This window comes from Actinoplanes sp. CA-030573 (genome assembly GCF_050951115.1).
Lineage (GTDB): Bacteria > Actinomycetota > Actinomycetes > Mycobacteriales > Micromonosporaceae > Actinoplanes.
This window is the reverse complement of record NZ_CP192038.1, coordinates 8,515,614-8,627,339: the sequence shown is the minus strand read 5'-3', so window position 1 is coordinate 8,627,339 and position 111,726 is coordinate 8,515,614. Positions and strand designations below refer to the sequence as shown.

Below are 111,726 nucleotides of genomic sequence, written 5' to 3'. Positions count from 1 at the left end.
GCCCACCGTGAGCCGCCAGAGCTGGCGGCCGTCGGCCGGGCGCAGGGCGGTGACCGTCCGCCGGGTCGTGCCGGCGATGAGCAGGACCGCCGGACTCGTGGCGCGCAGATCGACCAGCTGGGCGTTCCGCTCCACCGTCCGGTCCGTCCAGAGGGCGGCGCCGGTCGCCGGGTCGGTCGCGACCACGCCGACCCGGCCCTGCGCGTCCGACCAGGCGGTGAAGACGCGCCCGCCGGCGATCGCCGACCAGGTGTCCCGCAGGCCGCCGCCGAGCGGGATCGGCGCGCCCACCTCCGGCAGCGCGTGGCTCGGCGGCGAGACCGGGTGGCCGTCCCGCCGGGTGCCGGCGAGGAACCCGGCGACCCCGGCCGTGACCAGGCACACCGCGACGGCGGCGGACAGGGCGGCGACCCGGTTGCGAGTGCGCTGCCGGCCCCGGCGCCGGGCCCGGTCCGCGGTGCCGAGCGGGATGGCGTCGGCCTGGCCGGCCAGGGCGGTGAACAGGTCGTCGAGGTCAACGGGCATCGGTGCTTCCCTCCACGGTCAGGGCGGCGTCGGCGGGGTCGAGCGCCGCGGCCAGTCCGGCCCGGCCGCGGGACAGCCAGGACTTGACCGTGCCGGTGGCGACGCCGGTCTCCGCGGCGATCTCCGCCACCGAGCGGTCGAGCAGGTAGTGCAGGGCCAGCGCCCGGCGATGCGCCGGCGGCAGCGCACGCATCGCCGTCACCAGCAGCACGGTGTTCTCCGACGGCGGCGGCGCGGGCGGTGGCGGCGGGTCGAGGACGGCCCGGGCACGGCGCACGCCCAGGCGGCGCCAGCGGTCCGAGGCGAGGCGGTTGACCACCATCCGCAGCCAGGCTTCCGGGTTCTCGTACGCGGAGAGGCGTCGCCACCGCTGCCAGGCTCGCGCGTACGCCTCCTGCACCAGATCCTGCGTCTCGGCCGGATCGCCGGTCAGCCCGTACGCGTACCGGGCGAGACGCCGGGCCGTGTCCCGGTAGAACGCGTCGAAGTCGTGGGTCCCCGTCATCTCCACCGCCCTTCCCCTACAAGACACGGGAAGCCCGCCGGACAGGTTGCGCAAGAGGCGCGGCTAGGATGCTGGCTCATGGCTCGAGTGCTCACTCCGCGTGCGGAGGACTTCCCCCGCTGGTACCAGGACCTGATCGCCAAGGCGCAGCTGGCCGACAACGGCCCGGTCCGGGGCACCATGGTGATCCGGCCGACGGGCTACGCCATCTGGGAGCGCATGCAGGCCGACATGGACGCGCGCATCAAGGAAGCGGGCGTGCAGAACGCGTACTTCCCGCTGTTCATCCCGGAGAGCTACCTGCGCCGTGAGGCCGACCACGTGGAGGGTTTCTCGCCCGAGCTCGCGGTGGTCACCCACGCGGGCGGCAAGCAGCTCGCGGAGCCCTTGGTGGTACGCCCGACCAGCGAGACGGTCATCGGCGAGTTCATGGCGAAGTGGGTCGACTCGTACCGTGACCTGCCGTTGCTTTTGAACCAATGGGCGAACGTGGTCCGCTGGGAGCTGCGCCCGCGCACGTTCCTGCGCACGACCGAGTTCCTCTGGCAGGAGGGCCACACCGCGCACGCCACCGAGGCCGACGCCCGTGAGCACGCGCGTGACATCCACAAGAACGTGTACCAGGCGTTCATGGAGGAGATCCTGGCCGTACCGGTGATCCCCGGCCGCAAGACCAGGGGTGAGCGGTTCGCCGGCGCGACGAACACGATGACCGTCGAGGCCATGATGGGCGACACCAAGGCGCTGCAGATGGGCACCTCGCACGAGCTCGGGCAGAACTTCGCGAAGGCGTTCGACATCACGTACTCGTCGGCGGCCGGCTCGGTCGAGCACGCCTGGACCACGTCGTGGGGCACCTCGACCCGCATGATGGGCGGGCTGATCATGGTGCACGGCGACGACAACGGCCTGCGGCTTCCGCCGCGCCTGGCGCCGATCCAGGTGCAGGTCATGGTGGTCAAGGCGGGCGAGGGCGTCACCGAGGCGGCGGCCAAGCTGCGCGACGAGCTCAAGGCGGCGGGCGTACGGGTGAAGCTCGACGACCGGGCCGACATCCCCTTCGGCCGCCGGGCCGTGGACGCCGAGCTGCAGGGCGTACCGATCCGGGTCGAGGTCGGACCGCGCGATCTCGCCTCCGGCAACGTGACGGTGGCCCGCCGCGTGGACGGCTCGAAGTCCCCGATCCCGATCGGCGACCTCGTCGGCGCGGTGACCTCCGCGCTCAAGGCCGACCAGCAGCGCCTCTACGACGACGCGCTGGCGTTTCGCGAGGAGCGCACGGTCGACGTCAAGACGCTCGGCGACGCGATCGAGGCGGCCCAGACCGGCTGGGCCCGGGTGCCGTGGTCGGCGATCGGCGAGGCGGGGGAGAAGGAGGCGAACGGCAAGGCCGTCACGGTCCGCTGCCTCACCCGCGACGACGGCACGATGCCCGACTCGGACGAGGAACCGGGCCTGATCGCCTACCTGGCCCGCTCGTACTGATGCGCTTCGCTCCCGGCCGCACGATCCTCTACCGGAATTTCTCGGGCGGCGAGCTGAGCGCGGTCCGGCCCTGCCGGGTGATCTCCGACGACGACCGCGGGCTGCTGTTGTGGCTGGCCCGCGGCACCGCGGTGATCGGTCTCGTGGCGCCGGACGGCCGGCGCATCCGGCAGATGCCGTTCGCCGAGTGGGCGACCCTGCCGCACCGCCCGGTCCCGGGCCGCTGGCAGGGCCCGGGCGTGCTCAAGTTCATCCCGCCGGACGCGGACCACTCGGTCTGGTTCTTCCGCGACGACAGCGGCGAGTTCACCGACTGGTACGTGAATCTCGAGGAGCGCGCCGCCCGCTGGGACGACGGCCCGATCGGCGGGGTCGACGTCACCGACCAGGACCTCGACGTCGTGGTGCACCGCGACCACACCTGGGAGTGGAAGGACGAGGACGAGTTCGCCGAGCGCCTGGCCGTCCCCGGGCACTATTGGGTGCCGGACGAGGAAGCGGTCTGGGCCGAGGGCCGCCGCGTGATCAAGCAGGCCGAGGCGGCCGAGTTCCCCTTCGACGGCACCTGGACCGACTTCCGCCCCGACCCCGCCTGGCCGGTACCCGCGACCGTGCCCGCCGGTTGGGACCGGCCCAAGGCCTAATTCGGGGCCGATTGGGAGCCGGCCGCCCCGGTCTGGCAGAATGGATTCGCTTGGCACGCGTGAGGCGCCCTCTAACCCTGAGCGCGTTGCCATCCCCGAGGCCACGGTCCCGCATCCCCACGTGGGTCCCAGCCTCAAAACTCACGCAGTCATCAGGAGCGAAAACACCGTGGCCGTTAAGATCCGGCTCCTGCGGATGGGCAAGATCCGCAACCCGCAGTACCGCATCGTCGTCGCCGACTCGCGCACCAAGCGCGACGGCCGTGCCATCGAGTACGTCGGCATCTACCAGCCGAAGGAAGACCCCTCGATCATCCAGGTGAAGTCCGAGCGCGTGCAGTACTGGCTCTCGGTCGGCGCCCAGCCGAGCGAGGCCGTGCAGCGCCTGCTGGAGAAGACCGGCGACTGGCAGCAGTTCAAGGGCCTTCCCGCGCCGCCGCCGCTGCTCGTGGCGCCGGAGAAGAAGAGCCGCACCGAGCTGTACGAGGCCGAGGCCAAGTCGGCCGCGGGCGTCGCCGACACCAAGCCGGCCACCCCGAAGAAGTCGGCGAAGACCGAGTCGAAGCCGGCCGCCGCGCCGGAGGCCGCCGAGGCCAAGCCGACCGAGACCCGGACCGTCGAGGCCGCCGAGCCCAACCGCGAGGCCGTCGCCGAGACCGCAGAGGACCCCGCCGGTGCCGGCGCTGTCCAGGCTGAGGGAACGACCGTTGCCGGCGCCGACGCGAGCTGACGGGGCGCTCCGGCCCGCGCTGGAGCACCTCGTCAAGGGCATTGTCGACAACCCGGACGACGTCCGGGTCCGGCTCGTCGACTCGCGCCGCGGCAAGCGGCTCGAGGTTCGCGTGCACCCGGAGGATCTGGGAACGGTCATCGGGCGCGGCGGGCGGACGGCGAAGGCCCTGCGGCAGGTCATCGGCTCGATCGGTGGGCGCGGCATCCGCGTCGACATCGTCGACGCCTACTGACCGATGCTTCTTGTAGTCGGCCAGATCGGAAAGCCGCACGGGATCCGGGGCGAGGTCTCGGTCTCCGTGCGGACCGACGAGCCGGAAGAGCGTTTCGTCGCGGGCTCGGAGTTCGTCACGGAGGTCCCCCGGGACCGCCGGGTGAGCTCCGGGCCGGCGGCGGCTCCCGGCGTCGTCTACCAGGTGCCGCCGTCGCTGGTCGTCGAGTCCGTGCGCTGGCACCAGGGCCGCGGGATCGTCCAGTTCGAGGGCGTCCACGACCGCAACATCGCCGAGGCCCTGCGCGGTGTGCTGCTCCAGGTCGAGAGCTCCTCCCTGAAGCCGCCGTCGGACCCGGACGAGTTCCACGACCACCAGCTGGTCGGGCTGCGCGTGGTGACCACGGACGGTTCCGACCTGGGCGCCGTCGCCCGGATCGACCACGCGCCGGCGTCGGACCTCATTGTTCTCGACAAATCGGGCGGCGGGCAGGCGTTGATCCCGTTCGTCACCGCGCTCGTGCCGACCGTGGACGTCACCGGCGGCAAGATCGTGGTCGACCTGCCCGAGGGCCTGCTGGACCTCTGAGCATGCGCGTCGACGTCATCACGATATTTCCGGAGTTCCTGGCTCCGCTCGAGCTGTCGCTGATCGGCAAGGCCCGGGCCACCGGCGCCCTCGACCTGACCGTGCACGACCTGCGTACCTGGACGCACGACGTGCACCGGACGGTCGACGACACCCCGTACGGCGGCGGCCCCGGCATGGTCATGCGCCCCGAGCCGTGGGGCCAGGCCCTCGACGCCGTCGGCGAGGGCACCCTGATCGTCCCGTCCCCGGTCGGCAAGCGGTTCACCCAGGCCGACGCCCACGAGCTCGCCGCGCTCGACCACCTGATCTTCGCCTGCGGCCGGTACGAGGGGATCGACCAGCGGGTGATCGACGACGCGGCGGAGCGGATGCCGGTCCGGGAGATCTCGCTCGGGGACTACGTGCTCTTCGGCGGCGAGGTGGCGGTCATCGTGATCATGGAAGCGGTGACCCGGCTGCTGCCCGGCGTGCTCGGCAACGCGGCCTCGCTGGACGAGGAGTCGCACGCCCACGGGCTGCTCGAGGCCCCGATGTACACCAAGCCGGCGGTGTGGCGCGACCGTCCGGTGCCCGAGGTGCTCCGCTCCGGTGACCACGGGAAGATCGCCCGCTGGCGGCGCGACCAGTCCCTGCTGCGGACCGCCGCCCGGCGACCGGACCTGATGGCCGGGTACCCGGCCGACGCTCTCGACAAAGCGGACAGGAAGACGCTGGACGAGGCCGGATTTCGGATCACGCCGCCGGATGTGGCAGAGTAGTGAGGTTGCCGTTTTCCCTCCGCGCCGCGGAGTGAGGACGAGGATCCCCGTAAGGAGATCAGAAGTACCCACCTCGCGCATCGAACTCCCGATGCGCCTCAGCACGACGAGGATGCAGCGATGAACACGCTGGACGCTCTCGACGCCCAGTCGCAGCGCACCGACCTTCCCTCCTTCCGCGCCGGTGACACCGTCAAGGTGCACGCCCGGGTCGTGGAGGGCAACCGTTCCCGTGTGCAGGTGTTCCAGGGCGTCGTGATCGCCCGCCAGGGCGCCGGCCTCCGCGAGACCTTCAAGGTCCGGAAGATCAGCTTCGGCGTCGGTGTCGAGCGGACCTACCCGATCAACAGCCCGGCGATCGACCGCATCGAGGTCGTCTCCCGCGGTGACGTGCGGCGCGCCAAGCTCTACTACCTGCGCGAGCTGCGGGGCAAGAAGGCCAAGATCAAGGAGCTTCGGGAGAAGCAGACCGTCTGATCCTTATCGATTCCGGCGCTGGGGGAACTACGCTTGCTCTTGTGCCGGATGGGATCAATGTGAACCCTTCCAGTGCTACCGCCCGTACTTTCGGGCGGTAGCTCTGTATTCAGAGGGATTAGCGCTGTTTCCGGAGCGGTTCGGCGGGTCGGCGGCGGCGGGAGATGCGAAGCGTGGAACCGATGCAGGGCTATCGGCCGTCCGAGCGGCGACGGCGCTCGATGATCCGGCGCAAGGAGATGCCCCTATGGCAGGAGTTGCCGCTGCTGCTGGTGGTGGCGTTCTGCCTGGCCGTCCTGATCCGCACCTTCCTGGTGCAGGCCTTCTACATCCCCAGCGGGTCGATGGAGAAGACGCTGCTGGTGAAGGACCGGGTCCTGGTCAACAAGGTGGTCTACGACCTGCGCGACCCGGTGCGGGGCGAGATCGTGGTCTTCCGCGGCACCGACAACTGGGCGCCCGAGGTGACCGAGCCGGTCAGCAACAGCTTCGGGGCCAAGCTCGGCCGTACCATCGGTGATCTTGTCGGCGTCAGCCGTCCGGGTGAGCGCGACTTCATCAAACGAGTGATCGGCCTGCCCGGTGACAAGGTCGCCTGTTGTGACGACAAGGGCCGGATCACCGTGAACGGGGTCGGCATCGACGAGTCGTACATCGCCGACGGCTACAACTCCGATCTCAACCAGCCGCCGAACCCGACGCAGTGCACCAGCCGCCGGTTCGCCGAGATCACCATCCCGCAGGGTGAGATGTTCGTCATGGGCGACCATCGCGCCGTCTCGCAGGACGCCCGCTGCCAGGGTCCGGTGCCGATCAAGAACATCATCGGGCGCGCGTTCGTCATCGTCTGGCCCAGCAGTCGCTTCACCAGCCTCTCCGTTCCGGATGTGTGGAAGACATACGCCGCCGACCACCCGACCGCGGCCGCCGAGGGGCGGGTTCCGGTGCGCCGGGACGACCCGGCCGCTGACGCTTTCGTCCTCCCGATTCTGTTTAGTGCCGCGCTATCCGCGCGTTCCGGACTGCTCTTCGTGACCCGGCGACGTAGGCTCCGTTCGTGATTGACGAGCAGCCCACCACCAAGCGCCGCGGCTCCTTCTGGCGCGAGCTTCCGATCCTGCTGGGGGTGGCGATCCTCGTCGCCGTTCTCGTGCGCGCCTTCGTCCTGCAGACGTTCTACATCCCGTCGCCCTCGATGGAGCACACCCTCAACGTGCTGGACCGGGTGCTGGTCAACAAGCTCGTCTACGACTTCCGCGACCCGCGCCGCGGCGAGATCATCGTCTTCAAGGCCCCGGCGGACTGGCAGTCCGGCGCCGAGGGCGAAGACTTCATCAAGCGCATCATCGGCACGCCCGGCGACACCGTCGAGTGCTGCGACGCGCAGGAACGCCTGATGATCAACGGCCACTCGCTCGACGAGCCGTACATCTACAAGGACGCCGACGGCAACCAGGACCCGGCCGCCGACCGCAAGTTCAAGATCACGGTGTCGAACGACCGGCTCTGGGTGATGGGCGACCACCGCTCGGCCTCCGGCGACTCCCTCGAGCACTACGAGGAGACCAGCGACATCCAGGAGGCGACCATCCCCGAGGACTCGGTGATCGGCCGTGCCTTCACCGTGTTCTGGCCGGTCAGCCGGGCGACGTGGCTCTCGGTGCCGTCGGGCTTCGACGACATTCCCGACGCGACGGCGGCAAAGTAGCACCCGCTCGATAGATCCACCCCGGGCGCAATAGGCTTGATGCGTGACCCAGATCGACCGCCGTGCCGCGCGCGTGCTGCTCGTCGACCGGGCCGGCCGCACGCTGCTGCTGCACGGCGGCGACCCGGCCCGTCCCGGGGAACGCTGGTGGTTCACCCCGGGCGGCGGCATCGAGGAGGGTGAGACGCCCGCCGAGGGCGCCGCCCGCGAGCTCGCCGAGGAGACGGGCCTGCGGGTGGACCCGGCCGAGCTGGGCGAGCCCGTGTGGCACGAGGTGACCGAGTTCAGCTACCGGGAGCGGGCCTACCGCCAGGATCAGGACTTCTTCCTGCTGCGGGTCGCCGAGTGGCAGATCGACACCGCGGGCATGGACGAGGACGAGCAGCAGACCATCACGGAGCATCGGTGGTGGTCGGCCGAGGAGATCGAGGCGAGCTCCGAGCAGATCTTTCCCCGTACGCTGGCCCGGCTGTTGCGGGGTCTCACGGAGGTGGTCAGCTGATGCTCGCGCCACCCCGCACCGTCGTCCGCCGGGAGGGCGGCATCTACGCCCTCGAGCGCGCCCTGCAGCGCCGCGGCTTCCGTTTCGTGGCCGGCGCCGACGAGGCCGGCCGCGGCGCCTGTGCCGGTCCGCTGGTGGCCGCGGCCGCGATCCTGCCCGAGGGCAAGCGCGGCGAGGTGCCCGGGCTCGCCGACTCCAAGCTGCTGACCCCGGCCGCGCGCGAGCGGGTCTACGCCGAGGTCGTCGACCGGGCGCTGGCCTGGTCCGTCATGATCATCCCGGCCACCGAGGTCGACTCCCGCGGCCTGCACGTGTGCAACCTGGCGGCGATGCGGCGGGCGCTGGTGTCGCTGTCGACCTCACCGGAGTACGTGCTGACCGACGGCTTCCCGGTCGACGGCCTGGGCGTCCCCGGCCTCGCGGTGTGGAAGGGCGACCGGGTCGCGGCCTGCGTGGCGGCCGCCAGCGTGCTGGCCAAGGTCACCCGGGACCGCATCATGGTGGAGATGGACAGCCGGTTCCCCGACTACGGGTTCGCCGTGCATAAGGGATACATCACCGACGAGCACAGCGCGGCGCTCACCCGGCACGGGCCGTGCGCCGAGCACCGTTTCTCGTACGTGAACGTCGCCGCGGCCTCGGGCCGGGGCAACCGCCCACCCCGGGCGCGGCGCCCGGCCGTGATCGAGGCGGCCTCGCTGTTCGACGGCCTGTCCGATGCATCCATGGCCGAGCCGCCGGTGCTTCCGGGCGCTGGTGAGGGTACCGTCGGCGTGGCGTCGGGCGACCAGCCTCAGCCGTCGCCGTCGGTGGGGGAAGATGAGGCCATGGAGGGCGAGAAGCGATGAGCGCAGAGGATCTCGAGAAGTACGAGACCGAGATGGAGCTGCAGCTCTACCGGGAGTACCGCGACATCGTCCGCCAGTTCTCCTACGTGGTGGAGACGGAGCGCCGGTTCTACCTGGCCAACCAGGTGGACCTGCACGTGCGCAACTCGGACGGCGAGGTGTATTTCGAGGTCGAGATGCACGACGCCTGGGTGTGGGACATGTATCGGCCGGCTCGGTTCGTCAAGAATGTCCGCGTGATGACCTTCAAGGACGTCAACGTGGAGGAGCTGGAGAAGCCTGACATCTCCCTGCCGGACGACGCCGGCTTCGGCGGCTGACGGCCGGGTTCTCCACAGCTTTTCGGCTGTCCACAGGGGCGGTCGCGGCGGCCCTGCGTTTGCGGCATGGTGTCGGCCATGCCGGTCGCTCTGCCTTTCCTCGTCGCGCTGCTCCTGTCGGCCCCGGCGGCGCCTTTCGTCCCGGCGGCGCCTTTCGTCCCGGCGGCGCCTTTGGTCCCGGCCGGGCCGGCGGGCTTCGTGGCTTTCGTCCCGCTCGGCCATGGACATTTCGGGCGTCTTGCCGTCCCTCGACCGGGTGAAACCGGCTATGGCTGGCCGCTGACTCCGGCCCGGGTCGTGCGGCGATTCGACCCGCCACCGCAGCCGTGGCTGGCCGGTCACCGCGGAGTCGACCTGGCCGGTGCCCCCTCGACCGTCGTGCGCGCGGCCGGGGCCGGCACGGTCGTCTTCGCCGGCACCGTCGCCGGCCGGGGTGTCGTCAGCGTCGCCCACGCCGGCGGGCTACGCACGACCTACGAGCCGGTGTCCGCCACCGTCGCGGTCGGCGCTCACGTCGCGCGCGGCGATCCGCTCGGTCTGCTCGACGCCGGCCATCCCGGCTGCCCGGCCGGCGCGTGCCTGCACTGGGGTCTCCGGCGCGGCCGCCTCTACCTCGATCCCCTGGTCCTCCTCGGGCTCGGCCGGGTCCGTCTGCTGCCCCTCGGCGGTCAGCGTTGAAGGCCGGCCAGCAGCGGGGGCAGGCGCTCGGCGAAGCGATCGTATTCGTCCGGGCGGTTGTAGACCTGGGCGCTCAGCCGCAGCCAGCCGCGGCCGCCCCAGGCGTTCACGGCGGTCTCGGTGGCCAGCTTGTCGGAGATCAGCAGGCGCAGCGCCACCGCCTCCGGGGCGGTCGTCGCGAGGCCGGCCGGCAGCGGGATCACGCGCATCGCGGTCGTCGGGTCGGTCGGCTGCGGCAGGTCGCCGGGGGCCACGCCGAGCGCCGCGCCCACCACGCGCTGGCCGTAGCCGACGAGCGCGGCGTTGTGCGCGCGGACCGCGTCCCAGCCCAGGGTGCGCAGCGTGAAGAGCCCGGTCGGCGCGGCCAGCCAGGGCGTGTAGTCGAGCGTCCCCTGGTACTCCACCGACAGCGGGAAGCCCTCGTCCTGCTCCCACGAGACGACCAGGGGCTCGATCCGCCGCCGCCACGGGGGAGCGACCGCGAGCAGGGCCGTGCCGCGCGGCGCGAACGCCCACTTGTGCAGGTTGCCCACCCAGAAGTCGGCCCCGATCGCGGTGACGTCGACCGGGATCATGCCGGGCACGTGCGCGGCGTCGACCAGCACCGGGATCTCTTGCTCGCGGGCGGCGGCGGCTATCGCGCGTACGGGAAAGGTCGCCGCCGTGGCCGAAGCGATCTGGTCGATGATCAGCAGTTTGGTCCGGCCCGGCCGCAGCGCCGCTCGCACCCGCGAGGTCACCTCGGCGTCGGAGGCGCCCAGCGGCAGCGCGACGGTCCGCGCCGTCGCGCCCAGCCGGCGGCACTGGCGGCGGGTGGCCATCGCGACCGAGCCGTAACCGTGATCGGTGAGCAGCACCTCGTCGGCCGGCTCGAGCCGCACCGACTGCAGCACCAGCGAGATCGCCGAGGTCGTGTTCGGCATGAGCGCGCTGCCGTCGGGGTCGGCGCCGAGGAAGGCCGCGAGGTGCCGTCGGGTGTGGACGACCCGGTCGAGCATGCCTTGGGTGTAGAACTTGTGCGGATTTGCCTCGATCTCGTCGCGCAGTCGCTGCTGGACGCGCTGCACGCCGACCGGAACCGCGCCGAAGGAGCCGTGGTTGAGATAGGAAACGGCCGGGTCCAGCGAGAACAGGAGGCGGGCCCCGGGCAGGGGTGCGGGCGGGTCTCCGGCGCTCACGCCTCGATCGTACGGTGTCATGCCCGGGGGTGGGCCTGTTTGAAGGCGGCCCGGAGGCGCTCGGTGGACACATGCGTGTAGATCTGCGTGCTCGAGAGCGAGGCATGACCGAGCAGATCCTGTACGGCGCGCAGGTCGGCGCCCCCGTCCAGCAGGTGCGTCGCGGCCGAGTGCCGCAGGTCGTGCGGGCTGGTGTGCGGCAGCCCGGCGCGCTTGGCGGCGGCGTCGACGATCCGCCGGACGACCGTCTGCTGGAGCCGGCCGCCCTTGACCCCGAGGAAGAGGGCGTCCAGGCTGGCGTGCGTCATGAGCGCGGGCCGCCCGTGGCGCAGCCAGGCGGTGAGCGCATGCTGGGCGGGGAGGCTATAGGGGACGGCCCGCTCCTTGGCGCCCTTGCCGAAGACACGCACAACCCGGCGGGACTCGTCGAGGTCGGCGCGGTCGAGGCCGCAGAGTTCGCTCACGCGTACGCCGGTCGCGTAGAGCAACTCGAGGACGGCGCGATCCCGGAGTTCCTCGGCGGTCCCGCCTTGCGTGCCGCTCCCGTCTTTCGCGCCGCCGCTGCCGCTGTGCCCGCCGTCCCCGCCTTGCCTGGCGCTCGCGTGGCTCTCAGCTCTCGCGCCTCTCCCACCTTGGGCGCCTCTCCCACCTTGGGCGCCGCTTCCGTCTTGAGCGCCGCTTCCGTCTTGGGCGCTTCTCCCAGCTTGAGCGCCGCTCTCTATCAGCGCGGCGGCCTGGTCGGCGCGAAGCACGTTCGGCAGGTCCCGGTGAGCGCGAGGGCTGGCCAGCTGTGCCCCCGGATCGGCGGGGACGAGCCCGGCGCGATGAGCCCAGGCGGTGAAGGTCCGGGCCGCGGCGGCTCGGCGTGCCTGCGACGTCCGTGCGGCGCCCGATCGCATGCGCGCGGCCAGCCAGCTTCGAAGCACCGAGATGTCCAGATCGGCCGGGGCGGCGCATCCCCTCTCGGCCGCATGGTCGAGCAGCGAGACGACGTCGCCCACGTACGCACGCACGGTGTGTTGCGACCGGTTGTCGACGCGGGCGAGATGGCGCCCGAACTCGTCGACCGCATCCCGCATCGCGACCGGGAGCCGCTCGTGCATCGCCCTCGATCCGCGGTCTTGTGCCTCGTCCATAAACTGCGCCTCACTATGAACCCGAACCGCCGCGCCCTGCTCACCGCCGTCGCCCGCACCGGCGTCGTTGTCGGCCGCGCCGGCGCGGTCGTCGCCCGCATCGGCACCGCCGTCGCCCGCACCGGCACCGTCGTCGCGCTGACGGCGGCGGCCGGCTGCGACGCCGGCGGCACGAGCGACCCGGTGACGCCGAAGCCGACGCTGTCCGCCCACGCCGGCATGGGTGGACCGGCCTCGCCTCCGCCATCGTTCTCGGTCTCCGAGGTGTCGCAGTCCTACTTCAACACCCCGTCCAAGAACATCTACTGCTACCTGGACGATTCTGCGGTGCGTTGCGACATAGTCAAAGCGACGTTCCTATGGCCGGACAAGCCCGCCGCCTGCGAGCTCGACTGGGGCGGCGCCGTCCGGCTGGGCAACGGCAAGGCCCGGGTCCTCTGCCACGGCGACACGCTCATCGGAACATCGAAGGAAACTTTGGCGTACGGAACGGGCGTCCGATCCGGCTCCGTGGAGTGCGACAGCGCGAGCACCGGCCTCACCTGCAAGGACTTGGATTCGGGCAGCGGGTTCACGTTGTCGCAGGCGCGCTACCGCATCTTCTGAGGCCGCGTTTCTGTCGTACCCCCACCCTAGGGTCGACCCATGGCAACCTCCCCGCGTAGCGCCCGTCCAGCCGTGTTCCGTCCGAGCCCGCCCGGCGGGGCGAGGTTGCCGCTTCAAGTTCTTCCGGCCCGAGCCGGACCGTCATGCCGATCACCAGCCGCCGGGCCTGCGCGGCCGTCCTCGGCGAGCGCCGCTTTTCCGCGGGTGCGCTTCTACGGCCGGGTCAGCTGCACGCGGTCGGCGGGGTGGACGGTCTCCGTGCCGTCGGTCGCGGTGACGACCAGCACCGGCACGCCCTCGCCCAGGCGATACTTCCGGCGCTCGGCGTCGGTCGGCATGCGGGCGCCGGCTCGCTCGCCGCGGCCCAGGGTCACGAGCTCGGTCGGCTCCGGCACGCGCACAAATGTCCCGCGCGGACGGTCGACCGTGACCAGGCCCTCGGTGCGCAGCTGCCCGATCGCCTGGCGGACGGTGGTGCGACTGATGCCGTATTCCTGTGCCAGGCGCAGCTCGCTGGGCAGTGGCTCGCCGGGGCCCAGCTCTCCCGACTCGATCTGGTTGCGGAGCAGGTCGGCCAGTTGGCGGAAGACTGCTCGGTCCGCGGAGGGATCGATCATGTCCCTCAATTTACGTGGCCACGATGCTCCATCATATTGTACGTATGTAGGCACGTCCGTATAATACAACTGCCGCACTGAGAAGGCCCAGACTTGATCGGGCGGCAGGGCGGGCGACGGTCAGTCGATCGCTCGTAGGGTCGCGAAAGCGCCTGGTGCGCGGTCCGGCCGTCGCCCGTTCCACCGCTGCCGGGAGACCAGCGGTGACCGCCTCGGAGCGCGAAAGCCCGCCCTGTCAGGCCGGCCAGCGCCTCGAGAGTCGGAGCCCAGCCCAGCCCAGTCCGACCGCCACCTCCGCGCGGCGCCGCATCGCGCTGCGCCGAACTGCTTCGAGCCTCAACGCACCGCATTGCACGGTCGCGCTCGCATGAGGTCACACTGGCGTTGGGTCGCTCGCTTGGGGTCGCGCTCGCATGGGTCTCGCGTGGGTCGCTCGCTTGGGTCGCGCTCCGGATTGGCTCGCGCTTGCACCGCGGCGTGCTCGCATGGGTCTCGCGTGGGTCGCTCGCTTGGGTCGCGCTCCGGATTGGCTCGCGCTTGCACCGCGGCGTGCTCGCATGGTTTCGCGCCCTCGCCGGGGCGCGCTCACTTGGGGGCCGCGTTCAGACAGCGGCGGACGCACAGCGGTGGGTGTCTACAGAGGCGAGCCTGCTCTTACCGGAGAGCCCACGACAAGAACCGCTCATAGAAGTCGGCCGGCTCCGTCTCTCCATGAGCTATGAGGTCCCCGAGGGCGTCATACATCTGGCTGGACAGATAGATCCTCAGTACCGACGGAAACTGCTGAAATTCCAGCCGCAGGTCAGCCTTGGCGGTGGGGCACGGCCACGGCTGCTTGCAGACCCGGCAGTCCCAGCCGGGTCGCGCGTGCAGGTGTTCGATTCGCCCGACCACGGTTCTCATTGGTGTCCTCGGTCGCCCGCTGACGTCGGCGAGGATGCCGACTCCGGACGAAAGGCAGGCCTCAGGCGGGTAGCACACCTGGGGAGGGCGACCGACCCCGGCAAGCAACCCAGGGCCCTGACCGCGGCTCCGCTGGCGCGGCACGACCTGCCGCGATGGTCCGCCTCGATTCATTGCCGCCCCCATCCGACGCGTTCGCCTTCCGTTTGCTCACCGCACCAGAGGCGACCGCGTCGACCCCCGTGCGGCCCGGCACGCAAGCCCCGCACGCCGGCCCGCCCGGCGCGGTCGCCGGCCCGCCAGCGCACTCGCCGGTCTGGCCGACGTGCCCGCCGGTCTGGCCGACGTGCCCGCCGGTCCTGCCAACGTGGCCGCCGGTCCTGACAGCGCGGTCGCCGGTGCGGCCGGCGTGCGCCTCAGTCCGCCCGGCGGGCCCGGATCGGCGGGAAAGCCGGTCCGGGCGCTGGGTGGTAGTGGCTTTGCGGTGCCGGCCGCGGGATGGGCGGGGCGCGACCATCGGGGTACCGGGGCGTCCGACAGGCGTGGCAGTGGGCGCACGGCGGTCAGGCCGACGAACGTCGGGAACGGGACCGCCGCCAGGTAGTCGATGACCGTGGGGAACGGGGTCGCACTGCGTGGTGGCCTGGGCTGGACCGAGGCGAGGTAGAAGACGACCGCGGGCGACGGTGTGGCGGGCCGCGCGGGGAACGGTCGTGGCTTGGCGGGTAGCTTGCGGTCGACGCACGGCCAGGCCAGGCCGCACGTGCAGCGTCGCCAAAGGGTCAGCGCGTCTCGGCGATGGGTGGGGGCTGTGGGGACCGGCTCGGTTGCCCGGCGACGCCTAGTCATGGGCTCAGTATAGGTTTCATGAGACAACCTGTCTTCTATCAAGTTGGCGACTGACTAATAGTCTCACGCCTACGGTCGATCACGTGGCAGTGAAACCGATCCGGCTCATGGGCGCGCACGAGATCCGCATCCGGCTTGGCGGGGTCAGCCGGCAGCGTGCGTACCAGATCACCAGTCGGGCCGACTTCCCCAAGCCGCTGGCCGATCTGGCGCAGGGCAAGGTGTGGCTGGCCGATGACGTCGAGGCGTGGATGAAGGTCCATCGGCGCGACTTGGACGACTCCGAGGACTGAGGGCGAGGCGGCGCGGCGGCGACCGGGAGTCGTGGGGGCTCACGGCGCCGCCTCCGTACGCCGGCGCAAGGCGATCTCGCCTTCGCGGCGCTCGATCAGACCGGCCAGTTCCAGCAGGGACAGCCGGCGAAGCACCGTGCGCACGTCCAGGCCGGCCCTGGCCGCGAGCTGCTCGGTGGTGGCCGAGCCACGCGCCGGCACCGCCTCCAGCACGAGCGCCGACTCCTCGTCGAGCGAATCACGCCGGTGTTCGGGACCGCGGGGCGGCTCCACCCCGTACTCGCCGATGCGCCCCACCGCCTCCAGGACGTGCGACGCGTTGGTGACCAGCGTGGCGTCGGGTCGCGAGCGCAGGATCTCGTGACACCCGACGGACATCGCCGAGGTCACCGGGCCGGGCACGACCATCGCGACCCGCCCGAGCGCCAGCACCCGGTTCATCGTCTGCATGGCCCCGCTGCGGGCCCCGGCCTCGACGAGCACCGTCCCCGCCGTCGCCGCCGCGATCACCCGGTTCCGGATGAGGAACCGGTGCCGCAGCGGCTCCGACCCCGGCGGCCACTCGCTGATGAGCAGCCCCGTGTCGGCGATGAGATCGAACAGCGACGCGTTGCCCGCCGGATAGGGCCGGTCGACCCCGCAGGCCAGCACCGCCACCGTGATCCCTCCGGCGGCCAGCGTCGCGCGATGGGCCGCCGCGTCGATCCCGAACGCGCCGCCCGAGACGACCGCCCAGTTCTCCTCGGCGAGCCGCGACACGATCTCGGTCGTCGTCTCGATCCCGTAGCCGGTCGCGGCCCGCGCACCCACCACCGCGAGCGATCGTTCGAGCGTCGGACCCAGCGGCCACCCGCCTCGCACCCAGACGCACAGCGGCGGCCGCACATGCCGATTGATCCGCCCCGCGCTCTCCAGTTCCAACAAGGCCAATTCGTCCACGCGGTACGGCCATTCGTCGTCGGCCGGCACAACAATGCGCGCGTCCAGCCGCTCGGCCCGCCGCATCGTGGCTTCGGCAATCCGCCGCGGATCGATCCCCGCTTTCCGAGACCGCACCGCCGCATTGAGCGTCGCGTCCGGCGTGTCGCCACGCATCAGCCGCTCGAGCGCCGCCGGAGCGCCCACTTCCTCGACGAGCGCCCAGACCTCCCGGTGACCGGGCTCGGCCAGGGTGGTGAGCGCGACCCGCGCGGCCCGATCTTCGTCGCTACCGGGCGTACTCATGCGACTCTCCCATCCGTAACTGGATCGCCTCGCCGATGTCCGCCCGGGTGGGAACTTCACGCCCGTCGAGGTCGGCGATGGTCCACCCCAGTCGCAGCACACGGTCGAAGCCGCGCGCCGACAGCAGGCCCAGATCGACGGCGCGGCGCAGGTCGGTGGTGTCCGAGGGCGGCAACCGCCACGGCGGCTTGCGCAACTCCGAGCCCGGGACCTCGGCGTTCACCCGCCATCCCCGGGCGGCCCAGCGTTCCGCGGCGGCGGCGCGCGCCCGGCCGACCTTCTCGGCCACCATCGCGGACGACGGCGCCGGGCCGTCCACTCCCACCAGGTCGGCGGCCTTGATCGGATGCAGCGTCAGGCGGATGTCGATGCGGTCGAGCAGCGGGCCGGAGAGCTTGGCGCGATAACGGCGCCGGGCGTACGCCGAGCAGGAGCAGTGCTGATCTCCCGCCGGCGAGGCGCAGGGGCACGGGTTGGCCGCGACCACGAGTTGCACCCGGGCCGGATATTCGGTCGTCCCCCGGACGCGCGCGAGGATCACGTGCCCGTTCTCCAGCGGCTGGCGCAGGGCCTGCAGCGTGGTCCCCGACATCTCGGCCACCTCATCGAGGAACAACACCCCGCGATGAGCCAGCGACAGCGCACCGGGCCGGGCCAGCCCGCTGCCGCCGCCGATCAGGGCGGCCATGCTCGCGCTGTGGTGCGGCGCCTGGTAGGGCGGGCGGCGGAGCAGTTGGCCGCCCGGTGGCAGCACGCCGGCGATCGAGTGGAGCGCGGTCACCTCCAGGGCCGCGTCGTCGTCGAGCTCGGGCAGGATCGAGGGCAGGCGCTCGGCCAGCATCGTCTTGCCCGCGCCGGGCGGGCCGAAGAGGGCGAGGTGGTGCCCGCCGGCCGCCGCCACCTCCAGGCCGTACCGGCCCATCTGCTGCCCGGCGACCTCGGCGAGGTCGGGGCCGGGCGCCGCCGGCGCCGAGGAGACCGGCGGGGGGTCGAGCAGGACCTGGTGGCCGTGGACGAACCGGACCAGCCGGCGCAGCGTGTCGACCGCATGGACGGTCACGCCGGGCACCACGGTCGCCTCGCAGGCGTTCTCCAGCGGCACGATCACCCGGGTCACGCCCGCCTGGACCGCGGCGGCGACCATCGGCAGCACACCGCGCACGGGGCGCACCGCGCCGTCGAGGCCCAGCTCGCCGAGCAGGACGACCTTCTGCAGCCGGTCGGTGGGCAGCTCGCCGGCGCTCGCCAGCAGGGCGGCCGCGATCGCGAGGTCGAAGCTGCTCCCGTGCTTGGGCAGGTCGGCGGGCAGCAGGTTGACGGTGATCCGGCGGTTGGGCCAGGTTTGTCCCGAGTTGACGACCGCCGCCCGTACGCGATCGCGCGCCTCGTGCAGCGCGGTGTCGGGGAGGCCGGTCAGGACCACCGCGGGCAGGCCCGGCGCCAGGTCGGCCTCGACCTCGACCAGGTGGCCGGAGACGCCGACGAGGCCGACGCAGAGGACTCGCGCGTAGCTCATCAGAACGCCGCGCGGGTGTGGGCGACCTTGGGCGCGCCGCGGCGCTGGGGGAGGACCTCGACCACGTCGAAGCGCAGCGTGGCCGGGTGCACGCCGGTCTCGTCGAGCCAGCGGGCGGCCAGGTGGCGCAGCTTGCGGACCTTGCGGGCGGTGATCGACTCGGCGGGTGAGCCGAAACGGTCGCCGCTGCGGGTCTTCACCTCGCAGAAGACGACCGTGTCGCCGTCGCGCAGCACGAGGTCGATCTCGCCGTCGGGGCAGCGCCAGTTGCGGTCGAGGACCACCAGGCCCTGCTCCTGCAGATGCTCGGCGGCGACCTTCTCGCCGTACGCGCCGAGTGCTTGTCTTTCGGTCGTCATGGGGCACAACCGTGGACCTCTTCGGGCGGCCGTGCCGGAAAATCTTGCCGGCTTGTGGACGGAGCGCGACAGTGGAAAACCGCTCTGTAGCCGTTCCGGTGTGTTATGGCTTCAGCGGTGGCATCGGAGACCGAGGTCACTTACCGTGCGACATCGTGGAAGGACACCGCTACGCGGCCGACGACGAGCCGAGCTGGTACGAGGGCAAGGGGCTGGGCCAATATGCCCGGTCCACCGATCCGGGCGTCTACGACTCGGGCATCCACGAGCGTCCGAGCGGCGCGTTCCGCCTGCCGGAGCAGCGGCCGGCGGTCGCACCGGCATCCAACCCGTACGCGCTGACCGACCCGATAGCGACGACGGGCAGCCAATCCATCCCGGTGCGCGGGCCGGAATATCCGACAATTCGGCCGACTGGCGGCGAGCAGCAGGTGGCCCCGGTGAGCGAGCCGACCGCCCTGGTCCCGCCGATCCCGGCGCCGAAGGAGAACGTCTACCACTCCCGGCGACCGGTCACGTCGTTCCTGGTGGCGATCGTCATGGTCGTCCTGATGATCCCGGTCGTCCGGCTGCTGATCGATCAGACGTTCACTGGCGACCCCACGCCCCACGGCATCGTCCCGGCCGTCCTCCTGACGCTGGGCTTCACGCTGACCGGCATCGGGCTCTTCGCCATCGCGCGCGGCGGCACGATCACCCGCGAGAGCTGGTTGCGCCCGCCCGTGGCGTACCTCCCGGCTGGTTTGATCTTGTTGGTGGCCGCCGGCCTCGCAACCTCCTGAAAGGGTCGAAAACCCCACAGAAAACGACGGCGGAAACCTGGCGTATGCTTGGTTCTCGGCGACCGCTACGCGCGGTCGACCTCGCGTGCCCTCTGTCAGGTCGGTAAGGCCAGGCAGCGACGGCCCTCCCTGGTCTCGATCTTCGCGAATGGCGGAGCCCGGGTCCGACTGTGGCCGGCGACCGGGCGCCAGGACGCCCACCGCCGGTGGGCGTGACAACCAGGGACTGCAGGGAGCAACCCACCATGGCCGTCGTGACCATGCGTCAGCTGCTGGAGAGCGGTGTCCACTTCGGGCACCAGACCCGGCGCTGGAACCCGAAGATGAAGCGCTTCATCTTCACCGAGCGTAACGGCATCTACATCATCGACCTGCGCCAGACGCTCGACTACATCGAGAAGGCGTACAGCTACGTGCGTGACACCGTCGCCGAGGGTGGCCACATCCTCTTCGTCGGCACCAAGAAGCAGGCGCAGGAGGCCATCGCCGAGCAGGCGACCCGCGTCGGCCAGCCGTACGTGAACCACCGCTGGCTGGGCGGCATGCTCACCAACTTCCAGACCGTCTACAAGCGGCTCCAGCGGATGAAGGAGCTCGAGGCCCTGGGCGACCTGAGCGGCACCGCCGCCGGGTACACCAAGAAGGAGACCCTCCAGCTCTCCCGCGAGAAGGAGAAGCTCACCAAGACCCTCGGCGGTCTGCGTGACATGACCAAGGTGCCGTCGGCGATCTGGGTCGTCGACACCAAGAAGGAGCACATCGCCGTCGACGAGGCCCGCAAGCTGGGCATCCCGGTGATCGCCGTGCTCGACACCAACTGCGACCCGGACGAGGTCGACTTCCCGATCCCGGGCAACGACGACGCGATCCGCTCCGCCGAGCTGCTGACCAAGGTCGTGGCCAGCGCCGTGGCCGACGGCCTCATCGCCCGCTCCGGCCGCAACCGCGGCGGCGAGGACACCAAGCCCGAGGTCGGCACCGTCGCCGCCGGCGAGCCGCTGCCCGAGTGGGAGCGCGACCTGTACGAGGGCGCCGAGAAGAAGGCCGCCGAGGCCGCTCCGGCCGCCGAGGCCGCTCCGGCTGCCGAGGCCGCCCCCGCCGCCGAGGCCGAGGTCGCTCCCGCCACCGCCGAGACCGTCCCCGCCGAGTAAAGAGAGAGTCATGGCTAACTACACCGCCGCGGACGTCAAGAAGCTCCGCGACCTGACCGGTGCCGGCATGATGGACTGCAAGAAGGCGCTCGAGGAGTCCGAGGGCGACTTCGACAAGGCCGTCGAGTTCCTGCGCATCAAGGGTGCGAAGGACGTCGGCAAGCGGGCCGGGCGCACCGCCGCCAACGGCATCGTGAGCCACTTCGAGAAGGCGCTGCTCGAGCTCAACTGCGAGACCGACTTCGTCGCCAAGACCCCCGACTTCGTCGCCCTCGGCCAGCAGCTCGTCGAGCTCGGCGCGAGCATCAACGCCGCCGACGCCGCCGCGCTGTCGGTGGCCACGCTGCCCGACGGCAAGTCGGTGGCGGACACGATCCAGGAGTACTCGGCCAAGATCGGCGAGAAGATCGTCCTGAACCGCTTCGTCAACCTCGACGGCAACGTCGCGGTCTACCTGCACCGCAAGGCGCAGGACCTGCCGCCGCAGGTCGGCATCCTCGTGCAGTACGAGGGCAAGACCGACGAGGCCGCCGACGCGGACGCCCGGGGCATCGGCATGCAGATCGCCGCCATGCGCCCGCGCTTCCTCACCCGCGAGGAGGTGCCGGCCGAGGTCGTCGACTCCGAGCGCCGCATCGCCGAGGAGACCGCCAAGGAGGAGGGCAAGCCCGAGAAGGCGCTGCCCAAGATCGTCGAGGGCCGGGTGAACTCCTTCTTCAAGGACTTCGTCCTCCTCGAGCAGGCTTCGGTCGTCGACAACAAGAAGACCGTGAAGCAGATCGCCGACGAGGCCGGGCTGACCATCACCCGGTTCGTCCGGTTCGAGGTCGGCCAGGAGTAAGAAGCCGCCAGAAGTAGGCATGGGAGGTCGGGAACGCGATTCTGCGCCCGGCCTCCCCGTCACATAAGGTCTCTGCTGGGCTATGAAGGGAAGGCGGGTCTCATGACGATGGTGACCGAGCAGGAATCTCCGGTTGACGATCCAGCTCCGCCGTCCTTGCGGCCCCGCCGGGTCGTGCTGAAGCTCTCGGGCGAGGTGTTCGGCGGCGGCGCGGTCGGCGTCGACCCCGACGTCGTCCAGGGCATCGCCCGGCAGATCGCCACCGTCATCCGCCGCGGCATCCAGGTCGCCGTCGTGGTCGGCGGCGGGAACTTCTTCCGCGGCGCCGAGCTGCAGAAACGCGGCATGGACCGCAACCGCGCCGACTACATGGGCATGCTCGGCACCGTGATGAACGCGCTCGCCCTGCAGGACTTCCTGGAGAAGGAGGGCATCGAGACGCGGGTGCAGACCGCGATCACGATGGCCCAGGTCGCCGAGCCGTACATCCCGCTGCGGGCGATCCGTCACCTCGAGAAGGGGCGCGCCGTCATCTTCGGCGCCGGCGCCGGCATGCCGTACTTCTCCACCGACACCGTCACCGCCCAGCGCGCGCTCGAGATCCACGCGGACATCGTGCTGATGAGCAAGAACGGCGTCGACGGCGTCTACTCGGCCGACCCGCGGGTCGACCCGACGGCCCAGAAGCTCGAGGCCGCCACCTTCCAGGAGATCATCCAGCGCGGGCTGCGCGTCGCCGACCAGGCCGCGTTCAGCCTCTGCGAGGAGAACAAGCTTCCGATGCTGGTCTTCGGCGCCGAGGGTGATGACACGATCGTCCGTGCCGTCAGCGGCGACAAGATCGGCACCCTGATCACCGCCTGAGCCCCGCAATCCCCGCACACCGAGCACAGCAAGGAGGCGAGAAGAGCCGGTGATCGACGAAACCCTCTTCGAGGCCGAAGAGAAGATGGAGAGCGCGGTCGAGCACGCCAAGGAGGAGTTCGCCGCGATCCGCACCGGGCGGGCCACCCCGGCGATGTTCTCCAAGATCGTGGTGGACTACTACGGTGCGCCCACTCCGGTGACGCAGATGGCCTCGGTCGGCGTCCCGGAGCCGCGCATGGTCATCGTCAAGCCGTACGACGCCAGCCAGCTCGGCCCGATCGAGCGGGCGATCCGCGACTCGGACCTCGGGGTGAACCCGAACAACGAGGGCACCCAGCTGCGGATCCACCTGCCGCAGATGACCGAGGAGCGGCGCCGCGAGATGATCAAGGTCGCGCGCAGCAAGGCGGAGGAGGGCCGGGTGGCCATCCGTAACGTCCGCCGCAAGGCCAAGGAGCAGCTGGACAAGCTGGTCAAGGACGGTGACTCGGGCGAGGACGAGGTCCGCCGCGCCGAGAAGGAGCTCGACGACACCACGCACCGCTACGTGTCCGTGGTCGACGAGCTCGTCAAGCACAAGGAAGCCGAGTTGCTCGAGGTCTGATGTCATACCTCGATCCGCGGGCCGGCGAGACCTCCGGCGACGACACGAGCGTGCCGGCGTCATACGGCTATGCGGATTTCCGCCCGCAGCACTTGGGTGAAGTGCCGCCCGTGGAGAAAGAAGAGACGCCCGAGCCCGCCAAGCGCGGGCCCGGGCGCCGTCGCGCAAGCGGAAAAACCGGCAAGTCCGACAAATCGGGGAAGTCGCGCGCGGGTCGCAACCTTCCCGCCGCCATCGCGGTCGGGGTCGGCCTGATCCTGGTGGTGCTCGGCTCCCTGTTCGTCTGGTGGCCGGCCTTCCTCGGGCTGATCGCGGTGGCGGCCGGCCTCGGCGTCTGGGAGATGACCCGGGCGATCCGGAAGACCGGCGCCGAGCCGCCGCTGATCCCGCTGCTGGCCGGGACGTTGCTGATGATCGGCCTGGCGTACCACGACGGTCCCGACTCGCTCCTCGTCGCCCTGGCCGTGACCATCGTGGCCGCCGTGGTGTGGCGCCTGGCCGACGGGCTCAAGTCGATCAAGCGGGACTTCACCGCGACACTGATGATCGCGGTGTACGTGCCGTTCCTGCTCAGCTTCGCGATCCTGCTCCAGCAGCCGGACCCGGCCGGCGACGGCCGGTACCGCATTCTCTGCACGCTGCTGGCAATCGTGCTCTCCGACACCGGGGGCTACGCGGCCGGCGTCTTCCTCGGCAAGCACAAGATGGCGCCGTCGATCAGCCCCGGCAAGACCTGGGAGGGGTTCGCCGGCTCGATCTGCGCGTCGGCCATCGGCAGCGCCCTGCTGCTGTACTTCCTGCTCGACATCCCGTCGTACTGGGGCCTGCTCTTCGGCGCGGTGATCTCGGTGGTGGCGGTGGCCGGCGACCTGGCCGAGTCGATGCTCAAGCGCGACCTCGGCATCAAGGACATGAGCAACCTGCTGCCCGGGCACGGCGGAATCATGGACCGGCTCGACTCGATCGTGTTCGCCGTGCCCACGGCGTACCTCCTGTTCGCTCTGATCGCTCACCAGCTATGAGGGAGCTAGCCGCGCGGCGTGGGAGACTGGATACGCCATGACGATTCTTCCGGTCATCCCGACCAGCCCCGATCAGCCCGACGCGGTCGCCACGCGCCGTCGCCCGGCCATGCCTCCGCGGCACCTCGCCGACCTCGACCTCGCGGCCCGCAAGGCGGCCGTGACCACCCTCGGCGAGCCGGCGTTCCGCGCCAAGCAGCTCTCGACGCACTACTTCGGCCGCCTGGTCCGCGATATCGACGCGATGACCGATCTGCCCGCCGCCTCGCGCGAGCGGCTGACCGGCGACCTGCTGCCCACGCTGCTGACCCCGGTGCGCGAGCTGGCCTGCGACGACGGCGCCACCCGCAAGACGCTGTGGCGGCTGCACGACGGCGCGCTGGTCGAGAGCGTGCTGATGGGCTATCCCGACCGGGTGACCGCCTGCATCTCGAGCCAGGCCGGCTGCGGCATGGCCTGCCCGTTCTGCGCCACCGGCCAGCAGGGCCTCACCCGTAACCTCTCGATCGCCGAGATCGTCGACCAGGTGGTCTATCTGGCCGGCGTGGCGGCGAGCGGCGCGGTCACCGGCTCACCGCCGCGGCTGTCCCGGGTCGTCTTCATGGGCATGGGCGAGCCGCTGGCCAACTACCCCCGGGTCATCGAGGCCGTGCGCCGGCTCACCGCACCCGCTCCCGAGGGTCTGGGACTTTCGCAACGGCACATAACCGTCTCGACCGTGGGTCTCGTGCCCGCAATGCGCCGGTTGATCGCGGAAGAGCTGTCCGTGACCCTTGCGCTGTCCCTGCATGCCCCCGATGATGATCTGCGCGATGAGCTAGTGCCCGTCAACCAGCGTTGGAAGGTGGCCGAGGTGCTCGATGCCGCGTTCGACTACGCGGCGCAGACCGGACGCCGGGTCTCGATCGAGTACGCCCTGATCAGGGACGTAAACGACCAGCCCTGGCGTGCCGATCTGCTCGGCAAGCTTCTGCACGGCAAGCTGGCGCATGTGAATCTGATCCCGCTGAACCCGACTCCGGGCAGCAAGTGGGATGCCAGTCCCAAACCGGTCGAGCGCGAGTTCGTGCGCCGCCTGCGCGAGGCAGGTGTGGCGACGACGGTCCGCGACACCCGGGGACGGGAGATCGACGGAGCGTGCGGCCAGCTGGCCGCGGGTGAGCTCACGGAGGCGGGCGCTGGGGGCGCCGCTGACGCGGAGGTGGCACAGTGACTGGGCGCAGGTCCCAGCGAGCGGAGTGGGAGACGTTGTGACGAGTCAGGGGCAGCGTTTCCGGCGGCGTGCGCTGCGGCGCGGCTACAAGGTCGACGAGGTCGACAGCTTCCTCGACCGGGTCGAGGCGACCCTGGCCGGCGAGTCGGTCGGCCCGCCGGTCGGCGCCCAGGAGGTGCACGACGTCGTCTTCCGGGTGCGCTTCGGCGGCTACGACGAGTGGCAGGTCGACCTGCACCTCGACCGGGTGGAGCGGCAGCTGGCCGAGCTCGAGGACCGTGGCGGCCGGCCCCCGGCGCCGGACCCGATGCGTGACTCCCTGCGTGGCGGCCTCAGCACGACCACCGGCGGCGGCCTCGCCGGCCGGGGCGCGGCCGGGATGGCCGGCGCCGGCATGGGCGGCCCCGGCGGCGGCATGGGCGGCCCGCGCGGCGACATGACCGGTGGCGGCATGACCGGTGGCGGCATGACCGGTGGCGGCATGACCGGCGGTGGGATGACCGGCAGTGGCATGACGGGTGCCGGGATGACCGGCGGCGGCATGGCCGGCCGGATGGCCCCGCCGACCGAGCGCCTCCCCGCCCCGATCCGCGAGGACCGGATGCAGCCCCAGCAGATGCCGCCCCGCGGTCCGATCTCCGGTGGTGGCGGCGACCCGTACGGCCGCGGCTACGACGAGCCCACGTCGTACGGGCAGCAGCCCTCGCAGCAGCAGCTTCCGCAGCGCCAGGGCCCGCCCCCGGGCTACGACCCGAGCGGCTACGACACCGGCGGCTTCGACGGCTTCGAGGCCGGGCGGCACGGCAAGGCCGACATGACCGCCGAGATCCGCATGCCGCAGCGCGACTCGGATCCGCGCGGCGGCTACGGCGAGCCCGACCCCCGTGGCGGTTACGGCGAGCCCGACCCGCGCGGTGGCTACGGCGGCGCGCCGATGAGCGGCCCGCCGATGTCCGGCGGCGGCGGTTACGGCGCCCAGCCGCAGCTGCCCCCGCCGATAGGCGAGCCCGGCGGCGAGCTCTACCGCGTCGACCAGCTGCGCCGCACGTTCCAGGTGCGCCGCTTCGGCAGCGGCTACGACCCGATGCAGGTCGACCGCCTCTTCGAGGGCATCCTGCAGGCGATGACCGGTCGTGGCCCGATGCCGGTGCCGGAGAACGAGCTCGACATGCTGCAGTTCGGGCTGGTCCCGGGTGGCTACTTCGAGGCCGAGGTCGACGCCGCCCTGCGCGAGGTCAAGGACATCCTGCTGAGACACCGATGAGAAAAGGCCCGCTGCGAAGCGGGCCTTTTTCGTATCCGGTGACTGACCGATGACTACTGGTCGTTCGGCTTGAGCCCGTTCCGCCGCAGCACGACGTCGATGATGACGGCGGCGATCAGGCCGACGGCGAAGACGACGAGGTAGATGTTCTCGGTGTTGCCCTCGTGGTTGCCCCAGAAGAACATGAGCATGATCACCGCAGTGCCGAGCGCCCCGAGTCGCGCCAGCTTCCGGTTGCCCGGCTTGAGCTGGTCGGGAGCGTAGACCGGGTCTTGTTCCGCAGACACGCCGAATGTCCTTCCTCGCAGGCGATCCCAGTACGGTCAAGTCTCGCACGACCGGGTACCTTCGATGCCGTCAGGACCCAAGGTGGAGGAGGAGACCAGTGCGGATCACGGGCACCGGCCATGCCAGCATGCGGATCGACACGTCCGCCGGCAGCATTCTGTGCGACCCGTGGGTCAACCCCGCCTATTTCGCCTCGTGGTTCCCGTTCCCCGACAACTCCCTGCTCGACTGGGAGACGCTCGGCGACGTCGACTACCTCTACGTCTCCCACCTGCACCGCGACCACTTCGACGCGGCCCACCTGTCGCGGTTCGTCAGCAAGAAGGCGACCGTGCTGCTCCCGGAGTACCCCACCTCACAGCTCGAGGACGAGCTGCGCGAGCTCGGCTTCACCAAGTTCCTGAAGACGCGGTCGAACGAGGTGCACGAGCTCGACGGCGGCCTGAAGATCATGATCCAGGCCCTGATCAGCCCCACCGACGGCCCGATCGGCGACTCCTCGCTGTGGGTCGAGCACGAGGGCGTCCGCCTGCTCAACCAGAACGACGCGCGCCCCACTGACCTCACCACGTTCGCCGAGCTCGGCCACGTGCACGGGCACATGCTGCAGTTCTCCGGCGCGATCTGGTATCCGATGGTCTACGAGCTGCCGGAGAGTGCCAAGACCGCGTTCGGCAAGCAGAAGCGGGATCGGCAGTTCGACCGTACGTGGCGCTATATCGATGATCTGAAGGCCGACCACGTCTTCCCGATCGCCGGCCCGCCCTGCTTCCTCGACGACGACCTGTGGAAGTTCAACGACATCTTCGGCGACGAGGGCAACATCTTCCCCGATCAGTCGGTCTTCATGCGGGAGTACGCCGCCGTCGGTGGAAATAACGGGATTGTTCTTCTTCCGGGGTCAATAACCGAATTGTCGGAGTCGGGCGCCACGACGACGCACCCGGTCGACGTCGACGAGTTCTTCGCCAACAAGATGCAGCACCTCGAGGAGATGCGCTCCCGCAAGGCCCCGATCATCGCGGCCGAGAAGGCGTCCTGGCGCCACCCCGAGATCGACGTGCTGGGTGAGCTCAAGAAGCGCATCGAGCCCCTGCTCGAAGAGTCGATCTACATGGCGCAGGGCGTCGGCGGCCCGGTCCGCTTCGACTTCACCGACACCGACGGCCCGACCGGCAACATCATCGAGTCCATCGTCGTCGACTTCCCCGGCAAGCAGGTCCGCCCCTACGCCGACGAGAAGGTCCGCTACCGCTTCAAGACCGGCCGCGCCCTGGTCGAGCACCTGATCCACCTCGACGAGGGCGACTGGGTCAACAGCCTGTTCCTCTCCTGCCGCTTCTCCGCCGCCCGCATCGGCCAGTACAACGAGTTCGTCTACGCGTTCTTCAAGTGCCTCAGCGAGGAGCGCCTGCAATACGCCGAGGGCTGGTACGACGAGCACGAGAAGGCGGTCGAGGCCGAGGACACGCACCTGGGCGACTGGACCGTCCAGCGCCGCTGCCCCCACCTCAAGGCCGACCTGAGCCGTTTCGGCATCGTCGAGGGCAACACGCTCACCTGCCAGCTGCACGGCTGGAAGTTCGACCTCCCGAGCGGCCGCTGCCTGACCAGCGTGGGCCACAAGATCCGCGCGGAGAAGACCAACCCCTAGATCAAATTCATCATGTCGTGCCCGGGTGGTGGGTACAGACCGTCGCTCCCGCCGGGACCCGGCCGGGCCGAGCAGGGCGCCGGCGCGCCCAAACCGCTCACCCCACCCGGGCGACGTGCGTGAGTGGTCACGCTGACCCCCACTTCCTCGGCGGCCGCACCCGCACGCTGCGGCCGAGCCCGCGCGTGTCCAGCCGCGTCCGCTCCCGTCGGTTCCCGTCGGCCGAGCCCGCGCGTGTCCAGCCGCGTCCGCTCCCGTCGGTTCCCGTCGGCCGAGCCCGCGCGTGTCCAGCCGCGTCCGCTCCAGTCGGTTCCCGCCGGCCGAGCCCGCTCATCGTGTCGGCCGGAGTTCTCTCGGGTCGCCCGATCTTGCCCGCGCCGATTGAGTTCGCTTGCGCCCGCCGCTCTCTCCCCCGCGTCGTTGAGCTAGCCCGCGTCCGCCGAGCGCTCGCGCCGTTGAGTTTGCCCGCGTCCGCTAAGCGCTCGCGCCGTTGAGTCTGCGCGCCTCATTCGCAGCCCCCGCCGTGCCCTGTTTAGATCGTTTTGTCGACCGCCCGGGCCAGATCTTGTAGAAATCCTGCGCCCAGCACGCACGAACTCTTCATCGCTTACTTCGGCGCGCCCGACCGTCCGGCACGTCTGTGCCGAAATGCCGAGGCCGACCGACATGCCGCCGGCCTCGGGGTGGGGCAGCGACGAAGTCATCGGCCTGTGCACGGCGCGCAGGAAATGTCGTACCCGACCCGTAGCGTCGGCCCACCCAATTGGGGCGGGGGAGGGGGCGGGTCGGGCGGTTCAGGGGGCCCAGGGAAGGCGGCGACGGTTGAACGCGCGCGAGCGGCTCCCATCTTGACGGGGCGATGGTGATGAATGGTGCCGCGTCAATCGTGATCGGCCCGCGACGGCGATGAACGCACCCGCGCGTCCGTCATGTCCGGCGGGGAGCCCGCCATGAACGCTGCCGTCACCGCGGCAAGCGACGACCGCCAAGCAGAACGCGAGCGGCCGCCATCCTGCGGGACCGCGGCTATGACCCGAGCGTGACCCTCATCGGGGAGACGCCGGGAAGGAACGGGAACGCGGCCGCTGCCCCGCGCGGAGCAGCGGCCGCGAAGCCGGTGTCGGGCTGACTACTTACCCAGGTCGGCGAGGATTCGCTTGGCCACGTTGTGCCCGGCGGCGCCGATCACCGAGCCCGCCGGGTGGGTGCCGGCGGAGCCTGCGTACAACCCGTCTACGCCGGTGAAGTACGGCATTCGCTCGTTGAAGGCGACCGTGTTGTCGACGTGGTGGATGTGGCCGCCGGTGATGCCGAAGTGCTTCTCGATTCCGGGCGGGGTCAGCGGCATCATGTCGGCCACCAGGTCGGACGTGCCGGGCGCGTAGCGGTCGCAGATCGCCAGCAGCTGCTGGACGTAGCCGGGGAGTGCCTCGTCCCAGGTGGTGCCGGTCAGCTCGTAGGGGACCGACTGCACGAACAGGGCCGACGAGTGGTGGCCGGCCTCGTCCTGCAGGGACGGGTCGACCGTGGTGTGCACGTACCACTCGATGGTGGGCTCGGCCGGGAGCCGGCCGGCCTGGACCTCGGCCCACATGGCGCGCAGGGCCGCCATGGGGGACTCGCGGTCGCCCGCGCCGGCCAGGCCGGCGGAACCGGGCAGCAGGTGGATCGTCGAGCCGAACGGGGACGCCGCGCCGGGCGGCAGGCAGGAGAAGCGTGGCAGGTCGCGCAGCGCGAGGTTGAGCTTCAGCGTGGTGCCGGGGCGCTTGACCGCCGCCATGCGCGTCGTGAGCTCGGCCGGAAGGACGCCGGAAGGGACCAGGCTCATCAGCTCGTACGGGTCACAGGCCCCGAGGACGACGCGGGCCGACAGCGTGCGGCCGTCGGCCAGCACGACGCCGCCGGCCGCGCCCCCGTCCATGGTCACGGCGGTGACCTCGGCGTCGGTGAACAGCTGAGCGCCGGCCGCGCGGGCCGCCTCGGCGAACGTGCGGGAGACCGTGCCCATGCCGCCCTGGGCGATCATCCACGTGCCGTCGGCGCCGGGCAGGCGGCACATGTTGTGCACCAGGAAGTTGTGGCCGGTGCCGGGGTCGTCGGGGCCGGCGTTCAGCCCGGAGAGGCCGTCGGTCACCGCGTACATGCTCATCAGCAGTTCGCTCTTGAAGCCGAACCGGGCCAGATAGTCGGCGACCGAGCCGCGCACCAGGTCGATGAACGTGCTCTGGAGCTGGGGGCGGATGTGCCGGTCGGCGATCTCCTCGACCGTGCCGGGCTCCTCGAGCCAGGCCGGCGCCAGGTCGGCTCGCAGCGCCGCGATCTCCACGGCCATCTGCTCGTCGGCGGCGATGTCGCGAGGGGAGAAGAAGCGCTCGAGCTGGGCGCGGGTGGCGGCCTGGTCGCGGCCGAAGAGAAGGTACGGCGAACCGGCCGGCCCGGGGGTGGGCAGGAAATAGTGCGGATCGCGGCGCAGGACCGGGATGTCGACGTCGAGCGTGCGCAGCAGCTCGGGCGGCATCAGGCCCAACAGGTAGGAGCCGGTGGACTGGCCGAGGCCGGGGACCTTGGCGAACGGCCGCTCGGTGCGGGTCGCCCCGCCCAGCACGCTCGCGGACTCGAGCACGACGACGTCGAGCCCGGCCCGTGCCAGCAGAATCGCGGAGACGAGACCGTTGTGACCGGCGCCGACAATCACGACGTCGGTGCGGGCGGGGATGGGGGTCATGACGTGCGAGCGTAGCGCGCGGAAATGAGTGTCCGCTTCAGCGTTTCGTACGCGAATTCCAGCGCAGATTCACTAAGGAACCGTGCTCGGACCAGTAGCGCGTCGCGGCGTAGCCGGCCAGCAGGATCACGTGCAACAGGTACAGCCACAGCCCCACCGCCACCACGCCGCCGATCTGGTCGAAGCCGCCGAACGGAGCGCCCAGGTCGAGCGGCAGCGAGCAGAACAGCACGAAGCCGTGCAGGAAGCCGGACAGGTTGGCGGCCGTGAAGGAGCCGATCACGATCGCCGGGAGCCAGGCGGGGCGGCCGGGCGCCACGTACCGGTAGACCCAGATGACCACCGGCGTGAGCAGCAACCAGCAGGCCAGGAACGACAGGACCACGCCGAGGATCGCGTGCCACCCGCCGCGTACCCACAGGGAACTTGTCACCGGAAGCGCGAGGAACATCGCCAGCAGCAACGCCGGCGCCGCGGCCAGGGCCGGCAACCAGAGCAACCGGCCCTTCCAGCCCACCGCGGTGTCCTTGATCTCCGGCTCGCGCAGCGAGACGAAGGCCCGCCGCAGGCCTTCGCCGTAGAACGTCGCCGGCAGCAGGCTGGCCAGCGCGAAGACCGGCGTCAGACGCAGGCCCGCGTCGATCAGGGCGGCCAGGGCGTGCGGCGCGCCGATCTCCGACGGCAGCGCCGCGATCGTGTGGCCGGTCAGCCGCCGGACCCGGTCCGCGCCCGCCACCCGGCCGGTCACCCAGATCGCCAGCAGCGCGATCGGCACCACCGCGATCCCACCGTAGAAGGTGACCGCGGCCGCGCGCAGTGCCACGTCCCGACCTCGAAGCGAACGAAACAGCGACCGAAACAGCTCCACCGGTTCCCTATACCCAGAACGCGTCCGGGAAGATTGGCGCCATGCGCGACCTCGTTCTGCTCGGCTCGACCGGTTCCATCGGCACCCAGGCCATCGACATCGTCCGGCGCAACCCCGACCGCTTCCGGGTGGTCGCCCTCGGCGCCGGCGGCGGGAACGTCGAGCTGCTCGCCGCCCAGGCGCTCGAGCTCGGCGCCGAGGTGGTCGGCGTGGCGAGGGCCAGCGTCGTCCAGGACCTCCAGCTCGCCTTCTACGCCGAGGCGCAGAAGCGGGGGTACGCCACCGGCGGCTTCCGCATTCCCAAGATCGTGGCGGGGCCGGACGCGATGACCGAGCTCGCCCGCGTGCCGTGCGACGTGGTGCTCAACGGGGTGGTCGGCAGCCTGGGCCTGGCACCGACGCTGGCCGCACTCGAGTCCGGCCGGATCCTCGCGCTGGCGAACAAGGAGTCGCTGGTGGCCGGCGGGCCGCTGGTCCACCGGATCGCCAAGCCGGGGCAGATCGTCCCGGTCGACTCCGAGCACTCGGCGCTGGCCCAGTGCCTGCGCGGCGGCGCCGCGGCCGAGGTGACGAAGCTCATCCTGACCGCGAGCGGAGGCGCCTTCCGCGGCCGGCGGCGGGAGGAGCTGACCAGCGTCACGGTCGACGACGCGCTGAAGCACCCGACCTGGGACATGGGCCCGGTCGTCACGATCAACACGGCCACCATGGTCAACAAGGGGCTCGAGGTGATCGAGGCGCACGAGCTCTTCGGCGTCGCGTACGACGACATCGAGGTCATGGTCCACCCGCAGTCGGTGATCCACTCGATGGTCGAGTTCGCCGACGGCTCGACGTTGGCCCAGGCCAGCCCGCCCGACATGCGCCTGCCGATCGCGCTCGCGCTGGGCTGGCCGGACCGCATCCGGGGCGCGGCGAGCGCGGTGAACTGGCGCGAGGCCCACAACTGGGAGCTGCGCCCGCTCGACGAGGAGGCGTTCCCGGCCGTACGCCTGGCGAAGGAAGCGGGCCGGACCGGTCGCTGCCGCCCGGCCATCTACAACGCCGCCAACGAAGAGTGTGTGGCCGCGTTCGTCGCCGGTCGGCTACCTTTTCTGGGCATCGTCGACACTCTGGAGCGGGTTCTCGCATCGGCTCCGGAGTTTGCCGAGCCGGGTACCGTCGAGGAAGTGCTAGCCGCGGAGGCGTGGGCCCGTGCCCAGGCACAGCAGATGATCGCTGAAGGAGCCTGATGCTTTACTGGCTGGGAGTGGCCGGTTTCGCGCTTACCATTCTGATCTCCGTGAGCCTGCACGAGGCGGGCCACATGATCACCGCCAAGCGCTTCGGCATGAAGGTCACCCGGTACTTCGTCGGCTTCGGCCCGACGATCTTCTCGTTCCGCCGCGGCGAGACCGAGTACGGCCTCAAGGCCATCCCGCTCGGCGGCTTCTGCAAGATCGTCGGCATGACGCCGCAGGACGACGACGTCGAGCCGGCCGACCAGCCGCGGGCGATGTGGCGGTTCCCGGTCTGGAAGCGGACGATCGTGATGTCCGCCGGCTCGATCACCCACTTCCTGCTCGCGCTGGCCGCGGCCTGGGTGGTGGCGTTCACGCTCGGCCTGCCCAACACGCATTACCCGACGACGAACGCAGACGAGGCCAAGCAGAAGCCGTACGTGACGGTCTCGGACTGCACCTGGGTCAGCATCCCGGCGACCGCCCAGACCTGCACCGTCGGCCAGGACGGCGGCGTGGCCGGTCCGGCGTACGCGGCCGGCATCCGCAACGGCGACCTGATCACCAAGGTCGGCACCACTCCGATCGCCACCTACGGCGACCTCACCAACGCCATCCGGGCGACACCGCCGGGCAAGGTCACCTTCGAGTACGTGCGGGACGGCGTCACCAAGACCGCCGAGGTCGACCTGATCACCGCCGACCGCAAGCCGCTCACCGACGACAGCGCCCCGGTCGCCAAGGTCTCGGTGGCCGCGCTCGGCTGGGACGACGTCGGAGTCCCGACCACGATCAAGTACAACGTGGGGTCGGCGGTGCCGGCCACCTTCGGCTATGGCTGGTTCATCGTCGAGAACACGTTCAAGTCGCTCGGCCGCATCCCGGAGAAGGTGCCCGCCCTCTGGCACTCGCTGACCGGCAGCGAGCGCGACCCGGACACCCCGATCAGCGTGGTCGGCGCGAGCCGGCTCGGCGGCGAGGCGATCGAGCACGGCGTGCCCGAGCTGTTCCTCAACATCTTCATCACGCTGAACGTCTTCATCGGCATCTTCAACCTGCTGCCGCTGCTGCCGCTGGACGGCGGGCACATCGCGATCGCCTGGTTCGAACGGGTCCGCTCGTGGCTCTATGCTCGGCTGCGCCGGCCCGACCCGGGTCGCGTCGACTACTACAAGCTCATGCCGATCACGTACGCGGTGATTCTGATCGGTGGCGCGTTCACCCTGCTGACCGTCACCGCCGATATCGTCAACCCGATCCAGATCTTCAACAGGTGATGCGAAAGTGACCGCTGTCAGTCTCGGTATGCCGGCCGTGCCCCCGCCGCCGCTCGCGCCCCGGCGGCACAGCCGCCAGATCATGGTGGGCAACGTGCCGGTCGGCGGCGGCGCGCCGATCAGCGTGCAGTCGATGACGACCACCCTCACCTCCGACGTGAACGCGACGCTTCAGCAGATCGCCGAGCTCACCGCCTCCGGCTGCCAGATCGTCCGGGTCGCCGTGCCGTCGCAGGACGACGTCGAGGCCCTGCCCGCGATCGCCAAGAAGTCGCAGATCCCGGTGATCGCCGACATCCACTTCCAGCCCAAGTACGTGTTCGCGGCGATCGACGCCGGCTGCGCGGCGGTCCGGGTCAACCCGGGCAACATCCGCCAGTTCGACGACAAGGTCAAGGAGATCGCCAAGGCGGCCTCCGACGCCGGCATCCCGATCCGTATCGGCGTCAACGCGGGCAGCCTGGACAAGCGCCTGCTCGAGAAGTACGGCAAGGCCACGGCCGAGGCCCTGGTCGAGTCGGCGCTCTGGGAGTGCTCGCTGTTCGAGGAGCACGGCTTCCGCGACATCAAGATCTCGGTGAAGCACAACGACCCGGTTGTCATGATCCGGGCGTACCGGCAGCTCGCCGAGCAGTGTGACTACCCGCTGCACCTCGGCGTCACCGAGGCCGGCCCGGCGTTCCAGGGCACGATCAAGAGCTCGGTCGCCTTCGGCGCGCTGCTGGCCGAGGGCATCGGCGACACGATCCGGGTGTCGCTGTCGGCCCCGCCGGTCGAGGAGATCAAGGTCGGCAACGCGATCCTCGAGTCGCTGGGCCTGCGCGAGCGCGGGCTCGAGATCGTCTCCTGTCCGTCCTGCGGCCGTGCCCAGGTCGACGTCTACACGCTGGCCGAGCAGGTCACCGCCGCGCTCGACGGCTTCCCGGTGCCGCTGCGGGTGGCGGTCATGGGCTGCGTCGTGAACGGTCCCGGCGAGGCTCGCGAGGCCGACCTCGGCGTCGCCTCCGGCAACGGCAAGGGCCAGATCTTCGTGAAGGGCCAGGTCATCAAGACCGTCCCCGAGTCGATCATTGTGGAGACCCTGGTCGAGGAGGCCCTGCGGCTGGCCGACGAGATGGGCGCCGACCTGCCCGACGAGCTGCGCGAGCTGCTTCCCGGCCCGCAGGTGACCGTGCACTGACGCTGCGTAACCGCGGGCGCAACTTCACGAAATACGCCTGGACGACCGGGGGTCCATCAGGGCCTCCGGCGTCGGCCAGGCGGCCGGCGGCGGGCCGCCGATCCACATGTACTCCAGGCGGTCGATCACGCCGTCGTGCCCGAACAGGAAGATCGCGTCGCCGTCGGTGCCGGCCACCCGCGCGTCGGCGATCAGCTCGAGCCCGTCCGCGTCGTCCCGGAAGTCGACGGTCGGGCACCCGCAGGAACAGCCGCCGACGACCCGCAGATCGGGTATCTGCGGCAGCAGCCAGTCGGCCGCCGGACGATGCAGGTTGAGCAGGGTCGTGACGATCGCTTGCTCATCCTGGTGCAGAAGTCGCCCGGTCTCCGTCGTCATGCCGACAGGGTGACAGAGCTGTGCGACTCCTCTTCGTAATCGTTTCGTTCTCTGGCACGCTGGCGTGATGCGATCAAGGGCGAGCGGCATGTGGTGGGGCGCGGCGATCGAGTCTCCGGACCCGGGCGCGCTGGCGCGGTTCTACTCGGAGCTGCTCGACTGGCCGATCGGCCACGAGGAGCCGGGCACCGCGATCGTGGCGGTGCCGGGCGGGGCGAGCTTCCTGGTCTTCCAACAGGCCGAGGGCTACGAGCCGCCGGTCTGGCCGCCGGTGCCGGGCTCGCAGCGGCCGATGACGCACTTCGACTTCCAGGTTGGCGACCTCGAGTCGGCGGTGGCCGAGGCGGTCGCGCTCGGCGCGACGGTGGCCGCGCATCAGCCACAGGACAACGTGCGAGTGCTCTTCGACCCGGCGGGCCACCCGTTCTGCCTGGTCCGCGACGACGGCTGATCGGGCGTCAGAACAGGACGGTCGCGAACGAGCCGGCCGACACGAAGCCGCACCGGGCGTAGACCCGCCGCGCCGGGGTGTTGTAGTCGTTCACGTAGAGGCTCACCGTCGGGGACACCCGGCGCAGGGCGTCCCGCACGACCGCGGCCATCGCCGGCGCGGCCAGGCCCCGCCCGCGGAACTCGGGGTCGACCCACACGCCCTGGACCTGCGTCGTGCGGCGGGTGACGATCGCCAGCTCGGCCTTGAAGATGACCCGGTCGCCGATGAAGCGGGCGTACGCGCGCTTGCCCTTGACCAGCTCCGCGATCCGCCGCCGGTAGCCGCGGCCGCCGTCGTCGAGCAGCGGGGAGACGCCGACCTCCTCGGAGTACATCGCGACCGCCGCCGGGAACAGCTGGTCGACCTCGCTCGGGCGGACCAGCCGCACGTCGGGGTCGGGGGTGATCTCGGGATCCCGGTCGGCCACCAGCAGCGGCTGGTTCGGCCGCACGTCACGGGCGCGGCCCCAATATCCGCCGAGGCGGTCCCAGAGGTCGAGCACCTGGTCGGACCGGCCGATGATCGAGGAGCAGATGCGGGCCTCGCTGCCGAGCATGTCGGCGAAGGCGGCGGTGGCCGTGGGTGTCGTGCCGACCGGGACCAGGTGGGCGCCCGACCAGATGATCGACTCGACCCGGCGGCCGGCGCCGTAGCCGAAGATGCGGCCGTCGGAACGCCACCAGTTCAGGCCGTGGGCGGCGACCCGCTCCGCGATCTGTGCGCCCGCGTAGGGATCGCGGTCGAGGATCCGCTCGACCGTTGCGCGCTCGGACTCCCCGAGCTGGCGAATGGGCACCGTCAGCACAGGTATCACATTGCCAGATCGGGAGCGGCTGACACGCGCCGCAACCGCCTCTCTTCGAGAAACCCTTGCGCCCGATGCATTGCCGATATATCGTCAAACTATCGACGACAGATTGGAGATAGTCATGAGATTCACCACTGAGGGTCACCCCTTCCACGGCGGGCGTCGCATGCGCGGCGGTTTCGGTCCCGGCTTCCCGTTCGGCGGTCACGAGTTCGGCCCCGGCGGCTGGGGCCCGGGCGGTCCATTCGGTCCCGGCGGCCCGCGAGGGCAACGCCGCGGAGGCCGCGGCAGCCGTCTCAACGTGCGGCCCGCGGTGCTCGCGCTGCTGCTCGAGCGGCCGATGCACGGCTACGAGATGATCCAGGAGCTCGACTCCCGCACCAACGGCATCTGGCGGCCGAGCCCCGGCTCGGTCTACCCGACCCTCCAGCTCCTGGAGGACGAAGGGCTCATCGAGGCCGAGGCGGAGGGTGGCCGCAAGAGCTACCACCTCACCGACGCCGGCCGGGCCGAGGCCGAGACCGCGGCGCAGAACCCGCCGTGGGCCTCGATCGGCGACGACACGATGTCGCAGGTGCAGGATTTCCGCGACGCGGCGGTCGGCATCATGAGCGCGCTCAAGCAGGTCGGCTTCAGCGGCACGCCGGAGCAGCGGCAGAAGGCGCTCGAGGTGCTCAACGAGACCAAGCGCAAGCTCTACGCGATCCTGGCCGACAGCGAGTAAGGCAACGCGTGACCACCAGGTAAGGCGAAAGGCGCATCCCACGGGGGTGCGCCTTTCGCCGTCTCAGCGGCCCAGCGCGGTCAGCGTGTCCAGCGTGAACGGCGCCGGCGTGGGGAGCAGGGCCATCACCGGAACGGTCACCCCGGCGGCCGCGTAAGCCGCGACCTTCGCCCGGCACTCGGCCGGCGAACCGTGCACGATCAGATCGTCGACCACCTGGTCCGGGATGGCGGCCAGCGCGCCCTTGCGGTCGCCCGCGGCCCAGGCCTGCCACATCGGCGTCAGCGTCTCCTCGCGGCCGAGCCAGCGGTGGAACGCGGCGTAGGCAGGGACGGTCAGGTAGGCGGCGATCAGGCGGCGGCCGACCGAGCGGGCGTACGCGGCGTCGTCCGTCGGGCAGACGAAGATGCGCGCCGCGACCTCGAAGCCGGCGCCGGCGGCCTTGGTCTCGGCGAGCGCGGTCCCGACGTCGCCGGGGGAGAGCCAGTTCAGGATCACGCCGTCGGCCTCGGCGGCGGCCAGCCGGAGCATGCCCGGGCGCAGTGCGGCCAGCAGCACCTGCGGCGCGGTCGCGGGCGGGCGCTCGAGGCGGAACCGGCGCAGCGCGAACGTGCCGAAGTCGTGGTCGACCGTCTCGCCGGCGAGCGCGCTCTTCAGGAACCGGAGCATGTCGCGGCTGCGGGCGTACGGCTCGGAGAAGTCCACGGCGTTCCAGTCGCCGACCACGACCGGTGACGACGCGCCGATGCCGAGCTGGAAACGGCCCGGCGCGGCCTCGGCGAGAGCGGCCGCACTCATCGCGAGCAGGCCCGGGCCCCGGGTGAAGACCGGCGTGATGGCGGTGCCGAGGCGCATCGACGGGGTCCAGGCGGCGGCCATCGCGAGCGGCGTGAAGGCGTCGGTGCCGGCCACCTCGGACGACCACAGATCGGTGAAGCCGGCCTCGGCCAGCGCCTCGTAGACGGCCTTGTGGTCGGCCAGCGGCACGCCACCGAGCGGAACGGTCATGCCCCATCGCATCGACATGCGCTTGATCCTGCCCGTCGCGGCCAGTGAGGTCCACCACCGCCGGTGTGGAATACGCCCCTTCCCGGGTATGTTTTTAGACTGACTGGTCAGTTTAAAAAGGAGTGTCATCATGCCGGTGCTCACCGCTCGCGGTGCGGGGGTCCGCCAGCGACGCCGCTGGCTCTTCCGCGATCTCGACGTGACGATCGAGCCGGGCGAGCTGGTCGCGGTGGCCGGTGCGCCCGGCAGTGGCCGCACTACGACGCTGCTTGCGCTGGCGCGGCGGTTCCGGCTCTCGTCCGGAACGGTGACGGTCGATGGGCGGCCGGCGCTGGGCTACGTGCCCGGGGTGTCCGACGTCGAGCCGGTCTTCACCGTCACCGAGCACATCCGCGAGCGACTGGCTCTGCTCGGGCGCGACCGTCGCGAGGCGCGCGACGTCGACCTCCGAGGCCTCGACCCCAAGGTTCAAGGGCGCGACCTTTCCCCGTACGCGAAACAGGTCCTGGGCCTGGTTCTGGCGATGCTCGAGGAGCCGGCCGTGATCGCGCTCGACGGTCTCGACGCCGGTCTCGACGCGCGGGAGCAGGCCGAGCTGCTGGCCATGCTGACCGAGATCGCGGCCGGGGGAACGGCGGTGCTGCTCACGGTCCGCGAGATCGACCCCGCCGCCGTCACGACGGTGATCCGCCTGGGCGCCGACGCGCCGGCGTCGCCGGGCGAGACAGAGGTGTCCGAAGAGGACGGCAGCGACGAGGAGTCGGAATGATGAGAAAGATGACCGGAATGTCGACATTGACCCTGGCCGGGATGGAGCTCAAGCGCTTCATGCGGAGCCGGCTGACGGCGGCGGCCCTGGCCGTGCTGGCCGTCGTGCCGTTGCTGTACGGCGCGCTGTACCTGTATGCGTTCTGGGACCCCTACGGGCGGCTCAACCACATCCCGGCGGCGCTCGTCGTCGAGGACCGGGCGGCCACCGCCACCGACGGCACCAGGGTGCACGCCGGGCAGGATCTCGCCGACGAGCTCATCCGGCGGCAGGTCTTCGACTGGCACGTCACCGACGAGCGGGCCGCCGAGCAGGGGCTGGAGAGCGGCAGGTACCAGATTCTGCTGCGCATCCCGAGCGACTTCTCGGCCGACCTGGTCACCGCGCCCGACGACGCGGCGGCGCCGGAGAAGGGGCAGCTGCGGGCGGTCAGCGACGACGCCACCAACTATCTCAGCGGTGTCTTCGCCCGGACCGCGTTCGACGAGGTGCGGTCGGCCGCGGCGAGCAGCGCCTCGGCCGGCTACTACGACAAGATGCTGATCGGGTTCACCGACCTCAAGGCCCAGACCCAGAAGGCGGCCGACGGCGCCGCCACGCTGGACGAGAAGATCGGCGAGGCGAAGGGCGGCGCGGGGCGGCTCGCGGGCGGGATCGACGACGCGCACGCCGGCGCCGGGCAGCTCGCGAGCGGGCTGGGCACGGCCGGTCAGGGCGCGAGCGACCTGGTCGACGGGCTGACCCGGCTGAACGCCGGCGCCGAGCAGCTGGCGACCGGGACCGCGCAGGCGGCGGCCGGCGGCAAGCAGCTGGCGACCGCCGTCGACGGCGCGGCCGACAAGGTCGTGCCCGTGCTGCGGGACAACGCCCAGTCCATTGCCGACGCGGCCGGACTCGTGGCCCGGGGCGCGGACACGCTCGCGGCCAACATCGGGGCCATCGACACCGCCGCCGATCAGGCCGTGCACGACGCCAAGGAGCTCCAGGACTACCTGAACGGGCTGCCGGCCGACACGCCGGGGCTGGCCGACGCCAAGGCCCTGGCCGCCCGGCTGGTCACCGCGGCCGAGAAGGTGCGGCACACCGTGGACGCGGCCGATCTCGCCCACCTGCGGGCCCAGCTGAAGCAGGTCGCCGCCACCGCGCGGGAGGTCGCCAAGGCGGCACCGCATCTGGCCGACGACGTCGAAGCGGCCCGGGCCAAGGTCGACCAGCTCAGCGCCGGGCTCAACCAGCTCGCGACCGGCGCGCAGCGGCTCGAGACCGGCACGGCGCAGGCCAAGGACGGTGCTCAGGCCCTGCAGGGCGGCATCTTCCGGCTGGCGACCGGTGCCCGGCAGCTCGACGGCGGGCTCGCCACGCTCTCCGCCGGCGGCCACCGGCTGGCCGACGGGCTCGGGCAGATCGAGGGCGGCGCCAACCAGCTGGCCACCAAGCTGGCCGACGGCGCCGGGCAGATCCCGAGCTACGGCGACGACCCCTCGCATCGGGCGGACATCCTGGCCGACCCGGTGGGCCTCGACCGTACGGTGCGGCACCCGGCCGGAACCTACGGCGTCGGCTTCGCGCCTTACTTCCTCGCCCTCGCGCTCTGGGTCGGCGCGATGATCACCTACATGGTGCTGCGCCCGCTCAACCGCCGGTACCTGATGTCCGGCGCGCCCGCCTACCGGGTCGCGCTCGCCGGTCTGCTGCCCGCGGTCGCGGTCGGCCTCACCCAGGCCACGCTGCTGTTTGTGGTGGTGCGCTTCGGGCTCGGCCTCGCGCCGGTGCATCCGCTGCTCACCTGGGGGCTGCTGATGCTCACGGCGGCGTCCTTCGCGGCGGTCATGCAGCTGATCGGGGCCGCGCTCGGGGCGCCCGGGCGGATCGTGGCACTGGCGCTGCTCATGCTCCAGCTGACCTCCTCCGGCGGCACCTATCCGGTGCAGACCACGCCGGGGTTCTTCCAGGCGATCCACCCGCTGCTGCCGATGACGTACGTGGTGGAGGCCGCGCGCCACGCCATCGACGGCGGCGCCTCGGGACCGGTCTGGCTCGGGGTCGCGGCGCTCCTCGCGTACGCGATCGGGTCCTTGATCTTGACCATGGTCGTCGCCCACCGGGGCCGGCGCCTCACCTCGTCGGCGCTGCACCCCGAGCTGGCGATCTGAGATGTGATGGACTGGAGGCGTGACGGAGGAACGGACGGTGCCCGACGGGCGTAGCCGGCGCCGCGCCGAGACCCGGCAGAAGCTCTACGAGGCGGCCGTCGAGCTCATCGCCGAGCAGGGCTTCTCGGCCACCACGGTGGACGACATCGCGTTGCGGGCCAAGGTCGCCAAGGGCACCGTCTACTACAACTTCAAGTCGAAGAACGACCTCTTCGAGGAGCTGCTCCGGCACGGGATCGGCCTGCTCACCGATGCTTTCCGCGAGGCCGTCGCCGGTCTGCCGCCGCGTGAGGCGGTCGGGGCGCTGGTGCGCACCCAGCTCGAGTACATCCGCCGCTACCGGGCCTTCGCGCAACTGCTGCTCTCCGAGATGTGGCGCACCAACCGCGAGTGGCACCAGACGCTGATCCTGCTGCGCGAGCAGGCGATCGGGGTGATCGCGGAAACCCTGCGCGCGGGCGTCGACTCCGGGGACCTTCCGGCCGACCTGGACGTACGGGTGGCCTCCGCCGCCCTGTTCGGGATCGGGCTCGTGGTGGCCGTCGACTGGCTCGTCTTCCAGCCCGAACGCCCGATCGAGGACGTCGAGGAGTCACTGCTCGCGATCGTGCGCCGGGTCGGTTGATGTCCGGCCGCTCCTCCGTCTGGCGCATCCGGGACTTCGTCCGCTACTGGACCGCCGGCATGATTTCGTACGCGGGTTCGCGCCTCACCCTGGTCGCGATGCCGGCCCTGATCTACGAGCGCACCGGCTCGCCGTTCCTGACCGGTCTCGTGGCGGCCTTCGACGGCATCGCGTACGTGCTGTTCGGCCTGCTCGCCGGCACGGTCGCGGACCGCGCCGACCGCAAGCGCCTGATGATCGGCGCGGACCTGGTGAACGCGGTCTCGCTGGCGTCGATCCCGCTGGCCGCGGCCGCCGGCGTCCTGACCACGCCGCACATCTTCGCGATCGTGCTGGTCAGCGGCGTGGCCACGGTCTTCTTCGACGCGGCCGACTTCGCGTCGCTGCCGATGCTGGTCGGCAAGGAGCAGCTGACGGCCGGGTACAGCGCCCTGAACGGCCCGCTCACGGCGGCCGGCATCGTGGCGCCCGGCCTGGCCGGCCTGCTGCTGGCCGCGACCACGCCGGCCCGGGTGATCGCGCTCGACGTGCTGACGTTCGTGGCGTCGGCGCTGCTGCTGCGCTCGATCGCGCGGTCGCTCTCCGGGGCCCGGGACCGCACCGGCCGGGGTTCGTTGTTCGCCGAGGCGCGGGCGGGCCTGGTCTTCCTGTGGCGGCATCCGACGATCCGCCCGATGACCGTGATGAGCTTCGCCCAGAGCGCCTCCGGCGGCGCCGTGATCAGCCAATTCGTGCCGGTGGCGGCGGCGCTGGCCGGCGCCCGCCAGGCGGGTCCGGCGTCATCGCTGCTGTTCGTGGCGTTCGGCGCGGGCGGCCTGATCTCGATGATCGTGCTTCCCCGCCTCCGCCTGGCGCCCGCCCGGATCGCCCTGATCACGACGCCGCTGGTGGCCGCCTCGGCGCTGGCATGCGGGCTGGCCCGCTCCTTGCCGGCGCTCGTGGCGCTGGTCGTGGTGTGGAGCGCGATTTACGGCGTCAGCGCGAGCAACAACATCGTCTACCGCCAGGCCGAGACCCCGGAGCCGATGCTGAGCCGGGTGAACGCGGCCGGCCGCATGCTGGCGTGGGGAGCCGGCATGCCGCTGGGTTCGTTCGTGTCCGGCGCGGTCGCCTCGGCGGCCGGTGCCCGGTGGGCGTTCGTGGTGGCCGGCGGGTTCGCCCTGTTGTCGGTCGCGCTGGCGTGGTTCTCCCCGCTACGCATCGCCGCGTCGGCGACGGCGGCTTAGCGCGCATCCCAGCTGCTCGGGGCGGCACCGACGGCGGGGTCGGGGTCGTTCGGCGCCGCGGTGCGATGGCCTGCGCGCCGCCCTTTGCTCTGCTTACCCATACGCGCGCGACGCGCTCCGGCGCGGCATCATGCGTGCTCCGGCGAACTCTTCGAGAAAAAGTGCGGGCAGAGCGCACAAATTCTTCATCGCTGTCGAGGCGGGCGGGTCCCGCCGACGCGGTGCGTATGGGTGAGCAGAGCGATAGGTCCGTCGGCGCGGGTGGGCGACGCGGCGCGTATGGGTGGGCAGAGCGAAGAGGGCCGGCCCGGGGTCAGGCGGCGGGGGCGGTCGGGGTGGGGCGGCTGGCGTCGTCCTCGGGGGTGAGGGTGCCGCCCAGGTCGAGGATGCGGCGGTGGGCCGCCTGGAGGCGGTCCTCGAGCGTGACTATGCGGCATGCCGCGGTGAGCAGGATGCCCTCGTCCAGAAGCTGGCGGACGCGGACGGCCAATTGCAACTGGTGGCGCGAGTAGCGGCGGTGGCCGCCACCGGAGCGCTCGGGCTCGATGAGGCCCGCGGCGCCCAGACTGCGTAGGAAGGCCGGAGTCACACCGATCATGTCGGCGGCGCGGCCCATCGTGTACGCCGGGTAGTCGGCGTCGTCGAAGGCGGTGCTCATGATCCTTTCCGGGGGGGGTGAAACGAGAACCGGGGCGAAACGAGAACCGGGGGGTGCGACACAGTCCAAGGCCCCGGCGGGTAACCGGGGCCCTGGCTTTTCAATTCTGGTGCCGACCGTCGTCGGCGCATGAGGTCGTCCGTCTGCGTGCCGCTAGCGGGCGACCTGAGTGATGGGCATCGGCTGCGATCACCTCTTGTCGGGTCGGGGACGTTGTGATTACGCGTTGCTGCGGTATCTCGTCCTCCTTAGCCAACTCAGGGTCTGTGCCAGTTGCATGTCGGCTGTGCGTGGCCGACTCAGAAATGCTATGCCCGACAAGCGCTGATTTCTAGTACCGCTGCTGGAGATTTTTCGGACAAAAGGTTCGACCATTGAAGTGATCATGAGAGGTGGGGCGGCGGTGCGGGGCGGGCGCCGGATGCGGCGGGGCCGCACGTGAGAGAGGTGACCGCGCCCCGCACCGCCGCGGGACAGGAGCGGATGGACAGCTCCTGTTCGCAAGGCCTGCCGAGGGCTTGCGTTGTCTGTTCTGCCGAGAAGTGTGCGGCTCGTCCGGTCACGCGGGCAACGCAATTAACGCTGATCATTGACGCGCGTAACAACACAGCGAGATCATCACGGCAGCAGTGACCCCGGTCACCGCACCCCTCGGTCAAGGGAGTCGCAGATGAGCGTCAACCCAGCACCCAGCACCGACGAAGAACGTCTTGCCCAGCTCGGCTACCAGCAGGAACTGCATCGCCGACTCTCCGGCTTCTCGAACTTCGCGGTCTCCTTCTCGATCATTTCCATCCTGGCCGGCGCCATCACGTCGTACGGCATCGCCATGACCGCCGGTGGCCCGCTGGCCATCACGCTCGGCTGGCTCTTCGTCGGCATCATGGTCACCTTCGTGGCGCTCGCGATGGCCGAGGTCTGCTCGGCCTACCCGACGGCCGGCGCCCTCTACTGGTGGGCGGCGGCACTGGCCAAGCGCAACAAGGCCGCCTGGGCCTGGTTCGTGGGCTGGTTCAACTTCCTCGGCGAGGTCGCGGTCACGGCGGCCATCGACTTCGGCGCCGCGATCACCACGGCGGCGTTCCTGAGCCTGACCTTCGACCTGGAGGTCACCAAGCTCAGCACGTTCCTGATCTTCCTGGTGATCATCATCGTGCACGGCCTGCTGAACACGTTCGGCGTGAACCTGGTCAAGGTGCTCTCCGACGTCAGCGCCTGGTGGCACCTGGTCGGCGTGGCCGTCATCGTGGTGCTGCTCGCCGTGCTGCCCGACCAGCACAAGCCGATCTCCGACGTGTTCACCGAGGTGCACAACGCGACCGGCTTCACCTTCGCCGGGGCGAGCGTGTACGCCGTCCTCATCGGACTGCTGATGGCGCAGTACACGTACACCGGGTACGACGCCTCGGCGCACGTGGCGGAGGAGACGCACGACGCGGCCAACGCGGCGCCCCGCGGCATCGTGATGTCGGTGGTGGTGTCGGTGATCGCCGGCTTCGTGCTGCTGTTCGCGATCACCTGGTCGATCCAGGACTACGAGGCGGAACGGACCACGGCCCTCGGCCTGCCGCCCGCACAGATCTTCATCGACGCGGTCGGCCACAACACCGGCACGTTCCTGGTCTTCATCTGCATGGTCGCGCAGTGGTTCTGCGGGATGGCGTCGGTGACCGCGAACTCCCGGATGTCGTACGCGTTCTCCCGGGACGGCGCGCTGCCCGGCTCCCGGCTCTGGAAGCAGGTCAACCCGCGGACCGGCACGCCGACCAACTCGATCTGGCTGTGCGTGACCCTCTCCACGATCATCGTGCTGCCGTCGCTGTGGAACACCACGGCCTATCTGGCGGCGACCTCGATCGCGGTCATCGGGCTCTACATCGCGTACGTCGCGCCGGTCCTGCTGCGGCGGCTCAACCCCGACTTCCGGCCCGGGCCGTGGAACCTCGGCCGCTGGAGCGCCCCGATCGGCTGGATCGCGATCGTCTGGGTCGTGATCATCTGCATCCTATTCATCCTGCCCACGGCCAGCCCGATCACGGCCACCACCTTCAACTACACGATCGTCGCCGTGGCGGTCGTGGTCGGCGCCGCGGCGATCTGGTGGTTCGCGAGCGCCAAGAACTGGTTCACCGGACCGCGGCAGAACCTCATCGACAAGGCCGCTCACGGCGAGCAGACCATGCCCACCGAGTGATCGACTGTTCCGGAAAGGGGGACGGGCGTGCTGCCCGTCCCCCGAATTAGCGATAGGACTGTGGCATGGATCTCGAGGAGCTGGACGTCTCGGTCGACAACGGCAGCATCGACACCGTGCTGCTGGCCCTGACCGACATGCAAGGTCGGCTGCAGGGCAAACGCCTGCACGGGCGCTACTTCGTGGACGAGGTGGTGTCCAACGGCAGCGAGGGCTGCAACTACCTGCTCGCGGTGGACGTCGACATGAACACGGTCGACGGCTACGAGATGTCCTCCTGGTCGTCGGGCTACGGCGACTTCGTGATGCGGCCCGACTTCTCGACGCTGCGCCGGGTGCCGTGGCAGCCCGGGACGGCCCTGGTCCTGGCCGACCTGTTCACCGTCGCCGGTGAGCCGGTCTACGCGTCACCCCGGCAGATCCTGCAACGTCAGCTCGAACGCCTCGCCGCTCACGGGCTCACGGCGTACGCGGGAACCGAACTTGAATTTGTCCTTTACCGGGACAGCTATGAGCAGGCGTTCGAGAAGAACTACCGCGGCCTGATCCCGGCAAACCAGTATAACGTGGACTATTCGCTGCTCGGCACGGCCCGGGTCGAGCCCCTGCTGCGGCGCATCCGCAATGAGATGTACGGCGCGGGGCTGCTCCCGGAGAGCGCCAAGGGCGAGTGCAACTTCGGCCAGCACGAGATCGCCTTCCGCTACGCCGACGCGCTGGCCTGCGCCGACCATCACGTGATCTACAAGAACGGGGCCAAGGAGATCGCCGCCCAGGAGGGCATGTCGCTGACCTTCATGGCCAAGCCGAACGCGCGCGAGGGCAACAGCTGCCACATCCACTTCTCGGTACGCGGCCAGGACGGTAAGTCGGCGATGCTCGGCGACGGGCCCGGCCACCTGAGCGTCACCGGTCAGCGCGTGGTGGCCGGGCTGCTGGCCACCATGCGCGACTTCAGCCTGCTGTTCGCTCCCAACATCAACTCCTACAAGCGCTACCAGCCGGGCTCGTTCGCGCCGACCGCGCTGCGCTGGGGCGTCGACAACCGCACCTGCGCGCTGCGGATGGCCGGTCACGGTCAGGGCATGCGGGTGGAGAACCGGGTGCCCGGCGGCGACGTCAACCCGTACCTGGCGATTGCGGCCCTGGTCGCGGGCGCGATCTATGGCATCGAACACGAACTCGAGCTGGAGCCGGAGTTCACCGGTAATGCTTACGAGGACGCCACCGCGGCCCGGGTGCCGTCGACCCTGCGCGAGGCCCAGCAGCTGTGGCTCGGCAGCGAGCCGGCCCGGGACGCGTTCGGCGCCGAGGTGGTCGGCCACTACGGCAACATGGCCGAGGTCGAGCTGGCCGCCTTCGATGCCGCGGTGACCGACTGGGAGTTGCGGCGCGGATTCGAGCGATTGTGAAAGGCTCTGCGCGTGACCACTGACGTGATCAACCCGTCGACCGGGGCGGTCCTGACCAGCGTGCCCTCGCTCGGCCTCGAGGAGACCGACGCCGCCATCGAGCGGGCGCACCGGGCCTTCCCGGCCTGGCGGGCGGTGGCGCCGGGCGAGCGGGCCCGGCTGCTGCGCCGGTTCGCCGCGGTGGTCGACGAGCACCTCGACGAGCTTGCCGATCTGGAGGTACGCAACGCCGGTCACACCATCGGCAACGCGCGCTGGGAGGCGGGCAACGTCCGGGACGTCCTGAACTACTACGCCGGCGCGCCCGAGCGGCTGATCGGCAAGCAGATCCCGGTGCCGGGCGGCCTCGACGTGACCTTCCACGAGCCGCTCGGGGTGGTCGGCATCATCGTCCCGTGGAACTTCCCGATGCCGATCGCCGGCTGGGGCTTCGGGCCGGCGCTGGCGGCCGGCAACACGGTCGTCCTCAAGCCGGCCGAGCTCACCCCGCTCACCGCGATCCGGCTCGGCGAGCTGGCCCTGGAGGCCGGCATCCCCGAGGGCGTCTTCCAGGTCGTACCGGGCAAGGGCTCGGTCGTCGGTCAGCGGTTCGTCACCCACCCGGCCGTGCGCAAGGTCTGCTTCACCGGCTCCACCGACGTCGGCAAGTCGATCATGGCGCGCTGCGCCGACCAGGTGAAGCGGGTGACGCTCGAGCTCGGCGGCAAGAGCGCCAACATCGTCTTCGCCGACGCCGACCTCGAGAAGGCGGCCGCCTCGGCGCCCGGGTCGGTCTTCGACAATGCCGGTCAGGATTGTTGCGCCCGCTCGCGGCTGCTCGTGCAGGAGTCCGTCTACGACAAGTTCCTGGCCCTGCTCGAGCCGGCGGTCCGGGCGTTCCGCGTGCAAGATCCGGCGCAGGACACGGCCGAGATGGGCCCGCTGATCTCGGCGAGCCACCGAGAGACGGTGGCCTCCTATGTGGACGGCGCGGACGTCGCCTTCCGCGGCTCGGCGCCCGACGGCGACGGCTGGTGGTTCCCGCCCACCGTGCTTCTGGCCCACGGCGCCGGCGACCGGCACTGGCGTGAGGAGGTCTTCGGGCCGGTGCTGAGCGTCCTGCCGTTCCGCGACGAGGAGGAGGCGGTCCGGCTCGCCAACGACACCGAGTACGGCCTGTCCGGCTCGCTGTGGACCCGCGACGTGGGCCGGGCGCTGCGCGTCTCGCGGGCGGTGGAGACCGGCGCGCTCAGCGTCAACAGCCACTCGTCGGTCCGGTACTGGACGCCCTTCGGCGGCATGAAGCAGTCGGGTCTCGGGCGCGAGCTCGGCCCCGACGCGCTGCTCGGCTTCACCGATGTCAAGAACGTGTTCCTAGCTACGGGAGATTGAGTTGGAGCGTTTGCAGGACCGGGTCGCCGTGATCACCGGGGCCGGCAGTGGGATCGGCCTGGCCACGGCCCGTCGGTTCGCGGCGGAGGGCGCCTTCGTGGTTTCCGTCGATATTTCCGAAAAGTCGGGCAAGGCGGTCGCGGACGAGGTCGGCGGCGAGTTCGTCGCCTGCGACGTGTCCGACGAGGAGCAGGTCAAGGCGCTTTTCGACGGGGTCGTGGAGCGGCACGGCCGGGTCGACATCGCCTTCAACAACGCCGGCATCTCGCCGCCCGACGACGACTCGATCCTGGTGACCGGCATCGAGGCGTGGGAACGGGTGCTGAAGGTCAACACCACCTCGGTCTTCTTCTGCTGCAAGTACGCGATCCCGCACATGCAGCGGCAGGGCAAGGGCTCGATCATCAACACCGCCTCCTTCGTGGCCCTGCTCGGCGCCGCGACCTCGCAGATCGCCTACACCGCGAGCAAGGGCGGGGTGCTGGCGATGACCCGGGAGCTGGGCGTGCAGTTCGCCCGCGAGGGCATCCGGATCAACGCGCTCTGCCCCGGCCCGGTCGCGACCCCGCTGCTGCTGGAGCTGTTCGCCAAGGACCCGGAGCGGGCCGCGCGCCGGCTCGTGCACGTGCCGATGGGCCGGTTCGCCGAGCCCGAGGAGATCGCCGCGGCGGTGGCGTTCCTCGCCAGCGACGACGCTTCGTTCATGACCGCGTCGCAGTTCGTCGTGGACGGTGGCATCACCGGTGCATATGTAACCCCGCTGTGACGTTTGAGCATTGTCGGCGGCGGTAACTACCCCTTATACGCCCAGCTAGACGGGCGAAGGGGTCGAATCCCCGCCGACGCAGGCATTGATCCCTGTGCCGGTGGGACAGATGGGCCCGGGCGCGGCGCCGTGCACGTCGGCGGTGCCGCGCACCCCTCCCTCCTCCACCGTTCCGCCCCGCTGCCGCCTACACAAGCGTGCCCGGACCAACCGTCCGGGCGACCCCGGACCGAAACATGATCTGACTACGGTGGAGCGATGCGCCCGATCATCGGCATCACGAGCTATGTGCTGCCCGCCACCTATGGAGTGTGGCAGGAGCTGCCGACCGCGCTGGTCCCGCACGACTACGTGCGGGCCGTGCGCGAGGCCGGTGGCCGGGCCGTGATCCTGCCTCCCGACGACCTGGACGCCGGCGTGCTCGACGTCCTCGATGGAGTGGTGCTGGCCGGCGGTCCCGACCTCGACCCCAAGTGGTACGGCGATGCCCCCGAGCCGCTGACCGAGAGCCACCCGGAGCGCGACGACGCGGAATTTCTGCTCGTGCGGCACGCGTTGGAGAGGGACATGCCCCTTTTGGGGGTGTGCCGCGGGATGCAGCTGCTCACCGTGGCCGCCGGTGGCCGGCTCCACCAGCACCTGCCCGACCTGCTCGGGCACGAGAAGCACCGGCCGGCTCCCGGTGTCTACGGCCAGCACGACGCGAGCTTCGAGGCGGGCAGCCGCATCGCCGCGCTCATGGGTGACGACGTGGCCATCCACTGCTACCACCACCAGGGTGTGGCCGATCCCGGCACGCTGCGGGTCACCGGCCGTGCCGAGGACGGCCTGCCGGAGGCGGTCGAGGACCCGGATCACCGGTTTGTTCTCGGCGTCCAGTGGCATCCCGAAGTGATACGAGATCGCCGCTTGTTCGGCGCGCTCGTCGCCGCCGCGTCGGAGGCGGCCTAAGAGCCACGGCCGGCGTGCCGAACGTGGCGAGGGAATAAGGATCAACGAGGAGGACGACACCGCATGCGCAGGCCCCTGATCGGCATGACCGCGTACGCCCAGCAGGTGCAGTACGGCAGCAACGACCTCATGGCGGGCATGCTCCCCATGTCGTACGTGCGAGCGGTGCATGCGACCGGCGGGCGGGCCGTGCTGATCACCCCGGACGACCCGGACACCGACGTCCTCGACTCGCTGGACGGGATCGTGTTCTCCGGTGGCGGCGACATCGATCCGGCGTACTGGGGGGCTGAGCGGCACCCGGAGACCGACGTCGACCCGGTCCGGGACGAGGCCGAGCTCATGCTCATGCGCGCCGCGCTCGACGCCGACCTGCCGGTCCTCGGGGTGTGCCGGGGCATGCAGGTGATGGCCGTGGCCGGCGGTGGCACCCTGCACCAGCACCTGCCCGAGCTGATCGGCCACGACCGGCACCGGGCCGCCGCGGGCACCGATCCGCTCGCCGCCGACGCCTCCGCCTTCGGCCGGCACGACGTCGTGGTCCGCCCCGACTCGCGCGCCTTCGACCTGCTCGGCGAGCGCCTGACCGTGAACTCGTTCCACCACCAGGCGGTCGACGACCCGGGCAAGTTCCAGGCCGTCGGCTGGTGCCCCGACGACCGGGTCATCGAGATCATCGAGCACCCCGAGCACAGCTTCGCGCTCGGCGTGCAGTGGCACCCGGAGCGGACGTCCGACCTGCGGGTCTTCGCCGCCCTGGCCCGGGCGGCCGGGGCCCGTCGCCGCATCGCGCCGAAACGAGCGCTTGCCGCATAGCAAAGACCGGCGTAACGGGCGACGGCTCGGCCGGTTCGCCGATGTTACGGTGCTGAATCATGCCCGCCATTTCCGCTTCGCTGCGCAACGCGTTCGAGCGTGGCGGCGAGATGGGCCGGCGGATGCTGGCGCTGGACTGGTCCACGAGCCCGCTGGGGCCGCCCGCGGCCTGGCCCGACGAACTGGTCGGCGCGGTCACCACGATGCTCGCGTCCAAAGTGCAGATCGCCCTGTTCTTCGGCCCCGAGTACTGCGCCCTCTACAACGACGCCTACATCCCGGCGCTCGGCACCAAGCATCCGGAGAACCTGGGCCGCCCCGGCCGTGACATGTGGGCCGAGACCTGGGCCGTGCTGCAGGAGCTCTTCGACGGGGTCCGCGAGCGCGACTCCGCGTTCTTCTCGCCGGACCACCCGTTCCTGCTGCTGCGGCACGGCTTCCTCGAAGAGGCGTACTACGACATCTCCTTCGATCCGATCCGCGCCGCCGACGGGCAGGTCACCGGCATCTTCTGCATCGTCACCGACATGACGGCCCGGGTGCTGGGCAACCGGCGGTCGCGCACGCTGAGCGCGCTCGGCGCCCGGCTGGCCGGCTCGGCGGACGAGGCGGCGGTGGTCGCCGACGTGGCCGACGTCCTCGCCGGCAACCCGGCCGACGTGCCGTTCGCCCGGCTCGTGCTCGACCCGGCCGAGATGCCACCGGCGGTCGGTGCGGCGGTGTCCGGCGGCCGGGGCGCGACGGTGCCGCTGCGGGAGATCGCGGATCAGCCGCGGGACGCCGCCGACGAGGCACTGGTCCTGCCGGTCGGCACCGGCGCGCTGATCGTGGGGGTGAGCCGCTTCCTGGCGCTCGACTCGTCGTACCGGGACTTCTTCGACCTCGCGGCGGGGCTGATCGTGCAGGCGCTGACCCGGCTGCGGGCGTACGAGCAGGAGCGGGCCCGGGCCGCCGCGCTCGCCGCCCTCGACCAGGCCAAGACCGATTTCTTCTCCAACATCAGCCACGAGTTCCGTACGCCGCTGACGCTGATCCTGGGTCCGCTGGAGGAGCTGCTCGAGGACCCGGCGCTGCCGGCGGCCGAGCGCGACCGGCTGCTGACCATGCATCGCAACGGCCTGCGCCTGCTCAAGCTGGTCAACACGGTGCTCGACTTCTCCCGGCTGGAGTCCGGCCGGGTGACCGCCGCCTTCCGTCCGACCGATCTCGCCGACTACACCGGCCGGCTGGCCAGCACGTTCCGCTCGGCCGCCGAGCGGGCCGGCCTGGAGCTGGTGGTGGACACCCCGTCGTTGCCCGAGCCGGTGTACGTCGACCGCGAGATGTGGGAGAAGATCGTCCTCAACCTGCTCTCCAACGCCGTCAAGTTCACCCGGACCGGACGGATCGTGCTGCGCGTCTTCGCCGAGGACGGCGATGCGGTGCTCTCCGTGCGCGACACCGGTGTCGGCGTGCCGGTCGACGAGCAGCCGTTGCTGTTCGACCGCTTCCACCGGGTGACCGGCGCCTGGTCGCGCAGCCACGAGGGCACCGGCATCGGGCTCGCGCTGGTGCGCGAGCTGGCCGAGCAGCACGGCGGGTCGGTGACGGCACAGAGCGAGGTGGGTCGCGGCAGCGTCTTCCTGGTGCGCATTCCCTTCGGTACGGCGCATCTGCCGCCCGATCGGCTGAGCCCCGACTCGGTGCTGGTCGTCTCCGAGGCGGCGCCCCGGCTCTTCCTCGAGGAGACGTATTCCTGGCTGCGGGAGGAGCCGCTCACGCCGCCCGCCGCCCCGGCCGGGGAGCGCGGCCGCATCCTGCTCGTCGACGACAACGCCGACCTGCGCGACCACGTGGCCCGCCTGCTGCGCGCGCACTGGGACGTGACCACCGCGGTCGACGGCGTGGCCGCCCTGGAGCTGGCCGAGCGGCAGCGGTTCGACCTGGTGCTGACCGACATCATGATGCCGCGGCTGGACGGCTTCGGCCTGATCGCGGCGCTGCGGGCGGGCGAGCGCACCCGGGACGTGCCGATCCTGGCGCTGTCGGCCCGGGCCGGTGAGGACGCCTCGGGCGAGGGCCTGGCCGCCGGCGCCGACGACTACCTGGTCAAGCCGTTCTCGGCGCGCGACCTGACCGCGCGGGTGCGGGCCAACCTCGACCTCGGCCAGGCCCGCCGCCAGGTGATCAGCCGGTTGCGGGGGCTGGTCGACGCGGCCGCCGCGGTGAGCACCGTGCGCACCACCGCCGAGGTGCTCGACGTGGCGGCCCGGCACGTGCAGGCGATGACCGGCGCGGGCCGGGTGGTGGTCAGCGCGACCGGGGCACGGGCCGAGGTGGACGGCGGCGCCGACCCGGCGGCGGGGGCCGACCAGGTGCTGGCGCTGCCCGACACCTCCGGCGCGAGCGTCGGCGAGCTGCGGGTGTGGTCGGGCCCCGGCGGGCCGCCCGACCCGGTCGTGCTGACCCAGCTCGCCCGGCTGGTCGGGCTGCGCCTGGAGAACGCGCGGCTCTACGAGGCCGAGCACCGGATCGCCAGCACGCTGCAGCACAGCCTGCTGCCGCACTCGCTGCCCCGGGTGGCCGGCGCGATCGTGGCCGGCCGCTATCTGCCCGGCAGCACCGAGGCCGAGGTCGGCGGCGACTGGTACGACGTCTTCCCGGCCCCCGACGGCCGGCTGTTCCTGGTGATCGGGGACGTGGTCGGCAAGGGCGTCCAGGCGGCGGCCGGCATGGGTCAGCTCCGCAACGCGCTCCGCGCGTACATCCTCGAAGGTTTTGCCTGTGGCGAGGCCCTGACCCGGCTGAACCGCCTGGTCGACAACCTGGGCCGGCAGCAGTTCGCGACCGTGGTCTGCGTGCGCGTCGACCCGGTCGCCGGCCGGCTGCACTACTCCTCGGCCGGGCACCCGCCGCCGGTGCTGGCGCGGCCGGGCAAGGCGGGGGAGTTCCTCTACCACAGCGCGCTCGGGCCGCCGATCGGCGCGCTGCCCGACGCCGGGTACCCGACGCTGGAGGCGCCCCTGGAGCCGGGCAGCCGCCTGGTGCTCTACACCGACGGCCTGGTCGAGGACCGCCGGACCGGGATCGACTCCGGCCTCGCCGAGCTGCTCGAGGACGTCGGCCGTCCCTGCGACCACGTCGAGGACCTGCTCGACAAGCTGCTGGCCAAGGCCGCCCACCGGTCCCGGCGCGACGACATCGCGCTGATCGCCGTGCAGGCCACCGAGCCGCGCGAGTTCGTGCTGCGGCTGCCCGCCGATCCCACCCGGCTCAGCGTGCTGCGCCGCCGCCTGGAGGACTTCCTCGGCGGCAACGGCGTGCCCGAGGCCGACGTCTTCGACCTGACCGTGGCCGTCTCCGAGGCGGCCGCGAACGCGATCGAGCACCCGGTCGACCCGCTCGAGGCGCAGATCACGGTCGAGGCGTCGATCGAGGACGACGCGGTGCTGGTGACCGTGCGCGACACCGGGAAGTGGCGGCCGGTGGCGGCGGGCGGCTTCCGGGGACGGGGGCTGGCGCTGATCGGGGCGCTGACCGAGCTGTCGGTCGCCCGCGGCGCCGACGGCACGACGGTGACGCTGCGGCGCCCGATCAGTCGGCCGGGCTGAGCCAGGGCTGCGATGCCAGGCCCGAGATCTCCAGGACGCGGCGCACCTGGGAGGAGGCCAGCACGGTCAGCCGGTCGCCGTAGAACTCGGCCAGCTGGAGCAGCGCGTGGATCGCGGCCGAGTCGAAGAAGCTCACCTCGCGCAGGTCGAGCGTCGCGGCGGTGACGCCGTCCCGGGTCGCGGCCCGGAACATGGCGTCGGCGGTCGACATGTCGACCTCACCGGTCACCGTCACGACCGCACGGCCGCCGTCGACCACGGCGTCGGCGGAGAAGTTGAGGTCCGCGCCCTCTTGATCCACGAACATACGATTTCACAGGGTCGAGGGGGCAGCAAGAAGCGGGCGATGAGGTCAGCCGAGCCGTTATGGTGCGGCCGCCGCCACACCGATCTCCCGGGGCGGGCGGCGATAGGCTGGCACAATGACCGTTCGCGCTCCACTGGCGCCGGGAAAGCAGTCGCCCTGGCGGGCGGTGCCGGCGCAGATCGTCCGTCCTGAGTACGTCGGCAAGAAGCGCCCGAAAGAATGGCGCGGCTCGCACGTGCAGACCACCGAGACCATCGAGAAGATGCGGATCGCGGGGCGGATCGCGGCGCAGGCGACCCAGCTCGCCGGGGAGCACTGCAAGCCCGGCGTGACCACCGACGAGATCGACCGGGTGGTGCACGAGTTCCTCTGCGACCACGGCGCCTACCCCTCGACCCTGGGCTACAAGGGCTTCCCGAAGTCGTGCTGCACGTCGCTCAACGAGGTGATCTGCCACGGCATCCCGGACTCGACGGTGCTCGAGGACGGCGACATCATCAACGTCGACGTGACCGCCTATCTGAACGGGGTGCACGGTGACACCGACGCCACGTTCCTGGTCGGCGACGTCAGCGAGGAGGCGCGCCTGCTGGTCGAGCGCACCCACGAGGCGATGATGCGGGGCATCCGGGCGGTCGCCCCGGGCCGGCCGATCAACGCGATCGGGCGGGTCATCGAGGCGTACGCGCGCCGCTTCGGCTACGGCGTGGTCCGCGACTTCACCGGCCACGGCATCGGCGAGACGTTCCACTCCGGGCTCTACATCCCGCACTACGACAACCCGCGGCTCGACACGGTCATGGAGCCGGGGATGACCTTCACGATCGAGCCGATGATCACGCTCGGCACCCACGAGTACCAGCTCTGGGACGACGGCTGGACGGTGGTCACCAAGGACCGCAAGTGGACGGCGCAGTTCGAGCACACGCTGGTGGTGACCGAGGACGGATACGAGATCCTGACGCTCCCGTGACCGCCATCATCGAGCACCACCACGCCGACGTCTCCGGCGGCTGGCTGCGCGCGGCCACGTTCGGCGCGATGGACGGCCTGGTCACGAACATCGCGCTGATCGCGGGCGTGGGCGGCGGCGGCGCCGGGCACCGCACGCTGGTGCTGACCGGCGTGGCCGGCCTGGTCGCCGGCGCGATCTCGATGGGCCTGGGCGAGTACACGTCGGTGCGCACCCAGAACGAGCAGGTGTCCGCCGAGCTGGCCAAGGAGCGGCACGAGCTCGAGGTCAACCCCGAGGGCGAGGCCGAGGAGCTGGTCGCGGCCTGGACCGCGCGCGGCCTGCCCGAGCACCTGGCCCGGCAGGTGGCGACGGTGCTGCACACCGACCCCGAGCAGGCGCTGCGGGTGCACGCGCAGGAGGAGCTGGGCGTGGTGCCGGACGAGCTGCCGAGCCCGTGGGTGGCGGCCGGGTCGTCGTTCGTCTGCTTCTCGGTCGGCGCCCTGATTCCGCTGATCACCTATCTGCTCGGCTTCGACAGCCTGGCCCTGGCCCTGGCCGTGGGCGGGCTCGGCCTGTTCGCGGCCGGCGCGCTGGTGGCCCGCTTCACCGCCCGTTCGTGGTGGCGCAGCGGGCTGCGGCAGCTGGCGCTCGGCGCGCTGGCCGCCGGGGTCACCTACGCGATCGGCGCGCTGATCGGGGTCTAGCCTTCGAACAGCTCGGCGAGGTTGCCGTCGACCGGACGGCCGCGCGCGGCCAGCTCCCCGGACTGGTCCTCGAGCACGGCGCCGAGCTCCTGGATGTCGGCGCCGGCCACGCCCGTGCGGCGGACGGCGTCGGCGGCGCTCCGGAAGTAGGTGCGGGTGAGCAGGCCGGCCACCAGCGCCGCGTGCAGCCGGGCCTCGGCGATCATGACGAGGGCGGCGTCGGTCTCGTACCACTGGGCCAGCCGTACGGCCCGGGTGTGCGCGGCGCTCGCCAGCGCCCAGTTGTGCCGGGCCAGCGTGCTGAACTCGGCCGGCCGGGCCTCGGCCAGCCGGGCCAGGTGGGCGTCGCGCAGCTCGCCGAACCAGCCCTTCGGGTCGTGCAGCGGCCGGGTGGTCACGTAGCGGTCGGCCTCGAGCGGCCAGCGCGAGGTCAGCTCCCGGGCCCGGCGCAGCCCCTCGTCGCCGTCGACCACCTCGAGATCGACGAGGGTTCCCTCGACCCGGCGCAGCGCCGGCTTCGGCCCGACGCCCGGCCGGTAGGTCACCACCAGCAGGTTGACGTCGCTGCCGTCGTGGTCGTCGCCGTGCGCGAGCGAGCCGTGCACGCCGATCGCCCGCACGACGGCCGACCAGCGATGCTGGATCACGTCGCCGAGGCGTACCGCGAGCCGTCCTCGCGGCGAGGTGGTGTCGATCTCGTCCCGCACCCGGTCATTCTCGGTGATTTCGCCGTTTACGCAGGGTGGTGGACGGTGGGTGCGAAAAGGGCTATTTCCCCCGGCTAGCTCGCGGCGCCGGGGAAGGCCATCGTCACCGGGCTCACCGCGGCCAGGCGGCGCCAGCGGGTCGCGCGGACGGCGGCGTCCACCATGGCGGCGAGCGCGGTGGCGCGATCGGCGTCCCTGGTCACCCCCAGGACCGGCCGCCAGGCCTGGGCGACGCCGTCCTCGACCTGGATGGCCAACTTGAGCGCGGTCGCGCGGTCGGTGACCGGGAACGGCATCCGGTAGCCGGCGGGGGCCGCGGCCGGGTTCTTCACCCGCTGGATCAGGTAGTCGCGCCGGTCGCGGTGGATCTGCTCGGCCGCGCGCGCTTCGGTCACCTCGCCGGCGGCGCGCAACCTCACCCCGATGATCCCGTACGCGTAGATGGCCGCCTCCTCGGCCGCCAGTGCGGCCGCCGTCTGCTCGCTCACCTCAGCGCCTCGGCGTGGGTGGCGCGGCAGGCGGCGATCGAGCCGACCAGCCCGGCGCGGTCGGCCGGGGCCGACTTGCAGGCCGCGGCCGCGGTGCGCTGCGCCGCCTGCTCGGCCGTGCGCAGCGCCGCGAGCACGTCATCGCCGGCGTTCGCGCCGCTGGGCCCGGGTGCCGCCGCGCCGGCCGGGCTTGTGCCGATCAGCCGGGCGAGCGCGTCGGCGTGCGCCCGGTGGTCGGCGGCGAGCGGGGTGAGGCGGCCGGCGAGGCCGGGCTGCGCCGCCGCGGCCCGCTCGTGGGCGGCGGCCAGCGCGAGCGCCTCGTCGAGCACGGGCTGCAACGCGTCCGGCGCGGGCGGCGGCTCGGGGTCGTCGCCGAACAGGCCGCACCCGCCCGTCCCGGCCAGTGCCGCCGCGCCGAGCCCGGCCCCGAGCAGCCGCCGCCGGGTCGGTCCGGTTTCGCTCAGATGCACCGCGCCAGTACACCACGCCGGGTGATGTGCCGAATCGGTGCGCCGGGGAACGTCCCAGGCGTCCCGCGCGTTACGCTCTGCGTCAGCCGCGGGGCTTCTCGCCCGGCGGCATATAGTGCTTTCCTTTGATGACGAGCGAAAGGTCGAGCCCGATGACGCAGCGTGGTCGCGCCGGTGCCCGGCCTGGCAGCCGGCCCGGTGCCCGCCGATCCCGGGACGAGGAGTCCGTTCCGGCCGCGCCCCGCATCGATCTGGCGGCGGCTCGCGGCCGGGTGCGCGCGGTGATCGAGCCGGTGATCGAGCGGGCCGGCTACGACCTCGAGGACGTCAGCATCTCCCGGGCCGGTCGCCGGCACGTGGTGCGCGTCCTGGTCGACACCGACGGGGGAATCAATCTGGACGACGTCGCCGTCGTCTCGCGGGAGATCTCGGCGGCGCTCGACGAGGCCGACGAGCGCGGCGGCGAGGTGCTGGCCGGGGAGTACCAGCTCGAGGTCGGCTCGCCCGGCGTCGACCGGCCGCTGACCCAGCCGCGGCACTGGCGGCGCAACCGCGGCCGGCTGGTCGCGGTCAACGGCCTGACCGGCCGGGTGGTGGACGTCGACGAGACGGGCGTGGTGCTCGACGTCGACGGCGTGCCGCGAGCGATCCCCTTCGCCGAGCTCGGGGCCGGCAAGGTGCAGATCGAGTTCAAGCGCATGGACGAGGCCGACTTCGGCGACGAAGACGACGTAGACGACGAAGAGGATGGGGAGGGCGAGGAGTGAACATCGACCTCGCGGCGCTGCGCGCACTGGAGCGCGAGCGGGAGATCCCGTTCGACACGATCCTCGCGGCCATCGAGACCGCGCTGCTGACCGCCTACCGGCACACCGAGGGCGCGCAGGGCCACGCCCGCGTCGAGATCGACCGCAAGACCGGCGTGGCGTCGGTGCTCGCCCAGGAGCTCGACGCGGACGGCACCGTCGTCCGGGAGTGGGACGACACCCCGCACGACTTCGGCCGCATCGCGGCCATGACCGCCAAGCAGGTGATCCTGCAGCGCCTCCGCGAGGCCACCGACGAGCAGCACTTCGGTGAGTACGCGGGACGCGACGGCGACCTCATCACCGGCATCGTGCAGGCCGACGCGGCCCGCGCCGAGAAGGGCATCGTGACGGTCGACCTCGGCAAGATCGAGGCGGTCCTCCCGCAGTCCGAGCAGGTGCCCGGCGAGACCTACGAACACGGCGCCCGCATCCGGGCCATCGTGGTGCACGTGGCCAAGGGCTTCCGCGGCCCGCAGGTGACCCTCTCCCGGTCGCACCCGGCCCTGGTCAAGAAGCTGTTCGCGCTCGAGGTGCCGGAGATCGCCGACGGCACCGTGGAGATCGCCGCGATCGCACGTGAGGCAGGTCACCGTACCAAGATCGCGGTGCATTCGACCGTTCCCGGCGTGAACGCGAAGGGCGCGTGCATCGGCCCGATGGGCCAGCGCGTCCGGGCCGTGATGAGCGAGCTGCACGGCGAGAAGATCGACATCATCGACTGGTCGGACGATCCGGCCACGTTCGTCGGCAACGCCCTCTCGCCGGCGAAGGCCCTGCGTGTGGAGGTCGTGGACGCGGCCACCCGGACGGCCCGGGTCACCGTGCCCGACTTTCAGCTCTCGCTGGCCATCGGCCGGGAGGGGCAGAACGCACGGCTGGCCGCCCGGCTCACCGGGTGGCGCATCGACATCCGGCCGGACAATGAGCCGGCCAACGTCTCGGACCGTGATGCGGCCGAGGCCGGAAGCTGACCGGATACGCGGCGCGGCCGACCGAGGGGTAGACTTTTCCACGGTCGGCCCGACACGTACCTGTGTCGGTTGCCGCAAGCGCGCGCCGGCCACCGAGTTGATCCGGTTCGTCTTGGCCGGCAGCGGTGATGATCTCCGCTTGCAGGCCGACCCGAGCCGCCGATTGCCGGGCCGGGGGGCACATCTGCATCCCGATCCGGCTTGCTTCGCGCTGGCGGAGCGGCGCCGCGCCTTCGGGCGGGCGTTGCGATTCACCGGTGTTGCTGACACCGGTCCGCTTGCCGAGCACATCCGTTCGGTCTCCGAGCCGCACGGAACCACTGATGATCCGGCGCTGCCGCCGGATCACGACCCAGCAAGGTAGGACGACCCAGATGAGCACACGATGAAGTCCCTGAAATGAACAGGCTTCTAGTGCACGAGTGAGGTCGTTGCGGGTGCGCTCGCACGACCTCGAAGTGAGGAGTGCAGTGCCAGGTAAGGCCCGCGTACACGAGCTCGCGAAAGAGCTCGGGGTCGACAGCAAGACCGTTCTCGCCAAGCTCAAGGAGATGGGCGAGTTCGTCAAATCCGCATCCAGCACGGTCGAGGCCCCGGTGGCCCGGCGGCTGCGTGGCGCCCTCGAGGCCGGTTCCGCCCCCGTGGCGGCCCCTGCCCCGTCCGCGTCGAGCGCCCCCGCGCCCGCGGCGTCCCGGCCGGCCCCGCCCACCAACGCGCGGCCGCAGCCGCCGCGCCGGCCCGCCGCACCGGCCGGGGGTGCGCCCAGCGCGCCCACGTCCCCGGCGCCGTCGCCCGGCTCGTTCGCGCGTCCCAAGCCGCCGGCCGGCCGCCCGGGCCCCACGCCCGGTCCGGTCGCCAAGCCGGCGAGCGCCCACGACATCGAGGTCGCGGCGGCCGAGGCGCGTGCCTCGGCGCTCAAGGCCGAGCAGGAGGCCGCGGTCAAGGCCGCTCAGGCCGCCCGCACCCGGGATGCCGAGCGTCGTGCCCAGCAGCCGCCGGCCGAGAGCCGCCCGAGCGGCCCGCGTCCGGGCCCCGGCTCGGTCCCGCCGCGTCCGGGCTCCCCGGCCGCCGGTGGCCGTCCGGCCGCTCCCGGCGCTCCGGGCGGTCCGCGTCCCGGCCCCGCCGGTGGCACCCCGCGCCCGCCGGCGCGCGGCCCCGGCAACAACCCGTTCGGCGTCTCCGGTGGTGGGTCCGCGCGGCCCACGCCGTCGGCGATGCCGCGTCCCAACCAGCCCGGCATGCCGCCGCGGCCGAGCCCGGCGTCGATGCCGCCGCGGCCCAGCCCCGCGTCCATGCCCTCGCAGCGTCCGGGTCGCCCGGGCCCCGGTGGCGGCGGCGGTGGCGCCGGTCGTCCCGGCGGTCCCGGCGGCGGCCGCGGCGGCCCCGGTGGCGGCGGCGGTGGCTTCCGTCCCGGTGGCGGTGGCGGCGGTGGCGGCGGCTTCCGCGGTGGCGGTGGCCCCGGCGGTGGCGGCGGTGGCGGTGGCTACCGCGGCGGTCTCGGTGGCGGTGGCGGTGGCGGTGGCTACCGCGGCGGCCCCGGTGGCGGTGGCGGCGGTCCGGTCGGCGCCGGCGCTCCGGGTCGTCCCGGTGGCGGCGGTCGTGGCCGTGGCGGCGGCGCCGCGGGTGCCTTCGGGCGTCCGGGTGGCCGGCCGACCCGTGGCCGCAAGTCGAAGAAGCAGCGGCGTCAAGAGTTCGACAACCTGTCGGCTCCGGCCATGAGCTCGGGCGCGCCCCGCGGCAACGGCCAGGAGATCAGGCTGTCCCGTGGCGCGTCGCTCTCCGACTTCGCCGACAAGATCAACGCGAATCCCGGCTCGCTGGTCCAGGAGATGTTCAACCTGGGCGAGATGGTGACGGCGACGCAGTCGTGCTCCGACGACACGCTGCTGCTGCTCGGCGAGCACCTGGGCTTCGACGTGCAGATCGTCAGCCCCGAGGACGAGGACCGTGCGCTGCTCGCGCAGTTCAACATCGACCTCGACGCCGAGGTGGCCGAGGACCGGCTGGTCACTCGTCCGCCGGTGGTGACCGTCATGGGTCACGTCGACCACGGTAAGACGAAGCTGCTCGATGCGATCCGCAAGACCAACGTGGTCGCCGGCGAGGCGGGTGGCATCACCCAGCACATCGGCGCCTACCAGGTCAAGTACGACCACAACGGCGAGGAGCGGGCGATCACCTTCCTCGACACCCCGGGTCACGAGGCGTTCACCGCCATGCGTGCCCGTGGTGCCCAGGTGACCGACATCGTCATCCTGGTCGTGGCCGCCGACGACGGCGTGATGCCGCAGACGGTCGAGGCGTTGAACCACGCCAAGGCCGCCGAGGTGCCGATCGTGGTCGCGGTCAACAAGGTCGACAAGCCGGACGCCAACCCCGACAAGGTGCGTCAGCAGTTGACGGACTACGGCCTGCTCGCCGAGGAGTACGGCGGCGACACCATGTTCGTCAACGTGGCGGCCAAGCCCGGCATCGGCATCGACGACCTCCTCGAGGCCGTCCTGCTGACCGCCGACGCGTCGCTGGAGCTGACCGCTCCGATCGACGGGCCGGCGCAGGGTGTCGTGGTGGAGTCGCACCTGGACAAGGGCCGCGGCGCCGTCGCGACCGTCCTGGTGCAGAAGGGCACGCTCCGGGCCGGCGACTCGATCGTGGCGGGCGGCGCGCACGGCCGCGTCCGCGCCATGCTCGACGAGAACGGCAAGACGGTGGCCGAGGCCGAGCCGGCTCGTCCGGTCCTGGTCCTGGGTCTCACCTCGGTCCCGGGTGCGGGCGACACGTTCCTGGCGGCCGAGGACGACCGCACGGTGCGGCAGATCGCCGAGCAGCGGCAGGCCCGCCGTCGGGCGGCCAGCTTCGCGAACTCGCGGACCCGGGCGACCCTCGAGACGCTCATGGAGCAGCTCAAGGAGGGCGAGAAGACCTCGCTCACCCTGGTCATCAAGGGCGACTCGTCCGGTTCGGTCGAGGCCCTCGAGGACGCGCTGTTCAAGATCGAGATTCCGGACGAGATCCAGCTCAAGGTCATCCACCGCGGCGTCGGTGCGATCACCGAGAGCGACGTGAACCTGGCGTCGGCGTCCTCGGACTCGACCGCCACGATCATCGGCTTCAACGTCCGCGCCTCGAACAAGGTCAAGGACATGGCTGACCGGGCGAACGTGGAGATCCGCTACTACAGCGTGATCTACCAGGCCATCGAGGAGATCGAGGCCGCGCTCAAGGGCCTGCTCAAGCCGGAGTACGAGGAGGTCGAGCTGGGCACCGCGGAGATCCGCGAGGTCTTCCGCTCGTCCAAGATCGGTCTCATCGCCGGCTGTCTGGTCCGTACCGGTCTCATCCGCCGCAACGCCAAGGCCCGCGTCCTGCGGGACGGCGTCGTGGTGGCCGAGAACGTCACGATCAGCTCGCTGCGCCGGTTCAAGGACGACGCCACCGAGGTCCGCGAGGGCTTCGAGTGTGGTCTGACGATGACCGGTTTCGGCACCCCGCAGGTCGGCGACGTGATCGAGACCTTCGAGATGCGCGAGAAGCCGCGCGCGTAAGTGTTCGATGATGCGACCCCCGGCGCTTCGGTGCCGGGGGTCGTTTCGCTAGAAAGGCATCATGTCCCGGTACGCCCTGCTGCTCGCTCCCTCCGCCAATCGCGTCTACGCCGATCAGGCCGGGCGTCTCGCCCGCGCCGAGCTCGCCGCCTTCGGCGCGGTCTTGTCGTCCGACATCTCGGACATCGATGCGCTGCTCCTCGGGGGCGTGGAGTACCTGACGTTCACCGCCTCGCTCTCCCCGCGGGACATTTCGTACCTGTCGAACCTGTCGTCGGCCTACGCGCTGTTCGAGCGGGTCGACGAGCTGTTGAAGCCGCTCACGCTGACGCCGCTGGCGCGCTACGACAGCGACCTGATCACGATCCCGAAGTACGCCGGCAAGACCAACGAGCAGTTCACCAAGCTCGTCCTCAACCTCACGCTGCTGGCCTCGGCGTCGGCCGGGCGGATGCTCGACGGCGGCCTCACCGTGCTCGACCCGCTGTGCGGCCGGGGCACCACGCTTAACCAGGCGCTGATGTACGGCTACGACGCGATCGGGATCGAGGTCGACGGGAAGGACGTCGAGGCGTACAAGCTGTTCCTGCAGACCTGGCTCAAGCGCAAGCGGCTCAAGCACACCGCCGACCTGGTGCCGGTACGGCGTCAGGGGCGGCGCGCGGCCCGGCGGCTCGAGGTGACGATGGCCGCCAGCAAGGACGACCACAAGGCCGGCGCCATCCAGAAGGTGACCGTGCTCCAGGCCGACACCACGCAGCTCGACGGCCTGCTCCGGGGCGGGGTCGCCGACGTGTTGGTGGCCGATCTCCCGTACGGGATCGCCCATGGCAGTTATGACGATCAGGGTGGGCTCTCCCGCAGCCCGCTCGACCTGCTCGAGCGCGCGGTGCCGCATTGGCTGCCGCTGGTGCGCCCGGGCGGCGCCCTCGGCCTGTCCTGGAACACCAAGGTCGCCCGGCGCGAGCTCGCCGAGGACATCCTGCTCGCGAACGGCCTGGAGATCGTCCGGCACGAGCCGCTCGCGCACCGGGTCGACCAGGGCATCGAGCGGGACGTGCTCATCGCCCGAAAAGTCGGCTGAAAAACGTCGTACCCAGGCGGTACGGTGCTCGCGATGTTTACCGAGACCGCAGTGTTCGACCTACTGCTGCCCGGCGACTCCCGTTCGCTCAAGCAGAAGCGCTCCTACGTTCGCCCGATCATCGCGATGCTGAAGAAGTTCGAGGTCAGCGTCGCCGAGGTCGGCATGCACGACCTGCACGGCCGCGCTCAGATCGGCGTGGCCGTGGTCGCGTCCGAGGCCGCCCAGGCGCGCGCCGTGATCGACACGTGCGAGAACCAGGTGGCCGGCCGTCCCGAGATCGACCTCCTGTCGGTCAAGAGGCGGCTCTACGGCGACGACGATTAGCGCCGTTGCCAGGACGTTCGTCGGCAACGGGTCGTGGGTAGGCTTCAGCAGTTGGGCGGGGGCAGTTCGGACCCGCGGATCACAGTCGGAGGTGGGCGATATGTCAGACCCGGCCAAGACGCGTCGGCATGCGGAGCGCGTCAGGGAACTGGTGGCGTCGCTGGTGCGTGAGATCAAGGACCCCCGGCTCGGCATGGTGACGATCACGGATGCCCGGATCACCGGCGATCTGCGGGAGGCCACCGTCTACTACACGGTCCTGGGCGACCCGACCGAGCAGGCGGCGACCAAGGCGGCGCTCGAGAGCGCCAAGGGCATGCTGCGCAGCCGGGTCGGCCACGCCCTCGGCCTGCGGCACTCGCCGAGCCTCGCGTTCGTGCTCGACAACGTGCAGGACCAGGCCAAGGAGATCGACCACCTGCTCGCCGAGGCCCGCCTGCGCGACGAGGAGGTCCAGCGCCTGGCCGCCGGCAAGCAGTACGCGGGCGACCCCGACCCCTACAAGTCCGAGGACGACGAGGACGACGAGGAGACCCAGCGGGTCGGCGCACGCGAGGATCTCGGGTGACGACTGCCTCGGGCGGGCCCGGGGGAGTGACCGGCGAGGAGTGGTCCGCGGCCGTCGAGGCGGTCCGCGGGCTCGCTCCCGGCGCGGACGGCGACGAGGTCCAGCTGATCTGCCACGTGAACCCGGACGGGGACGCGCTGGGCAGCATGCTGGGCTTCGCGCTCGCGCTGCGGAAGTCGGGCATCACGCGTCTGCGGGCGACCTTTCCGGGCGAGTTCGAGCTCCCGGTTCCTTACCAGTCTCTCCCCGGCGTCGACCTGCTCGTGCCGGAATCCGGCGCATTCGAGGCGCCGAAGGCGGTCATCACGTTCGACGTGGCGGCCGAGTCCCGGCTGGGCGGGCTGGTGCGGCTGCTGGACGCGCCGTGTGTGATCGTGGTCGACCACCACGCGTCCAACACGCGCTTCGGCCGGCTCAACCTGGTCGACCCGCGCGCCGCGGCGACGTCGGTGGTCGTCGAGGGGCTGCTCACGCGACTCGACGTGCCGCTGGACGCGGAGATCGCGGAATGCCTGTACGTCGCGCTCGCCACCGACACCGGCTCCTTCAAGTTCGACATGACCACGCCCGAGGTGCACGAGCTGGCCGCCCGCCTGATCGCAACCGGCATCAGCCCCGGCGACATCTCCCGGCGCATCTTCGACACCCGCCCCTTCGGCGCCATGAAGCTGGCCGGCGACGTGCTGGGCCGCGCGGCGCTCGACCCCGCGGCGGCGGCCGGCCACGGCATGGTGTGGACCTACGCCACGCTCGACGACCTGCGGCGGTACGGGCAGCGGCCGTACGTGCTCGACAGCTTGATCGACCCGATCCGCAGCGTGGCCGAGGCCGACGTGGCGGTGGTGGTGAAGCAGACCGGCGACGACGAGTGGGCGGTGTCGCTGCGCAGCAAGGGCGCGGTCGACGTGAGCGCGGTGGCGGTCGCCCTCGGCGGCGGCGGGCACCGGTTCGCGGCGGGCTTCACCGGCCACGGCACGCCCGGCGACGTGGTCACCGCGGTGCGAGCCCGGCTTGAGGACCACCTGCTCTGACGCGTGCGGGGCGGGTTACGCGGTTGCGACGCACCAGCCGAACGGGTCGAGCGTGACCCGGCCGGAGCCGGCCTCGATGGTGGCGGCGCCGGCCTCGACCCGCCAGGACGAGGGCGGCAGCTCGGCGGAGGCCGGGGACGCGCCGAAGTTGAGGACGGCCGCCACGCGCTCGCCGTCCGGGCCGGTCAGCGAGTAGCTAAGCACGCCGTTGCCGAGGCTGTGCACCTCCGTCGTCGCACGGACCAGCCAGGCGTGGCGACGGCGCACGCCGATCAGGGTCTGGTGCAGCCGCTGCGTCTCGATGCCGTCGTCGCCGAGCTCGGCGGGAGTGGCCGGGAACCGCGGGCGGATCGCGTCGTCGCCGCCCTCGCGTTCCTCCTTGACGCCGCGCCAGGCGCGCTCGTCGCCGTAGTAGACCGTGGGAACGCCGCCCACCGTGAACAGCACCGCCAGGGCGTGCGGCAGGTGCCGGGGGTCGTCGAGGCGGCTCGCGATGCGGGTCACGTCGTGGTTGCCGACGAACGTCTGCGGCGCGAACGTCGCCAGCAGCTCGTCGTGCCGGCCCAGCGCCCAGGCGAGCTCGTGCGGATTCGCGTCGTTCAGCGAGCTCCAGATCGCCTTCCACAGCTCGTACTGCGTGACCGAGTCGAGCCCGCCCTCGGTGATGTACGACCGGTAGTCCCCGTGAATCACCTCGCCCAAGATCCACACATCGGGGTGTTTGTCCCGTACGCGCGAAAGGACGTTCTTCCAGAACGGAAGCGGCACCGCATAGGCCGCGTCGAGACGCCAGCCCGCGACGCCGCGATCGAGCCAGTGCCCGAGCACCGCGGTGACGTGATCGGCGACGGCCGGCGACTCGTGGTTGAGCGCGACCAGCCGCTCGTGCCCCTCGAAGGTGCGGAAGCCGTCGCCCTCGGGCACGAACCAGTCGGCGAACGCGGAGCTCGGCCCCCGGCGCTGCACGTCGGCGAAGGCGGCGAACCCACGGCCGACGTGATTGAAAACCCCATCGAGCAGCACCCGTACGCCCTTGGCCGCGGCCCGCTCGATCAGTTCGGCGAGATCGTCCTCCGTGCCCAGCCGCGGATCGACCCGGAAGTGGTCGATCGTGTCGTAGCCGTGCGACTCGGAGGCGAAGATCGGCCCCAGCGCCAGGCCGTTGCACCCCAGCTCGAGCAGGTGGTCCAGCCAGTCGGCGAGGGCCGGCAGGCGATGGCGCACCGGCTCGCCCGGCGGCAGCGCCGTGCGCTCGGCGCCGAGGAAGCCGAGCGGATAGACATGCCACCAGATGGCGTGATCGGACCAGCGCATCTCGCCTTTCTAGCCCGCCATCCCGGTGGCCACTCGGCGGCGGAACTCACCCGATCGGGTGGACGGACGGTGTTTTCGCAGGTCGTGAACGGTTTTTGGGCATCCCGTGCGGTCGCCGGGCCGGCCTCGTTCGTCTCGCTGGGTGGGAACCACGCCTCGTCCGTTGGAACTGAACGATAGTTTGGTCCTTAACGGTGATTTGGTTTTGCGCGGCCGTGACCACCAGCCGCCGCGAAGCCTCGAGCCACCCGGGTCCACCGACTCGGGCCGCGTCACCCCGCGCCATGCGTCCGGCGACCCCGGACCGGCCCCGTGACGCCCCGCTCGACCGATCTCGGGCGCGTGCCGCCGAGCCGCGCCCCACCCACCGTGGAGGAACCACGATCATGGCTGCCAAGCCGAAGCCCCCGGCCACCGACGAAGCCCGCGAGCAGGCGCGCCGCGCCCTGCAGACGTCGCTGGACACGCGCCAGTGAGCCGGTAAGCACTCAAGTCATTTGCGATCCTTACGGCCCGGCGGGCATCATGGGTAGCCATGAGCCCGCCTGCCCGGCCGTCCCCGTCCCGGTCCGCCCCCGCCTCCGAGCCGCGGTCCGCTGATTTCGAGGCCGCTCCCGGCTCCGGGCCCGCTCCGGCCACCGAGGCCGGCGGCTCCGCGATCGCTCCGGCCACCGGACCCGGCGGCTCTGGGTCCACCAAGCCGGTCACGGCCCGGGGCATCGCTCGCCTGGCCGTCCCGGCACTCGTGGTGCTGGCCGCCGAGCCCCTCTACGTCCTGGTCGACACCGCCGTCGTCGGGCATCTCGGGCGTGTGCCACTCGCCGCCGTCGCCGTCAGCGGAACCGTCATGTCGATGGCCGCCTGGCTCGGCACGCTCATGGCCTACGGCACCACCAGCCGGGCCGCGCGCCGGTTCGGGTCCGGCGACCGGGCGGCCGCGGTGGCCGAGGGCGTGCAGACGTCATGGCTCGCGCTGGCCGCCGGCGTACTGCTGGCTCTGCTCGCCCAAGCCGGCGCCGGACCGCTCGCGCACGTCCTCGCCGGCGATGCCGTCACCGCCGACGCCGCCGCCGGCTGGTTGCGCATCGCCGCGCTGGGCGTGCCCGGCCTGCTGCTCGCCGCCGCCGGCAACGGCTGGATGCGCGGCGTGCAGGAGACCCGGCGGCCGTTGCTCTTCGTGCTCGGCGCCAACGTGCTCTCCGCGATCCTGTGCCCGCTGCTCGTCTACCCCGCCGGGTGGGGCCTGACCGGCTCGGCCGTCGCCAACGTGGTCGCACAGACCGTGTCCGGCGGCTGCTTCCTGGTCGCCCTGATCCGCGAGACGACGGTGCTGCGTCCCCGCCCGCGGGTCATCCGGCAGCAGCTCGTGCTGGGTCGCGACCTGCTCATCCGGGGCGCGGCGTTCCAGGCGTGCTTCCTCTCGGCGACGGCCGTCGCGTCACGCTTCGGCGTGGCCGCCGTGGGGGCGCATCAGATCGCCCTGCAGTTGTGGTTCTTCAGCGCGCTGGTGCTGGACGCGGTGGCGATCGCGGCCCAGTCCCTGGTCGGTGCCGCGCTCGGCGGCGGGGACGGTCGCGCCGCCCGGGACGTCGCCCGGCGGGTGACCATCGCCGGCGGGGTCGCGGGGATCGGGTTCGCGGTGCTCGCGGCGGCCGGGGCCGGTGTGGTGCCGGGCTGGTTCACACCCGATCCGTCGGTTCACGCGCAGGCGGCGACCGTGTGGCCCTGGTTCGTCGGGCTGATGCCGTTCGCCGGGGTGGTGTATGCCCTGGACGGCGTGCTGATCGGGGCCGGGGACGTGCGCTACCTGCGCAACCTGACGCTCGCTTCGGCCCTGGCCGGGTTTCTGCCCGGGGTGTGGCTTGCCTATTGGCTCGACCTCGGCCTGGGCGGGGTCTGGGCCGGGCTCGGGTTGTTCATCCTGGTCCGGTTCGTGACGACCGTCTGGCGGTGGCGATCGGGAAAGTGGGCGGTGCTGGGGGCGGTGCGGGCGGCGTGATCGGACGGCACCCCTAGGGTGGGCGGGTGAGCGCAGACGGGCTGATCGTGGTGGACAAACCCGCGGGGATGACCTCGCACGACGTGGTCGCGCGGGTGCGGCGGCTGGCCAAGACCCGGCGGGTCGGGCACGGGGGCACACTCGATCCGATGGCCACCGGCGTGCTGATCGTCGGAGTCAACCGGGCCACCCGGCTGCTCACCTACGTGATCGGGTCGACCAAGAGCTATCGGGCCACGGTCCGGCTCGGGCAGTCGACGATCACGGACGACGCCGAGGGCGAGGTCACCGCCGTGGTCTCGGCGGCCGGTGTCACCGAGGAGGCGATCCGGGCGGGGCTGGCGGCCCAGCGCGGGGAGATCGATCAGGTACCGAGCGCGGTCAGTGCCATCAAGATCAATGGGGAGCGGGCCTACAAGCGGGTCCGGGACGGCGAGACGGTGGAGCTGCCGGCCCGGCGGGTGACGATCTCGCGGCTCGACGTGCTCGGCATCCGGAAGGCGGGGGAGGTCGTCGACGTGGACATCGACGTGGACTGCTCGTCGGGGACCTACATCCGGGCCATCGCGCGAGACCTCGGTGCGGCGCTCGGCGTGGGCGGGCATCTGACGGCATTGCGGCGTACGGCGGTGGGCCGCATGACGCTCGACGAGGCGCTGACCCTCGAGGAGCTCGAGGCGCGCGCGCCCGATGTGGTGGGGCTGTCGATGACCGAGGCGGCGCGCCAGGCGTTCCCGCCGCGGGCGGCGACGCCCGAGGAGGCGAAGGTGCTCAGCCACGGCGGACCGCTCGCGCCGGTGGGGATCGACGGCCCCTACGCGGTGTTCGGCCCGGACGGTGAGGTGCTGGCCATCGTCTCCGAGCGCGACGGCCGGGCCCGGGCCGAGATCGTGCTCGCTCCCGCCTGAGAGTCGTGCTCGCTCCCGCCTGAGAGTCAAGCGAGATGGCGAGCCACCGTCGCTACCAGATCCGCGGCGGCGTACGGCTTGTCCAGGAAGTCGTCGCAGCCGGCCTCGATCGCGGCGGCCCGGTCGGCGGGCAGCACGCTCGCGGTCACGGCGACGACGGTCGGGCGCGGGGAGACCGTCGACAGCTCCCGGGCCAGGGTCAGGCCGTTGCCGTCCGGCAGGTTCATGTCGAGCAGGACCAGGTCGATCGCGTCGGCGGACAGGCGGTCGCGCGCGGCGGCCAGGCTGGTCGCGTCCAGCACCTCCGCCTCGCGCACCGCCGGATCCGCGGCCCGCGACAGCACCGCCTTGACCAGGGTCCGGTTCAGTTCCTCGTCCTCGACCAGCAGAATCTTGCTCAACGTGTGCTCCTTCAGCCGGTCGTGCGGGCGGGGCGCCGGGCCTGCGCGCCGGGGTGGGTCTCGCTCGGCAGGTCAAGATCAAGGGCGGCCGGCAGCCGTACGGTGAAGGTGCTGCCCGTGCCGAGCTCCGACTCCACGGTGATCTCGCCACCGTGCGCCTCGACCAGGCGCTTGGTCAGGGCCAGGCCCAGTCCGGTGCCGGCCCGTTGCCGGTCGGGGTCGCCGACCTGCTGGAACTCCTCGAAGACGCGGCCCAGATCGGCCTGGGTCATGCCTACCCCGGTGTCGGCCACCGACACGTACACGTCGTCCCCGGATTGCCGGACCGCGACCGTGACCGCACCGCCGGGCTCGGTGAACTTGATCGCGTTGGAGAGCAGGTTCTCCACGATCTGCCGGAAACGCACCCGGTCGGCCATGGCCGACACCTCGGGCAGGTCCGTGCGCACCGCGATCTGCTTGGTGCTGAACAGCGGGGCCAGGCCGGTCAGCAGCTCGGCCACCGCGATGTCGACGCGCAGGGGCGCCGGGCGCAGCTCGAGCCGGCCGGCCTCGACCTTGGCCAGGTCGAGGATGTCGTTGATCAGGCCCAGCAGGTGCCGGCCGCTGGTGTGGATGTGCTCGACCCATTCGGCCGGCACCAGGCGGCGGTCGCCGGACGGCTCCTCGACGCGCATCAGGTCGCTGAACCCGATGATCGCGTTGAGCGGCGTCCGCAGCTCGTGGCTCATGTTCGCCAGGAACGCGCTCTTGGCCTGGTTGGCCGCGGTCAGGGCGGCGACCGACGCGTTCAGCGTCTCGGCCAGCGCCTGGCGCTCGGCGAGAATGCCGGCCTGGCCGCCGAGCGACGCGAGCAGGCGCAGGTCGTCGTCGTGGAACAGGGAGCGGTGCCGGTTGAACAGCAGCACCGCGCCCTCGATGTCGGGCGGCACCGGCATGCCGAGCACGGTGACGAAGTCCTCGCCGAGCTCGTCGCCGTAGTGGGCGACCAGCGCCGGCATGCCCTCGCGGAGGCGGGCCGGCCGGTCGCGGCGGATCAGCGCGGTGAGGTCCTCGGCGTCGAGCGACGGGTGAGCCGGCACCGGCGGGCCGGCGAACGCGGTCTGCGCCAGCTGCCCGTCGCTGAGGGGCATCAGCACGGCCACCGCGTCGGCGCCGGTCTGCTCCCGCATGATCTCGGCGTACACCTGCCAGACCTGGGCCGACGACTCGGCCGGCTCGCGCAGCAGGCGCTCGGTGACGCTGTGCGCGGCGCTGGCCGAGAACACCCGGCGCAGCCAGCGCGGCGGCAGGAACGCGACCAGGTAGCCGAGGCCGCTGGTCAGAGCCAGGACCCGGCTCGCGGCGAGCAGCGCGGGACTGCCGTAGAAGCTGGCCAGCCCGATCAGAAACGCCATGAAGGCGAACGCGAGGGTGGCGGCGGCCGCGATCATCAGGCGGGCCCGGTTGGCGCCGGCCCGCCCGCGGGCCTTGCCGTAGAGCAGCGCGGCCGGGACGGCCTCGCTCAAGGCGAAGCCGATCACGATGAGGAGCAGCGCGCGAGAGTCGAGCGGGCGCGGTTCCATGATCATGGGGACGGCGAGGGCCACGTACGCGCAGAAGATCAGCCGGTCGAGCCAGCGCGGCACCCGCCGCAGCCGCTCGGCCAGCCGGACGGTCAGGTACGGCTGGGCGAGCAGCACCGTGGTCGAGGCGATCGAGACCCAGTCCGGCATCGGAACGTCGAGCCAGCGCGCGATGTCCACGCAGAAGACCACGGTGCAGGGGAGGAAGACGAGGGTCACGTTGCCCTGGAGAGAATCGCGACGCCTGAGGTAGCCGCCGAGCGCACGCAGGAACAGCACCGCGAACGTGAACTCCGCTGCGAGCAGGACGAGGGCACTCCACTCGATGCGCATACCGGCACCAATCGTAGCGTTTCGGGCGCTGAGTGAGACCGATACGCTGTGGCGCGGGACGTTCGGTACAAGGGGGCAGTCATGCAGCGGTGGCGGGGCTACGAGGGGGTGCCCGGCGGCTGGGGCCGGTCGGTGGTGACGATCGGCGTCTTCGACGGCGTGCACCGCGGCCACCAGGCGATCATCGGGCATGCCGTGAAGCGTGCCCGCGACCTCGGTCTGCAGTCCGTGGTGATGACGTTCGACCCGCACCCCGCCGAGGTGGTACGCCCGGGGTCGCACCCGGCCGTGCTGACCGAGCCGGTCCGCAAGGCCGAGCTGATCGAGCAGCTGGGGGTCGACGCCCTGTGCGTGGTGCCGTTCACCCCGGCCTTCTCCCAGCTGTCGCCCGAGGCGTTCGTCCACGACGTGCTGGTCGAGGCCCTGCACGCGGCGGTCGTGGTGGTCGGCGACAACTTCCGCTTCGGCCACCGGGCTGCGGGCGACGTGCCGTTGCTCGAGCGGCTGGGCCGGTCGTTCGGCTTCACGGTCGAGGACGCTCCCCTGGTGTCCGCCGACGGCGTGGTCTTCTCCTCGACGTACATCCGCAGCTGTGTCGACGCCGGGGATGTCCGCGCCGCCGCCGCCGCGCTCGGCCGGCCCCACCGCCTGGGTGGCGTGGTCGTCCGCGGTGACCAGCGCGGGCGCGAGATCGGCTTCCCGACCGCCAACCTGATGGTGCATCGCTACGCGGCGGTGCCGGCCGACGGGGTGTACGCGGCCTGGCTGATCCGCGGCGGCGAGCACGCCGGCCGGCTGCCGGCCAGCGTGTCGATCGGCACCAACCCGACCTTCAGCGGCCGGGAGCGCCGGGTCGAGGCGTACGTGCTCGACTTCGCGGGCGACCTCTACGGCGAGCGGGTGAGCCTCGACTTCGCCGCCCACCTGCGGGAACAGCGCGTCTACGACGGCATCGAGCCGCTCGTCGCGCAGATCCGCGAGGACGTGGAAGAGACCCGCGCGCTGCTTCGTTGACCCCCTGGTAGGGTTGACACGACCGTGGGCTACCCCCACGACCGGTTCCGCGTGCCTGCCCGACGCCGCGGGTGCGGAATCCGTTGATCACCGGCAACACAGAATTTCGGAGAACATGGCGCTCGATCAAGAGACCAAGACCAAGATCATCGACGAGTACAAGGCGCAGGACGGCGACACCGGATCCCCCGAGGTCCAGGTCGCGATGCTGACCAAGCGGATCGCCGACCTGACCGAGCACCTGAAGGTGCACAAGCACGACCACCACAGCCGTCGTGGTCTGCTGCTGCTGGTCGGCCGCCGCCGCCGCCTGCTCAACTACGTGCAGAAGAAGGACATCCAGCGCTACCGGTCGCTCATCGAGCGGCTCGGCCTGCGCCGATGACGTGAAGGGGAGCCGCCTGACCGGGCGGCTCCCCTTTGAACAACCCACGGACCCGCGCGGTTGCAGGCAAGCGCAGACACCGGTCCTCGGTAGTGGTTCCCAGGCAGACTTCCTGGGCACTTCGATCGAAGACCGGCAGCCTGAACACCGCGTAGCAGACCGCCGGGTCCTCGACGAAGGAGTACCGCAACAACATGACAGAGCAGAACGCTCTCGGGACCGAGTCCCGCACCGCGATCATCGACAACGGTGCCTTCGGCACCCGCGAGGTCACTTTCTCGACCGGCCGCCTCGCCAAGCAGGCCGCCGGCTCGGTGGTCGTCCAGCTCGGCGAGACCGTCGTCCTCTCCGCGACCACCGCGAGCAAGCAGCCGAAGGAGCACTTCGACTTCTTCCCGCTCACGGTCGACGTCGAGGAGCGGATGTACGCGGCCGGCCGCATCCCCGGCTCGTTCTTCCGCCGCGAGGGCCGGCCCAGCGAGGACGCGATCCTCACCTGCCGCCTGATCGACCGGCCGCTGCGCCCGTCGTTCACCAAGGGCCTGCGCAACGAGGTCCAGGTCGTCGAGACCGTCCTCGCGCTCGACCCGGCCCACCCGTACGACGTGGTCGCCATGAACGGCGCCTCGCTCTCGACCAAGCTCTCCGGCCTGCCGTTCTCGGGCCCGATCGGCTCGACCCGGGTCGCGCACATCGACGGCCAGTGGGTCGCCTTCCCGACCATCGAGGAGCTCGAGCGGGCCACCTTCGACATGGTGGTCGCCGGCCGCGTGCTCGCCGACGGTGACGTCGCGATCATGATGGTCGAGGCCGAGGCCACGCCGAACGCGGTCAAGCTGATCGCCGGCGGCGCCGCCGCGCCGACCGAGGAGATCGTCGCCGGTGGCCTCGAGGCCGCCAAGCCGGCCATCCGCGAGCTGTGCCGCGCACAGCAGGAGCTGGCCGACGTCGCGCAGAAGCCGGCCGTCGAGTTCCCGGTCTTCCTGGACTACCAGGACGACGTCTACTCGGCCGTCGCCGAGGCGGTGCGCGAGGAGACCGCCGAGGCCCTCAAGATCGCCGCCAAGCAGGAGCGCGAGGAGGCCCTCGACCTGGTCAAGGCCAAGGCGCACGAGCTGCTCGACGAGCGGTTCGAGGGCCGGGAGAAGGAGATCTCCGCCGCCTTCCGGTCGCTCACCAAGACCGAGGTGCGCCAGCGGGTGCTGCGCGAGCAGATCCGCATCGACGGCCGCGGGCCGCGCGACATCCGCCCGCTGTCGGCCCAGGTCGGCGTGCTGCCGCGGGTGCACGGCTCGGCGCTGTTCGAGCGGGGCGAGACCCAGATCCTGGGCGTCACCACGCTGAACATGCTGCGCATGGAGCAGGCGCTGGACACCCTCGCTCCGGAGAAGTCCAAGCGCTACATGCACAACTACAACTTCCCGCCGTACTCGACCGGTGAGACCGGCCGGGTGGGCTCGCCGAAGCGCCGCGAGATCGGTCACGGCGCGCTGGCCGAGCGGGCCCTGGTGCCGGTGCTGCCGTCGCGCGAGGAGTTCCCGTACGCGATCCGCCAGGTCTCCGAGGCGCTCGGCTCCAACGGCTCGACGTCGATGGGCTCGGTCTGCGCCTCGACCCTGTCGCTGCTGAGCGCCGGTGTGCCGCTGAAGGCGCCGGTCGCCGGTATAGCGATGGGCCTGATCTCGGACGAGGTCGACGGCAAGACGCAGTACGTGGCGCTCACCGACATCCTCGGCGCCGAGGACGCGTTCGGCGACATGGACTTCAAGGTCGCCGGCACCAGCGAGTTCGTCACCGCGCTGCAGCTCGACACCAAGCTCGACGGCATCCCGTCCGACGTGCTGGCCGGCGCGCTGCAGCAGGCCCACGACGCCCGCACCACGATCCTCGAGGTGATGGCGGCCGCGATCGACGCCCCGGCGTCGATGAGCGACTACGCGCCGCGGGTCACCACCGTGAAGATCCCGGTCGACAAGATCGGCATGGTGATCGGTCCCAAGGGCCAGACGATCAACGCGATCCAGGACGAGACCGGCGCCGACATCTCGATCGAGGACGACGGCACGATCTACGTCGGCGCGACCAACGGCCCGTCGGCCGAGGCCGCGGTCGAGCGGATCAACGCGATCGCGAACCCGACGCTGCCCAAGGTCGGCGACAAGTTCCTCGGCACCGTGGTGAAGACGGCCGCGTTCGGCGCGTTCGTCTCGCTGCTGCCCGGCCGCGACGGCCTGCTGCACATCTCCAAGGTGGGCGACGGCAAGCGGGTCGAGCGGGTCGAGGACTTCCTGAACGTCGGCGACAAGGTCGAGGTGCAGATCGCGGACATCGACGCCCGCGGCAAGATCTACCTCGACAAGGTCCGCCCCGAGGGCGAGGAGGCCCCGGCCCCGGCCGAGGGTCAGGCCCGCGAGTCGCGGCCCCGCGAGGACCGTGGTCCCCGCGGTGACCGGGAGGGCGGCGACCAGCCGCGCCGGCGCCGGTCGCGTCCCAGCGGCGACCGCGGTGGCGACCGTGGTGGCGACCGTGGCGCCCCCCGCGAGTAATCACCGGTGACAGCGAGTTCGCGCGGGCCGGCCGGAAGGCCGGCCCGCGTCGTCACCCGGGCCCTCGGCGAGGGCGTGCGCCGCACGACCCTCCCGAGCGGCCTGCGCGTGATCACCGAGAACATCCCGGGCACGCGCAGCGCGTCGCTCGGCGTCTGGGTCGGCATCGGCTCGCGGGACGAGACGCCGGCCATGTCCGGCGCCTCGCACTTCCTCGAGCACCTGCTCTTCAAAGGCACCCACAAGCGCACGGCGCTGCAGATCTCGGCCGAGATCGAGGCGGTCGGCGGCGAGACCAACGCCTTCACCACGAAGGAATACACCTGCTACTACGCGCGGGTGCTCGACACCGACCTGCCGCTGGCGGTGGACGTGATCTGCGACGCGGTGGCCGACTCGGTCCTCGACCCGGCCGACGTCGAGATCGAGCGGGGCGTCATCCTCGAAGAGATCGCCATGCACGAGGACGAGCCCGGCGACGAGGTGCACGACGTCTTCACCGAGGCGATCTTCGGTAACCATCCGCTGGGCCGGCTCATCTCGGGGACCGAGGAATCCATCACCCCGATGACCCGCAACCAGATCAACGGCTTCTACAAGCGTCGCTACACGGCGCCGAACATCGTGATCGCGGCGGCCGGCAGCCTCGACCACGCCACCGTCGTGCGGCTGGTGCGCAAGGCACTGGCCGGCACCGCGCTGGACTCCGCCCCGGCCGACCCGGCCGCCCCGCGCGGCGGCAGCAAGCGGGTGCGTCACCAGAAGCCGCACACGGTCGTCCGCAACCGCGACACCGAGCAGGCGCACGTGGTGCTGGGCGGGGTCGGCATCGGCCGCCTCGACGAGCGGCGGTTCGCCCTCGGCGTGCTCAACAACGTGCTCGGCGGCGGCATGTCGAGCCGGCTCTTCCAGGAGATCCGGGAGAAGCGGGGGCTGGCCTACTCGGTCTACTCGTACGCGAGCCAGTACGCCGATGCCGGCCTGTTCGGCGTCTACGTCGGTTGCGCCCCGGGCAAGGTCGAGGAGGTTCTCGACCTCACCCGCACCGAGCTCGAACGGGTGTCCCGCACCGGGCTCACGGCCGAGGAGATCGCCCGCGGCAAGGGCATGGTCAAGGGCTCGTACGTGCTGGGGCTCGAGGACACCGGCTCGCGGATGAGCCGGCTGGCCAAGTCCGAGCTGCTGTACGGCGACCTGATGACCGTGGACGAGCTGCTCGGCCGGGTCGACGCGGTGAGCGCCGACGACATCGACGCGATCGCGGGCCAGCTGCTCGCCCAGCCGATGTCGCTGGCCGTCGTGGGCCCGTTCGACGAGGCGGCGTTCCCCGGGGCGTAGCCCCGCCCGTTAACCTTGGACCCCGTGACGACGCTGGAGACCCCGCCCGAGACGCCGCCGACGCCCGTCGTTGCCGACCTGCGCAAGCGCCGTCTGATCGGCATGCTGATCTGGGCGGCGGCCTTCGCCGTCTTCGTAGCCGTCGTCGGAGTGCCCACCAGCGACCCGCTCGTCGCGTTCGGCTGGCTGTGGCTGGCCACCATCGCCTGGCGCAACTACCAGCCGTGGCGGTCGCACCTGCTGTTCCTGCGCGACTGGCTGCCGGTCGTGCTGCTGCTGGTGTTCTACAACGTCTCGCGCGGCTCGGCCGACAAGCTCTTCGCCCCGCACGTCCTGCCCATGATCAACGCGGACGAGGGCATGTTCGGCTGGCTCACCGGCGGCCGCATCCCGACCATCTGGCTGCAGCAGCACCTCTACCAGCCCGGCCACGTGCAGTGGTGGGAGATCGTGGTCACGCTGATCTACGTCTCGCACTTCCTGACCGTGCCGACCGTCGCGGTGGTGCTGTGGGTGCGCAACCGGAAGCTGTCCTACCGCTTCATGCGCCGGTGGATCACGCTGAGCCTGGCCGGGCTGGCGACCTACTTCCTCTACCCGGCCGCGCCGCCGTGGTGGGCGTGGGAGCACGGCTATCTCACCGAGCAGGTCTACCGCATCTCGTCCAACGGCTTCGCGGCGATCGGGCTGCACAGCGCCGGGAACACGCTCAACGGCCTGCAGGCGGACCAGTCCAACCCGGTCGCGGCGATGCCGTCACTGCACACGGCGTACGCGATGATGGCCGTCGCCTTCTTCCTGCCGATGGTCCGGAAGCGGTGGTGGCCGCTGCTGCTGGCCTATCCGCTGGCGATGACGTTCACGCTGGTCTACACGGGTGAGCACTACGTGGCCGACGTGCTCGTGGGCTGGCTGTATGTGGCGCTGACGTTCCTGGCGGTCGGGCTGGCCGAGCGCCGGTCGGCCCGGCGGCGTGCGCTAAGTTCACCGGGTGACTGACTCCATCCGCGTTGGTGTTCTCGGTGCCCGGGGCCGCATGGGTCTCGAGGTGTGCAAGGCGGTCGACGCCGCCGACGATCTCGAGCTGGTCGCGATGATCGACCAGGGCGACGTGCTGCTCGACGGCGGCGCCCAGGTCTTCGTGGACTTCACCAACCCCGACGCGGTGATGGACAACATCGAGTGGGCGGTCGGTCAGGGCATCAGCATCGTGGTCGGCACGTCCGGGTTCACCGAGGAGAAGCTGGACCGCGTCCGGGGCCTGCTGAGCGACCGGCCCGGGGTGGGCGTGCTGATCGCGCCGAACTTCGGTCTCGGCGCGATCCTGATGATGCAGTTCGCGGCCCGCGCGGCGAAGTACTTCGAGTCGGTCGAGATCATCGAGCAGCACCACCCCCGCAAGCTGGACGCCCCGAGCGGCACGTCGACGCACACGGCCAAGCTGATCGCCGAGGCGCGCGCCGTGGCCGGCTCGCCGCCGATGCCCGACGCGACCAAGGAGGAGCGGGACGGCGCGCGCGGAGCCCTGGTCGACGGCGTGCGCGTGCACTCGGTGCGGGCGGCCGGCCTGGTGGCGCACCAGGAGGTCCTGTTCGGCAGCGCGGGCGAGACACTGACGATCCGGCACGACTCGCTCGACCGGGTGTCGTTCATGCCGGGGGTGCTGCTCGCCGTACGGAACGTGTTGCGGCGCCCGGGCCTGACCATCGGCCTCGACCCGCTGCTCGACTGAGCTTGGCGCCCGCTTTGCGGCGGGCGGTATTTTGTCGGGCGATGAACGACCTCTCTCCCCGCGGCCGCCTCGTCCGGGTCGCGGCCACGGTGATCTGCGGGGTGCTGCTGCTCGGCGGCACCCTCTTCGGCGTCGACGACGACTTCCCGTTCGGTCCGTTCCGGATGTACTCCACGGCGCCGGACCCGAACGGGGACGCCAAGGACACCCGGGTCGAGGGCACCGACATCTCCGGAAGGACGGTGCAGATCACCGAGGGGAACAGCGGCATCCGGCGGGCGGAGATCGAGGGACAGCAGCAGGCGTACGTCGAGAAGCCGGCCCGTCTCGAGTCGGTGGCCGCCGCGTACGCCGCGCACTCACCCGGCGCCGCCCCCCTCACGTCGGTGCGGGTCGTGGTGCGGTGGCACGGCATCGAGCACGCCCGGCCGACCGGAAAGTACCGGGACGAGGTGATCGCCCAGTGGACGCGGTGATGCGCTGGCTCTTCGCCCCCGTGCCCCGCGGCCGGATCGCCGCCTTCCGCACGGTCGTTTACCTCTTCGCCGCCCTCGACCTGGTGGTCTTCACGCCCTGGGTCCGGTCGCACGCGAACACGCCGGGCTCCCTCTACCAGCCGCTGCTGGTGGGCCGCCTGCTGCACCTGCCGACGCCGACCCCGCTGATCGTGCACGCGGTCTTCTGGGCGCTGATCGTACTGTCGCTGGCGGCCGCCACCGGTCGCGCGCCGCGGCTGCTGGGCTGGGCCGTCTTCGTCCTGTACTTCGAGTGGATGATCATCGCGATGAGCTACGGCAAGGTCGACCACGACCGGGTCGGGTTCCTCGTCGCCCTGGCCGTCCTGCCGACCGTCGGTCGTTGCCGCTTCGGCGACAAGACGCTCACCTCGGCCGGCGGCTGGGCGTTGCGGGTCACCCAGATAGCCGTGGTCTGCACCTACTTCCTGGCCGCGTGGGCCAAGCTCCGCTTCGGCGGCGCCGACTGGCCGCTGAGCGCGGTCCTGGCCCAGGCGATCATCCGCCGCGGTACGTGGCTGGCCGACCAGATCGCCGTCGTGCCCGGCCTGCTGATCGTCGCGCAGTTCGGCATCATCGCGTTCGAGCTGCTCAGTCCCCTGATCTTCGTCGTCCCGCAGCGGTGGCGGTGGGCGGCGGTCGCCTTCTTCTACTCGTTCCACCTGATGACGTTCGCGACCATCACCATCTCCTTCGCGCCGCACTTGGTCGCGATGACCAGCTTCCTGGCCCTGGAGAAGGTCCGCCCGATCGAGTGGGCCCGCCGCCGGCTGGGCCGAGCCCCGGCCCCGCCGCCGTCGCCGCCGTCGCCGGCTCCCGCGCCCACCGGGCCTTCGCCGGCGGCGTGACGCGGTCCTGCGTCCGCCCTTCGCTCTGCTTACCGATACGCGCGAGCGGTCGTGGCCCGGGGGCGCGTATGGGCGAGCAGAGCTGCGGCTAGGAGGCTTCTTGGCCGTACAGCAGGTCGCGCTGGGCCTGCGGCAGCGAGCAGGCGGCCGTCCCGCCCGGGAGCAGGTGACGGTGGCCGGCGATCCAGCGGTAGACCGGCCACGCGGCGAGGCGGACCGGGCCGAGCTCGAGCGCGCCGCCCGCGACCTGCCAGAAGCGGCCGGCGTCCCGCAGCAGGAGGGCGATCGCGTCGGGGCCGGCGGCTCGGCTCTCGTCGTCCACCCACTGGACGGCCTCCTCGCACTGCGCCGTGGTCAGGCCCAGGGCGTCGAGATCGGCGAACTGCCACGGGACGATGCGGGCCCGGGTGGGGATGCGGCGCTCGATGAAGTCGGCACAGGTGGTGCAGAAGGCGCAGTCGCCGTCGTAGACGAAGGTGGGTGTCACTCCGCTGATTCTCCGCTCAGGTCCACGTGCAGGCGGAGCTGGGGGACGAGCATGTCGTCGACGTCCAGCGCGCGGCCGGCGCCGTCGGGCTCCCAGCCGGCCGAGGTCAGGAACTTGCGAGTGGCCTTGTCCTGCTCGAACGCCCAGGCGACGGCGTGGGTGAGGCCGTCCTCGCGCCACAGGTCGACGGCGGCCGAGAGCAGGCGGCTGCCGTGGCCCCGGCGGCCCCAGCGGGGCTCGACCAGCAGGTCGGTGACGGCGGCGTACCCGGCCGGCAGCGGCGGCTCCTCGGGGGCCAGCGCCTGCTCGTCGGCGGGCCCGGCGGCGGCGAAGCCGACCACCTCGGCCGACGGCGCGGACGGCGACTCACCCTGCTCGACGGCGATCAGCACGCGGTGCCTGGCCGACGGCGGGGACTCGATCGCCTCGCTCCAGCCCCGGGTCAGGTAGGCCTCGTCGAGCCCGGCCAGGACGTGTGCGGGAAACATCCGCCGATATGCCGTGCGCCAGGTGGAGAGCTGGATGCGGGCGATGTGGGCGGCGTCCTCGGGACGCGCGGGGCGGACGAAGCCGAGAGCCATGCCGCGAGCCTACAGAGCCACCGCGTAGCGCATCTCGGGTAGCTCGGCGGTGGCGCCGGGCGGGGTGTACGTCTGGGTGGCGCCGTCGGGAGCGAGGCCCATCTGCTCGTAGAAGCGGCGTGCGCCGTGGTTCTCGGTGAGCACCCACAGGCGCATGTCGGGAAAGCCGGCCTCGGTGAGTCCCTGCCGGGCGGCGGCGAGCAGGTCGCGGCCGGTGCCGTGGCCCCAGTCGCCCGGGTCCACATAGATCGCGTAGAGCTCGCCGGTCGACTCGTCGATCCCGCCCTCCTCCCGGCGGTAGGGGCCGAACCTGACAAATCCGGAGATATGGCTCTCGTTGACGGCCACCAGCGTCCTCGAGCCGGGGATCGGCGGCCGGGTGCGCATCGCCTCGGCGCGGCGGGCCGGATCGAGCCCCTCCAGGTGCTCGGCCGGCATGATTCCGGCGTATCCCACCCGCCACGCCCGCACGTGCAGGGCGGCGACCTCGTCGATGTCGGCGTCGGTGATCGGGCGGATGTGGGTCATGGCGCGATTTTGTCGTACCCCTGCTCTAGCGTGCAGATCGATGGCACCCGAATCGCTCTCCGTCGCCCAGGCCCGGCGCATCGCGCTCGCGGCCCAGGGCTTCCTCGACCCCCGGCCCGGGGGCGCCACCGACATGCGCCATCTGCGCCGCGTGCTGCGCCGGCTGCACCTGATCCAGATGGATTCGGTGAACGTGTTGCAGCGCGCCCACTTCATGCCGCTCTACAGCCGTCTCGGGCCCTATCCGACCGAGCTGCTCGAGCGCGCCGCCTACCGCAAGCCCCGCGAGCTGTTCGAGTTCTGGGGCCACGAGGCGTCGCTGATCACCACCGACCTGCAGCCGCTGTTCCGGTGGCGGATGGCCCGGGCCGAGGATTTCGCCTGGGGCAGCATGGTGCGCGTCGTGCGCGAGCAGCCCGACCTGGTCCGCTGGGTGCTCGACGAGGTGCGCGGCCGGGGGCCGATCACGGCCGCCGAGATCGAGCACGACGCGCCCCGCAGCAAGGACCACTGGGGGTGGAACTGGTCGGTCGTGAAGCAGGCCCTCGAGTGGCTGTTCTTCACCGGCCAGGTGACGGCGGCCGAGCGCACCTCGTCGTTCGCCCGGCGCTACGACCTGCCCGAGCGGGTGCTGCCGTCGGCGGTGCTGAACGCGCCGACCCCCGCCTACCAGGATGCGGTCCGGGCGCTGGTCGAGCTGGCCGCCCGGGCGCTGGGGGTGGCGGCCGAGCCCGAGCTCCGCGACTACTTCCGGCTGCCGGTCGAGGGCTTCAAGCAGGCGGTCAACGAGCTGGTCGACGACCAGGTGCTGCGGCCGGTCACGGTCAAGGGCTGGAAACATCCGGCGTACCTGCATCGCGAGGCGCGCATACCGCGGTGGGTGCGGGCGGCCACGCTGGTCAGCCCGTTCGACCCGCTGATCTGGGAGCGGGGGCGCACCGAGCGGCTGTTCGACCTCTCCTACCGGATCGAGATCTACGTGCCGGCGCCGCAGCGGCTCTACGGCTATTACGTGCTGCCGTTCCTGCTCGGCGACCGGTTCGTGGCCCGGGTCGACCTCAAGGCCGATCGCAAAGCCGGCGTGCTGCGCATTCCGGCCGCCTGGCTCGAGCCGGCCGCCGACGAGGAGGAGACGGCCGCGGCGCTGGCCATCGAGCTGCACCGGCTGGCGGGCTGGCTGGGTCTGCACACGGTCGAGCTGCCCGAGCGCGGCGACTTCGCCGAGCCGCTGTCGAGCGCCCTGGGCGCCGTGCCGTGACGGCCGTGGTGAGCCCGGCCGCGGCGGCGGGGTGCGGGGGACCGGCGGGTGTACCGTGGCGGCCATGACGCTGGCTGACGAGCCGATCCAGGGTCCGGCGCTCCCGCCGGGGTGGTATGTGCCGCCCAAGCAGGACGTGGTCACCCGGTTCGTGCAGCGCGTCTGGAGCAAGTCGCCGATCTGGGCCGCGCCGGTGGCGATGCTGGCGTGCATGTCCGGCGGGGTCGCCTACACGCTGGCCACTCATCCGGCCGATGCCGGCGCCGGGGACGCGCCGACCTGTCTGCTGAAGTACACGACCGGCTTCGTCTGCCCGGGGTGCGGCGGCACGCGCGCCGCGTGGTACCTGCTGCATGGTGACATCCCGGCCGCGGCCCGGCACCATGCGATCTTCACGTTCGCGGTCCCGTTCCTGCTGTACATGTACGTGGCCTGGGCCGGGCAGCGGCTGTTCAACTGGAAGCTGCCGCAGCTCAAAGTCGGTCCGGGCGCCATGATCGCATTCGTGGCGGTCTGGGGCGTGTGGAGCGTGCTGCGTAACCTGCCCTGGGCGCCGTTCACCGCTTTCTACGTCTGAGCGGCGCGTCCGATAGGTTGTCGGTATGACGCACGACCCGCGACCCTTCGGACGGCTGCTGACCGCCATGGTCACCCCGTTCGCCCCGGACGGCTCCCTCGACGTCGAGGGCGCGGCGAAACTGGCCACCTATCTCGTCGACGAGCAGCGCAACGACGCGCTCGTCGTCAGCGGCACCACCGGCGAGTCGCCGACCACGACCGACGCGGAAAAGGAGACCCTGCTCCGCGCCGTCATCGAGGCGGTCGGCGACCGGGCGCGGATCGTCGCCGGCGTCGGCACCAACAACACGGCCCACACGGTCGAGCTCGCCCACGCCGCCGAGAAGGCGGGAGCGCACGGCGTGCTGGTCGTGACGCCGTATTACAACAAGCCCCCGCAGGCCGGCGTCGCCCGGCACTTCCGGGCCGTCGCCGACGCGATCGGGTTGCCGATCATGGTCTACGACATCCCGCACCGGGCCGGCACGGCGATCGCCACCGAGACCATGTGTGCCATCGCCGAGCACCCGCGGATCGTCGCGGTCAAGGACGCCAAGGGTGACTTCACCGCGTCCTCCTGGGTCACCAGCCGCACCGGCCTGGCGTATTACTCCGGCGACGACGCGGCCACCCTGCCGCTGCTCGCGGTCGGCGGCGTCGGCCTGGTCGGCACCTCGACCCACTTCACCGGCCCGATCGCCAAGGACATGATCGAGGCGTACGAGCGCGGCGACGTCACCGCCGCGCTGAATCTGCACCGGAAAGCGTTGCCGCTGTTCACCGGCATCTTCCGCTCGCCGGGCACCATGCTGGTGAAGGCCGGCCTGCGCGCCAAGGGACTGCCCGCCGGGCCGGTCCGGTCGCCGCTGGTCGACGCCGGCGACGAGGAACTGAACCAGTTGCGCGAGGACGCGGCCCAGGCCGGCATCGTCCTCTGATAAAAGAAAGACGCGAATGAGTCAAGCTCACGTGGAGCTGGATCCGCCGCCGCCACTGCCGGAGGGCGCCCTGCGCGTCATCCCGCTCGGCGGGCTCGGAGCCATCGGCCGCAACATGACCGTGCTCGAGTTCGACGGCAAGCTGCTCGTCATCGACTGCGGGGTCCTCTTCCCCGACGTCGAGCAGCCCGGAGTCGACCTGATCCTGCCCGACTTCACCCCGATTCTCGGCCGCCTGGACGACATCCAGGCGATCGTGCTCACGCACGGCCACGAGGACCACATCGGCGCCGTGCCCTACCTGCTGGCCCACAAGCCGGACATACCGCTGGTCGGCTCGGAGTTCACGCTGGCGCTGGTCGAGGCCAAGCTCGCCGAGCGCCGCCTGGACCCGTACACGCTGACCGTCCGCGAGGGCCAGACCGAGCGGCTCGGGCCGTTCGAGTGCGAGTTCTTCGCGGTCAACCACTCCATCCCCGACGCGCTGGCGGTCGCCGTGCGCACGCCGGCCGGGCTCGTCCTGCACACCGGCGACTTCAAGATGGACCAGGTGCCGCTGGACGGGCGCATCACCGACCTGGCCGGCTTCGCCCGGCTCGGGGCCGAGGGCGTCGACCTGCTGCTGTCCGACTCGACGAACGCCGAGGTGCCCGGCTTCGTGGCGCCCGAGCGCGACATCGGCCCGGTGCTCAGCTCGATCTTCGGCAAGGCCCGCGGCCGCATCATCGTGGCCAGCTTCGCCTCGCACGTGCACCGGGTGCAGCAGGTGATGGACGCGGCCTGGGAGTACGACCGCAAGGTCGCCCTGATCGGCCGCTCGATGGTCCGCAACATGGGCATCGCCCGCGACCTGGGCCTCCTGCACATCCCGGAAGGTCTGCTGGTCAGCCTGGACGAGGCGACGAACCTGCCGGGCGACGAGATCGTCTTCATGTCGACCGGGTCGCAGGGCGAGCCGATGAGCGCGCTGGGCCGGATGTCCACCGGCGACCACCGGCACATCACGATCGCCCCCGGAGACACCGTGGTGCTGGCCAGCTCGCTGGTGCCGGGCAACGAGACCTCGGTCTACCGGGTGATCAACCAGCTGTCCCGGGCCGGTGCCACCGTGATCCACAAGGAGACGGCCAAGGTGCACGTCTCCGGGCACGCCCCGGCCGGCGAGCTGCTCTACCTGCTCAACGTGGTGCGGCCGAGCAACCTCATGCCGGTGCACGGCGAGTGGCGCCACCTGCGGGCCCACGCCCAGCTCGGGGTGGAGTCCGGCGTGGCGCCCGACCGGGTGGTGCTGTGCGAGGACGGCGACGTCGTCGACCTGGTCGAGGGGCACGCCCGGCACGTCGGGCGGGTCGAGAACCGGTACGTCTACGTGGACGGCCTCGCGGTCGGCGACGTCAGCGAGTCCCTGCTGACCGAGCGGCGCATCCTCGGCGACGGCGGCTTCATCTCGGCCACCGTGGTGATCGACTCGGTGACCGGCAAGGTGGTCGGCGAGCCCAACATCTCGGCCAAGGGATTCTCCGAGGACCCGGAGGCGTTCAGCCCGGTCATCCCGCTGCTCACCGCGGCCCTGCACCGCTCGGCCGAGGACGGCATCACCGACACCCACCAGCTTCAGCAGGTGGTACGCCGTACGGTCGGCCGCTGGGTCAACGACGCGTATCGACGGCGGCCGATGATTGTGCCGACGGTCGTCGAAGTCTGATTGATCCGACGGGCCGTCCCGCCCGTACCTCTGGTCACGGTGCCGCCCCCACGGCACCCGTGGCGAGGGGAGTTCGGAAGATGCAGCGCAGACGGATCGCCGTGGCGGCGGCGGTCGTGGCGGCGGCCGGGGCGGCGGTGGCCTTCACCTTGCCGTCGATGGCCGGCACCACGTCGTCGGCCGGCAAGAAGGCCTCCACCAGGTCCGGTGTGGCACCGCAGATTCTCGCGGCCATGCAGCGTGACCTCGGGCTGGACGGCGATCAGGCGGCGGCCCGCCTCCAACGTGCCCGGTGGGCGAGCAGGGTCTCGTCCACCCTGTCGGCCCGGACCGGCGCCGACTTCGGCGGCGCCTGGCTGGCGCCCGACGGCACGACGCTGAAGGTCGCGATCACCGATCCCGCCGCCGAGGACGCGGTACGCGCCGCCGGCGCGGTGCCGGTGCTGGTCAAGCGCAGCGAGCAGACCCTGGTCGCGGCCAAGGAGAAGCTCGACGCCGTACGGTCCGACGCCGCCGGCGTGACCGGCTGGTACGTCGACGTGCAGACCAACAAACTGGTCGTCGTGGCGAAGCCGGGCAGGACCGCGGCGGCCCGGAGCCTGGCCTCCGAGGCCGGCGTCAAGGCCGACGCGGTGAAGGTCGTGACCAGCGCCGACTCGCCGAAGCCGCTGTTCGACGTGCGCGGCGCCGACCCGTACTTCATCTCGGTCGAGGGTGGCACCGCCCGCTGCTCGATCGGCTTCTCGGTCGAGGGCGGCTTCGTTACCGCCGGCCACTGCGGCACGCCCGGCGACCAGACGGCCGGCTTCAACCAGCAGGCCCAGGGCACGGTGAAGGCCTCGGTCTTCCCCGGCGACGCCGACATGGGCTTCGTCGCGGTCAACGGCAACTGGACCCCGCGCCCGGTGGTCAACGACTTCCAGGGCAACGAGCTCCCGGTGGCGGGCAGCACCGAGGCGCCGGTGGGCGCGGCGATCTGCCGCTCCGGCTCGACGACCGGCACCCACTGCGGCACGATCCTGGCCAAGAACCAGACCGTCGTGTACCCGGAGGGCGCGGTCACCGGCCTGACCCGTACCAACGTCTGCGCCGAGGGTGGCGACTCCGGCGGCCCGTGGCTCTCCGGCGACCAGGCGCAGGGTGTCACCTCCGGCGGCTCCGGCGACTGCAAGGTCGGCGGCGAGACGTTCTTCCAGCCGGTCAACGAGATCCTGGCCGCCAACAACCTGAAGCTGGTGACGTCGGGCGGCGCCGCCGACGGTGGTGCCGGCAACGGTGACGCGGGCAACGGCGGCGGCGAGGCCACCACCCCGCCCAGCGAGGAGCCGGCCCAGCCGGCAAGCGACTGCACGCAGCTGCCGGTACAGCGGCAGGGCGCGATCAACCAGGCCGGCGCCGCGCAGGCGACCCCGGGCAACGGCGCCTTCCGGGCCAACGCCGGCCGGCAGAGCGCCTGCCTCGACGCCCCCGACGGCGCCGACTTCGACCTGTTCCTGCAGCGCCTGACCGCCGGCGGCTTCCGCACCGTGGCCAAGGCGACCGGGGACGGTGACAAGACCCTGAGCGCGAACCTGCGCGCGGGCACCTACCGGTACGTCGTCCGGGCCACCTCCGGCACCGGCGCGTACACCCTCGGGATCGCGGTCCCGTAAACGGCCGGGCGGGGCGCACCTCACCTGCCGAGGGTGCCGCCCCGCTCTACCGTTGACCTGTGTTCTACGAAGCCGTCGCGTACACCGCCGTGGGCCTGCACTTCGCGTTCCTGGCCCTGGGGTTGCTCGGCGGCTTCGCCGCGTGGCGGTGGCCCCGGATCTTCTGGTTCCAGCTGGCCGCCGCGATCTGGCTGGTGCTCGTGGTGGCCGCGAACCTGCTCTGCCCGCTCACCTGGGTCGAGGATCGGGCCCGGGCCCGGGCCGGGCTGCCGGCGCACGAGGGCGGCTTCCTCGCCAACCACGTGGCCGGCGTCTTCTACCCGGTCGGCCACGAGCGGGTCGCGCAGGCGGTCGCGGCCCTGCTTGTGCTCAGCTCGTGGGCCGGTCTTCTCGTAGTACGGCGACGGCGTCGGCGAGCTGGCAGCCCGTCGCCATCCCGGAGACCATCGCCTGATCGAGCTGCTCGAAAGTGACGCCCTTCTCCCAGTCGGTGATCACGTCGCCGACGATGTGCACCACCCCGTCGTCCTGGACGTGCACGTACGCCTTGGGCCAGAGCCGGTCGTGGTTCCAGCCGTTGCAGAACTCGTAGAGCCGGCTCACGTCGTCCATGCCGAAGATGTGCTGGACCAGCGTGCGGACCTGGAGCATCTCGCCCTGCTCGCCGATCTGGAAGAAGTAGACCAGGTTGCCCTGGAAGTTCCCGGCGACGTCGCCGTCCTCGTCGACCGCGTACGCGTAGCCCCGCTCGTCGAGCACCGATTTGATCATTTCGTGGGTCAGTTGCTGCACTCGATCAATGGTAGGCCGCGGTGCGCCTTCACGTTCGCCGAGCACATCGACGCTACGGTGTAGTCCATGGCGGGGCGAACTCCGGCGAAGGCGACAAAGTCGCAGGCGAGCCGCGGCCGGGCCACGACCACACGTGGCGCGGCGGCGAGCCGTGCCCGCAAGCCGGCGCCCCGCAAGGCGGCGCCGGCCCCGCGGCGGCGCACGTCGGCGAGCCGCGCCCGGCCCTCGATGGGCTCGGCCGTCGCCACCGGGGTGGGCCGCGGCATCGGCGCCCTCTGGATGGGCGTCGCGCACAGCGTCGGCTGGGTCGCCCGCGGCGTGGGCCGCCAGGCCGCCACCGCCAAGGAGATCGATCCCGAGCACCGCCGCGACGGCGCCGGCCTGCTGATGCTGGGCCTGGCCATCCTGATCGGGGTGGCGGTCTGGGCCGGCAGCGCGGGCCCGGTCGGCAAGTGGCTGGCCGACGCGGTGCGCCTGTTCTTCGGCGGGCTCGCCGTCCTGCTGCCGCTGCTGCTGCTCTACGGCGCGGTGCGGCTGATGCGCCGGCCCGCCGACCCCGAGCACCGCGGCCGCAGCGTGGTCGGCTGGACGGCGATCATCGTGGCCGTCGCGGCCCTGCTGCACATCGCCCAGCAGCCGGCCGACGATCTCTCCATGGACAAGGCCGGCGGCCTGCTCGGGTACGGCGTCGGCGCGCTCCTGGAACGCGCGGTGACCGCCTGGGTGGCGGTGCCGCTGCTGGTCCTGCTCTTCGTCTTCGGCCTGCTGGTGATCACGGCGACCCCGATCAACAAGATCCCGGAGCGGGTGCTGCTGCTGATCGACGTGCTCACCGGCCGCTCCACCGACCGCGCGCCGCTGCCCGAGCCCGATATCGATCTCGACCTCGACCACGACGACGAGGAGCCGGTCGCGACCCGCCGGCCGGCTCGTCGCCGCCAGGGCTCGCTCGCCGACATCGGGCTCGCCGCGCCGGACGAGGAGGACGGCAAGGACGACGAGATCGTCCACGACGTCGTGCCGATCCCCAAGAGCCGCAAGAAGCCGACCCCTCCCGAGCACAGCCAGCCGCTGCCGACCCGGGCCGAGCAGCTGGAGATCACCGCGCTCGAGGGCGACTACCACCTGCCGCCGCCGTCGCTGCTGGCCACCGGCGCCCCGGCCAAGGCCCGCAGCAAGGCCAACGACGAGGTGATGGCGGCGCTGGCCGGCGTCTTCGACCAGTTCAACGTCGACGCGGTGGTCACCGGCTTCACCCGCGGCCCGACCGTCACCCGCTACGAGGTCGAGGTCGGCCCGGGCGTCAAGGTCGAGCGGATCACTCAGCTCTCCCGCAACATCGCGTACGCGGTGAAGTCCGCCGACGTGCGCATCCTCAGCCCGATCCCGGGCAAGAGCGCGGTCGGCGTCGAGATCCCGAACACCGACCCGGAGATGGTCTCGCTCGGCGACGTGCTGCGCTCGCGGGCCGCCACCAGCGACCACCACCCGATGCTCGTCGCCCTGGGCAAGGACATCGAGGGCGGCTTCGTGGTCGCCAACCTGGCCAAGATGCCGCACATCCTGATCGCGGGCGCCACCGGCGCGGGCAAGAGCTCCTGCCTCAACTCGCTGCTGGTGTCGCTGCTGACCCGGGCCACGCCGGACGAGGTGCGGCTGCTGCTGGTCGACCCCAAGCGGGTCGAGATGACCGCGTACGAGGGCATCCCGCACCTGGTCACGCCGATCGTCACCAACCCGAAGAAGGCGGCGGACGCGCTCGAGTGGGTCGTCGGCGAGATGGACATGCGCTACGACGACCTCGCGGCCAACGGCGTGCGCCACATCGACGACTTCAACCGCAAGGTGCGCAACGGCGAGATCACGGCGCCGCCGGGCAGCGAGCGCGAGCTCAAGCCGTACCCCTATCTGCTGGTGATCGTCGACGAGCTCGCGGATCTCATGATGGTCGCCCCGCGCGACGTCGAGGACTCGGTCGTCCGGATCACCCAGCTCGCCCGGGCCGCCGGCATCCACCTCGTGCTGGCCACCCAGCGCCCGTCGGTCGACGTGGTGACCGGCCTGATCAAGGCCAACGTGCCCTCCCGCCTGGCCTTCGCGACCAGCTCGCTGGCCGACTCGCGGGTCATCCTCGACCAGCCCGGCGCCGAGAAGCTGCTCGGCCGGGGCGACGGGCTCTTCCTGCCGATGGGCGCCTCCAAGCCGACCCGCATCCAGGGCGCGTGGGTCGACGAGAAAGAGATCGCGGCGGTCGTCAAGTTCTGCAAGGACCAGCGCGAGCCCGAGTTCCGCGAGGGCGTCACCGACGCGCCGCCGAGCAAGAAGAAGCAGATCGACGAGGAGATCGGCGACGACCTCGAGCTGCTGCTGCAGGCGATCGAGCTGGTCGTCTCGAGCCAGTTCGGGTCGACCTCGATGCTGCAGCGCAAGCTGCGGGTCGGCTTCGCCAAGGCGGGCCGCCTGATGGACCTGATGGAGACCCGCGGGATCGTCGGGCCGTCCGAGGGCAGCAAGGCGCGCGACGTGCTGGTCAAACCGGACGGGCTGGAAGAGGCGCTGGCCGAGCTGCGGACGGACGGCTGACCGTCGCGGTCGCCGCGGTGTGGCGGGCGACCATCACCAGCGCGGCGGCCATCAGAGTGGCCGGGACCACGAGCGGCACGGCCGGGGCGCCCAGCAGATAGCGCTCGTACGAGAGCAGCGACGCCGCCTGGACCAGCAACGGCACCGGCCAGAGCCGCCGGTGGTGGAAGGCCAGGATCACGGTCAGCACGTCGGCCAGGAAGAAGTAGCGCTCGTGCATCCCGGGGAGCGTGAAGGGGACCAGCAGCGCGAACAGCGTGGCGGCCGACAGCACCTCTATTTCCCGAAATATCAGGATGTAGCTGAGCAGGAGGATCGCCGTCGCGGCGAAGAGATAGCCGAGAATCCGGAGCGGCCCGGCGTTGGGGGCGCCCGCGATGAAGGCGTAGACGCTGGGCGCGTTGACCGTCAGCGTGGCCACGTGCGAGCCCTGCCGATCGAGGCCGTAGATGGTGAACAGCTCGACCGGGTCGCGGCCGGCGATCAACGCGGGCAGGTCGAGCGCCAGCAGCACGGCGGGCGCCGTCAGCACCGTACGCCATCGCAAGCGCCCGGCCAGCGCGAGCAGCAACAGCAGCGGAAAGAGGAAGATCCCCTGGGGTTTGACCGCGAGCGACACCGCGCACATCGCGACCGCCGGCCCATGCCGCTCGAGCCGTAGGAAATAGACCGCGCCGACGGCGAAGGCGGCCCACATCGCGTCCATCTGGCCCCACAGCGACGCGTTGATCACCACCGTCGGCAGGAGCACCACCACCAGCGCGGCCGCCATCGGCCGGCGAAAACCGGCGAACCGCAGACCCACGATCCGGTACGCGAAGAAGGCGAGCACGACGTCGAACAGGACGAACGTGGCCTTGAGTTTGATCATCAACGGCCCGGGCAGATGCGTGAGCACCACAAGCAGATAGACGAACGGCGCGTTGTAGTTGCCGACCTCGGCCCCGATCTGCCGGCCGCCCTCGACGTGCCGCAGCTGCCGGCTCCAGGCCAGGAAGATGTCCATGTCCGGCGTCCGCCAGCGCCACCCGGCCACGCGGGCCGCCACCGCCAGCGTGATCAGTGCCACCACCAGCAGCGCCTCGGCGTGACGGTGCGGCGTGCGCGGGCTGGCCATGCTGCGAGTATCACGGCCGGGGCGGGCCGTTCCGATCGAACCGCGACGGTACCGTCCGTGTGGGGGAACGGCGGTCCGTGGCGGCCCGGTAACCTTGGCGGAGTGTCAGCATCTCCTTCCCCCCGCCGTGTCGCGCTGCTAACTCTCGGATGCGCCCGTAACGAGGTCGACTCCGAGGAGCTCGCCGCGCGTCTCGACGCCGGCGGCTGGGAGGTCAGCACCGATGCCGAGGGCGCCGACGTGGTGCTGGTGAACACCTGCGGCTTCGTCGAGAAGGCCAAGCAGGACTCGATCGAGACCCTGCTGGCGGCGGCCGACACCGGGGCCAAGGTGGTGGCGGCCGGCTGCATGGCCGAGCGCTACGGCCGCGAGCTGGCCGACAGCCTCCCCGAGGCGCAGGCGGTGCTCGGCTTCGACGACTACGCCGACATCGCCGACCGGCTCGACGGGGTGATGGCCGGCGAGCGCTTCGACGCGCACACCCCGCGCGACCGCCGCGAGCTGCTGCCGATCACGCCGGTGCAGCGGCAGGCGGCCAAGGTGGTGATCCCCGGGCACGCGACCGTCGACGAGCACACCCCGGCCCACCTGCGCCAGGTGCTGCGCCGCCGGCTGGACTCCGGCCCGGTCGCCTCGCTCAAGCTGGCCAGCGGCTGCGACCGGCGATGCTCGTTCTGCGCGATCCCGGCGTTCCGCGGTGCGTTCGTCTCCCGCGACCCCCAGGAGCTGCTGGCCGAGGCCGAGTGGCTGGCCAAGTCCGGTGTCCGGGAGCTGGTGCTGGTCAGTGAGAACTCCACCTCGTACGGGAAGGACCTCGGCGATCCCCGCCTGCTCGAGAAGCTGTTGCCGCAGCTCGCCGCCGTCGAGGGCATCGTGCGGGTGCGGGCCAGCTACCTCCAGCCGGCCGAGACCCGCCCCGGCCTGGTCGAGGTGATCGCCACCACCCCCGGCGTCGCGGCCTACTACGACCTCTCGTTCCAGCACTCCAGTGAGCCGGTGCTGCGGCGGATGCGGCGGTTCGGCTCGACCGAGCGGTTCCTGGAACTGCTCGGCTCGGCCCGGGCGCTGGCCCCGGCGGCCGGCGCGCGGAGCAACTTCATCGTCGGCTTCCCCGGCGAGACCCGGCAGGACGTGGACGAGCTGGTCCGGTTCCTGACCGGCGCGCGGCTCGACGCCATCGGCGTGTTTGACTACAGCGACGAGGACGGCACCGAGGCGGCCGGGCTGACCGGCAAGGTCCGGGAGGACACCATCAAGCGGCGGTACGACCGGCTGGTGTCCCTGGCCGACGAGCTGTGCGCCCAGCGGGCCGAGGAGCGGCTCGGCTCGACCGTGGAGGTGCTGGTCGACTCGGTCGAGGACGGCGAGGTCGAGGGCCGGGCCGAGCACCAGGCGCCCGAGGTCGACGGCTCGACGACGCTCGTCGCCGGTTCCGCCGGCGTCGATCTCGCCGCGCTGAAGCCCGGTGACCTGGTCCGGGCCCGGGTGACCGGCACGGAAGGCGTCGACCTGATCGCGGTGCCGGTCGAGATGATCGACGCGGCGCCGGTGCCACGCAAGTGACGGAAGAGCCGGCTGCCAAGGTCGTATCGCTCTACAACCCGGCGAACGTCCTCACGGTCGTGCGGATCGTGCTGGTACCGGTCTTCGTGGCGATCGTGGTCGCCTCCGGGCTCGAGGGCACCGGCCCCCGGATAGCCGCCTGCCTGGTCTTCTGCCTGGCCTCGGCGACCGACTTCGTGGACGGCTGGATCGCCCGGAAATGGTCGCTGGTCACGTCGTTCGGCAAGATCGCCGACCCGATCGCGGACAAGGCCCTGACCGGCACGGCGCTGATCCTGCTCTCCGCGTACGACCGCCTGCCCTGGTGGGTGACGATCGTGATCCTGGCCCGGGAGTGGGGCGTGACCGCCCTGCGCTTCTGGGTCATCCGGTACGGCGTGATCGCCGCCAGCCGGGGCGGCAAGCTCAAGACCGTCCTGCAGATCGCCGCGATCGCCTGGTACCTGTGGCCGGTGCCGGACCCGCTCGACGCGGTCGGGCCGTGGCTGATGGGCGCCGCCCTGCTCGTGACCGTGGTCACCGGCGCCGACTATCTGTTCCAGGCTCTGCGGCTGCGCCGGGATCACTAGGATCGGGGTCGTGGACGTCGACGACGACAAGCTCGCAGGCGCCCGGCTGGCCGCGGCGGCGGCCGTGCACCGGCTGGTCGAGCGGGGTGAGACCGTGGCCACGGCCGAGTCGCTCACCGGCGGCATGGTCGCCGCCACGATCGTCGAGATCCCCGGCGTGAGCTCGGTCTACCGCGGCGGCCTGGTCGTCTACGCGACCGATCTCAAGGCGTCGCTGGCCGGCGTGCCCACGGTTCTGCTGGAGGAGCGCGGCCCGGTCGATCCGCAGGTGGCGGTGGCCCTGGCCGCCGGCTGCCGGGAGCGCTGCGGCGCCGACTGGGGCGTGGCGACGACCGGCGTGGCCGGTCCCGAGCCGCAGGACGGCAAGCCGCCGGGCCTGGTCTACATAGCGGTCGCCGGCGTCGACGGATCGTCGGTCCGTGAGCTGAAACTCGAAGGTAACCGGGCGGATATCCGCACCGAAAGTGTGACGAGTGTTCTGAGACTGCTCTCAGATACGTTGCAAGAGGCGTCGTCGCCGTCCTGAGCTGCGGAATGTTGTCGTGATCTCGGTTGTTGAACCGAGGTCCCGCCGCCGGGGAGTCCCGGAATTCGGCGGGGCGGGATGTCGGCGTCGCCGGCAACGGGTACGGTTGCGGGAAGCCTCCGGCGCGTGCCGGCGGCCCGCCGCAGGAGGAGGTGCCATGGTCCTGCTACGCCGGGTTATCGGCGACGCACTTCGGGCGCGCCGGCAGGGACAGCACCGCACGCTGCGCGAGGTGTCCACCGCCGCGAATGTCAGCCTGGGGTATCTGTCCGAGATCGAGCGCGGCCAGAAGGAAGCTTCGAGTGAGCTTCTCGCGGCCATCTGCGATGCGCTCGGCGCACGTCTCTCCGAGGTTCTGGGCGAGGTCAGCGACACGCTGCTGCTCGCCGAGGAGATGGAGGGCGTGCTGGTTCCGGTCGAGGGTAAGACGGACGAGCCCGTCCGCAAGGTCGCGCGGGACGGCGATGTCTCCGTGTCCGTGCGCCAGGATTCGCCGCTCAAGGCGACTCTGCGGACCACCCGGAAACCACAGCGCGAAGTGGTGTACGCCGCATAGATCGTTTGCAGTCCCACCAGGGCCGGACCGCCGTCGAGGCGATCCGGCCCTGGCCGTATCGGATGTCCGGTACGGGATCGACCCTGAGGCGCCCTCGGGCGTAGCCTCGAACCGTTGGGGGAGACCCTGAGATCCCCCGGAGGTCACGTGACGACGGTGGCGACGAGCTGTCACCATGGTGGTCACGCCATCGCGTTGTTGGTGGCGCCCGCCGCCGCTTCGCCGGTGGCGCCGAAGACTGAGCGACATTGAGGGGATACCGCGACATGGCGAACCCGTTCGTCAAGGGCTGGCGTTACATGATGGCGCTCTTCGGCGCGAAGATCGACGAGTACGCCGACCCGAAGGTTCAGATCCAGCAGGCCATCGAGGACGCGCAGCGGCAGCACCAGGCGCTCGTGCAGCAGGCGGCGGCGGTCATCGGCAACCAGCGGCAGCTGGAGATGAAGCTGTCCCGCCAGATGTCCGAGGTCGAGAAGCTGCAGGGCATGGCCCGGCAGGCGCTGGTCCTCGCCGACAAGGCGCGGGCCGACGGCAACGAGGCCGAGGCCCAGAAGTACGAGTCGACCGCGCAGACGCTCGCCACCCAGCTGGTCTCCGGCGAGCAGTCGATGGAAGACCTCAAGACCCTGCACGACCAGGCCCTCTCCGCGGCCGGCCAGGCTCGCAAGGCGGTGGAGAACAACGCGATGGTGCTCCAGCAGCGCATCGCCGAGCGCTCCCGGCTGCTCAGCCAGCTCGAGCAGGCCAAGATGCAGGAGACCGTGGCCAAGTCCCTCGAGTCGATGTCGTCGCTGGCCGCGCCCGGCAACACGCCGTCGCTCGACGAGGTGCGCGACAAGATCGAGCAGCGGTACGCGAACGCCATGGGCCGCGCCGAGCTCGCGTCGAACTCGGTCGAGGGCCGCATGCTCGAGGTGCAGAAGTCGAGCCTCGACCTGGCCGGCTCGTCCCGGCTCGAGCAGATCCGCGCCAGCATGGCCGGGGAGAAGCTCGGCGCCGCGCCGGCGCAGCCCGCCGTCGAGCAGGCGCCGGCCGCCGACCCGGCCAGCGTGGCCCGGCTCGACGAGATCCGCGCCAGCATGAACCAGAAGCGGGGCGACACCACCGCGGCCGGTTGATCTTCAAGTCGGGGAGGACGACGGTGGACGAGCGGACCAGGTACTTCCGGAGGCTCAGGCGGCTGCGCAACTCGGCGCGACGCTGGAGCGTTCTGGGCGGTGGCCTGGTCGCGGCCACCGCCGTCCTCACTCCGTATTCGGGGATCGGCATCGCCGACGCGATCTGGGCCGGCGCCGCCGGCTCGTCGGTCGCGCTCGCCTGGTGGCGCTGGAGCGACCACCGCGCGCTGGCCGCCCTCCCGCCGCCGCCCGCGCCCGACCCGGCCCTGTCCGGCCAGCGGCTGGCCGCCGCGATCGAGCGGTTCCCGGCCGGGCGCACGGTGATGAACGAGGTTCGCCGGCAGAAGTCCCGCTACGCCCTGCGCGGCTCGGCGGTGGCGCAGGCGTGGGACCGGCTCGATCGTGCGTCGGCCACCCTCACCGGCCTGGCCGGCCGGCTGACCGGCCCGGGCGAGGCGTCGCTGCTCGAGGCCGCGACGGCCGAGCGGTGGCTGCGCGATCTCGGGCAGCGGGTCGCCAGCGTCGAGCGGGCCATCCCGCTCAGCCCCGCCGGCGGGCTCGAGGAGTCGCACGCCGCTCTCGCCGATCAGTTCACCGAGGGCGTCACGGCGTACGAGCAGCTGGTCGCGGCGGCCGCCAGCTACGTAGCTGAGGACGGGCACCCGCTCGTCGAGAGCAAGCACCCGGCGCTCTCCAGCCTGGTCGACGCGACCGACCGGCTGCGCGGCCTGGCCGAGGGCCTGGCCGAGTTGAAGCGCCCACCGGCGGCGTCAATCTAGGTTTCCGGCTTCGGCTGGCAGCGCGGGCACCAGTACGTGACGCGCTCGTCCTGTTCCGCTTTCCGGATCGCGGTTCCACATCGCCGGCACGGCTGCGCCCGGCGCCCGTACACGTAGCTGGTCTCGCCCCGCCGCAGCGAGCCGGTCGTGGTCTGGGTCCAGCGTCCCTTGTTCGAGGCCACCAGCTTCTGCGCGAGCGTGACCGTCCCGCTCAGATCCTTGATCTCGGAGACCGGCGTCCACGGCCACAGTCCACGCAGGAACATCGTCTCGGCCTTGTAGAGATTGCCCACCCCGGCGAGGTTGCGCTGGTCGAGCAGTGCCTCGGCGATCGTCGCGTCGGGCTTGGCCTCGATCCGCCGCACCGCCTCGGCCGGATCCCAGTCGGCGCCGAGCAGATCGGGGCCGAGGTGCCCGACCAGCGTGTGCTCCTCGGCGGTCGGGATCAGCGCCAGCTCATGCAGGTGATAGCCGACCGCGACCGACCGTGCGGTCCGCAGAACCACGCGAATCAGGTGCGCCGGGCGGCCGGTCCATCTTTCCCCCGGCCCGTACGCCCGCCAGGCGCCATCCATCCTCAGGTGCGAGTGCAGCGTGAGCGGCTCGTCGCCGTCCCGGGTGAGCCGGGTGAGCAGATGTTTGCCGCGGCTGGCCGACTCGCTCACGGTCCAACCGGTCAGGTCGGTCGTGGCCAGCCGGGGCACCCGGAAGTCGCTGCCGGTCAGGACGTCCCCGACCAGGGCGCGCTCGAGCACCCGGGCCGTGTTCCAGACGGTGTCTCCTTCGGGCATGTATCCATCTTTCCCCGCCGGAGGCGCTCTTCAGACCTCCGCGCTTCTGTTCGCGTGCTGGTTTGCCGTTGGCGTCACCTGGCCGCTGCGTCGAGCAGCGCGATCATCGCGGCTTCGTCCATCGCGGCGGGCCGTGGCCGGACGTGTCTCACCTCGGCCAGGGCGGCGTCGAGGGCGGCGGTGCCGACGGGGTCCCCCGGTTCGAAGATCAGCCCACGGCGGGCGGCATCCCGGCGTACGGCGGTCGCCAGCGTCACACCGTCCTCGTCCCGCCCCATCCGCAGGAGCGCGAGCGCCCCGGTGAGCAGCGCCGCCCGCGTGCTGCCGACATCGTCCTCGGCGGCGAAGTCCCGGACCGCCGGTCGAAGCGCCTCGATCGCGGCCATCGGGTCGGCGTTCGCCTCCGCCGAGCGCCGCAGGAACGTCCGGGCCAGGAAGAGCCGGCTCATCGCGCTCGTCCACAGTTGATGGATCTCCACCGCCGTCTCGATGGCCGATTCGAGCAACCGGCGCCCGCCGATCAGGTCGCCGGAGCCGGCCAGCGCCCAGCCCAGCGTCATGGTCCCCGAGGCGACCAGCCGCGGCTCGCCGATGCGCCGGCCCACCTCCGCCGCGGCCCGGCCGTGCGTGATCGCCCGGTCGTAGTCACCCATCGCGGTGTGCCAGAGCGACTCGTAATAGTGCGCCTGTCCCCGCAGCATGTCGCCCTCGTGGCCGGTGGCGTCGGCCAGCGCGGCGCCGGCGTTGTCCAGGGCCGCCCGGGCCGGCTCCGCCTCGCTGGTCAGGTAGCGCAGCGTGGCGACACCGAGCCAGGCGCGGACCCGGTCGTTGGCCGGCCCGTCGGGCGCGGCGGCCAGCGCGGCGGTCGTCAGGCGGAGGCCGTCCACGAGGTGACCGCCGCGGTACCAGAACCAATCCAGCAGGCTCGCCGTCCGCAGCGCGGCCCGGGGCGCCACCTCCAGGTCGTGCACGATGCCGGCCCGCAGGTTCGCCCGCTCGCGGTTGAGAACCCGGATGGCGTGCGTCGACCGTTCCCGGGCCAGCTCCGGCGCCATCCGCTCGACGAGATCGCGTACCCACGCGGCGTGCGCGGCCCGACTGGCCGCCGGCGAGGGGTCCCGACTCCGGCAGTACGCCCGGACGATCTCCAGCAGCCGGTAGCGGCTCGGCGTGACGGTCGTGTCGGCGACCACCACCGACCGCGACACGAGCGACGACAGGGCGGCCAGATCACCGTCCACGGCCGCCGGCGTGAACCCGCCCTCGAACGGCCACAGCCGCAACAGCAGCGCCCGGTCCGCCGCCGACAGCAAATCGACACTCCAGGCGATGGCCGCCTCCAGCGTCTGATGCGGCGCGAGCGCCCCGCGCGGTACCGACCCGAGGGGCTCAGCCTGTGGACGACGCCCCGGAAATTGTCGTAGCCCGCTGCTTGAATCGCCCCACCCACGAGGGTGGGGGCGGTCTGAGGGCGCTGCGGGCGCGTCTTGCGCGTCTTGCGCGTCTTGCACGTCTTGCACGTCTTGCGCGTCTTGCGCGTCTTGCGCGTCTTGCGCGCCTTGCGCCTTGGGCGCCTTTGGCGCTTCTGGCGCCCTCGCGCGGGAGACCGGTGCGGTGTCCCGCGGCTCGGGGCCGGTGCGGAAGCGGTCGTCGAGCATCTGCAGCAGTTCGCCGAGGCCGAGCACGCGGCAGCGGGCGGCGGCCAGCTCCAGGGCCAGCGGGATGCCGTCGAGCGCGGTCGCCAGCCGGGCCAGCTGGGCCGATTCCACCGGGTCCGGACGCCAGCCGGGCCGGATCGCGGCGATGCGATCGGTGAGCAGAGCGATCGCGTCGGCCGCGGGCAATGGGTCGACCGGCAGCAGGGTCTCGCCGTCGATGCCGAGCGGTTCCCGGCTGGTCGCCAGCGCCCGCACCGACGGGCAGGCGGTGAGCAGGGTCAGCACCAGGGCCGCGACCGCGTCGACGAGGTGTTCGCAGTTGTCCAGCACGAGCAGGCCGGGGCGATCGCCGAGGGCGGCGGCCAGGGCTTCGGCGGTCGAGGCCCGCACGCCGGCGGCCTCGGCGACGGCCGGCGCGACGAGTGCCGGATCGCTGATGTCGGCGAGCCGGACGAACCAGGGGTGGGCGTCGGCGGCGAACTCGACGGCCAGCCGGGTCTTTCCCGCGCCGCCGGGGCCGACCAGCGTGACCAGGCGGCGTGCGGGGACCAGGGAAGCGAGGAGGGCCAACTCGTCCCGGCGACCGAGGAAATGGGAGAGCGGCCGGTTGAGGGCCAACGGGCGGTCGGCGGACGCAGAGGAGGCGGGCGATGACGGCGAGAAAGGCGAGGAGGCGGGGGAGGACGGCGAGAGAGAAGGGGACGCGGAGGATGACGGCGATGAAGATGGGGGCGAAGGCGGCGGCAGCGGTGGGGAAGTGGGTGTGGGGGAAGACGCGGACAGCGAAGCGGGTGGGCGGGCGGGCAGGAGGAGGGCCGGGTCCTGGGCCAGGAGACGAGCCTCCAGGGCTTGCAGGGCGGGGCCGGGGTCGATGCCCAGATCGTCGGCGAGGCGGGTGCGGACGCGGCGCACGGCGGCCAGCGCGTCCGCCTGGCGTCCGCTGCGGTAGAGGGCGACGATGAGCAGTTCCCATCGGCGTTCGCGGTAGGGCTCCACGCGTACGGCCGACTCGAGCGCACCCACCGCTCCCGGTGCGTCGCCCACCGCCAGCAGTGCGGCGAGGCGCTCCTCCACGGCGACCGCGCGCAGCTCGGTGAGGCCGGCCCGGGCCGCCGCGATCGATGGGGCGTCGGCGAGATCGGCGTAGGGATCGCCGCGCCATAGAGCCAGCGCCGCGTCGAACGCGCGCAACGCCGCCACCGGCGACGGCGCCGACGACCACGCCGCCACCGGCGACGGCGCCGACGACCACGCCGGCTCCGGAGCCGACCGAGACGTGGAAGCCGGCGACCACGCGGGCGCGGCCGTCGGGGAAGACGGCGGGGAAGACGGCGGGGAAGAGGGCGGGAAAGACGGTGGGGAAGACGGCGGGGAAGAGGGCGGGAAAGACGGTGGGGAAGACGGTGGGGAAGACGCCGCCGCTGGCGACGAGGCCGACGCGGCGGCGAGCAACCGGCGGCCTTCCGCGACGCCCGCCGTGAACGCGGCGGCGTCGGTGTCGGCGCGCAAGCGGTAACCGTTCCCGGACCGTTCCAGGCAATCACGCGCGCCGGCGAGGTTGCGGCGCAGACGGGAGGCGTACGTCTGCAGGGAGATGGAGAAGCTCGCCGGGGGTGACCCCTCCCAGATCGTCTCGGCCAGGGCGGCCTCGCTCACCGGATGGCCACCGGCCGCGAGCAACGCGGTCACCAAGCGGCGCGGCAAGCGGCCGCCGAGGCCGACCACGCGCCCGCCCGCCTCCAGCTCGGTCGGTCCGAGCACCCTCCCCAGAAGCACCGCCCGAGCATAGGAGTGCAGGCGGCTTGCAGGCACTCTGCAAGCGGACGAGGTGACCGTGTTCGCATGACGACGACGACCGAACGAACCGACACCTGGGACATGGTGCTCGTGCACCGCGCGTTCCGGCGCGACTTCCGCATGCTGCCCGCGCTCGTGCGGGCGGTGGCCGACGGGGACACCGCGCGGGCCGAGATCGTGGGCTCGCATCTGGAGAAGGTGGGCGACGCGCTGCACCATCACCACACCGGCGAGGACGAGATGCTGTGGCCGCTCCTGCTGCAGCGAGCCACCCTGCACACCGAGCTGATCAATCGGATGGAGGCGCAGCACGAGCGGATCCAGGAGGCGCTCGCGCGGATCGCCGAGCTGAACCCGCGCTGGCGGGCGCGGGCGCGGGTGGCCGACCGGGACGAGCTGGCCGACACCATCGCCCGGGCCTCGGTGGCGCTCGACGAGCACCTCACCGACGAGGAGCAGGAGATCCTGCCCATCGTCGCCACCCACATCACGCCGGCCGAGTGGGCGGCGCTCGGCGAGCGAGGGCGCGAGTCACTGCCGAAGGGCAAGCTCGCGCTGGTCTTCCTCGGCTCGATCTTCGAGGAGGCGACGCCGGCCGAGAAGGCGCGCTTCCTGGCCGAGCTGCCGCCGCCGGCCCGGCTGATCTGGCGTCTCTTCGGCGACCGGACGTACGCGACGTACCGCGACCGGCTGCGTCAGGGCTGAACCCTCTCGGTCAGCCGGATCGTGTCGCCGGGGCGGACCGAGAGCACCACCACGGCCCGGCCGTTGTTCACGGCGATCGCCACGTGACCGGCCGAGTCCTCGTAGACGAGCAGCTCACCGGGCCCGACCTCGGCGAAGGTGGCGCCGCGCCGGGCCCGGACGTTGCCGTTGACCACGAGGTCGGGGCCGAGGCCGGCCAGCGCGTCGCCGCCGGCCGCCAGCTGCACGTTGCCGAAGCGGTCGACCGTGATCACCTCGGCCTCGATCCAGCCGTCGCCGACCGTGACCACCGGGTCGGGAAGGCGGACGAGCGTCTCCGGGTCGATCTCGGGGCCGGCGTCGGCGGGCGTGGCGCCGAGCGCGAGGTGGGCGGCGGCCGGGGCGAAGACGTCGCGGCCGTGGAACGTGCGGGACACGTCGCCGAGCAGCCAGTCCTTGTTGGACAGCTCGTACACCGCGTCGATGCCGCCGAGCGCCTCGGCCGCCCAGATCAGCGCGCCGTTGTCGGGGCCGACCAGCAGGCCCCCGGGGGTGGCGACGACCAGGCCGCGGCGGGAGGTGCCCACCCCCGGGTCGACCACCACCACGTGCACCGACACCGGCAGGTAGGGCGCGGTCTGGGCCAGCACCGCGGCGCCGCGCGCCACGTCGGCCGGCGGCACGTGATGGGTCACGTCGATGACCCGTACGTCGGGCGCGATGCGCGCGATCGTCCCGTGGCACGCCGCGACGAACCCGTCGAACGTGCCGTAGTCGGTCGTGAAGCTGATCCATCCATACCCGGCCATGGTGGCAAACGTTACTGCCCCGACACGCTTCGTGTGTGGCGGGGGCAACAGGGCACGCCGACGAAGATCTGGCAGGTTGGTGTCATGCGTCTTGTGATCTTCACCGAGCCCCAGCAGGGTGCCACCCACGACGACCTCGCCAAGGTCGCGCTGACCGCCGAGGCCGCCGGTTACGACGGCTTCTTCCGTTCCGACCACTACCTGGCGATGGGCGGTTCGGGCGAGCCGGGGCCGACCGACGCCTGGGTCACGCTCGGCGCGCTGGCCGTGCAGACGTCCACGATCCGGCTCGGCACGCTGGTGACGTCGGCCACCTTCCGGCTGCCCGGTCCGCTGGCGATCGCGGTCGCGCAGGTCGACCGGATGAGCGGCGGGCGCATCGAGTTCGGCCTCGGCGGCGGGTGGTTCGAGCGCGAGCACAGCGCGTACGGCATTCCGTTCCCGACCGTGGGGGAGCGCTTCGACCGGTTCGAGGAGCAGTTGGAGATCATCACGGGCCTGTGGTCGACGCCGGCCGGCCGGAGCTTCGACTACCAGGGCAAGCACTACCAGCTGATCGACTCGCCGGCGTTGCCCAAGCCCGTGCAGTCGCCGCGGCCGCCGGTGATCATTGGCGGACATGGCAAGAAGCGCACCCCCGCGCTCGCCGCCCGCTTCGCCGACGAGTTCAACGTGCCGTTCCTCAAGGTCAAGGACATTGCGCCGCTGTACGAGCGGGTCCGTGCCGCCTCGACCGAGATCGGCCGGGACACGCCGCCGTCGTTCTCGGCCGCCGCCGTGCTCTGCGTCGGGCGCGACGACGCCGAGGTGCGGCGGCGGGCGGCCGCGATCGGCCGCGAGGTCGAGGAGATGCGCGAGAACGGCGGCGTGGTCGGCACGCCGGCCGAGGCGGTCGAGATCATCAAGTCGTACGGGAAAGCCGGCGCCACCCGCCTGTTCCTCCAGGTCCTGGACCTTTCGGACCTGGACCACGTGGAGCTGGTGGCGTCGGCCGTGGCTCCGCAGCTGTCCTAGTCGCCGAAGACGCGCTCGGCCCAGGCCCGGTAGGTCCCGGGCTTGCGGCCGAGCACCCGCTCGACGTCGGCGGTGACGATCGCGTTGCCGCCGGCCCGGACCAACTCCGTGCCGGCCAGCGCGACGTCCGCGATCTCGGCCGGGAACATCTCCCGGGTGGGCGCCACGTCCACCGTGGTGGCGGTGGCGCCGAGGACGGCGGCGAGCTGGGCGACCTGCTCCGGGACCGACAGCAGCTCGGGGCCGGTCAGCGTGTAGGTGGCGCCCTCGTGGCCGGCCCCGGTCAGCGTCTCGGCGGCGACCGCGGCCACGTCGGCCGGGTCGACGACGCCCTGGCGGCCGTCACCGAAGACGTTCGGAACCGGGTTGCCGGCCCGGATCTCCGCGGCCCAGCCGAGTGAGTTGGAGGCGAACGTGGTCGGGCGCAGGATCGTCCAGGTGAGGCCGCTCTCCCGTACGGCCTGCTCGCCGGGCTGATGCCAGCCGCCGAGGCTGTCCGTGGGCTCGTCGGGCGTACCGATGGCGGAAAGCTTGACCACCCGCTCGGCCCCCGCCTCGATCGCCCGCCGCAGATAGGCTCGCTCGATGTCCGGCGCCGCCGGCGAGGCCGGCGCGAGCAGGAAGACCGCGCGCACCTTGGCGATCTCCGTGGTCACCGTGAGCCCCGGCCGCGGCTCGATCTTCGCCGGGTCCCGGGTCAGCGCCGTCACCTCCTCGCCGCGCGCGAGAAGCTGCGAGACCAGGGCCGATCCGATGGTGCCGGTGGCACCCGTCACGAGAATCATGTCTCGAGCCTGGTGTTCCCGGCCGGCGCCGTCTTGGAGGTTTCGGCACTGCGTCGCGGGTGCACCGCGGGCTAGCGTGAGAGCGTGGACGTGTTCGTGCAGAAGCCCGAGGTCGCGACCGTGATCGCGTTCCGGACCACGGGCGAGGGGCGCAGCGATCTCGTCGTGGTCGGGCCGCGCACCCGGGGTGCCTACAACCCGAACAAAGAGCTTCCGGTCTGCGTACGGGTGAGGCTGCGGCCGGGGCGGGCGCGGTCGGTGCTCGGCGTGCCGGTCGCCGAGCTGGCCGACCGGGCGGTTTCGATCGAGGCTCTCTGGGGTGCCGCGGGCCGGCGGTTGACCGCGTCGCTGGCGTCCGCGCGTGACCCGGAGGACGTGGCGTCGCGGCTCGCGGCTGCTCTGGCCGAGCGGGTCTTGCCGGGCGTGGCCGAGCGGGTCTTGCCGGGCGTGGCCGGTTTGGTGGAAAGCGCCGCCCGGGCGATCAGCCGGCCCGGGGCGCGGCTGTCCGAAGTGGCCGACCGCCTCGGCGTGAGCGAGCGACACCTGCGCAACGTGTTCGCCCGCGAGGTCGGCCTGTCGCCGAAGCATTACGCCCGGATCAGCCGGGTGCGCACGGTGCTCGACCTGGCCGGTCGCGAGCCGTGGACCGAGGTGGCGTCGCGGGCCGGCTTCTTCGACCAGGCCCACATGATCGGCGACTTCCGCTCGATGATGGGCGTGTCGCCGGGCGCCTTCCTGGCCGGGCGGCTGCCCGCGGCCACGCCGTGCGGTTTCTCGGCTGTCCGCCCGGCGTAGGAGATCGGCTCCCGCCTCCGTCCTGCCGCCTTCCGCCTCACCGCGCCGGCGAGTGGGCGGCTCTTGGTCACCAGACGTCGCCGTCGCGCCAGTCGCAGGTCAGGGGCTCGGTCAGGTGCAGCTCGGCGCCGCCGGCGACGACCCGGACTAACGTGCTGTCGTCGTCCTCCTCGGTGCGGCGCGGTCCGTCGGGCGCCAGCACGTGGGTCGGGCCCTGCCACGGCAGCCAGCCGCGGTGGAGGTAGAGGCCACGGCCGGCCTGGGAGGCGGAGAGGGCGCCCAGGGCGTACGCGCGATCGATGATTTTCTCCACCTCGGCCATGACCGTCCCCGCGAAGCCCTGCCCCCGCCAGGCCGGATGGACCGCCACCCCCTCGACGTAGCCGCCGCGCCAGGAAAGCCCGCGGTGCAGGAACCGCCGCTGCACGACGGCGGCGTGCGCGATCGGGTCCCGCCCGTCTCGCTCGGTGACCACCACATGCAGGCCGCCGAGCGTGTGGTCCCAGTCGTGGTCGTCGAAGTTGCCGAGGAACGCCCGGTCGAGCAGCGCGCGGATGGCCGACCGCTCGCTCGTCGTCAGATCGGAGGTCGGAACGGTCCGCACGTGAGGCACGCGCTAAATGTACTGACGGCCCGGTGTCCTATTCTTCGAGGTCGGAGGGGGGACTCGGGTTGAGGCTCTATGTCGCGCGCGACCGCACCGCCACGCTGATCGGACGCTCGGATCCGCGCGTCCCCGGCCACCGGGTCGCGCACTCGTCGCGCGCGCTGACCGAGATCCGCGCCTCCGAAGATCCCCCGCCGGTCGAGCACTCCCTGCCGGTGGTGGCCGGCATCTGGGCCCCGCCGGCGCTGATCGTCCTGGTCGGCTCCCTCTACGTCGGCATCGTGATGGCGGTCGCGCTGGCCGTGATCGCGCTCTTCACGCTGGGCTACGCCGTTCCCGCGATAGCCCGTTCCCGCCCGCGCAAGCCACGCCCGCCGCTGGCCGCCCGCTCCGCGAGCCCCGCCCGCCGGGCCTTGAGCGCCGACCCCACCGGTGCGGGCCCGCAGGCCGATCCCGCTGATTCCCGTGTCCTGACCGCCGACGCCGAGCGAGCCGCCTTCGATCGCGCCGTAGCCACCGCCGACCGCATCGCCGAGACCTGGCCCGCCCTCGGCGACCTGATCGAAACCGATGCGGCCGAGTCGCTGCTGGCCGAATCCCTGTGGGAGATCGCCGGCGCCCTCGAACGCCACCAGGAACTGGCCGCCGTCCTCGCCGACCTCACCCGCCCCGACTTCGCCGCGGTGTCCCCGGCCGACGGCACCGCCGAGCGGTTGCGAGCCCACATCCGCGCCACCAAGGAGGCCCTCGCCGCCCTGGAGGTCGACCTCGCCGCCCGCGAGGCCAGCCTGCGCCGGGCCGAGGAGGCGGGCCGCACCTTCATCCGCGAGCAGCAGATGCGGGAGGCCATCAAGGCCGCCGAGCGTTCCCTGAACACGGCGGCTCGGCCCCCGTTCGCGGCCGAGGCCGCGCCCGACCCGGCCGCTGAGCTGGCCGAGCACACGCAGGTCGTCCTCTCCGCCTATCGCGAGCTGACCGCCTCTCTCACGCCCGACCCGCACGACCGCTAGCCGCACCGGAACGAGCCGCGTCCCGGGCATGCAAGACGGCCCGCCCGCCCCGCGAGGCTCTCGCCCGGGAGCCCGGAGCCCGCGAGCCCGGAGCCCGCGAGCCCGGAGCCCGGGAGCCCGGAGCCCGGGAGCCCGAGAGCCCGGAGCCCGGGAGCCAGACCGGTCAGCCGCGCAGGCGCAACCCCCGCGGCGTGGCGCGGAACCCCGCCGACGTGAGCGCATCCCGCAGCGGCGACGCGTGCACCGACTCGCCGTCCGCGCGCTCGACCGACATCGCGCCCAGCGCGCCCGAACGCACCGACTCGGCCAGCGCGCGACCGGCCGCGATCAGCGTCTCCGGGTCGTCGGTGAACGAGAGCAGCGTCCGCCCGCCGCGCTCGACGTACAGCACCAGGTCGCCCGCCACCTGGATGACCAGCGCGCCCGCCTTGCGTCCGGGCCGATGGCCGGCCCGGGTCTCGCCGTCGCCGCTGTCGACCACCCGCTCCGGCCAGGGCAGCGCCGCACCATACGGGTTGGCCGGATCGGTGGCCGCCAGCACCTGCGCCTGGGCCGCGCGGCGGGACAACTCGTCCGGGTCGGCCAGCGCCCGCAGCCGATCGACCGCGCCCGGAACCGCGAACTGTGCCGCCCCCAGCCCCTCGACGAAGTAGCCGCGCCGGGCCGCGCCGCGCTCCTCGAGCGCACCCAGCACCGGGTAGACCGCCGCGAAACCACCGGTCACCCCCTCGGCCATCACCGCGCCGCGGGTCACCACGCCGTGCCGCTCCAGCAGCAGGTCGGCCAGCGCCGCCGCGCGCCGGGTCGGGTCGAGATCGCGGTCGGGCAGCCGGGACCAGCGACCCGCCATGTTCGGCGGACCGCCCCGCGCCGGCATCGACGGACGGCCGGGGCGGCGGTAACGCGTACGGGCCGGGGCCGCTTTGGCTTTGTGGGCTCCGCTGCCGCCGAGCAGGGCCCGCAGCGGCGCCAGCGTGTCGTTGGTCAGGTGGCCGGCCCAGACCAGATCCCACACCGCCGCCGCCAGCTCGGTGTCGTTGGTGGCGCCGATGCGATCGGAGAGCGAACGGAAGAACAGCGCCTGCCCGTCGCCGAGCGCCTCCAGCACCCGCTGGTGCAGCGGCGTGAGCGCGAGCTCCTCGTCGGGCGGCGGCAGCAGCAGCGGCGCGCTGTCGGCCCAGGCCAGCGTCACCCACCCGTCGTTCGAGCCGATCGAGCCCGACCCCGCCCAGAGCACGTCCCCGCCCGCGGACAGCTCGTCGAGCAGCGGCGGCGCGTAATCGGCGACGCGGGCCGGCAGCACCAGCCGTTCCCAGGCCGAAGCGGGCACGGCGATGCCCTGCAACTGCTCGATCGAGGCGGCCAGCCCGTCGACACCGCGCGAGTTGCCGCCGATCTGATGCCAGCGGGGCAGGAACGCCGCCAGCACCCGGGGCGGCACCGGCTCGATCTCGCGGCGCAGCGCGGCCAGCGACCGGCGGCGCAGCATGCGCAGCACCTCGGCGTCGCACCACTCGGTGCCGGCGCCGCCGGGGGAGAACTCGCCCGACGAGACCCGGCCCGTGGCGGCGAGCCGCTTGAGCGCCTGCTCGACCACGAACACCCCGAGGCCGAAGCGGGCGGCACAGGTCGCCGCCGCGAACGGGCCACGCGTACGCGCATAGCGGGCGACCAGATCGCCCAGCGGATCGGCCACCGGCTCCAGATAGGCCTCGGGGAGGCCGACCGGCAGCGCCACCCCGAGCGCGTCCCGGTAGCGGCCGGCGTCGTCGATGCCGATCCAGCGCTCCTCGCCGGCCACCCGCACCCGGATCGCCCGGCGTGCCGCCTCCAGCTCCTCGGTCCACGCCGAATCGACGCCGCGCACCGCCAGCTCGGTCGCCGACAGGTCGCCGAGCAGCCGTAGCAGCTCGGCCGCGTCCTCGGCATCGCGCGGCCGGCGGCGGCTGCTCAGCCACTGCAACTGCGCCTCGGTCTCGGCGACCACCTCGGGATCGAGCAGCTCACGCAGGTCGACCCGGCCGAGCAGCTCGCC

The 111,726-nt window shown here is 71.8% G+C and carries 110 protein-coding genes (2 of these 110 running past the window's edge); 77 read left to right on the top strand and 33 right to left on the bottom strand.

The window, feature by feature from the left end; genetic code table 11:
• Positions 1-525, bottom strand: the 5' portion of a protein-coding gene (locus tag ACQP2F_RS39835; protein ID WP_433296991.1) for a PQQ-binding-like beta-propeller repeat protein. The gene continues 843 nt to the left of window position 1, outside the view; only the first 525 of its 1,368 coding nucleotides appear in the window; the start codon lies at positions 523-525; the stop codon falls past the left edge of the window.
• Positions 515-1,030, bottom strand: coding sequence for a SigE family RNA polymerase sigma factor (locus ACQP2F_RS39830; protein ID WP_433296989.1), 516 nt, complete (start codon positions 1,028-1,030; stop codon positions 515-517). The genes ACQP2F_RS39835 and ACQP2F_RS39830 overlap by 11 nt, the downstream gene beginning before the upstream one ends.
• Positions 1,031-1,108: 78 nt before the next feature.
• Here ACQP2F_RS39830 and proS point away from each other — a divergent pair, with 78 nt between their 5' ends.
• From proS to ACQP2F_RS39765, 13 genes are all read left to right on the top strand, one after another.
• A complete protein-coding gene (gene proS / locus ACQP2F_RS39825) occupies positions 1,109-2,515 on the top strand; it encodes a proline--tRNA ligase (RefSeq protein WP_433296987.1) in 1,407 nt (468 codons plus the stop codon).
• Positions 2,515-3,159: a DUF402 domain-containing protein gene (locus ACQP2F_RS39820; RefSeq protein ID WP_433296985.1), complete on the top strand. Its 645-nt coding sequence runs from the start codon at positions 2,515-2,517 to the stop codon at positions 3,157-3,159. Before proS ends, ACQP2F_RS39820 begins: the two co-directional genes overlap by 1 nt.
• Before the next feature lie 169 nt (positions 3,160-3,328).
• Positions 3,329-3,889 (top strand): 30S ribosomal protein S16, encoded by a 561-nt coding sequence (gene rpsP, locus ACQP2F_RS39815; protein WP_433296983.1) that lies wholly within the window; start codon positions 3,329-3,331, stop codon positions 3,887-3,889.
• Complete coding sequence (locus ACQP2F_RS39810) at positions 3,867-4,124, top strand: RNA-binding protein (protein ID WP_014447131.1); 258 nt, start codon at positions 3,867-3,869, stop codon at positions 4,122-4,124. The genes rpsP and ACQP2F_RS39810 overlap by 23 nt, the downstream gene beginning before the upstream one ends.
• 3 nt (positions 4,125-4,127) lie before the next feature.
• Positions 4,128-4,691 carry a ribosome maturation factor RimM gene (gene rimM / locus ACQP2F_RS39805; RefSeq protein ID WP_433296979.1) on the top strand — a complete coding sequence of 188 codons (564 nt, stop codon included), beginning with the start codon at positions 4,128-4,130 and terminating at the stop codon, positions 4,689-4,691.
• A 2-nt stretch (positions 4,692-4,693) separates the two neighbouring features.
• The gene (trmD, locus tag ACQP2F_RS39800) at positions 4,694-5,452 is read left to right on the top strand and encodes a tRNA (guanosine(37)-N1)-methyltransferase TrmD (protein WP_433296977.1); all 759 of its coding nucleotides are present in this window, start codon (positions 4,694-4,696) and stop codon (positions 5,450-5,452) included.
• A 120-nt stretch (positions 5,453-5,572) separates the two neighbouring features.
• Complete coding sequence (gene rplS / locus ACQP2F_RS39795) at positions 5,573-5,929, top strand: 50S ribosomal protein L19 (RefSeq protein ID WP_433296975.1); 357 nt, start codon at positions 5,573-5,575, stop codon at positions 5,927-5,929.
• A 164-nt stretch (positions 5,930-6,093) separates the two neighbouring features.
• Positions 6,094-6,990 carry a signal peptidase I gene (gene lepB, locus ACQP2F_RS39790; RefSeq protein ID WP_433296972.1) on the top strand — a complete coding sequence of 299 codons (897 nt, stop codon included), beginning with the start codon at positions 6,094-6,096 and terminating at the stop codon, positions 6,988-6,990.
• Positions 6,987-7,637 (top strand): signal peptidase I, encoded by a 651-nt coding sequence (gene lepB / locus ACQP2F_RS39785; RefSeq protein ID WP_433296969.1) that lies wholly within the window; start codon positions 6,987-6,989, stop codon positions 7,635-7,637. The genes lepB (ACQP2F_RS39790) and lepB (ACQP2F_RS39785) overlap by 4 nt, the downstream gene beginning before the upstream one ends.
• A gap of 43 nt (positions 7,638-7,680) precedes the next feature.
• Positions 7,681-8,139 carry an NUDIX hydrolase gene (locus ACQP2F_RS39780; protein WP_433296967.1) on the top strand — a complete coding sequence of 153 codons (459 nt, stop codon included), beginning with the start codon at positions 7,681-7,683 and terminating at the stop codon, positions 8,137-8,139.
• Positions 8,139-8,987: a ribonuclease HII gene (locus tag ACQP2F_RS39775; RefSeq protein WP_433296964.1), complete on the top strand. Its 849-nt coding sequence runs from the start codon at positions 8,139-8,141 to the stop codon at positions 8,985-8,987. Before ACQP2F_RS39780 ends, ACQP2F_RS39775 begins: the two co-directional genes overlap by 1 nt.
• Positions 8,984-9,307: a DUF2469 domain-containing protein gene (locus ACQP2F_RS39770; protein WP_014447123.1), complete on the top strand. Its 324-nt coding sequence runs from the start codon at positions 8,984-8,986 to the stop codon at positions 9,305-9,307. The genes ACQP2F_RS39775 and ACQP2F_RS39770 overlap by 4 nt, the downstream gene beginning before the upstream one ends.
• A 297-nt stretch (positions 9,308-9,604) precedes the next feature.
• A complete protein-coding gene (locus ACQP2F_RS39765; protein WP_433296961.1) occupies positions 9,605-9,985 on the top strand; it encodes a murein hydrolase activator EnvC family protein in 381 nt (126 codons plus the stop codon).
• On the opposite strand, the gene ACQP2F_RS39760 is transcribed toward ACQP2F_RS39765, so the two are convergent.
• Positions 9,976-11,163 (bottom strand): aminotransferase class V-fold PLP-dependent enzyme, encoded by a 1,188-nt coding sequence (locus ACQP2F_RS39760; protein ID WP_433296958.1) that lies wholly within the window; start codon positions 11,161-11,163, stop codon positions 9,976-9,978. The two genes, ACQP2F_RS39765 and ACQP2F_RS39760, sit on opposite strands and share 10 nt — an antisense overlap.
• A gap of 17 nt (positions 11,164-11,180) precedes the next feature.
• Entirely contained in the window at positions 11,181-12,266 is a 1,086-nt protein-coding gene (locus ACQP2F_RS39755; RefSeq protein WP_433296956.1) for a tyrosine recombinase XerC, read from the bottom strand.
• A gap of 48 nt (positions 12,267-12,314) precedes the next feature.
• Here ACQP2F_RS39755 and ACQP2F_RS39750 point away from each other — a divergent pair, with 48 nt between their 5' ends.
• On the top strand, positions 12,315-12,905 hold the full coding sequence (locus tag ACQP2F_RS39750; protein WP_433296954.1) for a DUF6636 domain-containing protein: 591 nt from the start codon (positions 12,315-12,317) through the stop codon (positions 12,903-12,905).
• A gap of 212 nt (positions 12,906-13,117) precedes the next feature.
• Here ACQP2F_RS39750 and ACQP2F_RS39745 read toward each other — a convergent pair whose 3' ends face one another.
• On the bottom strand, positions 13,118-13,522 hold the full coding sequence (locus ACQP2F_RS39745; RefSeq protein WP_433296952.1) for a winged helix-turn-helix domain-containing protein: 405 nt from the start codon (positions 13,520-13,522) through the stop codon (positions 13,118-13,120).
• Between the two features lie 1,859 nt (positions 13,523-15,381).
• On the opposite strand from ACQP2F_RS39745, the gene ACQP2F_RS39740 reads away from it, so the two are divergent.
• A complete protein-coding gene (locus tag ACQP2F_RS39740) occupies positions 15,382-15,567 on the top strand; it encodes a DNA-binding protein (protein WP_203780320.1) in 186 nt (61 codons plus the stop codon).
• Positions 15,568-15,606: 39 nt separating this feature from the next.
• Here ACQP2F_RS39740 and ACQP2F_RS39735 read toward each other — a convergent pair whose 3' ends face one another.
• The 3 genes from ACQP2F_RS39735 to ACQP2F_RS39725 are packed head-to-tail and all read right to left on the bottom strand — an operon-like array spanning position 15,607 to position 18,666.
• The gene (locus tag ACQP2F_RS39735) at positions 15,607-16,791 is read right to left on the bottom strand and encodes a DNA-processing protein DprA (protein WP_433296949.1); all 1,185 of its coding nucleotides are present in this window, start codon (positions 16,789-16,791) and stop codon (positions 15,607-15,609) included.
• The gene (locus tag ACQP2F_RS39730; protein ID WP_433296946.1) at positions 16,775-18,307 is read right to left on the bottom strand and encodes a YifB family Mg chelatase-like AAA ATPase; all 1,533 of its coding nucleotides are present in this window, start codon (positions 18,305-18,307) and stop codon (positions 16,775-16,777) included. The genes ACQP2F_RS39735 and ACQP2F_RS39730 overlap by 17 nt, the downstream gene beginning before the upstream one ends.
• Positions 18,307-18,666 (bottom strand): YraN family protein, encoded by a 360-nt coding sequence (locus tag ACQP2F_RS39725; protein WP_433296944.1) that lies wholly within the window; start codon positions 18,664-18,666, stop codon positions 18,307-18,309. The genes ACQP2F_RS39730 and ACQP2F_RS39725 overlap by 1 nt, the downstream gene beginning before the upstream one ends.
• A gap of 155 nt (positions 18,667-18,821) precedes the next feature.
• On the opposite strand from ACQP2F_RS39725, the gene ACQP2F_RS39720 reads away from it, so the two are divergent.
• The 8 genes from ACQP2F_RS39720 (at position 18,822) to ACQP2F_RS39685 (ending at position 26,410) form a co-directional block, all read left to right on the top strand.
• Positions 18,822-19,448 (top strand): hypothetical protein, encoded by a 627-nt coding sequence (locus tag ACQP2F_RS39720; protein WP_433296942.1) that lies wholly within the window; start codon positions 18,822-18,824, stop codon positions 19,446-19,448.
• Between the two features lie 245 nt (positions 19,449-19,693).
• Positions 19,694-20,599 carry a 30S ribosomal protein S2 gene (gene rpsB / locus ACQP2F_RS39715; RefSeq protein WP_433296939.1) on the top strand — a complete coding sequence of 302 codons (906 nt, stop codon included), beginning with the start codon at positions 19,694-19,696 and terminating at the stop codon, positions 20,597-20,599.
• Positions 20,600-20,609: 10 nt separating this feature from the next.
• Positions 20,610-21,440 carry a translation elongation factor Ts gene (tsf, locus tag ACQP2F_RS39710; RefSeq protein ID WP_433296937.1) on the top strand — a complete coding sequence of 277 codons (831 nt, stop codon included), beginning with the start codon at positions 20,610-20,612 and terminating at the stop codon, positions 21,438-21,440.
• Positions 21,441-21,542: 102 nt separating this feature from the next.
• Complete coding sequence (gene pyrH / locus ACQP2F_RS39705) at positions 21,543-22,304, top strand: UMP kinase (RefSeq protein WP_433296935.1); 762 nt, start codon at positions 21,543-21,545, stop codon at positions 22,302-22,304.
• 49 nt (positions 22,305-22,353) lie between these two features.
• Positions 22,354-22,911, top strand: coding sequence for a ribosome recycling factor (gene frr, locus ACQP2F_RS39700; RefSeq protein WP_433296933.1), 558 nt, complete (start codon positions 22,354-22,356; stop codon positions 22,909-22,911).
• Positions 22,911-23,933, top strand: a complete 1,023-nt coding sequence (locus ACQP2F_RS39695; protein ID WP_433296931.1) for a phosphatidate cytidylyltransferase — start codon at positions 22,911-22,913, stop codon at positions 23,931-23,933. The genes frr and ACQP2F_RS39695 overlap by 1 nt, the downstream gene beginning before the upstream one ends.
• A 37-nt stretch (positions 23,934-23,970) precedes the next feature.
• Positions 23,971-25,146 carry a 23S rRNA (adenine(2503)-C(2))-methyltransferase RlmN gene (gene rlmN / locus ACQP2F_RS39690; protein ID WP_433296929.1) on the top strand — a complete coding sequence of 392 codons (1,176 nt, stop codon included), beginning with the start codon at positions 23,971-23,973 and terminating at the stop codon, positions 25,144-25,146.
• A 37-nt stretch (positions 25,147-25,183) separates the two neighbouring features.
• Complete coding sequence (locus ACQP2F_RS39685; protein WP_433296927.1) at positions 25,184-26,410, top strand: DivIVA domain-containing protein; 1,227 nt, start codon at positions 25,184-25,186, stop codon at positions 26,408-26,410.
• Between the two features lie 53 nt (positions 26,411-26,463).
• Here ACQP2F_RS39685 and ACQP2F_RS39680 read toward each other — a convergent pair whose 3' ends face one another.
• The gene (locus tag ACQP2F_RS39680; protein WP_433296924.1) at positions 26,464-26,697 is read right to left on the bottom strand and encodes a DUF2631 domain-containing protein; all 234 of its coding nucleotides are present in this window, start codon (positions 26,695-26,697) and stop codon (positions 26,464-26,466) included.
• A gap of 98 nt (positions 26,698-26,795) precedes the next feature.
• On the opposite strand from ACQP2F_RS39680, the gene ACQP2F_RS39675 reads away from it, so the two are divergent.
• Complete coding sequence (locus ACQP2F_RS39675; RefSeq protein WP_433296921.1) at positions 26,796-28,352, top strand: Rieske 2Fe-2S domain-containing protein; 1,557 nt, start codon at positions 26,796-26,798, stop codon at positions 28,350-28,352.
• A gap of 1,129 nt (positions 28,353-29,481) precedes the next feature.
• Here ACQP2F_RS39675 and ACQP2F_RS39670 read toward each other — a convergent pair.
• Positions 29,482-31,077, bottom strand: a complete 1,596-nt coding sequence (locus ACQP2F_RS39670; RefSeq protein ID WP_433296919.1) for a phytoene desaturase family protein — start codon at positions 31,075-31,077, stop codon at positions 29,482-29,484.
• Between the two features lie 37 nt (positions 31,078-31,114).
• A complete protein-coding gene (locus tag ACQP2F_RS39665) occupies positions 31,115-31,900 on the bottom strand; it encodes a YhjD/YihY/BrkB family envelope integrity protein (RefSeq protein WP_433296917.1) in 786 nt (261 codons plus the stop codon).
• Positions 31,901-31,986: 86 nt separating this feature from the next.
• Between ACQP2F_RS39665 and dxr the strand changes: the two genes are divergently transcribed.
• From dxr to ispG, 3 genes are read left to right on the top strand one after another with little or no spacing between them, the layout of a single operon-like run.
• Positions 31,987-33,177, top strand: coding sequence for a 1-deoxy-D-xylulose-5-phosphate reductoisomerase (gene dxr, locus ACQP2F_RS39660; protein ID WP_433296915.1), 1,191 nt, complete (start codon positions 31,987-31,989; stop codon positions 33,175-33,177).
• Positions 33,177-34,442 (top strand): M50 family metallopeptidase, encoded by a 1,266-nt coding sequence (locus ACQP2F_RS39655; RefSeq protein WP_433296913.1) that lies wholly within the window; start codon positions 33,177-33,179, stop codon positions 34,440-34,442. The genes dxr and ACQP2F_RS39655 overlap by 1 nt, the downstream gene beginning before the upstream one ends.
• A 7-nt stretch (positions 34,443-34,449) precedes the next feature.
• Positions 34,450-35,622 carry a flavodoxin-dependent (E)-4-hydroxy-3-methylbut-2-enyl-diphosphate synthase gene (ispG, locus tag ACQP2F_RS39650; protein WP_433296911.1) on the top strand — a complete coding sequence of 391 codons (1,173 nt, stop codon included), beginning with the start codon at positions 34,450-34,452 and terminating at the stop codon, positions 35,620-35,622.
• 24 nt (positions 35,623-35,646) lie between these two features.
• On the opposite strand, the gene ACQP2F_RS39645 is transcribed toward ispG, so the two are convergent.
• The gene (locus ACQP2F_RS39645; protein WP_433296909.1) at positions 35,647-36,000 is read right to left on the bottom strand and encodes a hypothetical protein; all 354 of its coding nucleotides are present in this window, start codon (positions 35,998-36,000) and stop codon (positions 35,647-35,649) included.
• A gap of 67 nt (positions 36,001-36,067) precedes the next feature.
• Between ACQP2F_RS39645 and ACQP2F_RS39640 the strand changes: the two genes are divergently transcribed.
• Positions 36,068-36,451, top strand: coding sequence for a VOC family protein (locus tag ACQP2F_RS39640; protein WP_433296907.1), 384 nt, complete (start codon positions 36,068-36,070; stop codon positions 36,449-36,451).
• 7 nt (positions 36,452-36,458) lie between these two features.
• Here ACQP2F_RS39640 and ACQP2F_RS39635 read toward each other — a convergent pair whose 3' ends face one another.
• Entirely contained in the window at positions 36,459-37,298 is an 840-nt protein-coding gene (locus ACQP2F_RS39635; protein WP_433296905.1) for a GNAT family N-acetyltransferase, read from the bottom strand.
• A gap of 169 nt (positions 37,299-37,467) precedes the next feature.
• Here ACQP2F_RS39635 and ACQP2F_RS39630 point away from each other — a divergent pair, with 169 nt between their 5' ends.
• A complete protein-coding gene (locus ACQP2F_RS39630) occupies positions 37,468-38,025 on the top strand; it encodes a PadR family transcriptional regulator (RefSeq protein ID WP_433307790.1) in 558 nt (185 codons plus the stop codon).
• 63 nt (positions 38,026-38,088) lie between these two features.
• On the opposite strand, the gene ACQP2F_RS39625 is transcribed toward ACQP2F_RS39630, so the two are convergent.
• Positions 38,089-39,051 (bottom strand): LLM class F420-dependent oxidoreductase, encoded by a 963-nt coding sequence (locus tag ACQP2F_RS39625; protein ID WP_433296903.1) that lies wholly within the window; start codon positions 39,049-39,051, stop codon positions 38,089-38,091.
• Between the two features lie 112 nt (positions 39,052-39,163).
• Here ACQP2F_RS39625 and ACQP2F_RS39620 point away from each other — a divergent pair, with 112 nt between their 5' ends.
• From ACQP2F_RS39620 to ACQP2F_RS39605, 4 genes are read left to right on the top strand one after another with little or no spacing between them, the layout of a single operon-like run.
• Positions 39,164-39,802, top strand: a complete 639-nt coding sequence (locus ACQP2F_RS39620; RefSeq protein WP_433296901.1) for an ABC transporter ATP-binding protein — start codon at positions 39,164-39,166, stop codon at positions 39,800-39,802.
• Positions 39,803-39,819: 17 nt separating this feature from the next.
• Positions 39,820-41,955 carry a YhgE/Pip family protein gene (locus tag ACQP2F_RS39615; protein ID WP_433296899.1) on the top strand — a complete coding sequence of 712 codons (2,136 nt, stop codon included), beginning with the start codon at positions 39,820-39,822 and terminating at the stop codon, positions 41,953-41,955.
• 37 nt (positions 41,956-41,992) lie between these two features.
• Positions 41,993-42,580: a TetR/AcrR family transcriptional regulator gene (locus ACQP2F_RS39610; protein ID WP_433307788.1), complete on the top strand. Its 588-nt coding sequence runs from the start codon at positions 41,993-41,995 to the stop codon at positions 42,578-42,580.
• Positions 42,580-43,806, top strand: coding sequence for an MFS transporter (locus ACQP2F_RS39605; protein WP_433296897.1), 1,227 nt, complete (start codon positions 42,580-42,582; stop codon positions 43,804-43,806). The genes ACQP2F_RS39610 and ACQP2F_RS39605 overlap by 1 nt, the downstream gene beginning before the upstream one ends.
• A 313-nt stretch (positions 43,807-44,119) precedes the next feature.
• On the opposite strand, the gene ACQP2F_RS39600 is transcribed toward ACQP2F_RS39605, so the two are convergent.
• On the bottom strand, positions 44,120-44,464 hold the full coding sequence (locus tag ACQP2F_RS39600; protein WP_433296895.1) for a MerR family transcriptional regulator: 345 nt from the start codon (positions 44,462-44,464) through the stop codon (positions 44,120-44,122).
• A gap of 670 nt (positions 44,465-45,134) precedes the next feature.
• Here ACQP2F_RS39600 and ACQP2F_RS39595 point away from each other — a divergent pair.
• The 7 genes from ACQP2F_RS39595 to ACQP2F_RS39565 all read left to right on the top strand — a co-directional run bounded on the left by ACQP2F_RS39595 (position 45,135) and on the right by ACQP2F_RS39565 (position 55,564).
• Entirely contained in the window at positions 45,135-46,658 is a 1,524-nt protein-coding gene (locus ACQP2F_RS39595; protein ID WP_433296893.1) for an amino acid permease, read from the top strand.
• A 65-nt stretch (positions 46,659-46,723) separates the two neighbouring features.
• Complete coding sequence (locus ACQP2F_RS39590; RefSeq protein WP_433296891.1) at positions 46,724-48,070, top strand: glutamine synthetase family protein; 1,347 nt, start codon at positions 46,724-46,726, stop codon at positions 48,068-48,070.
• Between the two features lie 12 nt (positions 48,071-48,082).
• Positions 48,083-49,441, top strand: coding sequence for an aldehyde dehydrogenase family protein (locus ACQP2F_RS39585; protein ID WP_433296889.1), 1,359 nt, complete (start codon positions 48,083-48,085; stop codon positions 49,439-49,441).
• A gap of 1 nt (position 49,442) precedes the next feature.
• Positions 49,443-50,207: a 3-oxoacyl-ACP reductase gene (locus ACQP2F_RS39580; RefSeq protein ID WP_433296887.1), complete on the top strand. Its 765-nt coding sequence runs from the start codon at positions 49,443-49,445 to the stop codon at positions 50,205-50,207.
• 258 nt (positions 50,208-50,465) lie between these two features.
• Positions 50,466-51,158, top strand: coding sequence for a gamma-glutamyl-gamma-aminobutyrate hydrolase family protein (locus ACQP2F_RS39575; RefSeq protein ID WP_433296885.1), 693 nt, complete (start codon positions 50,466-50,468; stop codon positions 51,156-51,158).
• 63 nt (positions 51,159-51,221) lie between these two features.
• A complete protein-coding gene (locus ACQP2F_RS39570; RefSeq protein ID WP_433296883.1) occupies positions 51,222-51,974 on the top strand; it encodes a gamma-glutamyl-gamma-aminobutyrate hydrolase family protein in 753 nt (250 codons plus the stop codon).
• A 59-nt stretch (positions 51,975-52,033) separates the two neighbouring features.
• The gene (locus ACQP2F_RS39565) at positions 52,034-55,564 is read left to right on the top strand and encodes a SpoIIE family protein phosphatase (RefSeq protein WP_433296881.1); all 3,531 of its coding nucleotides are present in this window, start codon (positions 52,034-52,036) and stop codon (positions 55,562-55,564) included.
• Here the strand turns inward: ACQP2F_RS39565 and ACQP2F_RS39560 are convergent.
• On the bottom strand, positions 55,548-55,871 hold the full coding sequence (locus ACQP2F_RS39560; protein ID WP_433296879.1) for an STAS domain-containing protein: 324 nt from the start codon (positions 55,869-55,871) through the stop codon (positions 55,548-55,550). The genes ACQP2F_RS39565 and ACQP2F_RS39560 overlap by 17 nt on opposite strands.
• A 115-nt stretch (positions 55,872-55,986) precedes the next feature.
• Between ACQP2F_RS39560 and map the strand changes: the two genes are divergently transcribed.
• Both map and ACQP2F_RS39550 read left to right on the top strand, forming a co-directional pair.
• Positions 55,987-56,844: a type I methionyl aminopeptidase gene (map, locus tag ACQP2F_RS39555; protein ID WP_433296876.1), complete on the top strand. Its 858-nt coding sequence runs from the start codon at positions 55,987-55,989 to the stop codon at positions 56,842-56,844.
• Positions 56,841-57,530, top strand: coding sequence for a VIT1/CCC1 transporter family protein (locus ACQP2F_RS39550; protein ID WP_433296874.1), 690 nt, complete (start codon positions 56,841-56,843; stop codon positions 57,528-57,530). Before map ends, ACQP2F_RS39550 begins: the two co-directional genes overlap by 4 nt.
• Here ACQP2F_RS39550 and ACQP2F_RS39545 read toward each other — a convergent pair.
• From ACQP2F_RS39545 to ACQP2F_RS39535, 3 genes are all read right to left on the bottom strand, one after another.
• Complete coding sequence (locus ACQP2F_RS39545) at positions 57,527-58,237, bottom strand: nucleotidyltransferase domain-containing protein (protein ID WP_433296872.1); 711 nt, start codon at positions 58,235-58,237, stop codon at positions 57,527-57,529. The two genes, ACQP2F_RS39550 and ACQP2F_RS39545, sit on opposite strands and share 4 nt — an antisense overlap.
• Before the next feature lie 74 nt (positions 58,238-58,311).
• Positions 58,312-58,725 (bottom strand): DUF4439 domain-containing protein, encoded by a 414-nt coding sequence (locus tag ACQP2F_RS39540; RefSeq protein WP_433296870.1) that lies wholly within the window; start codon positions 58,723-58,725, stop codon positions 58,312-58,314.
• Positions 58,722-59,189, bottom strand: coding sequence for a hypothetical protein (locus ACQP2F_RS39535; protein WP_433307786.1), 468 nt, complete (start codon positions 59,187-59,189; stop codon positions 58,722-58,724). Before ACQP2F_RS39535 ends, ACQP2F_RS39540 begins: the two co-directional genes overlap by 4 nt.
• A gap of 158 nt (positions 59,190-59,347) precedes the next feature.
• Between ACQP2F_RS39535 and rimP the strand changes: the two genes are divergently transcribed.
• The 8 genes from rimP to ACQP2F_RS39495 all read left to right on the top strand — a co-directional run bounded on the left by rimP (position 59,348) and on the right by ACQP2F_RS39495 (position 67,530).
• Complete coding sequence (rimP, locus tag ACQP2F_RS39530; protein WP_433296867.1) at positions 59,348-59,962, top strand: ribosome maturation factor RimP; 615 nt, start codon at positions 59,348-59,350, stop codon at positions 59,960-59,962.
• A complete protein-coding gene (gene nusA, locus ACQP2F_RS39525; RefSeq protein ID WP_433296865.1) occupies positions 59,959-60,975 on the top strand; it encodes a transcription termination factor NusA in 1,017 nt (338 codons plus the stop codon). Before rimP ends, nusA begins: the two co-directional genes overlap by 4 nt.
• Positions 60,926-61,339: a YlxR family protein gene (locus ACQP2F_RS39520; protein WP_433296863.1), complete on the top strand. Its 414-nt coding sequence runs from the start codon at positions 60,926-60,928 to the stop codon at positions 61,337-61,339. Before nusA ends, ACQP2F_RS39520 begins: the two co-directional genes overlap by 50 nt.
• A 106-nt stretch (positions 61,340-61,445) precedes the next feature.
• A complete protein-coding gene (gene infB / locus ACQP2F_RS39515; RefSeq protein WP_433296861.1) occupies positions 61,446-64,520 on the top strand; it encodes a translation initiation factor IF-2 in 3,075 nt (1,024 codons plus the stop codon).
• 61 nt (positions 64,521-64,581) lie between these two features.
• A complete protein-coding gene (locus ACQP2F_RS39510) occupies positions 64,582-65,604 on the top strand; it encodes a TRM11 family SAM-dependent methyltransferase (RefSeq protein WP_433296859.1) in 1,023 nt (340 codons plus the stop codon).
• A 33-nt stretch (positions 65,605-65,637) separates the two neighbouring features.
• Positions 65,638-65,931, top strand: coding sequence for a DUF503 domain-containing protein (locus tag ACQP2F_RS39505; RefSeq protein ID WP_433296857.1), 294 nt, complete (start codon positions 65,638-65,640; stop codon positions 65,929-65,931).
• A gap of 100 nt (positions 65,932-66,031) precedes the next feature.
• Positions 66,032-66,499 (top strand): 30S ribosome-binding factor RbfA, encoded by a 468-nt coding sequence (rbfA, locus tag ACQP2F_RS39500; protein WP_433296855.1) that lies wholly within the window; start codon positions 66,032-66,034, stop codon positions 66,497-66,499.
• Positions 66,496-67,530, top strand: coding sequence for a DHH family phosphoesterase (locus ACQP2F_RS39495; RefSeq protein WP_433296853.1), 1,035 nt, complete (start codon positions 66,496-66,498; stop codon positions 67,528-67,530). Before rbfA ends, ACQP2F_RS39495 begins: the two co-directional genes overlap by 4 nt.
• Positions 67,531-67,545: 15 nt before the next feature.
• Here the strand turns inward: ACQP2F_RS39495 and ACQP2F_RS39490 are convergent, their stop codons facing one another.
• Positions 67,546-68,844 carry an alpha-amylase family protein gene (locus ACQP2F_RS39490; protein WP_433296851.1) on the bottom strand — a complete coding sequence of 433 codons (1,299 nt, stop codon included), beginning with the start codon at positions 68,842-68,844 and terminating at the stop codon, positions 67,546-67,548.
• Between the two features lie 535 nt (positions 68,845-69,379).
• Here ACQP2F_RS39490 and ACQP2F_RS39485 point away from each other — a divergent pair.
• Together ACQP2F_RS39485 and truB are read left to right on the top strand one after the other, a co-directional pair.
• Complete coding sequence (locus tag ACQP2F_RS39485) at positions 69,380-70,843, top strand: MATE family efflux transporter (protein ID WP_433296849.1); 1,464 nt, start codon at positions 69,380-69,382, stop codon at positions 70,841-70,843.
• Positions 70,844-70,911: 68 nt separating this feature from the next.
• Positions 70,912-71,751, top strand: coding sequence for a tRNA pseudouridine(55) synthase TruB (gene truB / locus ACQP2F_RS39480; RefSeq protein ID WP_433307784.1), 840 nt, complete (start codon positions 70,912-70,914; stop codon positions 71,749-71,751).
• Between the two features lie 26 nt (positions 71,752-71,777).
• Here the strand turns inward: truB and ACQP2F_RS39475 are convergent, their stop codons facing one another.
• Both ACQP2F_RS39475 and ACQP2F_RS39470 read right to left on the bottom strand, forming a co-directional pair.
• The gene (locus ACQP2F_RS39475) at positions 71,778-72,152 is read right to left on the bottom strand and encodes a response regulator (protein ID WP_433296847.1); all 375 of its coding nucleotides are present in this window, start codon (positions 72,150-72,152) and stop codon (positions 71,778-71,780) included.
• Positions 72,153-72,163: 11 nt separating this feature from the next.
• Positions 72,164-74,050, bottom strand: a complete 1,887-nt coding sequence (locus tag ACQP2F_RS39470; protein WP_433296845.1) for a sensor histidine kinase — start codon at positions 74,048-74,050, stop codon at positions 72,164-72,166.
• Between the two features lie 81 nt (positions 74,051-74,131).
• On the opposite strand from ACQP2F_RS39470, the gene ACQP2F_RS39465 reads away from it, so the two are divergent.
• The 8 genes from ACQP2F_RS39465 to ACQP2F_RS39430 all read left to right on the top strand — a co-directional run bounded on the left by ACQP2F_RS39465 (position 74,132) and on the right by ACQP2F_RS39430 (position 82,428).
• A complete protein-coding gene (locus ACQP2F_RS39465; RefSeq protein ID WP_433296843.1) occupies positions 74,132-75,064 on the top strand; it encodes a bifunctional riboflavin kinase/FAD synthetase in 933 nt (310 codons plus the stop codon).
• 115 nt (positions 75,065-75,179) lie between these two features.
• A complete protein-coding gene (rpsO, locus tag ACQP2F_RS39460; protein ID WP_026206975.1) occupies positions 75,180-75,449 on the top strand; it encodes a 30S ribosomal protein S15 in 270 nt (89 codons plus the stop codon).
• 194 nt (positions 75,450-75,643) lie between these two features.
• Complete coding sequence (locus tag ACQP2F_RS39455) at positions 75,644-77,995, top strand: polyribonucleotide nucleotidyltransferase (RefSeq protein ID WP_433296841.1); 2,352 nt, start codon at positions 75,644-75,646, stop codon at positions 77,993-77,995.
• 6 nt (positions 77,996-78,001) lie between these two features.
• Complete coding sequence (locus ACQP2F_RS39450) at positions 78,002-79,333, top strand: M16 family metallopeptidase (RefSeq protein WP_433296839.1); 1,332 nt, start codon at positions 78,002-78,004, stop codon at positions 79,331-79,333.
• Positions 79,334-79,435: 102 nt separating this feature from the next.
• On the top strand, positions 79,436-80,332 hold the full coding sequence (locus tag ACQP2F_RS39445; RefSeq protein WP_433307783.1) for a phosphatase PAP2 family protein: 897 nt from the start codon (positions 79,436-79,438) through the stop codon (positions 80,330-80,332).
• A 37-nt stretch (positions 80,333-80,369) separates the two neighbouring features.
• Positions 80,370-81,065, top strand: coding sequence for a 4-hydroxy-tetrahydrodipicolinate reductase (gene dapB, locus ACQP2F_RS39440; protein WP_433307781.1), 696 nt, complete (start codon positions 80,370-80,372; stop codon positions 81,063-81,065).
• A 41-nt stretch (positions 81,066-81,106) separates the two neighbouring features.
• Positions 81,107-81,541 carry a hypothetical protein gene (locus tag ACQP2F_RS39435; protein ID WP_433296837.1) on the top strand — a complete coding sequence of 145 codons (435 nt, stop codon included), beginning with the start codon at positions 81,107-81,109 and terminating at the stop codon, positions 81,539-81,541.
• Entirely contained in the window at positions 81,541-82,428 is an 888-nt protein-coding gene (locus ACQP2F_RS39430; RefSeq protein WP_433307779.1) for an MFS transporter permease, read from the top strand. Before ACQP2F_RS39435 ends, ACQP2F_RS39430 begins: the two co-directional genes overlap by 1 nt.
• A gap of 88 nt (positions 82,429-82,516) precedes the next feature.
• Here ACQP2F_RS39430 and ACQP2F_RS39425 read toward each other — a convergent pair whose 3' ends face one another.
• Genes ACQP2F_RS39425 through ACQP2F_RS39415 form a run of 3 tightly spaced genes read right to left on the bottom strand, consistent with a single transcriptional unit; the run spans position 82,517 to position 84,024 of the window.
• Complete coding sequence (locus ACQP2F_RS39425; RefSeq protein ID WP_433307777.1) at positions 82,517-82,924, bottom strand: thiol-disulfide oxidoreductase DCC family protein; 408 nt, start codon at positions 82,922-82,924, stop codon at positions 82,517-82,519.
• Positions 82,912-83,496, bottom strand: a complete 585-nt coding sequence (locus tag ACQP2F_RS39420) for an N-acetyltransferase family protein (RefSeq protein ID WP_433296835.1) — start codon at positions 83,494-83,496, stop codon at positions 82,912-82,914. Before ACQP2F_RS39420 ends, ACQP2F_RS39425 begins: the two co-directional genes overlap by 13 nt.
• A gap of 9 nt (positions 83,497-83,505) precedes the next feature.
• On the bottom strand, positions 83,506-84,024 hold the full coding sequence (locus ACQP2F_RS39415; RefSeq protein ID WP_433296833.1) for an N-acetyltransferase family protein: 519 nt from the start codon (positions 84,022-84,024) through the stop codon (positions 83,506-83,508).
• Positions 84,025-84,064: 40 nt separating this feature from the next.
• Here ACQP2F_RS39415 and ACQP2F_RS39410 point away from each other — a divergent pair, with 40 nt between their 5' ends.
• The 6 genes from ACQP2F_RS39410 (at position 84,065) to ACQP2F_RS39385 (ending at position 90,608) form a co-directional block, all read left to right on the top strand.
• Positions 84,065-85,282, top strand: a complete 1,218-nt coding sequence (locus tag ACQP2F_RS39410; RefSeq protein WP_433296831.1) for a winged helix-turn-helix domain-containing protein — start codon at positions 84,065-84,067, stop codon at positions 85,280-85,282.
• Between the two features lie 64 nt (positions 85,283-85,346).
• On the top strand, positions 85,347-85,859 hold the full coding sequence (locus tag ACQP2F_RS39405; RefSeq protein ID WP_433296828.1) for a DUF2752 domain-containing protein: 513 nt from the start codon (positions 85,347-85,349) through the stop codon (positions 85,857-85,859).
• A gap of 25 nt (positions 85,860-85,884) precedes the next feature.
• Entirely contained in the window at positions 85,885-86,778 is an 894-nt protein-coding gene (gene dapA, locus ACQP2F_RS39400; RefSeq protein ID WP_433296826.1) for a 4-hydroxy-tetrahydrodipicolinate synthase, read from the top strand.
• 16 nt (positions 86,779-86,794) lie between these two features.
• A complete protein-coding gene (locus ACQP2F_RS39395) occupies positions 86,795-88,483 on the top strand; it encodes a ribonuclease J (protein ID WP_433296824.1) in 1,689 nt (562 codons plus the stop codon).
• An 80-nt stretch (positions 88,484-88,563) separates the two neighbouring features.
• Positions 88,564-90,135 carry a S1 family peptidase gene (locus ACQP2F_RS39390; RefSeq protein WP_433296822.1) on the top strand — a complete coding sequence of 524 codons (1,572 nt, stop codon included), beginning with the start codon at positions 88,564-88,566 and terminating at the stop codon, positions 90,133-90,135.
• Between the two features lie 59 nt (positions 90,136-90,194).
• Complete coding sequence (locus tag ACQP2F_RS39385) at positions 90,195-90,608, top strand: DUF2784 domain-containing protein (protein ID WP_433296820.1); 414 nt, start codon at positions 90,195-90,197, stop codon at positions 90,606-90,608.
• On the opposite strand, the gene ACQP2F_RS39380 is transcribed toward ACQP2F_RS39385, so the two are convergent.
• The gene (locus ACQP2F_RS39380) at positions 90,505-90,906 is read right to left on the bottom strand and encodes a YbjN domain-containing protein (RefSeq protein WP_433307775.1); all 402 of its coding nucleotides are present in this window, start codon (positions 90,904-90,906) and stop codon (positions 90,505-90,507) included. The genes ACQP2F_RS39385 and ACQP2F_RS39380 overlap by 104 nt on opposite strands.
• Positions 90,907-90,993: 87 nt before the next feature.
• On the opposite strand from ACQP2F_RS39380, the gene ACQP2F_RS39375 reads away from it, so the two are divergent.
• Positions 90,994-93,510, top strand: coding sequence for a DNA translocase FtsK 4TM domain-containing protein (locus ACQP2F_RS39375; RefSeq protein ID WP_433296818.1), 2,517 nt, complete (start codon positions 90,994-90,996; stop codon positions 93,508-93,510).
• On the opposite strand, the gene ACQP2F_RS39370 is transcribed toward ACQP2F_RS39375, so the two are convergent.
• The gene (locus tag ACQP2F_RS39370) at positions 93,458-94,627 is read right to left on the bottom strand and encodes a glycosyltransferase 87 family protein (RefSeq protein WP_433296816.1); all 1,170 of its coding nucleotides are present in this window, start codon (positions 94,625-94,627) and stop codon (positions 93,458-93,460) included. The genes ACQP2F_RS39375 and ACQP2F_RS39370 overlap by 53 nt on opposite strands.
• A 57-nt stretch (positions 94,628-94,684) precedes the next feature.
• Here ACQP2F_RS39370 and rimO point away from each other — a divergent pair, with 57 nt between their 5' ends.
• The 6 genes from rimO (at position 94,685) to pspM (ending at position 99,741) form a co-directional block, all read left to right on the top strand.
• The gene (rimO, locus tag ACQP2F_RS39365) at positions 94,685-96,190 is read left to right on the top strand and encodes a 30S ribosomal protein S12 methylthiotransferase RimO (protein ID WP_433296814.1); all 1,506 of its coding nucleotides are present in this window, start codon (positions 94,685-94,687) and stop codon (positions 96,188-96,190) included.
• Positions 96,187-96,759, top strand: a complete 573-nt coding sequence (pgsA, locus tag ACQP2F_RS39360) for a CDP-diacylglycerol--glycerol-3-phosphate 3-phosphatidyltransferase (RefSeq protein ID WP_433296812.1) — start codon at positions 96,187-96,189, stop codon at positions 96,757-96,759. Before rimO ends, pgsA begins: the two co-directional genes overlap by 4 nt.
• Before the next feature lie 10 nt (positions 96,760-96,769).
• On the top strand, positions 96,770-97,285 hold the full coding sequence (locus ACQP2F_RS39355; RefSeq protein WP_433296810.1) for a CinA family protein: 516 nt from the start codon (positions 96,770-96,772) through the stop codon (positions 97,283-97,285).
• A gap of 157 nt (positions 97,286-97,442) precedes the next feature.
• Positions 97,443-97,841, top strand: a complete 399-nt coding sequence (locus ACQP2F_RS39350; RefSeq protein WP_433296808.1) for a helix-turn-helix domain-containing protein — start codon at positions 97,443-97,445, stop codon at positions 97,839-97,841.
• Positions 97,842-98,107: 266 nt separating this feature from the next.
• Positions 98,108-98,962, top strand: a complete 855-nt coding sequence (locus tag ACQP2F_RS39345; protein ID WP_433296806.1) for a PspA/IM30 family protein — start codon at positions 98,108-98,110, stop codon at positions 98,960-98,962.
• A gap of 23 nt (positions 98,963-98,985) precedes the next feature.
• A complete protein-coding gene (pspM, locus tag ACQP2F_RS39340) occupies positions 98,986-99,741 on the top strand; it encodes a phage shock envelope stress response protein PspM (RefSeq protein WP_433296804.1) in 756 nt (251 codons plus the stop codon).
• Here the strand turns inward: pspM and ACQP2F_RS39335 are convergent.
• Positions 99,738-100,532, bottom strand: coding sequence for a zinc finger domain-containing protein (locus tag ACQP2F_RS39335; protein WP_433296802.1), 795 nt, complete (start codon positions 100,530-100,532; stop codon positions 99,738-99,740). The genes pspM and ACQP2F_RS39335 overlap by 4 nt on opposite strands.
• Before the next feature lie 74 nt (positions 100,533-100,606).
• Positions 100,607-103,966 carry a BTAD domain-containing putative transcriptional regulator gene (locus tag ACQP2F_RS39330; RefSeq protein WP_433296800.1) on the bottom strand — a complete coding sequence of 1,120 codons (3,360 nt, stop codon included), beginning with the start codon at positions 103,964-103,966 and terminating at the stop codon, positions 100,607-100,609.
• 66 nt (positions 103,967-104,032) lie between these two features.
• Between ACQP2F_RS39330 and ACQP2F_RS39325 the strand changes: the two genes are divergently transcribed.
• Positions 104,033-104,692: a hemerythrin domain-containing protein gene (locus ACQP2F_RS39325; protein ID WP_433296798.1), complete on the top strand. Its 660-nt coding sequence runs from the start codon at positions 104,033-104,035 to the stop codon at positions 104,690-104,692.
• On the opposite strand, the gene ACQP2F_RS39320 is transcribed toward ACQP2F_RS39325, so the two are convergent.
• Positions 104,683-105,480: an SAM hydrolase/SAM-dependent halogenase family protein gene (locus ACQP2F_RS39320; protein ID WP_433296796.1), complete on the bottom strand. Its 798-nt coding sequence runs from the start codon at positions 105,478-105,480 to the stop codon at positions 104,683-104,685. The genes ACQP2F_RS39325 and ACQP2F_RS39320 overlap by 10 nt on opposite strands.
• An 84-nt stretch (positions 105,481-105,564) precedes the next feature.
• Here ACQP2F_RS39320 and ACQP2F_RS39315 point away from each other — a divergent pair, with 84 nt between their 5' ends.
• The gene (locus ACQP2F_RS39315; protein WP_433296794.1) at positions 105,565-106,494 is read left to right on the top strand and encodes a TIGR03560 family F420-dependent LLM class oxidoreductase; all 930 of its coding nucleotides are present in this window, start codon (positions 105,565-105,567) and stop codon (positions 106,492-106,494) included.
• Here ACQP2F_RS39315 and ACQP2F_RS39310 read toward each other — a convergent pair.
• Positions 106,491-107,279 carry an NAD(P)H-binding protein gene (locus ACQP2F_RS39310; protein ID WP_433296792.1) on the bottom strand — a complete coding sequence of 263 codons (789 nt, stop codon included), beginning with the start codon at positions 107,277-107,279 and terminating at the stop codon, positions 106,491-106,493. The genes ACQP2F_RS39315 and ACQP2F_RS39310 overlap by 4 nt on opposite strands.
• An 84-nt stretch (positions 107,280-107,363) precedes the next feature.
• On the opposite strand from ACQP2F_RS39310, the gene ACQP2F_RS39305 reads away from it, so the two are divergent.
• Complete coding sequence (locus ACQP2F_RS39305) at positions 107,364-108,074, top strand: helix-turn-helix domain-containing protein (protein ID WP_433296790.1); 711 nt, start codon at positions 107,364-107,366, stop codon at positions 108,072-108,074.
• A 67-nt stretch (positions 108,075-108,141) separates the two neighbouring features.
• On the opposite strand, the gene ACQP2F_RS39300 is transcribed toward ACQP2F_RS39305, so the two are convergent.
• A complete protein-coding gene (locus ACQP2F_RS39300; protein WP_433296787.1) occupies positions 108,142-108,687 on the bottom strand; it encodes a GNAT family N-acetyltransferase in 546 nt (181 codons plus the stop codon).
• Positions 108,688-108,746: 59 nt separating this feature from the next.
• On the opposite strand from ACQP2F_RS39300, the gene ACQP2F_RS39295 reads away from it, so the two are divergent.
• Positions 108,747-109,691: a hypothetical protein gene (locus tag ACQP2F_RS39295; protein WP_433296785.1), complete on the top strand. Its 945-nt coding sequence runs from the start codon at positions 108,747-108,749 to the stop codon at positions 109,689-109,691.
• 163 nt (positions 109,692-109,854) lie between these two features.
• Here ACQP2F_RS39295 and ACQP2F_RS39290 read toward each other — a convergent pair whose 3' ends face one another.
• On the bottom strand, positions 109,855-111,726 hold the final stretch of the coding sequence (locus tag ACQP2F_RS39290; protein WP_433307773.1) for an ATP-dependent helicase. Its footprint extends 2,652 nt past the window's final position; the window shows 1,872 of its 4,524 coding nt (coding positions 2,653-4,524); the start codon falls outside the window, past its right edge; its stop codon occupies positions 109,855-109,857.

Coding starts and splice junctions, on each gene's coding strand:
- ACQP2F_RS39405 (WP_433296828.1), top strand. CDS start 85,347: ATGACGCTGGCTGACGAGCCGATCCAGGGTCCGGCGCTCCCGCCGGGG.
- ACQP2F_RS39670 (WP_433296919.1), bottom strand. CDS start 31,077: ATGACCCCCATCCCCGCCCGCACCGACGTCGTGATTGTCGGCGCCGGT.
- ACQP2F_RS39770 (WP_014447123.1), top strand. CDS start 8,984: ATGAGCGCAGAGGATCTCGAGAAGTACGAGACCGAGATGGAGCTGCAG.
- ACQP2F_RS39510 (WP_433296859.1), top strand. CDS start 64,582: ATGTCCCGGTACGCCCTGCTGCTCGCTCCCTCCGCCAATCGCGTCTAC.
- ACQP2F_RS39575 (WP_433296885.1), top strand. CDS start 50,466: ATGCGCCCGATCATCGGCATCACGAGCTATGTGCTGCCCGCCACCTAT.
- ACQP2F_RS39505 (WP_433296857.1), top strand. CDS start 65,638: ATGTTTACCGAGACCGCAGTGTTCGACCTACTGCTGCCCGGCGACTCC.
- ACQP2F_RS39380 (WP_433307775.1), bottom strand. CDS start 90,906: ATGATCAAATCGGTGCTCGACGAGCGGGGCTACGCGTACGCGGTCGAC.
- ACQP2F_RS39615 (WP_433296899.1), top strand. CDS start 39,820: ATGTCGACATTGACCCTGGCCGGGATGGAGCTCAAGCGCTTCATGCGG.
- rbfA (WP_433296855.1), top strand. CDS start 66,032: ATGTCAGACCCGGCCAAGACGCGTCGGCATGCGGAGCGCGTCAGGGAA.
- rlmN (WP_433296929.1), top strand. CDS start 23,971: ATGACGATTCTTCCGGTCATCCCGACCAGCCCCGATCAGCCCGACGCG.
- ACQP2F_RS39820 (WP_433296985.1), top strand. CDS start 2,515: ATGCGCTTCGCTCCCGGCCGCACGATCCTCTACCGGAATTTCTCGGGC.
- ACQP2F_RS39775 (WP_433296964.1), top strand. CDS start 8,139: ATGCTCGCGCCACCCCGCACCGTCGTCCGCCGGGAGGGCGGCATCTAC.
- tsf (WP_433296937.1), top strand. CDS start 20,610: ATGGCTAACTACACCGCCGCGGACGTCAAGAAGCTCCGCGACCTGACC.
- ACQP2F_RS39735 (WP_433296949.1), bottom strand. CDS start 16,791: ATGAGTACGCCCGGTAGCGACGAAGATCGGGCCGCGCGGGTCGCGCTC.
- ACQP2F_RS39630 (WP_433307790.1), top strand. CDS start 37,468: ATGCGCGGCGGTTTCGGTCCCGGCTTCCCGTTCGGCGGTCACGAGTTC.
- ACQP2F_RS39730 (WP_433296946.1), bottom strand. CDS start 18,307: ATGAGCTACGCGCGAGTCCTCTGCGTCGGCCTCGTCGGCGTCTCCGGC.
- rplS (WP_433296975.1), top strand. CDS start 5,573: ATGAACACGCTGGACGCTCTCGACGCCCAGTCGCAGCGCACCGACCTT.
- ACQP2F_RS39755 (WP_433296956.1), bottom strand. CDS start 12,266: ATGCACGAGCGGCTCCCGGTCGCGATGCGGGATGCGGTCGACGAGTTC.
- ACQP2F_RS39485 (WP_433296849.1), top strand. CDS start 69,380: ATGAGCCCGCCTGCCCGGCCGTCCCCGTCCCGGTCCGCCCCCGCCTCC.
- ACQP2F_RS39625 (WP_433296903.1), bottom strand. CDS start 39,051: ATGTCGATGCGATGGGGCATGACCGTTCCGCTCGGTGGCGTGCCGCTG.
- ACQP2F_RS39595 (WP_433296893.1), top strand. CDS start 45,135: ATGAGCGTCAACCCAGCACCCAGCACCGACGAAGAACGTCTTGCCCAG.
- ACQP2F_RS39520 (WP_433296863.1), top strand. CDS start 60,926: ATGAGCCGGCCAACGTCTCGGACCGTGATGCGGCCGAGGCCGGAAGCT.
- ACQP2F_RS39620 (WP_433296901.1), top strand. CDS start 39,164: ATGCCGGTGCTCACCGCTCGCGGTGCGGGGGTCCGCCAGCGACGCCGC.
- ACQP2F_RS39600 (WP_433296895.1), bottom strand. CDS start 44,464: ATGAGCACCGCCTTCGACGACGCCGACTACCCGGCGTACACGATGGGC.
- rpsB (WP_433296939.1), top strand. CDS start 19,694: ATGGCCGTCGTGACCATGCGTCAGCTGCTGGAGAGCGGTGTCCACTTC.
- truB (WP_433307784.1), top strand. CDS start 70,912: ATGACCTCGCACGACGTGGTCGCGCGGGTGCGGCGGCTGGCCAAGACC.
- ACQP2F_RS39320 (WP_433296796.1), bottom strand. CDS start 105,480: ATGGCCGGGTATGGATGGATCAGCTTCACGACCGACTACGGCACGTTC.
- ACQP2F_RS39565 (WP_433296881.1), top strand. CDS start 52,034: ATGCCCGCCATTTCCGCTTCGCTGCGCAACGCGTTCGAGCGTGGCGGC.
- rpsO (WP_026206975.1), top strand. CDS start 75,180: ATGGCGCTCGATCAAGAGACCAAGACCAAGATCATCGACGAGTACAAG.
- dapA (WP_433296826.1), top strand. CDS start 85,885: ATGACGCACGACCCGCGACCCTTCGGACGGCTGCTGACCGCCATGGTC.
- ACQP2F_RS39375 (WP_433296818.1), top strand. CDS start 90,994: ATGGCGGGGCGAACTCCGGCGAAGGCGACAAAGTCGCAGGCGAGCCGC.
- ACQP2F_RS39640 (WP_433296907.1), top strand. CDS start 36,068: ATGCGATCAAGGGCGAGCGGCATGTGGTGGGGCGCGGCGATCGAGTCT.
- ACQP2F_RS39310 (WP_433296792.1), bottom strand. CDS start 107,279: ATGATTCTCGTGACGGGTGCCACCGGCACCATCGGATCGGCCCTGGTC.
- proS (WP_433296987.1), top strand. CDS start 1,109: ATGGCTCGAGTGCTCACTCCGCGTGCGGAGGACTTCCCCCGCTGGTAC.
- ACQP2F_RS39395 (WP_433296824.1), top strand. CDS start 86,795: ATGAGTCAAGCTCACGTGGAGCTGGATCCGCCGCCGCCACTGCCGGAG.
- dapB (WP_433307781.1), top strand. CDS start 80,370: ATGGGTCTCGAGGTGTGCAAGGCGGTCGACGCCGCCGACGATCTCGAG.
- rimP (WP_433296867.1), top strand. CDS start 59,348: ATGACGCAGCGTGGTCGCGCCGGTGCCCGGCCTGGCAGCCGGCCCGGT.
- ACQP2F_RS39420 (WP_433296835.1), bottom strand. CDS start 83,496: ATGGCTCTCGGCTTCGTCCGCCCCGCGCGTCCCGAGGACGCCGCCCAC.
- ACQP2F_RS39605 (WP_433296897.1), top strand. CDS start 42,580: ATGTCCGGCCGCTCCTCCGTCTGGCGCATCCGGGACTTCGTCCGCTAC.
- dxr (WP_433296915.1), top strand. CDS start 31,987: ATGCGCGACCTCGTTCTGCTCGGCTCGACCGGTTCCATCGGCACCCAG.
- ACQP2F_RS39410 (WP_433296831.1), top strand. CDS start 84,065: ATGGCACCCGAATCGCTCTCCGTCGCCCAGGCCCGGCGCATCGCGCTC.
- ACQP2F_RS39645 (WP_433296909.1), bottom strand. CDS start 36,000: ATGACGACGGAGACCGGGCGACTTCTGCACCAGGATGAGCAAGCGATC.
- ACQP2F_RS39725 (WP_433296944.1), bottom strand. CDS start 18,666: ATGACGACCGAAAGACAAGCACTCGGCGCGTACGGCGAGAAGGTCGCC.
- lepB (WP_433296972.1), top strand. CDS start 6,094: ATGCGAAGCGTGGAACCGATGCAGGGCTATCGGCCGTCCGAGCGGCGA.
- ACQP2F_RS39465 (WP_433296843.1), top strand. CDS start 74,132: ATGCAGCGGTGGCGGGGCTACGAGGGGGTGCCCGGCGGCTGGGGCCGG.
- map (WP_433296876.1), top strand. CDS start 55,987: ATGACCGTTCGCGCTCCACTGGCGCCGGGAAAGCAGTCGCCCTGGCGG.
- ACQP2F_RS39415 (WP_433296833.1), bottom strand. CDS start 84,024: ATGACCCACATCCGCCCGATCACCGACGCCGACATCGACGAGGTCGCC.
- ACQP2F_RS39590 (WP_433296891.1), top strand. CDS start 46,724: ATGGATCTCGAGGAGCTGGACGTCTCGGTCGACAACGGCAGCATCGAC.
- pyrH (WP_433296935.1), top strand. CDS start 21,543: ATGACGATGGTGACCGAGCAGGAATCTCCGGTTGACGATCCAGCTCCG.
- ACQP2F_RS39455 (WP_433296841.1), top strand. CDS start 75,644: ATGACAGAGCAGAACGCTCTCGGGACCGAGTCCCGCACCGCGATCATC.
- ACQP2F_RS39445 (WP_433307783.1), top strand. CDS start 79,436: ATGCTGATCTGGGCGGCGGCCTTCGCCGTCTTCGTAGCCGTCGTCGGA.
- ACQP2F_RS39345 (WP_433296806.1), top strand. CDS start 98,108: ATGGCGAACCCGTTCGTCAAGGGCTGGCGTTACATGATGGCGCTCTTC.
- ACQP2F_RS39695 (WP_433296931.1), top strand. CDS start 22,911: ATGTCATACCTCGATCCGCGGGCCGGCGAGACCTCCGGCGACGACACG.
- ACQP2F_RS39335 (WP_433296802.1), bottom strand. CDS start 100,532: ATGCCCGAAGGAGACACCGTCTGGAACACGGCCCGGGTGCTCGAGCGC.
- ACQP2F_RS39370 (WP_433296816.1), bottom strand. CDS start 94,627: ATGGCCAGCCCGCGCACGCCGCACCGTCACGCCGAGGCGCTGCTGGTG.
- ACQP2F_RS39750 (WP_433296954.1), top strand. CDS start 12,315: ATGAACCCGAACCGCCGCGCCCTGCTCACCGCCGTCGCCCGCACCGGC.
- ACQP2F_RS39745 (WP_433296952.1), bottom strand. CDS start 13,522: ATGATCGATCCCTCCGCGGACCGAGCAGTCTTCCGCCAACTGGCCGAC.
- ACQP2F_RS39325 (WP_433296798.1), top strand. CDS start 104,033: ATGACGACGACGACCGAACGAACCGACACCTGGGACATGGTGCTCGTG.
- ACQP2F_RS39830 (WP_433296989.1), bottom strand. CDS start 1,030: ATGACGGGGACCCACGACTTCGACGCGTTCTACCGGGACACGGCCCGG.
- rimM (WP_433296979.1), top strand. CDS start 4,128: ATGCTTCTTGTAGTCGGCCAGATCGGAAAGCCGCACGGGATCCGGGGC.
- ACQP2F_RS39315 (WP_433296794.1), top strand. CDS start 105,565: ATGCGTCTTGTGATCTTCACCGAGCCCCAGCAGGGTGCCACCCACGAC.
- ACQP2F_RS39430 (WP_433307779.1), top strand. CDS start 81,541: ATGCGCTGGCTCTTCGCCCCCGTGCCCCGCGGCCGGATCGCCGCCTTC.
- ACQP2F_RS39350 (WP_433296808.1), top strand. CDS start 97,443: ATGGTCCTGCTACGCCGGGTTATCGGCGACGCACTTCGGGCGCGCCGG.
- ACQP2F_RS39390 (WP_433296822.1), top strand. CDS start 88,564: ATGCAGCGCAGACGGATCGCCGTGGCGGCGGCGGTCGTGGCGGCGGCC.
- ACQP2F_RS39435 (WP_433296837.1), top strand. CDS start 81,107: ATGAACGACCTCTCTCCCCGCGGCCGCCTCGTCCGGGTCGCGGCCACG.
- ACQP2F_RS39655 (WP_433296913.1), top strand. CDS start 33,177: ATGCTTTACTGGCTGGGAGTGGCCGGTTTCGCGCTTACCATTCTGATC.
- ACQP2F_RS39570 (WP_433296883.1), top strand. CDS start 51,222: ATGCGCAGGCCCCTGATCGGCATGACCGCGTACGCCCAGCAGGTGCAG.
- ACQP2F_RS39560 (WP_433296879.1), bottom strand. CDS start 55,871: ATGTTCGTGGATCAAGAGGGCGCGGACCTCAACTTCTCCGCCGACGCC.
- trmD (WP_433296977.1), top strand. CDS start 4,694: ATGCGCGTCGACGTCATCACGATATTTCCGGAGTTCCTGGCTCCGCTC.
- ACQP2F_RS39470 (WP_433296845.1), bottom strand. CDS start 74,050: ATGCGCATCGAGTGGAGTGCCCTCGTCCTGCTCGCAGCGGAGTTCACG.
- ACQP2F_RS39740 (WP_203780320.1), top strand. CDS start 15,382: ATGGGCGCGCACGAGATCCGCATCCGGCTTGGCGGGGTCAGCCGGCAG.
- ACQP2F_RS39490 (WP_433296851.1), bottom strand. CDS start 68,844: ATGCGCTGGTCCGATCACGCCATCTGGTGGCATGTCTATCCGCTCGGC.